This window comes from Pseudomonas sp. B34(2017), assembly GCF_002112915.1.
Classification (GTDB): domain Bacteria; phylum Pseudomonadota; class Gammaproteobacteria; order Pseudomonadales; family Pseudomonadaceae; genus Aquipseudomonas; species Aquipseudomonas pharyngis.
Map to the genome: position 1 here is coordinate 1 of NZ_NEJA01000005.1, position 115,343 is coordinate 115,343.

Consider the following 115,343-nt stretch of genomic DNA (forward strand, 5'->3'; position numbering starts at 1 on the left):
AATCGAAATCAACCCCCGCCCCTGCCCCGCCGCATCCAGCAACTTCGCCAGGTTCGCCACAATCCTCCCGCCCGTCGCGGCAAACGGATGCCCCGCCGCCAGCGAGCTGCCCTTGACGTTCAGGCGGCTGCGATCAATCGAGCCCAGCGGCGCGTCCAGCCCGAGCCGGGTCTTGCAGTATTCCGGATCCTCCCAGGCCTTCAACGTGCACAACACTTGCGCGGCAAAGGCCTCGTGGATTTCGTAGTAGTCGAAGTCCTGCAAGGTCAAACCATTGCGCGCCAGCAAGCGTGGCACCGCGTACACCGGCGCCATCAAAAGTCCTTCGGCACCGTTGACGAAATCCACCGCCGCCGCTTCGCCGTCGCGCAGATACGCAAGTATCGGCAGACCACGTTCCTTGGCCCACTCCTCGCTGCCCAACAGCACCACCGACGCGCCATCGGTCAGCGGCGTCGAGTTGCCGGCGGTCAGCGTACCCTTGGCGCTTTTCTCGAAGGCCGGTTTCAGGGTCGCGAGTTTTTCCAGGGTCAGGTCCGGGCGCAGGTTGTTGTCGCGGGTCAAGCCGAGGAATGGGGTCATCAGGTCGTTGTGCCAGCCTTCGCTGTAGGACGCCGCCAGTTTGTGGTGGCTTTCGAAGGCCAGTTGATCCTGTTCTTCGCGGGGGATGTTCCAGGTCTGCGCCATCAGTTCGCAGTGCTCGCCCATCGACAGACCGGTGCGCGGTTCGCCGTTGCGCGGGAATTCGGGGATCAGGTGTTTAGGGCGCAATTGCAGAAAGGTCTTGAGCTTGTCGCCGGTGGTCTTGGCGCGGTTGGCTTGCAGAAGGATCTTGCGCAGGCCTTCGCTGACGCTGATCGGCGCGTCCGATGTGGTGTCGACGCCGCCGGCAATGCCGCAGTCGATCTGGCCAAGGGCGATCTTGTTTGCCACCAGCAACGCCGCTTCCAGGCCGGTGCCGCAGGCCTGCTGAATGTCGTAGGCCGGGGTCGCCGGCGACAACCGCGAACCGAGCACGCATTCGCGGGTCAGGTTCATATCCCGTGACAATTTCAGCACCGCCCCCGCGACCACTTCGCCGATGCGCTGGCCGTGCAGGTTGTAGCGTTCGATCAGGCCTTCGAGGGCGGCGGTGAGCATCACCTGATTGCTGGCGGTGGCATACGGCCCGTTGGAACGGGCGAACGGAATGCGGTTGCCACCAATGATCGCGACGCGGCGCAGCTGACTCATGAAAAACTCCTTGTGAAATTCTGAATTGAAAAACGATCCCTGTGGGAGCGAGCCTGCTCGCGATGGCTGACTGTCAGGCGCCAGGATGTTGAAGCTGACGACGCCTTCGCGAGCAGGCTCGCTCCCACAAGGTCCGCATTTATCTGCAAGACCTGCTAAACCTCAGTGTTCTAGCGTAGGCCTTATTGCGTGGATCGAACGATTGATTGCCCTTCGCAGTCCACACTTTGAACCCCATCTTCTGGAGAGCGTTCCATGTCTGACCGCTATATCGACTTCGCCAACTCGTCCATCGGCCACCGTCTGGTCGGAGCCCTGGGCCTGCCGTCGCCGGTGCGGCTGGAACGCTGGCAGGCCGGGCGCCTGCGGCCGGTGGACGGTGCGCTGCTGATCGGCGGTGGTCCGCTGGCCGAGCGGGTCAGCACCTTCGCCAATCGCCTGACCGACGCGATCTACCGCTACGGCGACCAGCCGGCGAGCGCCACCCAATGGATTCCCGGCCATGGCCCGAAACTCAAGGCCGTGGTGTTCGACGCCAGCGATTTGCAGCACACCGACCAGCTCAAGCAGCTGCGCGAGTTCTTCCAGCCGTTGATGAAAAACCTCAACACCAGCGCGCACCTGGTGATTCTCGGCCGCGCCCCGGAAACCTTGCGTGAACCGTTTGCCGCCAGCGCACAGCGAGCGCTTGAAGGCTTCTCTCGCTCGCTGGCCAAGGAACTGCGCAGCGGTGGCACGCTGCAACTGATCTACGTCGGCGAAGGTGCTGAGGATCAGCTCGAAGGGCCGCTGCGGTTTTTCCTCTCGCCGAAAAGCGCGTTCGTCTCCGGGCAAGTGATCCGTCTGACGGCCTGCGCCACCCAGGTCACCGACTGGACGCGCCCGTTGGCCGGACGTATAGCACTGGTTACCGGCGCGGCGCGCGGCATCGGCGCCTCCATCGCCGAAACCCTGGCCAGGGACGGCGCCGAAGTGATCCTGCTCGACGTGCCGCCGGCCAAGACCGATCTCGAAGCCCTCGCCGCACGTCTCGGCGGGCGCGCCATCACCCTCGACATCTGCGCCGAAGATGCTGCCGCGCAACTGATCGAACAGCTGCCGGACGGCCTCGACATTCTGGTGCACAACGCCGGCATCACCCGTGACAAGACCCTGGCCAACATGACGCCGGAATTCTGGGACGCGGTGTTGGCGGTCAACCTCAACGCACCGCAAGTGCTGACCAAAGCCCTGCTCGACAGCGGCACTCTGCGCGATAACGCCCGGGTCATTCTGCTGGCCTCGATCAGCGGCATCGCCGGCAATCGCGGGCAGACCAACTACGCGGCAAGCAAAGCCGGGCTGATCGGACTGGCCCAGGCCTGGGCGCCGACCCTGCTGGAACGCGGTATCAGCATCAACGCCGTGGCGCCGGGGTTCATCGAGACCCAGATGACCGCGCACATCCCGTTCGGCCTGCGTGAAGCCGGGCGGCGCATGAGTTCGCTGGGCCAGGGCGGCCTGCCGCAGGACGTCGCCGAAGCCGTGGCCTGGCTGGCCCAGCCGGGCACCGGCGCGTTCACCGGGCAAGCGCTGCGGGTGTGCGGCCAAAGCGTTCTGGGGGCCTGAACATGAGCATCGAATGGCAAACGCTGCACCAGGAACCGAGCCTGCCGGGGCTGTATGCCCGGGCGGCGACCCGACGCAAAATCACCGGCACCACCCTGCCCGACAGCGGTTTGCGCTGCGCCGTCGAGGTGGCTGGCAAACGTCTGGCGGCGTATCGCAAGGTCTGCGGTTTCGCCGATGACGGCCTGCTGCCGCCGACCTATCCGCATATCCTCGCGTTCGCGCTGCAGATGCAATTGCTGACGGCCAAAGACTTTCCGTTCCCGCTGCTGGGGCTGATTCATCTGAGCAATCGCATCCGCGTATTGCGGCCGATGGGCGGGATCAGTCGTGCGCAAGTCAGCGTCCGGGTGCATAACCTGCAACCCCATCCCAAAGGCGCGACCTTCGATCTGCTGACCACCCTCGACGATCAACTCGGCCCGTTGTGGGAAGCCGAAAGCCAAATGCTCTGTCGCGGCGTGAAGCTTGAAGGCGAACCGGTCGAACAGGCCTGGGAGCCGGCGCTGCCGCTGATGCAAGTGGCGCAATGGAAGGCCCCGGCGGACATCGGCCGGCAGTACGCGAAAGTCTCCGGCGACTACAACCCGATCCACCTGAGTGCCGCCAGTGCCAAGCTGTTCGGTTTCCCCACGGCCATCGCCCACGGGTTATGGAACGAGGCCCGCACACTGGCAGCTCTGGCAGATCATCTGCCCAAGGCCAACCTTGAGGTCACCGTGCACTTTCGCAAACCGGTGCGCCTGCCGAGCGAGGTGAGCCTGTTCGCCAGCGCTGCCGGTTCCAGCGGTGAGTTACGCCTGATCGGCGCCGGGGATCTGGAGCACATGGTGGGCAACTGGCAGCCGGTAGCCTGACATCGAGGCCGGGAAAACCTGCTCAATTGTGTATATATCACTTAAGTTTTCCCGCGCCGCACAAACATCCCTCGCCGAAACCCAGCCTTGATTTTCAAGGCTTTTTTTTGCGCGCCTATATCCTCGGTATTAGTCGTTAGGCGGCATTCGCAGCCCCCTGCATAAAGGCGTTAATACCAACTTGAGAATGGCGTGGATCCGGCCTTGCGACTGATATGAGCACAACGGACGAAGGCACTGCCGGCAACAGAATCGGCGGGCCATCGAAAACAACAAACGTTGTGACAGGTGCAAGGAATAACGCTCATGAAAACTCAGATGAAAGCTCAGGCGGCGTGGTGCAAATCGGCAACGGCACTGGCCCTCATTCTCTCCCTCGGTCTGGCCGGTTGCAGCAGTGGCGGCGGCGGTCATCACAGCAGTTCCGGCAGTTCTTCCCCCGACAGCTCGACTGCAGGTACTGGTGGCACGGGTGGAGCCGGAGACACCGCGGGCACTGGCGGCACTGGCGGTACTGGTGGAACGGGAGGGACAACGGATCCGACCAATCCGACCAATCCCACCGACCCGACGGATCCGACCAACCCAACCAACCCGAGTACACCGACACCTCTGGTTACCACCACCCTGGTGCAGGACGTCGGCAATACCGTCAGCGGCGTCGGCGATGGTGTCGGCCAGGTCGGTGATTCCCTGAGCGGCGTGCCTGTCGTTGGCGGCGTGGTGCAAAGCGCGGCCCGGACTGCCGGCAACGTAGTGACCACGCTGGGTGACGGCGTAGCCAACGGCATCGGCAAACTGGCGACCACCGACAATGGTCTGGGCGTCACCGCTTCGGCGGTCGGCGGCGTGGTGCAGGATGTGGGTAACGGCGTGTCCGACCTGAGCGGCAAACTGGCCACTGCCACGGGCAGCGTCCCCGTGGTTGGCGGTGTGGTAACCAAGGTCGCCCCAGTGCTCAACGGGGTCGGCGAAAAGGTCACCATGCTCGGCGACACCCTCAGCACCGCCACCACCACCGGCCCACTCGGCTCGGTTACCAAAGAAGTCGGCAGCAAACTGGTGCCGGTGATTGCCATGGTCGAAAGCACCACGGACAAACTCGGTACGGCTACAGGGCTGGGCGCGCCGTTGAACGGTTTGGTCCAGAAGGTCGGCAGCACGGTTGACGGCGTGGGTGACAAGGTCACTGTCGCCGGCAACGGCAACGCCCTGACCAACACCGTCGGCGGTGCCCTGAGCAATGTCGGCACTGCGGTCGGCAAGGCCGGCGGGCTGGTAGACAACGGCACCGGTTCGGGAACGGGCGTCGGTGGCGGTCTGGGCAGCAATGGCCTGCTGCAAACCGTCGGCGGCGCAGTCGTGAACGTCGGCGCCGGCTTGAGCAGCGGCAATGGCAGCCTCGCCGCACCGGGTGGTGTTCTGGCAGCGGCCGGCAACACCGTGGCCTCGCTCAACACCGTGCTCGGCGGTTCGGGCTCGCCGATCACCAGCCCGACCACTCCCCTGGCAACCCTGGGCAACAACGTGGGTGCCGGACTTGCGCCAGTCACCACCGCGGTCACCAGCCTGACCCAGAACGTCGGCGCCACCACCGGGCTCGGCACTCCGGTCGCGGGTCTCACCAGCCAGGTTGGCGGCGCCGTCGGCAATCTGGGCAACGCGATCGCCGGCACCAACAGCAACCCGGTCGTGGCGGCGGTCGGCAACACTGTCACCACGGTGGGCAACACCGTCACTGCGGTCGGCGGACTGGTCAACGGTGGCACTGCCACCGGGACTGGCGGCGGACTGGGTGGCGTCCTCGGCGGCCTGACCGGCGCGTTGGGAGGGAACAATCGCTGATTTGCACCTGGCCGATTCGACGGCCGAACCTACAGCGCCTACGCTTGGTTGAGGGCGGAAGATTCCCACGAGTCTTCCGCTTTTTTCTTAGGAGAAAACCCGCCCGGTGCTGGGGTTTGAACATGGAGTGTCCTATGCGCGTTATGGCATCCCTGCTGTTTCTCAGTCTCAGTTCCACCGCCCTCGCCGACACCCTGCCCAGTTTTCTCAACAGCAACGAAACCATCCGCAACCTGCCGGTGCCGAACCTGCCCGCCGACGCCTACCGGCCGAACGCGGCGCCGCTGCAAGTGCCGGAGCCCGGTGCCACGGCCGCCCAGCCGTTGCTGATGGGCACAAAGATTAACCTCAGGACTGTGCAGATCGAAGGCGGCACGCTCTACCCGCTGAACGAACTGGCCGAAATCTACAAACCGCTGATCGGCCGCGAGAGCAGCCTCGCCGACCTGATCGAAGCCACCCGCAACATCACCCGTCGCTACCAGCAGGACGGTTATCTGCTGTCATACGCCTTCCTGCCACAACAGACCTTCGACGACGGCGTGGCGCGCGTCGTGCTGGTGGAAGGCTACGTGCGGGACGTGCAGATCGCGGGCGACGTCGGGCGGGTCAAAGCCCTGCTCGACCGATTGGCCGCCAAGCTCCAGGCCGAACGCCCGCTGACGCGCAAGACGTTCGAGCGCTACACCACACTGATGACCCGCATTCCCGGCGTGACGATCCAGGCCCAGGTGCCGCCGCCCGGCACCACCGACGGTGCAACCACGCTGGTGGCCCAAGCCAGCCGCAAACCGTTCACCAGCACCCTGAGCACCACCGAAGACAACCGCAACGGCACCCAGGCATTGCTCGGCGTCAGCAGCAATTCACAAACCTCGATGGGCGAACAGTTGAGCCTCAGCGGCCTGTTTCCACCGGGAGATGATCACGAGCATTACTACCGGCTGGACTACAACCAGTTCATCAACGACGAAGGCGCGCAACTGAGCCTGTCGGCCTCGCGCTACCGGGCCGATCCCGGCACCAATGTGCTGTTGAACAACGGACTGGAACTCAAGCCACACCGCGAAAACGACCGTTATTCGCTCGGTTTCACCTTGCCGCTGATTGCCGCCTCGGATGAACTGCTGACTGCCGGATCACGCCTGTACGCCGTCAATGACAAGACCCGCTACAACGTGATCGGCTACCCGCTGAGCGTCGAAGAACGCACCGACATCCGCGCCCTCGCCTTCGAAAGCGACTGGCGCAAGGCCGATGCCCGGCAACTGCGTATTCTCAGCGGCGGCGTGTACCAGGGCTTCGACAGCCTGGGCGCGCACACCAACAACAGCGCCATCGACCTCGATTTTTTCAGGGTGCGTCTGTCGGGGGTGCAGAGCGACAAGTTCTTTGATAACTGGCAAGGCGTACTGTCAGCCGCGTTGTACTGGAGCGACGACACCCTGCCCGACAGTGAGCGTGCGGTGTTCGGCGGGCAGAATTTCGGCCGTGGTTATCCCGATGATCAGGCGTCCGGCGACAAGGGCTGGGGCGTGGCTTACGAAATCAACTACAGCTTCAACCGCGACGGCAATTGGGTGCGCATCCTGCAACCGTACTTCGTGCTCGATCGCTCGCGCAGCTGGTTCAATGAATTGCCGGTACAGGCCAATAACCTGTCATCGGCGGCGCTCGGCCTGAGATTCGGCGATGCGAAGTACTACAACATCGCCCTGGAAGCCGCCAAGGCGATGTCGGATGAAGCGCTGGATACGTTCAATCGCCGGCCACGTTACAGCATCAGCTTCAGTTATCAGCTGTAGCACGACCGACCGCTGAATCAGAAGGCGTAGCGGACTTTCGCCGTGAAACCGTCAGCGTCAAAACCGCTGGCGGTCACGTAGTTGTAAGACCCGCCGACGCTCCACGCGCCCATCCGATAGTTGGCGCCCAGACCCAGTTCATAACTGTCACGAACCGGGGTGGTGCCACGGCTGGTGAACGAATCGCCGCCCAGCACGAACGACGACGTGGTGCCGGTCTTGTCGCCAATGACGTCGTGCCAGGCTATCAGCTTCGCTTCGGGTTCGAGGCTGCCGGTGCCCACATCGAATGCCGCCGCCAGACGCGCGCCGACACCCATCTCGCCCACCTCATAGCGCTGACTGCCGACATTCAGCGAAGCCGAACTGCCCTTCTCGCGATAGCTGTCCATGCCCACATTGGCGTAACGCGCCCCGACCTGCGGCTCCAGCACCACATCCGGCATCAGGCGCACGGTGTACCCGGCCAGCGCGCTGACGCCGAATACGTTGCTGTCGTAATCACCCTTGGCGCGGGTACCGGCGATGTAGCGGCGCGACTCGTTGTCGTTCCAGCCATACATCAGCGACGAATCAACGAACCAGTTGTCGTGCGTCCAGTTGCCGTACAGGGTCAGCGCATGGCCGGTGACCTGGGTCTTGTTGCCACGATCGGATTTCACATCGGTGTCGAGGTAGCTGTACGCCAGACCGACCGCCAGATCAGCATTCAACTGGCCATCGGCACCCACGGCGATGCCGTGGCTGTCGGCATCGTAACCACTGACACCACGACGCTCATCCTGGTTGGCGTCGCTGCTCAAGGCTTGCAGCCAGACACCTTTGTCCGTGGCAGCGCCACTGGTACGGGCACGGCTGGAGCGATCATTGATGACGCCCGACACCAGCGTCTGACTGTTGGTGGCCGCGTGAAGCACCCCACGGCTGACATCCGGGCTGAGGGTTTCGGACAACCGCGCCAATTGCGCATCGGTGCTGGCGTTGGCGAACGCCTGGAACACCGGATCCTGCTCATCGAGCCGCGACAACAGACTCGACACGCGGCCCACAACCGTTGCGGCATTGCGACTGCCACCCGCCACAAGGGTGTTTTGCGCCAACACCTCTTCGGACTTGTTGGTCACCACTGACGTGATGTCGCTGCCCACAACCCCAAAACTCTTCACATCCAGCAAAGCAGAGGAAGAGGTCACGGTGAGGTTATTGCCGCCGATTAGACTGCCCGAGCTGATCAGGGTGTACTTCGTACCACCCTGTGTCACACGGAAATCACTGGAGCGCGCCAAAAGACGCAACGTCGCACCCGGCGCGATATCGGTAGTGCCCGTGACCTTCAATACCGGCAACGCCGGATTGGTGTCATTGCCCAGGTACATTTCCAGCACCGAGTCGGACTCTTCCATATCGAAGTCACCGATGATCGTGGTGTGTGGTTTCACCAGCGTCAGCGTCCCGTCCTCGATGGTCACGTAACCGGATTTGATGGTCGAACCGTCGAAAACAGCATCGCCGTCGATGATCACGCCGGACAGACCGATCAGATCCCCTTTGACCGTACCGCCAAAAAAGTCGAAATAGCTTTCGCCGTCATCGACCTGGATTGCCGACGTCCCACCCTCGATCGAACCGGTCAGTTGATAAATGGTAAACGGCAACGCATTGAGAGCCTGACCGCTGACATGCACACCAATCGACTCGCCGTAGATCGTCCCGGAGTTGAACAGATTGAAACCACCCGTCCCCGCCGAAGTATTGAAGTTAACGCCTTCGAAAGTGACGGCTTCGGCGTTTGCTCCGGTGGCGCGAATGGTGCCCGTGTTGTTCACGATGCTTTTGAGAGTGGCACCGTCGAGAAACAGACCCAATGCATCAGGGCCGGCAACATTGATTGTGCCGTTGTTGGTGACTCCAGCCAGCTGGGTATGTACCAACATCACGCCGCCGGCAGTCGCCCCACTGACATCGATCAGCCCGTCGTTGGAAAGCGAGCCGTTGAATGTGCTGCCGATGTCGGAAAGACCGGTTGAGCTGCCGGACCCCGCCAGGCCGTGAACAATAATGGAACCCTTGTTGATCACACTGTAGGCGACAGTGGTTGGCGTCGCACCGGCGGCTCCCAGATTGATACCGATGCCATGATTGGCCCCGTCAATCCGGATAGTGCCGTTATTGCGCAACTGGTCAGCCGCCAGCCCCATGAACTGGGCGCCGTAGGTCAAGGTCGACGGCGAGCCGGGAGTAATGATCCCGTTGCCGTTCAGATCGACAAGACCGTAGTTCTGCAGATTGCTGTTCAATGGCCCACCGCTCAGGTCATAACTCAGACTGGCACCGGCAGCGGAAACAACGCAGGCGTGCAGCGAAGCCACAGCGATGGACAACGCCAGAAGCGAGTGGCGCAAACGATCAGTATTCAAACGAGATTCCCTTCCAAAACATGAAAAACAGTTTCAGCAGGGGTATCGAATTCACTCAGGCATCCCTACCGAACCCACCAGGTCGTCCGGTTTGGGCGCGGGGAATGTACATGAGCCATCATTTCGACACCATCAAAATGTCAAACGAATGGCGTCAATTTCAAGATCGGCGTATTCGAAGTAGAAGCTGCATGAGCACTCAGGAGACATTGACCTTTGGCTTGGGAAACAGATTGTCCAGGGTCTCCAGCAGCCGCACGTGATAGATCGGCTTGCGGAACAGGTCGAGCACCTGCAACCGCAGCATGTCGCTCACATCCTCCATGTCCGCGTGCCCCGACGTCACGATCACCGGGAGATGCTGGCGCGAGGTGTGCTCGCGCAGGCGCTTGATCAGCGACATGCCGCTTTCCTCCGGCATGCGCAGATCGGTGATTACCAGAGCGATATCGGGATGGCGGGTCAGGTGATGCAGGGCGAGTTTGACCGAGGTGGCGGTATGACAGACGAAGCCTTCGCCTTCCAGCAACTCCGCCAGCTCCAGCAACGCGTCCTCTTCGTCGTCAACCAGAAGCAACTGTTGGCGTGAGGAAGAAGACACGTTCATGGGCAGTACCTGAAAGCTGAATGGTAGATCGAGTGTAGCCCGACATCAGCAAGGTGCTGGCGCAACCATGCTGTGGCTTATGGCGTTGGCCGGGTTTGCGTCGTGCCGCCCAGTGACACCAGAACGTTGTTGAAGATCGCCAGCATCCGATCACCCAGCGGAGTGACGAAAACGACCACCACCACGGCGACCATGGCCACGACGATGGCGTATTCAATTGCCGACGCACCGTCTTCATGTTTGTAGAGCAGCAAAGCTCTGGCCATTAAATAATCAACGATCATTCGAAACATATGCCCACTCCTTTGCGCTCCTGGCGCCGATGTCACAGCAGCGACAAAGCGTTCGCCGTGCCATTTGAGCATTGTCAACAAACCCCCACCCAACAACTGTAAGAACGGATTAGTCATAAAGGATTAGTCGTTTCGTCAAACTCGGCATTTCGACTGCTGATTGGCCAACACCCATACTTTCGTGGGTTATTTGTCTGTCACTAATGGCGTTTTGGCTTGTTTCAGCTAGCGTGGAAATAGCGAAATAGTTGGATGTTCATAGCTGCCTGATTGCGATGTTCCCTTGGTAGGAAGTGCGGGCTGGTAGTGCAGCAGGAAAGGGAGAGCCGTCATGAACAGTCGTGTGACCATTGGCCTTGCAGCGGCGCTTTTACTGGGGGCCATCGTTGTCGGATATTGGGGGCTGGTGCTCAGCCGGCAACCTGCTCCGGTTGCCGAGGCCCCCGCGCCGACGGTGGTCACCGTCGAAAAAACCGTCGCTGCCGCCGAAGACCAGACCCGCCAGCCGGTCGTGGTCCTGGTGCGTGACGTCCCGCCCTTCACCCCCCTCACTGCCGCCGATCTGGCCGTTGAAAAACTGCGCAGCGCCCCCGCCGGCAGCCTCGGCACCATCGAGCAGGCAGTGGGTCGCACTCCGTGGCGTCACCTGAGCGCCGGCACCTGGCTCAACGAAGAAAGCTTCGAGGCCGGCGGCACACTGGCGCGCATGATCCACAAAGATGAGCGCGCGCTGGCCGTGTCAGTTGATGAAGTGATCGGCGCGGCCGGGCAGTTGATCCCCGGGGATTACGTCGACGTGCTGTTGTTCCTGCGCCAGGACGCCAGCAACCCGCAGCAGTCGGCGCAAATTGTGGTGCCGGCCATGCGCGTGCTCGGTGTCGGCGAACAATACGGCCTGACCAACGACGGTCAACCGTCCGCTCCCGCCATGAGTGCCGACGACAAGATCAAACAGGACCAGCGCCGGCTCACCGCGCGCACCGTGGTGCTGGCGGTGCCTGAACAGTTGTTGAGTCGAATGATGCTCGCCACCCAGGTCGGGACGTTGCGCCTGGCCGTGCGCAGCAGCGAAGAACAGCGCCTGGCCAGGTATTGGGCCGGCGAACGTCAGGCGCCGGACAAACTGGTGGCCGCCAACAGCCAGCTCTTCCAGTTCACTCAGTTGGCGCTGGGGACCGCGCCGAAAACCGCGCCCGGCAGCGACCACAGCGGTGCGATACGGCACGCGGTGGAAGTGATTCGCGGCAATCAGACCAACCCACAAAACCCATGACTGAGCAAGGATCCAAGTGCATGCAGAGTCGTTCCTGGCCGATCGTCAATCCCGTGCTCCGGGCCATGCTGCTGATGGGACTGTCAATCAATGCCGCGCAGGCGGCCACCGGCAACTGCGCGGCCCTCGGGCGCTTGCCGCCAGTGATCGAAATCAACGAAGGCTGGCAGCAGGACATGCAATCACCGGTGGCGATCACGCGCCTGGCCATCGGCGATCCGAAAATCGCCGACGTGCATGCCAATGGCAACTCATCGTTTCTGCTTACCGCCGTGGCGCCGGGCGCTACCAGTCTGATGGTCTGGACCGGCTGCTCCAGCGAGCCGCGCCAGAGCATGGTGTTCGTCAAGGGCGCCGCCACCTCGGCCCTCACCAACACCGGTGCGCTGCCGTCGGATGATGCGCTGTTGCCGTCCCAGGTGCAGACCGACATTCGTTTTGTCGAAGTCAGCCGCACCAAGCTCAAGCAGGCCTCGGCTTCGCTGATCGGCACCCGCGGTAATTTCCTGTTCGGTTCCCCCGGCACCTTGCCGCCCATCGACGGCGTCCCGCAACCGCGACTGCCGGTGGACAACTCGCTGTTCAACTTCTCGTGGATCGGCGGCAAGACCATGGCGATCATCAATGCCCTCGAGGGCAGCGGCTTCGCCTATACCCTGGCGCGGCCAAGCCTGGTGGCCCTCAACGGGCAGAGTGCGAGTTTCCTCGCAGGCGGGCAGATTCCGATTCCGGTGCCCAGCTCCGGCAGCGACAACGTGTCGATCGAATACAAGGAGTTCGGCATCCGCCTGACCCTGACGCCCACCATCATCAGCCACGATCGCATCGCCCTGAAAGTGGCGCCGGAAGTCAGCGAACTGGACCTCAGCAACGCGGTGAACATCGCCGGCACCACCGTGCCGGCCCTGACCATCCGCCGCACCGACACCAGCATTTCTCTCGCCGATGGTGAGAGTTTTGTCATCAGCGGTTTGATCAGTACCAGCAACAGTTCCCAGGTCGACAAGTTTCCCGGGCTGGGCGATATCCCGGTGCTTGGGGCTTTTTTCAAGAGCTCGCAGATCAAGCGCGAAGAGCGAGAGCTGCTGATGATCGTCACCCCGCACCTGGTGCGTCCGCTCTCGGCGGAGGCGCAACTGCCGTCGTTGCCGGGTGAAAAACTGCGCAACTACGACCCGAATTTCTACCGCATGTTTTTCCTGGAAAACGGTAACTTCGACAAGCGCAGCGGGTTGTCCCAATGAGCCAGAGCCTGAGTCAGACCTTCCTCGCCATCACCCGCAACAACACCGACCTGGAGTGGCTGCAAAGCGCGCTTGCGCCGTTGGGCCAGGTGGTCAGTGCCGGTGGCGGCAGCCTCGACGAATTGCTCGCGCTGGTGGACGTCACCTTCGCCAGCCTGGTGTTCGTCGGCCTCGACCGGGAACACGTGGTGGCCCAGAGCGCGCTGATCGAAGGCGCGCTGGAGGCCAAGCCGATGCTGGCGATCGTTGCCCTCGGCGACGGCATGGACAATCAGCTTGTACTCAATGCGATGCGCGCCGGGGCCCGGGATTTCGTCGCCTATGGCTCGCGCTCCAGTGAAGTGGCCGGGCTGGTGCGCCGCTTGAGCAAACGCCTGCCGCCGGTGACCCACAACGCGCAACTGGGCGGCCTGACGGTGTTGTACGGCGTACAGAGCAGTTCCGACGGCGCGCTACTGGCCAACCATATGGCACTGGTGGTGCAAAAGAGCGGGCAGCAGACGCTGCTGCTGGACCTCGGGCTGCCCCGTGGCGACAGCCTGGCGCTGTTGGGGCTGGAGAGCTCGTTCCACTTCGGCGATGCCTTGCGTCACCTGCGCAGGCTCGACGCCACGCTGATCGACAGTGCGTTCACCAGTGCCGAAGCGGGGCTGCGGATTCTGGCCTACGCCGACAATGACGCCCCCCTGGAAAGCACCAGCGCCGCCGAGCTGTTCATGTTGCTCAGCGCCTTGCGCCAGCACTTCCAGCACATCGTCGTGAACCTCACCGGCCAGCCTGACAGCGAGGCCCTGCGGACCTTTGTCAGCCATTGCGACAAGCTGATCTGGTACACCGACCAGAGCGTGCTCGATTGCCGACGCAATCTGGCGGTGTTCAATCTGTGGCGGGAAAAAGGCATGAAGCTCGATCACGGACGGCTGTTGGTCGACCGCTATCTGAGCAACGTTGCGCCAGATGCGGACACACTCGGCAAGACTTTCAACCTGGAAGTGATCGCGGTACTTGCCTTGAGCCCGGAGCTGCGCATGAACGCGAAGAACCAGGGCGTCAGCCTGTTTGAACTGGCGCCCAGGGAAAAACTCACCCAGAGCCTGCGGGTACTCGGCGAACGGCTGGCCAAGCGCTCCGAAGGTCTGGCCAAACCCAAGGTCACCTGGTTCGACCGGCTGCGAGGCACCTCATGAGCCCGGAAAAACTCTTCGGTGCGCCGGCGCGAGGCCAGTCGGGCAATGTTGACCACGAAGGCCTGAAACTGGTCCTGCATCGCTACATCATCGATGCCATCGAGGAGTCCGGGAAAAACCTGCTGGAAGGCTCGCGGCAGTTGCTGGCGCAATTTGTCACCGACAAGGTCGCCGAATACATCGCCCGTCTGCACCTGGCGATTTCCCGTTACGAGATGGAGCGGCTGGGGGAAGAAATCGTCGATGAGCTGACCGGCTTCGGTCCGCTGGAAGTCTTGCTGCGCGACAGCGCCGTCACCGAAATCCTGGTCAACGGCCCGCATCGGGTGTTCGTCGAGCGTGACGGGGTACTGCATCAGAGTGATCTGCGCTTTATCGATGCACACCACGTCGAACGGGTCATGCAGCGCATTCTCGCGCCGCTCGGTCGGCGGCTGGACGAGTCTTCGCCGATGGTCGATGCGCGCCTGCCCGACGGCAGCCGGGTCAACGCGATCATCCCGCCGATCGCCCTCGACGGTCCCTGCCTGTCGATTCGGAAATTCCGCAAGGACATGCTCAAGAGCAGCGACCTGATCGCGATGCAGACCATCGACCTGCCGATTTTCGAGTGTTTCCAGGAGGCCGTGGGCAAGCGCTGCAATATCCTGATCAGCGGCGGCACGGGCACCGGCAAGACCACGCTGCTGAACATTCTCAGCCAATTGATCAACCCCCACGAACGGCTGGTGACCATCGAAGACGTTGCCGAACTGCAACTCGGCCACCCTCACGTGGTGCGTCTGGAAACCCGGCCGCCGAATGCCGAGGGCCATGGCGAGGTCAAGGCCAGCGACCTGATCCGCAACGCCCTGCGGATGCGCCCGGACCGGATCATTCTCGGCGAAATCCGCGGCGTCGAAGTGCTCGACGTGTTGACGGCGATGAACACCGGTCACGACGGCTCGATGAGCACGGTCCACGCCAACAACGCCCAGGATGCGTTGCTGCGCCTGGAAACCCTGGTCGGCCTGACCGGCCGCACGGTGGCCGAACGCACCCTGCGGCAGATGATCTGCGCAGCACTCGACGTGATCATTCAGTTGACCCGCATGCCCGACGGTCGCCGCTGTGTCAGTGAAGTGGTGGAAGTGGTCGGCGTGCGTGAAGACGTGTACGTCACCAACACCCTGTTCCGTCTGGATCGACGCACCGGTTTCGGCTTCCTGCGCGAAGCGGTCAACCCGGCCGGCGACAAGTTGCGGCACGAGTCGAGTCTGGGCTGAACGCATGGAGCCTTCGTCATGATCGGACCGGTTATTCTGATCGCCCTCTGTCTGCTGCTGTTGGGGTTGTCGATTCGCCTGTTCCTGCAGGGCGTGCGCAAGACTGCCAACGAACGGGTGCTCTCTCGCCTCGCCGTCGGACAACCGCAAGCAACGGCCGAAAAAAACTCGTGGACCGGTCTGGAGCGGATGTTCCTGCGGGCAGGCCTTGGCCGGCCGAGCGAGCGATTCGGGCTTTGGCTGTCGTTGTGGGTCGTGGCCATGATGCTGGGTTATCTGCTGGCCGACTGGATCGGTCTGTTGGTGCTGATACTGGCGCCGCCGCTGATTTTGCGCTTGTACATCGCCTGGCTGTATCGACGCCGGCTCAATCGGATGATCGAACAGTTACCGCAGTTGCTCGACCACACCGTGCGCAGCCTCAAGTCCGGCCGGACCCTGAGCGATGCAGTGATGGGCGGTATCGAGGCCAGTGAGGACCCGCTGAAAGCCGCGATGGGCCGGGTGCAGCGCAACGTGCAGTTGGGGGTGAATCTGCCGGACGCGGTCAGCGATTTCGCCGAGCTCTACGAGCAGGACGAACTGCGCATGTTCGCCCTGGGCCTGAAGGTCAACCATCGCTACGGCGGCAATGCCAGCGAGTTGCTGGAGAACCTGATCAAACTGATTCGCGAACGTGACCAGGGTGCCCGGCAATTGCGCGCGCTGACCGGCGAAACGCGGATGACCGCGTGGGTACTCGGATCGCTGCCGGTGATTCTCGTCACTTACTTCATGCTGACCAATCCCGGCTACATGCTCGGCATGTGGAACGACTCGGGCGGTCGAACCATGCTGATTGTCGCGGTGGTGTTGCAGGTCTCCGGTTGCCTGGCGCTGTGGCGCATGCTGAGGAGTGTCTGACATGCTGATGCTGGCCAGTCTCATGCTGTTGCTCGGGGCGTTGTTGCTGGTCGGCAACCACCTGCTGACCGAGCGGCGTCGAGTGCGTCAGGTCAACCAGCGTCTGCAGGGCCACCTGGTGCGCGAGAACCGTTTCGGCAACTGGCTGCGGGCACTGGGCAGCAGCCGGTTCGGCCAGCGCTCTGTAAGCATCGACAGTGAAACCCAGACCCTGCTCAGCCGGCTCGGCTGGCGCCGGGCCAGCGAGCGTTCGCTGTTTGCCGCCTGCCAGATTGGCACGCCGCTGCTGACACTGGGGCTGGGCGTGTTTCTGAAAGAAGTGTTTTTCCCCCTCGCCCCCAACGGTTGGCTGGTCCCGATGATCGCCACCGGTGTCGGCTACCTGCTACCCAAGCGCCTGCTGGCGTACGCCGCTGCCCGGCGGCAGAAAATCATTGCGGTGGAAGTGTCGACGTTCATTCCCCTGCTGCGAATCCTGTTCGAGTCCGGCATGGCCGTCGAGCAGGCCCTGCGTGTACTCAGCAGCGAGGGGCAAAAACTGCTGCCGGAACTGACCGGCGAACTGCGTCTGATCCTGGCCCGTGTCGACTCGGGCCTGGAACTCGGACAAGAGTTGAACAAGGCGGCCGCGATGCTGGCGGTGGATGAGTTCACCGACACCTGCGTGATCCTGCAACAACTGATTCAACAGGGCGGCGGCGCGATGAAATCGTTGCTGACGCTCAAGCAACTGCTGGATGACCGACGCCTGACACGCTTGCAGGAATACATCTCGAAGATGTCGGCGAAGATGTCGGTGGTCATGATGCTGTTGCTGTTCCCGGCCTTGCTGATCGTTTTGGCGGGACCCGGTTTTACCGCAATCACCCGGGCGTTTGCGTCCTGACAATGAAAATGACAATGGCGATGGCGATGGAGAGCGATTGATGAAAGCACTGATGGTCATGGCTAGCCTGTTGCTGCTCGGCGGTTGCGCAACCGACGGTCAGGCACCGTGGACGACGATGCTGGCGCCGGCCAGCTGCAGCAAGTTGAGCTCCGAACAGGAGCTGTCGCTGAACCTCGCCGATGATCTGGTCAGCGACGGCAAGCTGCACGCCAGCCTGGCCAATCTGCAGGGTCTGCCCGACAACCTCGTCGAGGTGCGGCTGCGCAAGGCCAAGGTCTATCGCCTGCTGGGACGCAGTGAAGCCGAGCCGTTGTATCGCAGTCTGCTGGGCACATGCCTGAACGCCGACGCCGAACATGGCCTGGGCCAGTTGTACGCCGCCCGTGGTGACAACGGCCAGGCGCAGGCCCACCTGCAACGGGCGGCGCGGCTGGCGCCGACCAATGAAAACATCCGCAATGATCTGGGCGTGGTGTACCTCAATCAGCTGCGGCTCGAGGACGCTCGTTTCGAGTTCCTGACCGCCATCGAGCTGAAGCAGAACAATCAGTTGGCGACGCTGAATCTGGTGACCCTGCTGCTCTACCAGAACAACTGGCAGCAAGCCGCCGAAGTGGTCAGCCGCGCGCACCTGACCCCGGAGCAGTTCAGCGATGCCCAGGAGCGTGCGGAGAAACTCAAGTCGCCGGTCAGAGCCAGACCCGTCGCTGGCAATCAGGTCGCGGTGGCGATTGATCCGCAACCGGCGATCAAGTGAGCCTCAAGGAGATGCCATGAACACGTTCAAGACCCTGTGTTGCCTGAGCCTGTTGAGTCTGCCGCTCGGCGCGCTGGCCATCGACGCCGGCCCGGCCTCGGCCCAGCAGCAGGAAACCGAAGGCTGGCTGTTGCTGCAAAGCCGCAACAAGGCCGCGTCCCCCGATCCGCAGGCGGCCACGGCCACCGAGCGTGAGCTGGCGATGCAGCGCTGGTTGAAGAAGTACAAATATGAAATCCCCGATTTCTACGACCCGGATGCCGGGGGCAAGATCGAGACAAATAACTGATTCGGGGAGACACCATGGCGTCTGTCCCGGTCGGCCCAAGGGCCGCCGGGGACAACAATCAGTGCGCCGTAACCCGCTGCCGCAAGGCCGCCGAACTCGGAGACAAGGCCAGCGCCAACTGCGTGCGGTTGTGCATGTGGGTCAGGCGCAACACCTGCGAAACGTAAAGTTTTACGGTGTTTTCGGTGATGCCGAGCTCACAGGCAATCTGATAATTGGTCTGTCCCTTGCCCACCAGGCGCGCCACGTCCAGTTGCCGTGGCGACAGCTGATTGAAGATCGACGGGATTTCCAGCTCACCGGCCTCACGGTGCGCCTCATCACTGACGGGCGCCGGCGCGCGACGCACCTTGTCCAGATCCTGATAAAGATCATCGATGGACGACGACAGGTCCTGAAGTTTTTGATTCAGATGGCCCAGTTGCAGGGTTTTCTGCCGCTCCTGCAGCACCGCTTCCTGGCGTTGCAGGCCTTCGAGCAATTCATCCAGATTGACCGGTTTCTGGTAGTAGTCGGCAATCCCGGCGCGCAAGGCCTTGATCACGTCCTGCTTGTCGGCGCGGCCGGTGAGCATGATGGCTTCGAACGCCCGGTGTTTGCCGGCCAGCCGTTGCAGTTCCTGCACCAGTTGAATGCCGTCCATGTCCGGCATATGCAGATCGCACAGCACCAGACCGATAGCAGTGTCGCCCGTAAAACGCTCGATCGCCTCTTTGCTGGACTCGCACGGCACACAGCGGTAGCCGCTGCTCTCGAGAAATTCACAGAGTTCTTCGACGATCAGAGGCTGATCATCGACAACGATGACTTTTACCGCAGATGTAAGCTTGTTCACGTGCCACTCCATGCCCGGGCCAAAAACTGACCATTCCTGTACTGTCAGCCGCTGGCTGTATAACTCGTTATTTTGAAGGTAGACCCACTTTCCGACTATGTACATAAGACTAGTGGCGCTTGGCGACTAATGGATCCAAGGTAGTGCAAGCACAAATCCGATCAGCACAAACGGCGCAAATGGCAGCTTTTTTGACACGGATGGCGCCATATACCGAAGTCGGTGCCTAAGCCCTTGACTCATATGCAGCCAGACTCTTGGCGCAAGCAGAATCCAGATCAGGCTCGCCGCACCGGCGCCGATAAAAATCCCGAGCAGCGAGACGCCGTCCGTCGCAAGACCAAGAGCTGTCATTAGTTTCACATCACCGGCGCCCATTCGGCCCATGAAATACCCGGGCAACGTGAATGCCAGGGCCACGACACAGGCCCAGCCTCCCTGCCCGGCTTCGGCGCCCATCCAGGTGGTACCGAAAAACAGCAGATAGACCAGCGCGAGAGTCCCGACGCCCAGCGTCAAAACGTTGGCAATTCGTCGTTGCCGGGCATCCTGAGCCGCGCACGCGGTCAACCAGATCAGAAGGACAAGGCTTTGCATCCGGTAAAAACCGTCCGTTTTTGCTGAATGATTCTATGCTGATACTACGCAGTGACTGTCAGGGTAGACGCACGGATGAAAACCGGCTCTCGGAAGGCGCAAAAAGGCGCGGTGGCGATTGAATTCGCCTTGGTGTTCGTGATCTTTTTCGCGGTGTTTTATGGCCTCGTCAGCTACAGCTTGCCGTTCGTGCTGATGCAGACGTTCAACCAGGTCACCGCCGAAGCCATCCGCCGCGCCGTGGCGGTCGATCCCGCGGTTCCCAACTATGCAAGCGTGCTGGTCAGCACTGCGAATGCCGCGTTGACCCAGCAATTGTCGGCGCTGCCGTCGTCGCTGAACGTGGTGGTCGGCACGGACACGTCAACGGTCTACGACCCGGCCCAGGGCACGCTCACCGTCAGCGTCAATTACCCGGTGAGCAAGCTCAATCAGGTCATCCCCTTTCTGGTGTTGCCGGGCGTCGGCGCTGTCCCCAGCCTGCCCGCCAACCTGACCGCCATTTCGAGCCTGAAATTTTGACTCCGGGTGACAACCTGCTCGGCCGCCTGCTCAAGCGAAGTATGGTCGCCAGCGATTTGCCGGACGTGCTCGGGACCCCGTTGACGGGCCTGCACATCCACCTCGACAGCGACGGCGGCGTGTTGCAAATGGCCGGCCCGCTGCGCCTGCTGCTGGCGCAACAGACGCCCCGCGACAAACCGTTGCCGTTGCACGACTACCTGCTGGCGCACTGCACGCTGGCGATCGAGGGCCGCCCGCAAGACTGGCAAGGCCAACTGCTGGATCTGGATTTCCCCGGCCTTGGCGACCAGACCTTGCACCTGCGCGGCTGGGTCCAGCCGCTGGGCGATGGCTGGCTGCTGCAACTGATCGACATTGCCGACCTGTTGTCCGAACGCCAGCAAGCCCATCAGCGCGAGGCGTGCCACATGCTCGCCGAGCAGATCAGCAAACAGGTGCGCAGCTGCAGCCTGGGACGGTTGCCGATGCTCGTCAGCGAACAATTGCAGGTGATCGCCCAGCGCTGGCAGATCCCGTGCCTGGCACTCGCCCTGCTCGATGAGCAGGAACAGGGCTGGCAGATCCATCAGCAGTTCCACGCCCATGACGCCCCGGCGCTGTGGCATGACGGCCAGCGTCTGGGCACGCCACTCGACAGCCTCAATGGCACCGGCCCGCAGCGCCTGGGTGCGCACTACGGCCAGTACGAACACTCAAGGGTCCAGGGCCTGTTCGGCAATGCCGAAGGTTTTGCCGTGCCCTACAGCGATGATCGGGGCGTGATGGCGTGGCTGCTCTGCGGTTTTTACGCGGTGGACAAGACCGCGCCGTATCTGGCCGATCGCGACTGGCTGATGCTGGCGGGCGCCCTGGCCGGGCCCCTGCTCGGTCGTTTACGCGAGCAGCAGCATCAAGTGCAACTGGAACGGCTGGAGTCGTTGCAGACAATGCTTGGCACAGGCTGGTGGGAAATCAGCCATAGCGAGCAGATTCAACTGGCCCCGACGCTGGCCGCCATCCTGCAACAGGTCAGCTCGACGCTGACGCTCGAGGCCTGGCTGAGCCTGATCCATCCCGCCGACCGCGAAGAAGTCCGCAGCCGCCTGCAAGCCCTGCAGATGCAAGGGGAAATCCTCGACCTGTGCGTGCGCCTGCAACCTCGCGATGCCAGCCAGACGCCAGCGTGGTATCGCCTTCAGGGTCAGGTCACCGGCACCGGCGAGCACCGGCGGCTGGTGGGTTTCATGCTCGACATCAGCGACATCAAGAACCAGCAGCAACTGGCCGCTGCGGCCCATGCGCGGCTGGACAACCTGATCGCCAGTTCGCCGGCGGTGATTTATGTCCAGCACTACGCCGAAGGCGCCTTGCTGCCAGCGTTTTTCAGCGCCAGCCTGCAACCGTTGCTGGGCTGGAGCCTGGAGGACTGTGACGCCAGTGCGCTGGCAGAGCGGATTCATCCGGAAGACCGCGCCCTGTATTTCGAGCGAACCCGGCAACTGCTGCGCGAAGGTTCGGTGCGCGCCCGCTATCGCATGCGCGACAGTCGCGGCGATTACCACTGGCTGCTCGACGAAGCCCGGCTGTTGCGCAACGACCTCGGCCTGCCGGTGGAAGCTGTCGGCTTGTGGCTGGACGTCACCGAAGCGACGCTGGCCGCCGAGCAGGTCAGACAGAGTGAGGAACGCTACCGGATTCTGGTGGAGGACTCGCCGGCGATGATCTGCCGCTACCGCCCGGATCTGATCCTGACGTTCGGCAACCGGCCGCTGGCGACCTATCTGGAATGCGCCCCCGAAGCCCTGGCCGGGGTCGATCTGGGCAGCTGGATGTCCGACGTTCAGCGCGCGGCCTTCGTTGAGCGCCTGGCTCAGCTGACTCCGCAATCCCCCGTCAGCACCGCCGAAATCAACCTGCAATTACCGGGGCGCGAGCATGCATGGTGGGTGTGGTCGGATCGCGGCGTGTTCGATGAGCACGGCAAACTGATCGAAGTACAGGCGGTGGGCCGTGACAACACCGAAGTCCGCCGTTCACAACAGCAACTCACGCAAAGCGCAAAAATGGCCACCCTTGGCGAAATGGCCACCGGCCTGGCCCACGAAATCAATCAGCCGCTGAACGTGATGCGCATGGCCATCGTCAACGTACGGAAGCGCCTGAGCAACGGCGATGCGCAGATCGATTACCTGACCGACAAACTCAATCGCATCGACGCCCAGGTGCAGCGCGCCGCGAAAGTGGTGGACCACATGCGGGTGTTCGGTCGCCGCTCCGAGATCGAGCAGCAGCTGTTCAACCCGGCCAGCGCCATCGAAGGCACGCTGTCGCTGCTGGCCGAAGGCATGCGCGGCAAAGGCGTGGATCTGCGCATCAGTGAAACCGCATTCGAGGTTCAGGTGCGCGGGTATGTCGATCAGCTTGAACAGGTGTTGATCAACCTGATGGTCAACGCCCGGGATGCGCTGCTGGGCAAACGCGAGTCCGATTCAGCATTCAAGCCGTGGATTTCGATCTACGCCGAACGCGACGAGCAGAACGTGCGACTGTGGGTCGAAGACAACGGCGGCGGTATCGACCCGCGTTTGCTGGAGCGGATTTTCGAACCGTTCTTCACCACCAAACCGATAGGTGTCGGCACCGGCCTGGGGTTGTCGGTGAGTTTCGGGATCATCGAGAACATGGGCGGCCACCTCAGTGTGCGCAACTCGGCGGACGGTGCACGGTTCTGCATCGAACTGCCGATCGCCCCTGACGACTAGATCACCAGATAGGCCTTGCCGGTCTGGCCACAGGTCATGTTGGCGCCGACATCCACATCCATCAGGTTGATCCCCAGCCCCTTAAGCAAATTGTTCAGCAGCGGATCCAGCAGCGGACTCACCAGATTGGTGATCACCGGTTGCAGGATCGTCGTGACATCACTGATCAGGCTGGCGACGCCGGTGACAATCGCCCCCAGCGGGTTGCTGCCTTGGGGTTTGTAGACGATCAGATTGATCCCGGCGAGGGTGGTTGCCAGGCTGTTGACTATGTTGGTTGAGGGCGCGGCAGCAATCACACTTGGCGGCAGTTTCAGGTTGGGCGGTGTGGCGAACGGATTACCGCTGGAAAACACCAGGTTCTGGGTGTTCTGCGCCACGCTGGTGTTGACCATGATCGCAATGCCGCCGGCGCCATATGGCACATGAGTACTCGGGTCACAGCTGCCGATCCCCAGAATCTTGTGGCAGGTCACCGTACCCAGATCCACCAGCGGCAAGGGTGTAACGGTGGGTTGGGCGGCAGAAGAGAAGGCGTTGGTCGGGTCGATCTTGCCCAGTTTGAGATCGGCAATCGAGGTAATGGTGCGGGCCGTCAGGCTTTTGGTGCCGGCGTTGCCGGTCGGACAACTGTAATCGGTGACATAACTGACGGCACCACCGGCGTCCAGGCTGATGTCGATCTGCGGCGAGGGCAACAGCTTCGGGTCCAGTTGCTCACAACCGGCACCGAGCAGGCAGCCGGCAGAATTCAGTGTGGCGACCAGATTGAGGCTCAACAGTGCATTGAGGGTCGGTGTCAGCGTGCCAACCAGTCCGAGTACCGCATTGGCCAACCCGGTCACCCCGGACAACACCGGCAGATTTACCGAAAGCAGCGTGCGAATCTGCGCGGTGCGCACATAAATCCGGTTCGGCCCGGTGGGATTGGCCCTGGCCAGTGCCGGATCGCCAATGGCGGAAAACTGCGGCGGCTCGATGACTTTGACCCGCACCGTGACATTCGCCAGCCCCAGCACGCTGATCGGCAGGGTCGCGGCCACCGCACTTTTGCTGTTGGCCAGTTGAATCACCCCCTGGACCAGTTGCAGCAACTGCAGATTGGCATCCAGCCCGGCGGCCGTGGTGCCGGTCTGCAATTGCAGGATGTCGCCGAGCTTGACCGGCGCGGCATTGATCGCCGCCACTTGCAGTTGGCCCAGCGCGGTAATCACTTCAGCGGTGGCGCCGTTGAGCTGGACCGCCGTAATCGCGGCCTGGATCAGTTGCGTCACCGTGGCCTGGGTATTGAGCAACTGGGTGTAATTGCCGGCGGCCACATTGAGGTTGATCGCCAGTTGATTCAGGTAGCCAAGCAGGTTGATGTCAGTGTTGAGCAGGCTTTCCCAGCCCAGGGCCGTCAGGTTGACGTTACCGCCAAGCAGCCCGGAAAACAGTGGATTGAGGATGTTCGATTGCGCGGTGCTGATGCTGGTCAGGTTACTGCGGATGTTCAACTGAGCGACGGTCGGCTTGGGTTTGGCCGCCACCGCCGAAGCGTAAAGCACGGTGTTGAGACTGACGGGTGTGCCACTGAACAACGCCTGCACACCGCCGGCGAAACTGGTGGTGACGGTACGGTTGGCCGCGACCTTGACCGCCTCTGATTGCGTGGCGTCCACCGTAAAAGTGCGCAGACCGGTGGCGGCTGTCGCCAACTTTCCGCAATCGATTACGAGCACGTTGTTGGCATTGGCGACAAACCCGTTGCGTGTCGCGCTTTGCCCGGCGTAACTGGCGGCGGTGAGCCCCGGCAGGCAATTGCCGCCACGGCTGACGGCTTCGAGGGCGGCGGTGTCCACCAGGCGCTGCAGTTTGCGTTGTTCCATGTACAAGCGGCCGCTGTCCACGACCAGCAGCATCAGGACCAGCGCCAGGCTGAGGGTGGCGGCCGCCATCAGGCCGATGGCTCCCCGCTGCCGGGCTGGCCCCCTGCACTGCGAATGACGCGACATGGCGCACTCCTTTGCCGGCGCACGGCCGGGCGCAACCTCCATGGATGGGTATGAGTGTAGACAGGCGCAGGCAACACTGCTGGCAACGCGCCATTTTCACCCGCCCATAAAAAACGGGAGCCATTTGGCTCCCGTACTTTTTCAATAGACTCAACGCGGTGGATAGTTGGACAGAATCCGCGCCACGGTTTCACGGATGGCATTGCTGCGATCCGCCGGGTTCGGCGTGCGGCTGAGTATTTGCTCGTCGCTGCCGCGCCACACCAGTTTGCCGTCCTTGCCATCGAGCAGATCGACCTGAATGGTCGCCACCTTGTAGGTGATGTTGCGGGTTTCGTTGTACATCGGTGCGCCCCAGTAACCGTTCCACGGGCCACCCCAACCGCCGCCGTAGTTGGTGGTCACCTGTTGCTGGCGGTCCTCGACGATCAGGTAGGTCTGCACATTCAAATCACCTCGGGCGCCCGAGGCGGCCGGGCGCAGGCCCCGCTGATCCAGTTGGTCGGCGACGGCCTGGCGGATGCGTTGTTCGGTCAGATCACTCTTGATCCGTGGATCGTCGGGGCGGTATTGCAGGGCGGGGTCTTTCCAGCTCCAGCTGCGGTAAGCGGCAAAGTCGCGGCTGGCGTCGAAATCATGATTGACCTGGTTCGAGGCGCAGGCACTGAGCAGTGCGGCCACGGCCAGTAAAACAAGACGGCGGAACATGGTTTTTCTCCGGTGGAAGACATGAACCTGAGGGCGCCTTCATTTGCAGAAGGCTAACCGGGAGGATACGCCGACATGGCCTTTTCGACAGCCTCCCGAATCGCATCGGTGCGATCACTTTGCGTGCCCTGGGTGCCGGTTTCGGCGCTGGCGCTCCAGACCGGCTGACCACTGCCGGCGTCGAACAGATCGACCCGCACCACCACGACCTGTTCCTGATAGGTCCGAACGATCGGCACCGTGTTGTACATCCCGTAACCGCGGCCGTAACGGTCATAACCGCCGTATCCGCCGCCGTAGTAACCGTAATCGTCCTGCACCTGACGCAGGCGGGTTTCCAGGCTCAGGTTGGCGCTGACCAGCAGGTCGGCCGGGCGATTGTCATGCAGCGGGCGCAGGCCGCGCTGGTCCAGCGCACTGCTGACGGCCTCGGCCACTTGGGCCGAATCCGCCCAGGCCGTGCCCGGTGGGAGTTGACCGTTGAGCCATGCCCAGCTGCGATAGCGCCCGTAGTCACGAGGGGGCGCGGGATAAGCGCTGCGGTCGAAGGTGGTCGCCGCTTGCGGTGGGGCCGGCGGCAACGGTCGCGACTGCGCCACATAAGGGTTGCTGCCCTGGCAGGCGGCCAACCCCAGACAGATCAGCAGTAACCCTGAATGACCTTTCATTTCTCGCTCCGATCAGATCGGCCGGCAGATCCAGTGCAAGTAGCGCCCAAGCCCGGCGAAGCTTGGGTGACGACGGTGGGCGAGCTCCATCTCGAGCAAATCAATCAACTCGGCGCGGGCCTGGAATTCCATCGGCATGTAATCGTGGAAAACCCGCACCCCGCTCTGGGTTTCGACCTGCCACAACCCGGCGAGTTGCGTCGCCAGTTCCCGTGGATCGAGTGGCTGCTGCGGGGTCAGGCTCTGCTTTTCGCCGGCCATGTCGTTCTTGCGCATTTTCTTGAAATGGCCTTTGAGCAGGTTCCGGTAAATCAGCGCATCGCGGTTGTAGAACGCCAGCGACAGCCAGCCGCCGGGCTTGGTCAACTGATGCAGCACCGGCAGGATCGCGTGGGGTTCGGCCAGCCATTCCAGCACCGCATGGCACAGCACCAGATCGTAGGGTTCAGTGAGCTGGCCGAGCAGTTCCTGCCAGGGCGCCTGAATGAACGTCGCGCTTTGCCCGGCTTCGGCAAAGCGCTGGCGGGCGCCTTCGAGCATCGGCTCGGCCGGCTCGGTGAAGGTCACCTGGTGCCCGCGCTCGGCCAGCCACAGCGACATGTGGCCCAGGCCGCCACCGATGTCCAGCACCCGCAACGGACGATCCGGCAGGGCTTCGGCGAGGTCGGCCTGCAGCACCGCGAGGCGGATCGCGCCTTTGGCACCGCCGTAGATTTTTTCGGCGAAGCGGGTCGCCAACTGATCGAAATGACGGTCGCTCATCAGCTGAACCGCCGTTCGCTGTCGGCGAGTTTGCTGCGCACCACTTCATTCATGTCCAGCCCCAGTTCGCTGCACAGCAGCAACAGATAAAGGACGATGTCACCGACTTCCTGCCCGGCGTGGGCGAGTTTGTCCGCCGGCAATTGGCGGGACTGGTCTTCGGTCAGCCACTGGAAGATTTCCACCAGTTCGGACATTTCCACGCTGGCGGCCATGGCCAGGTTTTTCGGGCTGTGAAATTGCCGCCAGTCATTGCGGTCGCGAATGGCGTGCAGGCGTTCGGTCAGTTCAACAAGGTTCATCGGGCTCTCCTGAAGGCGTATAGCTTCGGGGGGATGCCGAGCGAAGGCAAGCGCCAGTCGCCCGTTAAAACCCTCTATGCTTGCAGGGAACTCGACCGCACCCGCTGCGGCCCAAGGCTCAGCTCTTTCATCAGGAAACAGACATGCAGGTAGAAAGCTTTTTCGAATGGCTGGGCCAGGCGCTCGGCTCGATCATCCGCTTCATCGTCGATGGCCTCAGCGGCCTGTTCAATCTGCTGGGCAACGCCGGGGGCAACTTTGTCGACGGGCTGTCGAAGGCGCTGGGCATGGACACGTCGATCATCAGCATCATCGCGCTGATCGTCGGCCTGATGCTGTTGTGGTCGGCGATCCGCGCATTCATGAATGCCTCGATCATCGCCGGGATCATCTGGTTGCTGCTGGGATTGTGGCTGCTGAGCTGGATCATTCACTGACGCCTCCCGTTACAATGCCGCTCCTTAAGGAGCCCGCATGTCCAACCTGATCGCCGACTGGCGCGACCGCCCGACCCATCACCGGGTCTGGGCCCTCGCCGCCCCCATGATCCTCTCCAACATTTCCGTGCCGCTGGTGGCGCTGGTCGACAGCACCGTCATCGGTCACCTGCCCCACGCTCATCAACTGGGCGCTGTGGCGGTTGGCGCCAGCCTGTACACCTTTCTGGCCTGGGCCATGGGTTTTCTGCGCATGGGCACCACCGGTTTCGCCGCCCAGGCCGCCGGGCGCAGCGACGGCGCGGCCTTGCGGCAGATATTGCTTCAAGGCCTGCTGCTGGCGATGGGGCTGGCGCTGCTGCTCGGAGCGCTGGGCGTACCACTGAGCGGGGTCGCGCTGCACTTCATGCAACCGTCGGCGGAGCTGGATCAGCTGACCCGTGACTTCTTCCACACCCGCCTGTTCGGGCTGCCGGCGGCGCTGGCCAGTTATGCGCTGGTCGGCTGGTTCCTCGGCACCCAGAACGCCCGGGCGCCGCTGGCGATTCTGCTGAGCACCAACCTGATCAACATCGTGCTCAACCTGTGGTTCGTCATCGGCCTGGACTGGGGCGTGGTCGGTTCGGCCCGCGCATCGGTAATCGCCGAATGGAGCGGCGCCCTGCTCGGCCTGTGGATGACTCGGAGAGCCTTGCGCGCCTATCCCGGTCACATCGCCTGGGCTGCTCTGAAAGTCTGGCAGAGCTGGCGTCCGCTGCTGGCGGTCAACCGCGACATTTTCATCCGCAGCCTGGCTCTGCAATCGGTGTTTTTCCTGATCACCGTGCAGGGCGCGCGACTCGGCGATGCCACGGTCGCGGCCAATGCGCTGCTGCTCAACGGCCTGCTGCTGACCGCCCACGCACTGGACGGAATGGCCCACGCCGTCGAAGCCCTGTGCGGCCACGCCATCGGCGCCCGTGATCGTCTGGCCCTGCGCCGTTCGCTGGTGGTTGCCGGCGGCTGGTCGTTGCTGGCGAGCCTGGGCTTTGCCGCGCTGTTTCTGTTGGCCGGCCACCTGTTCATCGAAATGCAGACCGACATCCAGAGCGTGCGCGAAACCGCGTTCATTTACCTGCCCTACCTGGCCGTGCTGCCGTTGATCGCGGTCTGGAGCTACTTGCTCGACGGCCTGTTCATCGGCGCCACCCGCGCCCGGGAAATGCGCAACGGCATGCTGGCGACCGTGATCCTGCTGCTGCCTGTCGCTTGGGCGCTGCAAGGTCTGGGCAATCACGGCCTGTGGATTTCGTTCCTGTTGTTCATGGTGCTGCGCAGCCTGACTCTCGGGGGACTGGCGTGGTGGCTGCGACGCACCGATGGCTGGTTCAACGGTGCCGCTCACTGAAGCGATGCTTCATGACGGATCGTTCAGCCAGCGCCGACGCAACAGTTCGAGTCGTTCTCGCGGAGTCAAACCTTGCGGCAGCGGCATCAGCTCGGCACGCGGATGCAGCAAACGCAGCCACAACCAGTCGTCCAGCAGCGTCTGCTCGCTGAAGCCCAGCGCCAGACCTTGTTCCTGAAAGGCTGATATCAGCCGAAAGTTGTTTCCCGTCGCCTGACTCCAGCGCCAGACATGCTGATCCAGCAGGCAACGATGCAATCGTTCTCGCTGTTGACGGGTCAGGCTTTGCTCGATGCGCAGGGGCTCCACGGCCAGTCCCGGATTGCGTAGTTGCTGCCAGCCCTGACTGCCAGCAGCCAGATCGGCCCACGTGCCGCCGAACCAGCGCAGCCATCCGATCGGCCCGAGCCAGCAGCTCAGTTGCCGGGCATCGCAGGCATCGAAAAAGTAACTGGCGGTCTGCCGATTGTAGAAATTGAGCAGCGCCCGGTGATTGAGGCCGATGGACACGGTCAGCATCCGCTGCAAGTGTTCGCGCAGTGTCTGCGCCGAGACCTCGCTGCCCAGCAGCAGCCCTTGCCAGGTCATGGGATCGGTGTGGCAGAGCGCCGATAGCGCCGGGCAATCACGCAGGTCGATCAGCCATGGGCCTTGCTCACTGACCGGTTGAAACTCGGTACCGTCAAACAGCTGCAGGCTGTGCACACTGGAGAATCCCTGGCGTAACACCTTCACTGCCTGGGGTGCCTGTGCGATGTCCAGCAACAACCACTGCGCATGTTGCCCGGGGGCCGCGACGCTCATCTTCCGTCGCTCGTTTTGAGCCCGGCGACCAATCGACAGCTGCACAGTGACGCCGCGCAATGGCGATAACTGCCGCCCCCCGGTATCAGGCACAGCAACAACAAAGGCTCGGCCGCTTTCAACCATTGAGGCACGCCGACGATATCCAGGCGCTCGGGCAGAGGTGACTGCGCGTCATCCTCAACGACTTCGGCGAGAGCCGGGACCTGCAAGACGCCGCTGATCACGGGCTGTTCAGGGTCACCTTCCAGAAAGCTCACCACCACCTCTATCCCGTCCTTGAATGATGCCATCGGCGTATCGGCCAACGCCGGAGCCAGCGGCAACCAGCAGTGGCTGGGGCGGGCACCTTCGCCCTGATAAAGCCAGTCGAACTGAACGGCCACCGGCCGCACGGCATCAGGTTGCTCTTCCTCGACCGACACTACCCACGCACGCTGCGGGCTGCACATGCGCGCCCCCTGGTGGTCAATGGATGACTTGGGCACCGACAACTGGTCAGCGGCAAAAATCCTGTTGCTGTAGGGCGGCTCGAGTGACTGATCGGCCCGATGCTCGATTCGGCTCACCAGCCAGTGCGCATTGACGTCTGCCAGGGGCTGGCCGGAAATCGTCAACCAGTGACCACTGCGCAGGGTTGGCGAATCGGAATGCCCCTGCGCCGTACGTGTGCGCCGCGAGCATTCTGCGTTCAGCCGCACATGTTCGCCCAGTTGCCAGCGGCTCACTGTCGGCGACGGCTCTCCATCCTCGCTCTCGCATCGCAGGTTTCCGGCGCGTGGCAGTAGGGCCGGGTCATCCCCGAACACCAGGCAATGCCCCCGGCTCCCATGTTCGAAGTGATAGTGAATGCGTGCCTGCCCACACAACCGTTGCACCAGTTGCAGATCCGACTCGCCGTACTGGGTGCAGAATGTCCGGGGCGGATACACACCTTGCAGATCGAACCGGCGCCAGTTGCCACTGATGCCGTGCTCTCTGAGTACCTGATCAAGAATCTGCGGTACCGAGCGGTCACTGAAGATGCGTTGGCTGTAGCGCAGGCCCAGACAGCTCAACCGCGGCCCCAGCCGCGCCCGGCACAACCGGGCGCCGCGTCCTTGCTCATGCTGGACAAGGCTGTGCAACTGTCCGTGAACACCATTGCCACAAGGCCCGAAACACAGGTGCGCCGATCGATACATCAGTCCGGCCAGGTCCAGGTGCGGATCATCGACCAGCACATCGACTTCGAACGCAAAAGGCTCGCTGATGGCTTCGCAACCCGTAAATGCCAAGACTTCAAGCGAGTCGGACAGGCCCGCTACATCGAGACGAAACGACGGCTCGTCGGCTGGATCGAACATGGGGGGATTCTCTACAGGGGGGCGGGCGGGGATTCTCGCCGAGACCCATGGCCGAGTAGAGGGCCGAACTACAAATTCGGAAATGACCTACGCGAAAAGCAGACGACGTCACTTTGCTGGCCTGGAAGCAGGCCGTTTCGCGAAGAGAAAAAGAAGCGTCTCACCCGGTTATCTGAAACGTCCACGGTGGGCGGAACAATTTCAGACAACCAGATGAAAGCGGAACCTGGCCTCAGGAAGACAGGTAGGAAGAGCGGGTCAGACCCAGGCGCAACGCATCGAGGAACTGAGTGCGCTCGCTGGCGCTGATGCGGGCACTGGCGCACTTGTCGCGGTAGTGAGTCATCAGTTCTTCCGGCGACAGGTGCACATAACGCAGCATGTCTTCGATGGTGTCGTGGGTTTCAATACCGGCGTGGTACACGCTGCCATCGGCGTTCTGGTAGATGTTCACCGAGTCGGTGTCACCGAACAGGTTGTGCATGTCGCCCAGGATTTCCTGATAGGCACCGACCAGGAACACCCCCAGCAGGTAGTCTTCACCTTCGTTCAGCGCGTGCACCGGCAGGCTGGTCTCGATGCTCTGCTCGTCGACGTACTGGTTGATCTTGCCGTCGGAGTCGCAGGTCAGGTCTTGCAGGACGGCGCGACGCAGCGGTTCTTCGTCGAGACGGTGCAGCGGGATGATCGGCAGTACCTGATCGATCGCCCAGGTGTCCGGCAGGCTCTGGAACACCGAGAAGTTGCAGATGTACTTGTCGGCCAGCTTGTCGTTGAGTTCGTCCAGCACCTGACGGTGGGAACGCTGACGCGCTTTCAGCGAGTTGTGCAGGCGACGGCACACCGCGAAGTAGCACTGTTCAGCCAGGGCTTTCTCGGCCAGGGTCAGTTTGCCGTCGGCGTACTGGGCGGCCACGTCGCTCATATAGTGGGTGGCGCGCCAGTAGGTTTCGGTGACCATTTCGATGTCGGTCGGGCCTAGCAGGTCAACCAGCCACTGCACGGTTTCCGGCAGTGCTTCCTTGTTCTCGATCAGCGGGATTTCGTCGTTGTGTTTCTCGACGTCGGTGACCTGCACCACCAGCATCGCGTGGTGCGCGGTCAGCGAACGACCGCTTTCGGAGAAGATGTGCGGATGCGGCAGGGCCTGCGCATCGCAGAACTCCTTGAGCATGCCGACCACGACACCGGCGTAGTCGTCCATGTCGTAGTTGATCGAACTGGCGTTGCGCGAGTGGGTACCGTCGTAGTCCACACCCAGGCCACCACCGACGTCGATGTGATCGACTGGCAGGCCCAGATTGCGCAGCTCGCCGTAGTAACGGATCGCCTCCTTGAAGCCGTGCTGGTAGTCAGCGAGGTTGGCGATCTGCGAACCCATGTGGAAGTGCAGCAGGCGGATGCCCTGATCCAGGCCCGCCGCGCGGAAGCGCTCGACTACCGACAACAGTTGCGCCGCCGACAGACCGAACTTGGATTTTTCGCCACCGGTGTCTGCCCACTTCGACGACGCCAGGGACGACAAACGCACGCGCAGGCCAACCTGTGGCTTGACCTTGAGCGAGGCGGCTTCTTCGATCACCAGACCGACTTCGGATTCTTTCTCGATCACAATGAACACGTTGTGGCCGAGCTTCTGGCCCATCAGCGCCAGACGGATGAACTCGCGGTCCTTGTAACCGTTGCAGACGATGGTGCCGCCCTTCGGCGCCAGCGCCAGCACCGCCAGCAGCTCGGGCTTGGAGCCGGCTTCCAGACCGATGGAAACGTTCTGGGTGGCGATGATGTTCTCGATCACCGCTTCCTGCTGGTTGACCTTGATCGGGTACAGCGCGGTGTATTTGCTCTGGTATTCCAGACGCTCGATGTTCGCATCGAAAGCGCCGGTCAGCTGACGGACGCGGTCTTGCAGGATGTCGGGAAAACGCACCAGCAGCGGCAGGGACAAGCCACTCTTGCGCAGCTGGTCGACTTGTTCGAACAGATCGATAGGCGAGCTGCTCGGGCCGTTCGGACGAACTTCGACGCGACCGGCGTCATTGATCGCGAAATACCCGGCCCCCCAATGGCGAATCCCGTAAACACTGCGGCTGTCCGCAACTGTCCATTGGCTGCCATCGTCTTTGCGTGTGCGTCGTACGGACATCGAAGTCCCCTATAAAGAAGTCATAGTGCGTCGCCTGATCGCAGGCCGGCGCAGTCTAAAGAATGAAAATGACGGTTCGTCAGCGCGGCGGTAGACCGCGCTGACAGCGTTGAGTTTAGAAACCGGTCATGAACAGGCTCTGTGAAAACCATGGAAACGACGTCAGGCCCAGGGACTCTGGAGCTGAATCAAGCCGCCGGTGGGTTTCACAGAGGCTGCTAGCCGCCGGACTTCTTCGCTTTGAAGCCGTGCTTGACCAACTCGGCCAGGAGCAGCTCGACATGGTCGCCCTGGATCTCGATGATCCCGTCTTTCAACGCACCGCCGGTGCCGCAACGCTTCTTCAACGTTGTCGCCAGCTCCTTGAGTGCGTCTTCGGCCAGAGGCACGCCGGTGATAGTGGTCACCGTTTTGCCGCCACGCCCCTTGCTCTCGCGGCGCACACGGGCAATGCCGTCGCCGGCGGGGATCACGGTTTGCTTGCAGATACAGGCGTCCACCGGCTTGCTGCATTCCGGGCAATGACGACCTGCGTCGGTGGAAAATACCAGGCCGCCCAGGGCGGCGAAGGATGCGGCTTTTTTGGCCACCGGCAATCCTCTCGGGAGGACAAAGACTGATCGCAGCCTTGGGCAAGGCTATCGACCGCGAAGCCCCACTCAGGCAGGGGCAGCGCTACTGCACCGGTTCTTCAATAAAAGCAGGCCGGTGCAGCTTGAAAAGGTCGCGCAGTGTAACGGCAAAAACGCCGATTGCTAAGTGCCAATCGGCGCCAATTTATGTGTTCTTTGCGACGTTGCTTTGCTGAGCCTTCAGATAACGTTTCAAGGCTGCCAGAGAGTCCGGGCAATAAGGCTTTTGCCGGATTTCCTGCATGACCTGTTCGACCGGAATGAAACGCGCTTCGAGCACCTCTTCCGGCTGCAGGATCAACGGGCCATCCCACACTGCCGAAAACGCCGAACACCACAGGCGATTGCCGGTGTCTTCGAAGTAGAAATGGTCGTGGGCCGTCAGCTCTACGCCACTCACGCCCAGCTCTTCTTCCAGCTCACGGGCCGCCGACTCGGCGTAGGTCTCGTCTGCCTGCACCATGCCGCCCGCCGCCACGTCCCAGTAACCGGGATAAATGGCTTTGCTCAACGTGCGCCGATGCACGCAGAGTTCACCGGCGGAGTTGAACAGCATGATGTAGGTACCACGGCCGATCAGTCCGCGTTCTCGCAGGTCAGAACGCACCAGGGCGCCGAGCAGGTTGTCCTGCTCGTCTACCCAGGCGATCTGTTCGGCATCCGAGGCGGCGCGGTGGGCCGCCTCTCTGGCGCTTTCGTCCATGACTCAGCCCTGATTGAGCAGTTGACGCAAATCGATCACGGCGGCGTTGGCCCGGGAAATGTAGTTGGCCATGACCAGCGAGTGGTTGGCCAGCACACCGAAACCGCTGCCATTGAGGATCATCGGGCTCCAGATCGGCTCCTGGGAGGCTTCCAGTTCGCGGATGATCTGACGCACGCTGACGGTCGCGTTCTTCTTCGCCAGCACGTCGGCGAAATCGACTTCGATCGCGCGCAGCAAGTGCGACAGCGCCCAGGCCTGGCCACGGGCTTCGTAGAACACGTTGTCGATCTGCATCCATGGGGTCTCGACAACTTCCTCATCGACCTGCGGCACTTCACCCACCGCCGGCACTTCGGTTTTCAGCGCGGTGTTGAGCTTGACCCGGCCAACGCTGGCCGACAAGCGTTGCGACAGCGACCCGAGACGGGTGCCGACATCACCCAGCCAGTTGTTCAGGTTGTCAGCGCGGGCGTAGAACAGCGCGTTTTTCTGGGTCGGGTCGGACAGGCGCGCCTGATAACGGCTCAGGGAGTTGATGCCTTCCTGATATTCCGACTCGCTCGACGGCAGGATCCAGCTCTTGTTGTCGAAGTTGAAGCGCGGCTCGGCCTTGGCCAGGTCGGCGTCTTCAGCCGACTGCGACTGCGAGCGGGCGAAGTCCTTGCGCAGGGCGCGGGTCAGGTCGCGGACCTGCACCAGCACGCCGTATTCCCAGCTCGGCATGTTGTCCATCCACAGGCCAGGCGGGAAACGGTCGTTGGAAATGTAGCCACCTGGCTTGTCGAGCAAAGTGCCGGCAACGGTTTTCAGGGTTTCGACGGTGGTGTAGCCGACCACCATCTGCTTGCCCTCTTTCTCGGCGGCAACCTGAGCGTTCTGCGCCACGGGAAACAATGCCGGCTCCTGGCTCCAGTACCAACCCAGGCCAATGGTCACCAACAGGTAAATGGCAACCAGCGTGGCCAGCGCCCGGCTGAACAACAGCCCGCCGACATAGCTGCGGGCGGCCGACTTGGGCTCGGCGGCACGTTCAGGCGCGCTGCCCGCGCGGTTCTTCCAGTCCAGCATGGCGATATCCTTTCAATCTTGGGTTCAACGGTTCGACCACAACCATACAACAACGTGCCTCGACCGGGCACCCGTCAATATTGACAGGCGCTGCCTCGCCACCCGACACAAGGCCGGGACAGACCGCCCTAAGGGATTCCCCGATAGCGAATTCATCGCCATTGCGCTGCCGATACCCGCAACGGGACAGCACAAAGACCCTGCCATCCCTTCCCCGCGCTCCAGTAAATTCATGGTTGCGCAGATTGGCAAATGCCCGGTAGATGGGGACTTCTCCGACAATCAGGTTCAAATTGAAACCCGGCAGTCAGAAACTGAATGATGCCGTACCGCAGATTATTGACGTACGACACTCATGTAAGGGAAAAGAGGTGCTAGCATAGAGCCACCAGTCGATCTCAGCATGCACCCTAACTAGTAGTCAGGATATGACCGAGCCAGAAGACCCCAGCCGTGAGCGCCTCAAGCACCACTTTGCCCAGCGGGTAATTCATCAGGCACGTCAGATTCTTGAGATATGGCAGCGCCTGCAACGCAGTGAGTGGTCCACTGCCGATCTCGCCGAACTGAGCGAGGCCAATTTGCGCCTGCTGCGTTTTGCCGAGCGTTTCGAACAGCCCGAACATACGCAGCTGGCCCGCCACATCAGCCAGTCGCTGGAAGCGGTGGACGCCAATCGCGGACGCCTGAGCAGCGGCCTGATCACCGATCTCAACCGCCTGATGCAGCGCTTGTCGCGCACTGGCCTGCGCCATGGCGATCAGCTTGATCAGACCTTCCTGCCGCCCCTGCGCAAACCGATCTACGTGATGCTGCAGGATCACGACCGCGCCGAGCGGCTGGCCAAGCAGCTGGAGTTTTTCGGTCTGAGCGCTCAGGCGCTGGACAGTGTGTCGGCGTTTCGCTCCTCGATGGTCGAGCGCCTGCCGGCCGCGATTGTCATGGACGTGGATTTCAGCGGTGCCGGCGTCGGCCTGAAACTCGCCGCCGAAGCCCAGCAAGGTCTGGAAGAACCGCTGCCGCTGCTGTTCTTCAGCCTGCACGAAACCGACACCCCGACCCGCCTCGCGGCGGTGCGCGCCGGTGGCCAGGAATTTCTCACCGGCACCCTCGAAGCGTCGAGCCTGCTGGAGAAGATCGAAGTCCTGACCTGCGTCGCCCAGTACGAACCCTATAAAGTGTTGATCATCGACGACTCCCGCGCCCAGGCCCTGCACACCGAACGCCTGCTCAACAGCGCCGGGATCGTCACCCGCACCCTGATCGAACCGATCCAGGCGATGGCCGAGCTGGCGGACTTCCAGCCGGACCTGATCATCCTCGACATGTACATGCCCGCCTGCACCGGCACCGAGTTGGCCAAGGTCATCCGCCACAACGACCGTTATGTGAGCGTGCCGATCATTTATCTGTCGGCCGAGGACGATCTGGACAAACAGCTCGACGCCATGAGCGAAGGTGGCGACGACTTCCTGACCAAGCCGATCAAGCCGCGCCATCTGATCACCACCGTGCGCAACCGCGCCGCCCGCGCGCGCAACCTGAAGGCACGGATGGTCCGCGACAGCCTCACCGGCCTGTACAACCACACGCACATTCTGCAATTGCTCGAAGACTGCTCGTTCCGCGCCCGCCGCGAGAACAAGCCGTTGAGCTTTGCGATGCTCGACATCGACCACTTCAAACGGGTCAACGACAGCCACGGCCACCCCATGGGCGACCGGGTGATCAAGAGCCTGGCGCTGTTCCTCAAGCAGCGTCTGCGCAAGACCGACTTCATCGGCCGTTACGGCGGCGAAGAATTCGCCATCGTCATGCCCGACACCGATATAGAAGCGGCGCACAAAGTGTTAGACGAAATCCGTCAGCGCTTTGCCGAGATTCACTATCCGGCCCAGCCGCAGGATCTGTGGTGCACCTTCAGCGCCGGCGTGGTGGAGATGCACGACGACTCCGACAGCTTGATGATGGCCAGCCAGGCCGACGAGGCGCTGTACCGCGCCAAGGGCGAAGGACGCAATCGGGTGCAGACTGCTCGCGACTCAAAGCAAAGTGCCACTTTTTCATCGGAATCGCCCCAATCGGTCATAACCCTGTAACAGAACCGCAATAAATTCAGGCGCTTACCATTCTGCCGTTGGTAGCCGTCATGCGCCTGAAGTTGCTCACCAATCTCAATACCCTGTTGCTGGTCGCCGTCTGCGTGGCCCTCGGCGCCACGCTGTGGTGGTCGCAAAAAGCACTGGAGCGCCCGTATCTGTTGATGGAGCGTTACCTGGGGCTGTCGCAGCAATTTCAGAATGACGTGGCACGCAACGTCGGGGATTACCTCACCAGCGGCGACGCCCTGCGCCTGAGCAGCGCCAGCCAGGCCATCGATCAGTTGCAGAAAGAACTCGACGAGCTGCCGCCCGCGCTGGCCGACACCTTGCGCCCGAGCCTCACCGGCCTCGATGAATTCAGCAAGACCGACCTGCTGGCCGCCGGCAAACTGGCCGGCGATCCGCAGGCCCTGCTGTTGCAGGCCGAACGCGAATTGAGCGCCAGTCTCGACCAACTCAGCACCTACGCCGGCGGCAACGCGACCTACCTGACACCCCTGCTGATTGCCTCTCAACATCTGGGCAAACTGTCGCTGGCCCGGGACAAGCTGGTCAGCAGCGGACGCAGTGAACTGGCCGCCGATGTCGAGCGCGAAGTCAGCAACATCCGCGCCCAGGCCCAGACGATCGATGCCCTGCCCTTGCTCGGCGTGGTCGCCAGCAGTGAGTCCGGCAGCGACGACTTCGCCGCGCTGATGGGCATCGAAAGCACCGAAAAAGCCGCCGCCGAAGACGCCGGCGTCGGTCTCAAACGCGAACTCAACAGTTTGCTCGGCCGTTACCCGGCGGAGCTCGCACGCACCCGCGAGCAGATCCAGAAACGCACCGACCTGAGCACCGCAACCCACCAGAAAATCGCCGCCGTGCAACAAGCCATCGCCGGCCTCGAACCGGTGGTACGCGCCCAGCACGGGCAGATCCAGGGCGAAGTACGGCTGATGCAAGGCGTGATGATCGGTCTGATTCTGCTGATCGCACTGCTGATCGATACTCTGCAGCGGCGCCTGGCCCGCACTTTGACCAACCTTGCCCCGGCGCTGTCGACCTGGGCCGAAGGCGACTTTAGTCGCGACATTCATCTGGGCAAGACCAACCGCGAACTGCACGACATCGAAGCCTCGCTCAACCGCCTGCGTGCCTATCTGGTGGATCTGGTCGGGACCATTCGCGGCAATGCCGAGCAAGTGGCCGGCAGCAGCCGCACCCTCGCCGAGCTGAGCAATGACTTGCACAGCGGTGCCGAACATCAGGCCGGCGATACCGCGCTGATCCGTGATTCCCTCGGCGAACTGGAAGCGACCATCCAGCAGGTGGCCGGCGATGCACGGCAGGCCGCCGACGCCAGCCGTCATGCCGGGCTGGCGGTCGAACACGGACAACAAGTGATTGGCCAAAGCCTCACCGGCCTGCACGCGCTGGTTGGCGAAGTGCAGGGCAATGCGCAAATGATCGAACACTTGGCCGAAGAGTCGGCGACCATCGGCGGCGTGCTGACGGTGATCCGTTCGATTGCCGACCAGACCAACCTGCTGGCGCTCAACGCGGCGATCGAAGCCGCCCGCGCCGGGGAAATGGGCCGTGGGTTTGCCGTGGTGGCCGAGGAAGTGCGCTCGCTGGCGCAACGCACCGCCGGCGCCACCGCCGAAATCCAGACCCTGATCGCCGGCCTGCAAACTGCAGCGAGACAATCGGTCGAGGGCATGCGCGCCCAGGTCGAACATGCCGAGGCCACCGCCAATCAGGCGCAATCGGCGGATGGTGCGCTGGACAGGATTGTCGGCGCGATCCAGACCATCTCCGACACTGCGATCCGCATTGCCGAGATCACCGCGCAACAGAGCGGCGCGGTCAGCGAGATCCGCGATCACAGCGAGCGGATTCACCAATTGGGCGGGGACAATCTGCTGCGTATTGGCCAGGGTCGCGAGCAAGGCGAGAACCTGCTGTTGCTGGGCGGCCAGTTGCACACCGCTGTGCAGGCGTTCCGCGTGTGACACACAGCGCAGGGCCAAGTCCGCTATCATTCCCGCACCTTTGATTCGCGAGATTGTCATGCGCCGTCTGCTCTGCCTGCTGTTTTTCGTCTTCGCCCTGCCGGCCGGCGCCGCCGGTCTGTTCGACAGCAAACCCAGCGCCACGCTGGGCTCAGTCAACAACAGCGCGGATTTCCTGCCGGTGCGCGAAGCCTTTCAACTGAGCCTGGTCGAGAGCACACCGCAATCGGTCAAACTGCGCTTCGTCGCCTCCGAAGGCTATTACCTCTACCGGCATCGCTTCCAGTTTCGTGCCGAGCCTGCAGAGGTGAAACTCGGCGCCGCACAACTGCCGCAAGGCGAACAGAAACACGACGAGTATTTCGGCGACGTCGAGGTCTACCACGGCATTCTCGATGTAGAACTGCCGCGCAATGATTCCCGAGCGTTCACGCTGGCCGTCACCTATCAGGGCTGTGCCGACAAGGGCTTGTGCTATCCACCGGAAACCGAACGCCTGAGCATCGAGGGCAACGCAGCGCCAAGTGGTGCGTCCGCGCCGGTAGCAGGCTGGGACTGGCGTGATCTGGCGCTGTTTTTCCTGGCGGGCCTGGGCCTGACCTTCACGCCTTGTGTATTGCCGATGCTGCCGATCCTGTCCGGTGTGGTGTTGCGCGGGCAGGTCGGCGGTTTGCGTGGCTTCAATCTGTCCCTGGCTTATGTGCTGCCGATGGCCGCGTGCTTCGCGCTGCTGGGGGCCTTGATGGGGCTGTTCGGCGCGCAACTGAATCTGCAGGCACGGCTGCAATCGGCGTGGGTGCTGGTGCCGTTCGCGATGTTCTTTGCGGTGTTCGCGCTGGCGATGTTCGGCGTATTCGAGCTGAAACTGCCGCACTTCATCAGCAGCCGCCTCGACCGGATCGCCGGGCGCACTGAAGGCGGCTCGCTGTGGGGCGCGGCGGTGTTGGGTGTGGTGTCGAGTTTGCTGGTATCGCCGTGCGTTTCCGCACCGCTGGCCGGCGCGCTGCTTTATATAAGCGCCAGCGGCGACGCGCTGGGCGGCGGCCTGAAGCTGTTCATGCTCGGCCTGGGCATGGGCGCGCCGCTGCTGTTGGTGGCTACCGGTGGCGCGGCGTGGCTGCCGAAAAGCGGGCCGTGGATGATGTACGTGAAGAACGGCATCGGCGTGTTGCTGCTCGGGCTGGCCATCGGTTTGCTCAGCCGGGTGTTGCCGGGGCAAATCACGTTGCTGCTGATCGGCTTGCTGGCCGGCGGCGTCGGTCTGTTCCTCGGCGCTCTGGAATTCGTCTACAAACCGCCGCGCAAACGCCTCGGCCAGTTGCTGGGCCTGTTCCTGCTGTTTTATGCGCTGGCCTGCTGGTACGGCGCGTTCAGCGGGCAGACCGACCCGCTGAATCCAATAGCCCCGGCACGCCTCGCCGACAGCGGCTCGACCGCGCAAAACAGCGGCTCGTGGCAGACCGTCATCACCCCGGCGGAACTGGATCGGGTGCTGCTCGAAGCGAAAACCGCCGGCACCCCGCTGCTGCTCGACTGGTACGCCGACTGGTGCATCAGCTGCAAAGTCATCGAACACGAAGTACTCAATGACGCGACAGTCGTGGATCGGCTCAAGGGCTATCGGCTGATCCGCTTCGATATCACCGCGAGCAATGCCGAGCAGCGCACCCTGCTCGACCGCTACAGCCTGTTCGGCCCACCGGCGCTGATGTTCTTCGGCCAGGACGGGGTGGAACGTCGCGATGTGCGGGTGATCGGTGAGATCAACGCCGGCGACTTCGCCGAACGTGTCGCTAAAGTGAATGACCGGATTTAATCAGTCAGTCACATATTTTGCGCAAACATCGGACATCGTGCTGGCTATTGCAGAGAACTGGACAGTCACAAAGTCTTTGCGGCATAGTCGCCGGGTTCTGACGAAGGCTCACCCATAACAAGGAACACGCAGATGGCAACGCTACTGGTGCTGCACGGCCCCAACCTGAACCTGCTCGGCACCCGGGAACCCGGGACCTACGGGTCGACCACCCTGGCGCAGATCAATCAGGATCTGGAACGCCGCGCCCGTGAAGCCGGCCATCATCTGCTGTATCTGCAAAGCAACGCCGAGTACGAATTGATCGATCGCATCCACGCCGCACGCGGCGAGGGCGTGGACTTCATTCTGATCAACCCGGCAGCATTTACACACACAAGTGTCGCATTACGTGACGCGCTGCTGGGAGTGAGCATCCCATTCATCGAAGTGCATTTGTCCAACGTGCACAAACGCGAACCTTTCCGCCATCACTCCTACTTCTCCGACGTAGCGGTAGGAGTGATCTGCGGCCTTGGCGCCAGCGGTTATCGACTGGCCCTGGAGGCTGCACTAGAGCAGCTTGAACACCAAGCTAAACGCCCCTGACCGACCCTTGGGAGTTGATGATTCATGGATATCCGTAAAGTTAAGAAACTGATCGAATTGCTGGAAGAGTCCGGCATCGACGAGCTCGAGATCAAGGAAGGCGAAGAGTCCGTACGCATCAGCCGTCACAGCAAGACCCCGGCGCAGCAGTACTACGCTCCGGCTCCGATGCAGGCTCCGGCCGCTGCACCTGCCGCCGCTGCCGCTCCGGTTGCTGCTGCCGCAGCTCCAGCTGCCGCTGCTGCTCCAGCGCTGAACGGCACCGTTGCCCGTTCGCCGATGGTCGGCACCTTCTATCGCAAATCTTCGCCAACCTCGCCGTCCTTCGTTGAAGTCGGCCAGACCGTGAAGAAAGGCGACACCCTGTGCATCGTCGAAGCCATGAAGATGATGAACCACATCGAAGCTGAAACCAGCGGTGTGATCGAGTCCATCCTCGTCGAAGACGGCCAGCCGGTTGAGTACGACCAACCGCTGTTCACCATCGTTTGAACTGCGGAGAGCCTTTGATGACTGCGAAGTTGGAAAAAGTTCTGATCGCTAACCGCGGTGAGATCGCCCTGCGGATTCTGCGTGCCTGCAAAGAGATGGGCATCAAGACCGTCGCCGTTTACTCCAAGGCCGACAAAGAGCTGATGCACCTGGGTCTGGCAGACGAATCCGTCTGCATCGGCCCGGCTTCTGCCGCGCACTCCTACCTGCACATCCCGGCAATCATTGCGGCCGCTGAAGTGACTGGCGCTACCGCCATTCACCCAGGCTACGGTTTCCTCGCGGAAAACGCCGACTTTGCCGAGCAGGTCGAGAACTCCGGCTTCGCCTTCATCGGTCCGAAAGCCGAAACCATTCGCCTGATGGGCGACAAGGTATCGGCCAAGCACGCGATGATCGAAGCGGGCGTGCCAACCGTTCCAGGTTCCGACGGCCCGCTGCCGGAAGACGAGGAAACGGCGCTGCGCATCGGTCGTGAAGTCGGCTATCCGGTGATCATCAAGGCCGCCGGCGGCGGTGGTGGTCGCGGCATGCGCGTGGTGCACAAGGAAGAAGACCTGATCGCCTCGGCGAAACTGACCCGCTCCGAAGCTGGCGCGGCGTTCGGCAACCCGATGGTCTATCTGGAAAAATTCCTGACCAACCCGCGTCACGTCGAAGTGCAGGTTCTGTCCGACGGCCAGGGCAATGCCATCCATCTGGGCGACCGCGATTGCTCGCTGCAACGCCGTCACCAGAAGGTTCTCGAGGAAGCGCCGGCACCGGGCATCGACGAGAACGCGCGCAAGGAAGTCCTGGCTCGCTGCGTCAAGGCGTGCATCGACATCGGCTACCGTGGCGCCGGCACCTTCGAGTTCCTGTACGAGAACGGTCGTTTCTACTTCATCGAAATGAACACCCGTGTTCAGGTGGAGCACCCGGTTTCGGAAATGGTCACCGGTATCGACATCGTCAAGGAGATGCTCAGCATCGCCGCTGGCAACAAGCTGTCGTATACCCAGGATGATGTGGTGATCCGCGGTCACTCGCTGGAATGCCGGATCAACGCCGAAGACCCGAAAACCTTCATGCCGAGCCCGGGTACGGTCAAGCATTTCCACGCACCAGGCGGCAACGGCGTTCGCGTCGATTCGCACCTGTACAGCGGTTATGCCGTTCCGCCGAACTACGACTCGCTGATCGGCAAGCTGATCACTTACGGCGCGACCCGCGACGAAGCCATGGCCCGCATGCGCAATGCCCTGGACGAAATCGTGGTCGACGGGATCAAGACCAACATCCCGCTGCACCGTGATCTGACCCGTGACGAAGGCTTCTGCAAAGGGGGCGTGAACATTCACTACCTCGAGCACAAGCTGGCTGGCGAGAAGCACTAAGCTTCAGCCCGCACCAGACAAGGCCGCCTTCGGGCGGCTTTGTTGTTTCCGAAGGTTTCATCTGCTCACACATTCCCCGCTCCCACAAAACCGTCGCGCTCGCGTAAACTTGCGCGCTTCTCGCAGGCCGCTAGGCTGCAATCAATCTTTTTCACAGGTGCCCGCCATGCCTTGGCTGCAAGTAAGACTCGCCATCAGCCCGGAACAAGCCGAAACCTACGAAGACGCTTTCCTTGAAGTGGGCGCCGTTTCGGTGACCTTCATGGACGCCGAAGATCAGCCGATCTTCGAACCGGAACTCAATACCACCCCGCTGTGGGCGCACACCCACCTGCTGGCCCTGTTCGAGGGCGGCACCGAAGCCGCCCCGGTACTGGCCCACCTGGAACTGCTGACCGGCAGCCCGCTGCCCGAGCACCACAGCGAAGTGATCGAAGACCAGGACTGGGAACGCAGCTGGATGGATGGTTTCCAGCCGATGCGCTTCGGCCAGCGCCTGTGGATCGTGCCGAGCTGGCACGCCGCACCGGAGCCGGACGCGGTCAACCTGCTGCTGGACCCGGGCCTGGCGTTCGGTACCGGTACCCACCCGACCACCGCCCTGTGCCTGGAATGGCTGGACGGCCAGGACCTGAAAGACTGCAACGTGCTGGATTTCGGCTGCGGCTCGGGGATTCTGGCGATTGCCGCCCTGCTGCTCGGCGCGAAAGAAGCGGTCGGCACCGACATTGACGTGCAGGCACTCGAAGCCTCCCGCGACAACGCCGGGCGCAACAACATCGCGGACGAACTGTTCCCGCTGTACCTGCCGGAAGACCTGCCGCAGGTCAAAGCCGACGTACTGGTGGCCAACATTCTGGCCGGTCCGCTGGTTTCCCTGGCGCCGCAACTGTCCGGTCTGGTCAAGTCCGGCGGGCGCCTGGCACTGTCCGGGATCCTCGCCGAACAAGGCGACGAAGTCGCTGCCGCCTACGCGCAGGACTTCGATCTCGACCCGATCGCCAATCGCGATGGCTGGGTGCGCATCACCGGCCGTCGGCGCTAGAATGACCGCCTGCTCAATCCGGATCGCCGCATGACCGACAGCTTCGTCACCCAGTGCCCGCATTGCCAAACCAGTTTCCGCGTCAGCCATGCTCAGTTGAGCGTGGCCCGCGGGGTGGTTCGTTGCGGCTCCTGCCTGCAAGTGTTCAATGCCGCCAAGCAACTGCTGGAGCAACACGCAGGCAAGGAAGCGGTCACGCCGGTGGCGCCGTTAATCAGCGAGCCGGCGCCCGTCGACGCACCGGCCATCGTCGAAACGCCCGAGCCGCGTGCCATCAGCCAGAAGCAATGGAGCGCCGCCGAGCTGGATCTGGACAGCCTGGATCTGGACGAAGAACTGGCCCGCCTCGAGCAACGGGAAATCCAGCCGACCACCGAGCTTGGCCGCCCACGCGAGGACGCCCTGAGCGCCCGCCGCGACAGCCACGAACCGGAAGATACGTCGTGGCCGGACAGCCTGTTCAGCGAACCGGCAGATGAGCGCTCCCCCGAAGTCGAAGATGAACCCGACGCCGTCGAGCCTGAACCCGTCCGACCGGAACGCACCGAACCCTCGCTGTCGCTGGAGCCGGTGGATCTCGACGACGAACCGCCGATCCCGCAACTGCGCTTGCACGATCCGATCGACCCGAATGCCCGCCGCGAACGTCTGTCAGCCAGCGATGACGTCGACGACGAACTGCCACTGATCGAACCTGCGCGCAAAAAACGCGAACGTGTCGAGTCCAGTGCTCGCGCCGAAGCCTTGCAGGATCTGACCGATGATCCGCTGCAACTGGACTGGCAAAAACGCCGCTCGCCCTGGGGCCGTCGCCTGCTCTGGCTGTTGCTCATCGTGCTGGCCGCCGCCGGCCTGGGCGGACAATACATCGCCTATCACTTCGACGAACTGGCGCGCCAGGATCAATACCGGCCGTGGTTCCAGCAACTCTGCCCGCAAGTCGGCTGCACGGTGCCGTCCAAGGTCGATATCGCCAAGATCAAGAGCAGCAACCTGGTGGTGCGCAGCCACCCGGAATTCAGCGGTGCGCTGGTGGTGGACGCGATCATTTATAACCGCGCGCCGTTCTCGCAGCCGTTTCCGCTGCTGGAGCTGCGCTTCGCTGACCTCAACGGTCACCTGATCGCCAGTCGTCGCTTCAAACCCGGCGAATACCTCAACGGCGACCTCGAAGGCATGGCGGAAATGCCGCCGCAGACCCCGATCCATATCGCTCTGGACATCCTTGACCCAGGCCCGAAAGCGGTGAACTACAGCCTGAGTTTCCACTCACCCGAGTGAAGCGCTTCACCGCTCCCGGATTGACGGCAATTTTCTGACTGCACACCGCACAACCAAACCGGCGGTAATAACAGAATAACTGTTCAGATTTTGTTCAATTCAGCCTTTATCCAGTCATCGAGAGCGGGTATCATGCCAACCCTTTTTCGAACTCTCATGATCCGGCCCCACTTCAGGGAAGTCCTATGTCGGCGGTACGCATCGGCCCATATACATTGCAGAACGGCTTGATCCTCGCCCCGATGGCGGGTGTCACCGACCAGCCCTTTCGTCAGCTGTGCAAGCGTCTGGGCGCAGGGCTTGTAGTCTCGGAAATGGTCACCAGTGACATGAGCCTGTGGAACACCCGCAAGTCGCGCATGCGCATGATCCACGAAGGTGATCCCGAGCCACGCTCGGTGCAGATCGCCGGTGGCGATGCGCAGATGCTGGCGGATGCGGCCCGGGCCAACGTCGAGCTGGGCGCACAGATTATTGATATCAACATGGGTTGCCCGGCGAAGAAGGTCTGCAACAAGGCCGCCGGCTCCGCGCTGTTGAAGGATGAGGCACTGGTTACCGAGATCCTGCATGCCGTCGTGGCGGCGGTTGATGTGCCGGTGACCCTGAAGATCCGCACTGGATGGGATCGCGACAACAAGAACGGCCTGACCGTGGCGAAGATCGCCGAACAGGCCGGGATCACGGCGCTGGCGGTGCATGGCCGCACCCGCGCCGACCTGTACACCGGCGAAGCCGAGTACGACACCATTGCCGCGATCAAGCAGGCGGTGTCGATTCCGGTCTTTGCCAACGGCGACATCGTATCGCCGGAAAAGGCCCGCTACGTGCTCGACGCGACCGGTGCCGATGGCCTGTTGATCGGCCGGGCTGCCCAGGGGCGGCCATGGATTTTTCGCGAGATCGAACACTTCCTGCGTACCGGCGAAAAACTGCCGGCGCCGGAGCTGATCGAGGTGGAACGCATTCTGCTTGAGCATCTGGCCGCCCTTCACGCCTTCTATGGGGACGTGATGGGTGTGCGAATTGCCCGCAAGCATGTGGGCTGGTATCTCGCAACCTTGCCGGGCGCCAGGGAATTTCGCGCCCACTTCAATCGTTTGGATGGTACGGAAACACAATGCGCCAACGTTCGGGAGTTCTTCGCCGAACGTTACAAGAGCCTGACAGGGGACGGAGAAGGGGTGGCCGCATGACGATGATGACCGAGACTTTAGTGAGTGGAACAACACCCGTGAGCGACAACGTGAATTTGAAACAGCACCTCAATACCCCGAGCGAAGAAGGCCAGACCCTTCGCGGGAGTGTCGAGAAGGCGCTGCACAATTATTTCGCCCACCTTGAGGGCGCGTCCGTCACGGACGTGTACAACCTGGTGCTCTCCGAAGTCGAGGCTCCCCTGCTCGAAAGCGTGATGAACTACGTCAAGGGCAACCAGACCAAGGCCAGCGAGCTGCTCGGACTGAACCGCGGCACGCTGCGCAAGAAACTCAAGCAGTACGATCTGCTGTAAGCATTCAATCAAACCAGAAAGGCGCCCGCGTAAAACCGGTCGCCTTTTTTGCTGACTTCCCTTGCTTTTGATGGAAATTGAGATGACCGACCAGACTACCCGCCTGCCGATCCGCCGCGCCTTGATCAGTGTTTCCGACAAGACCGGGATCCTCGAATTCGCCAGGGAGCTGGAAGCCCTGGGCGTGGAAATCCTTTCCACCGGCGGGACCTTCAAACTGCTGCAGGACAACGGCGTGGCCGCAGTGGAAGTCGCGGATTACACCGGTTTCGCAGAGATGATGGACGGTCGGGTGAAAACCCTGCACCCGAAAATCCACGGTGGGATCCTCGGTCGTCGCGGTATCGACGACGCGATCATGAACGAGCACGGCATCAAGCCGATCGATCTGGTGGCGGTCAACCTGTACCCGTTCGAAGCCACCATCAGCAAGCCGGGCTGCGACCTGCCGACCGCCATCGAGAACATCGACATCGGCGGCCCGACCATGGTCCGTTCGGCGGCGAAAAACCACAAAGACGTGGCCATCGTGGTGAATGCCAGCGACTACGCCACCGTCCTGGAAAACCTCAAGGCCGGTGGCCTGACCTACGCTCAGCGTTTCGACCTGATGCTCAAGGCGTTCGAACACACCGCCGCCTACGACGGCATGATCGCCAACTACATGGGCACCGTGAACCAGGCTGCCGAAACCCTGAGCACTGAAGGTCGCAGCGAATTCCCGCGCACCTTCAACAGCCAGTTCATCAAGGCTCAGGAAATGCGTTACGGCGAGAACCCGCACCAGAGCGCGGCGTTCTACGTTGAAGCCAAGCCTGCCGAAGTCGGCATCGCCACCGCCACCCAGTTGCAAGGCAAGGAACTGTCGTACAACAACGTGGCCGACACCGACGCCGCGCTGGAATGCGTGAAGAGCTTCGTCAAACCGGCCTGCGTGATCGTCAAGCACGCCAACCCGTGCGGCGTGGCCGTGAGCCCGGACGCCGAAGGCGGCATCCGTCAGGCCTACGAACTGGCCTACGCCACTGACACCGAATCGGCGTTCGGCGGCATCATCGCCTTCAACCGTGAACTGGATGCCGAGACCGCCAAGGCGATCGTCGAGCGTCAGTTCGTTGAAGTGATCATCGCACCAAGCGTCAGCGAAGAAGCCCGCGCCGTCGTTGCTGCCAAAGCCAACGTACGCCTGCTGGCCTGCGGCGAGTGGTCGGCCGATCGCGTTCCGGCCTGGGACTACAAGCGCGTCAACGGCGGCCTGCTGGTACAGAGCCGCGACATCGGCATGATCGGCGCCGACGACCTGAAAGTGGTGACCAAACGCGCCCCGACCGAACAGGAAGTCCACGACCTGATCTTCGCCTGGAAAGTGGCCAAATTCGTCAAATCCAATGCCATCGTCTACGCCAAGAACCGTCAGACCATCGGTGTCGGCGCCGGCCAGATGAGCCGCGTGAACTCGGCGCGTATCGCCGCAATCAAGGCTGAGCACGCTGGTCTGCAAGTGGCCGGTTCGGTAATGGCATCCGATGCATTCTTCCCGTTCCGCGACGGTCTGGACAACGCGGCCAAGGTCGGTATCACGGCAGTGATCCAGCCGGGTGGCTCGATGCGTGATGCTGAAGTGATTGCTGCTGCTGACGAAGCCGGTATCGCTATGGTCTTTACAGGCATGCGCCATTTCCGTCACTGATACACGGCAGCTACAAGCCTCAAGCTGCAAGCTGCAAGAAAGAGCAGTCAGGTATCGCTCCTTCTTGCAGTTGCAGCCTCATTAATTCAGAGCCATAAGCTGTAATCGAGAGTCACACACTCGCTCTTGCTTGCAGCTTGTAGCTTGCAGCTTTCTCCGAAGGAGTCTCTCTTTGAATGTTTTGATCATTGGCAGCGGTGGCCGCGAACACGCCCTGGCCTGGAAAGTGGCTCAGGATCCGCGAGTGCAGAAGGTTTTCGTCGCACCGGGCAACGCCGGCACCGCGATTGAAGCCAAGTGCGAGAACGTCGCCATCGATGTGCTGGCCCTCGAGCAGCTCGCTGACTTCGCCGAGAAAAACGTTTCCCTGACTATCGTCGGTCCGGAAGTGCCATTGGTGGCCGGCGTCGTCGACCTGTTCCGCTCCCGTGGCCTGAACTGCTTCGGTCCGACCGCCGGCGCCGCGCAGCTGGAAGGCTCGAAAGCCTTCACCAAGGATTTCCTGGCACGCCACAAGATCCCGACCGCCGACTACCAGAACTTCACCGAGATCGAGCCGGCCCTGGCTTATCTGCGTGAAAAAGGCGCACCGATCGTGATCAAGGCCGACGGCCTGGCCGCCGGTAAAGGCGTGATTGTTGCCATGACCCTGGCCGAAGCCGAAGACGCCGTGCGCGACATGCTCGCCGGCAATTCCTTTGGCGACGCCGGTTCACGCGTTGTCATCGAAGAATTCCTCGACGGCGAAGAAGCCAGCTTCATCGTCATGGTCGACGGCAAGAACGTTCTGCCGATGGCCACCAGCCAGGACCACAAACGCGTCGGCGACGGCGACAGCGGTCCGAACACCGGCGGCATGGGTGCTTACTCCCCTGCACCGGTGGTCACCGCCGACGTGCACCAGCGCGTGATGGACCAGGTGATCTGGCCGACCGTGCGCGGCATGGCCGACGAAGGCAACGTCTACACCGGTTTCCTGTACGCCGGTCTGATGATCGACAAGGCCGGCAATCCGAAGGTCATCGAGTTCAACTGCCGCTTCGGCGACCCGGAAACCCAACCGGTGATGCTGCGTCTGCAATCGAGCCTGGTATTGTTGGTCGAAGCCGCCCTGGCTCAGGCGCTGGACAAGGTTGAAGCGCAGTGGGATCCACGTCCGAGCGTCGGCATCGTGCTGGCCGCCGGCGGTTACCCGGGCGACTACGCCAAGGGCGCGCCGATCAACGGTCTGGACGCCGCCGCCGCACTGGAAGGCAAGGTCTTCCACGCCGGTACTGCGCTCAAGGACGGCAACGTCGTGACGGCCGGCGGTCGGGTGCTGTGCGCCACCGCCATGGGCGCCAGCGTCGGCGCCGCCCAGGAGCAGGCCTACAAACTGGCCAAGGCCATCGACTGGGAAGGCTGCTTCTACCGCACCGACATTGGCTACCGCGCCATTGCCCGTGAACGCGGTGAGTCTCAGTAATAAGCTACGCTGTGTTTCCGGCAAGGGCTCATCGCCCTTGCCGGACTGTTCCGACGCTGCGCATCGTTATATTCTGGCATCAACCTACGAAGGGATTTCGCCGTGCGCTGGCTCAGGATTGCCATAGGTTTCACCGTCACGCTGTTGACCTTGCTCTGCATGCTCCCGGCCCAGGCCGCGCAAGGCAGTGGCTGGTCGGTATTGCTTGACGATCAGGGCAACCTCCAGCTGAGCGACATCCGCTCCGCCCGCTACACCAATCAATTCAGCCCTATCGAGCTTGACCGCCTCACCGCGGCCGAACCCGATGGCGCCTTGTGGCTGCGCTTCAGGCTGGCGCCCGGCAAGCACGAACAAGTGCTGCGGATCTTCGCCCCCGACCTGTCGCACCTCAATCTGTATGTCCTCGACGGCGATCGCCTGATCGAGCAGCGCGACACCGGCACCACCCAGCCCCAGGTGGAACGACCGCTGCCCAGCAGCGATTTCATGCTGCCGCTGCCGCAAAGCGACAAACCCCTCGACGTCTACCTGCGACTGGTCTCCGATCACCAGTTGCGCCCGTACATCACCCTGCAATCGGCAGTGATGGCCGCGGCCAATCACAACCAGACGCTGATCTACGGCCTGCTGTTCGGCTGCCTTGCAATGCTGATCCTGCACAACCTGATCCGCTACGCCTACACCCGCTCGCGCAGCAGCCTGTGGCTGGCCATCTGTGAAGTGCTGCTGGGCCTGAGCCTGTTGCTGCTGCTCAACCTCGCCGGTCCGTGGCTGCCGAACTGGCACGCGATCCAGACCCCCGGCGCCTACCTGGCCCTGCTGCTGACCGCACCGGCCGGCCTGATGTTCGCCTACCGCTTTTTCGCCCCGCTCGGCCCGCATCCGCTGAACAAGCTGCTGATCGGCGACATTCTGTTCATCGTGATCTGCAGCCTGTTGCTGTTGTTCGTCAACACCCTGCCGCTGAACATCATTACCTATGCACTCGTCGCCCTGGCCGGCCTGAGCATGTTGCTGGTGGGTTCCTATCACTGGCAGAAAGGCTACCGCCCTGCCCGGCTGTTCGTCGCGGCGATGGTGGTGTTCAACATCGGCACGCTGATCATCCTCCCGGCCTTGCTGGGGCTGACCCTGGTGGCGCCGCAAGGCCTGATCATGACCCTGATGGGTTTCATCTGCATCAGTGGCCTGCTGATGAGCATCGCCCTCGGCGAACGTCAGCGCAGCATCACCGAAAGCCGCTTCAGCATCAGCCGCGACCTCGCCGCGAGCAACGCCGAGATCAATGCCAAGGCCGAATTCCTGGCCAAGATCAGCCACGAAATCCGCACGCCGATGAACGGCGTACTGGGCATGACCGAACTGCTGCTCGGCACGCCGCTGTCGGTCAAGCAACGCGACTACGTGCAGACCATCCACAGCGCCGGCAACGAATTGCTGACCCTGATCAACGAGATCCTCGACATCTCGCGGCTCGAGTCCGGGCAGATCGAACTGGACGATGTGCAGTTCGACCTCAACGCGCTGATCGACGATTGCCTGAGCATCTACCGCGCCAAGGCCGAACAGCAGAACGTCGAGCTGATCAGTTTCATCCAGCCGCAAGTGCCACGGGTCATCAGTGGTGATCCGACGCGCCTGCGCCAGACACTGCTGAGCCTGCTGGAAAACGCCCTGAAGAAAACCGAGGAAGGCGAAGTGCTGGTGGTGGTCGCCCTCGACGAACGCAGCGCCGGCCCACGCCTGCGCATTGCCGTGCAGGACAGCGGCCAGCCGATGGATCAGGAAGAGCGCGACGCGCTGATGCACGCCGAGTTGCACAGCAAGCATTTCCTGTCGGCCAACCGTCTGGGCGGCAACCTCGGGCTGGTGATCGCCCGCCAATTGATCCGTCTGATGCAGGGCGAGTTCGGCATCAAGAGCGGCGCCAGCCAGGGCAGTACGTTGTGGCTGACCCTGCCGCTGGACCCGGATCGCCTGGAGCACCCGACCTCGGACCTCGACAGCCCGCTGCAAGGCGCACGCGTGCTGGTGGTCGACGACAACGACACCTGCCGCAAAGTGCTGGTGCAGCAATGCAGCGCCTGGGGCCTGAACGTCAGCGCCGTGCCGTCGGGCAAGGAAGCGCTGGCCCTGCTGCGCACCAAGGCGCACCTGCGCGACTATTTCGACGTGGTTCTGCTGGACCAGAACATGCCCGGCATGACCGGCATGCAACTGGCCGCCAAGATCAAGGAAGACCCGAGCCTGAACCACGACATCCTGCTGATCATGCTCACCGGCATCAGCAATGCGCCAAGCAAGATCATTGCGCGCAATTCGGGGATCAAGCGCATCCTCGCCAAACCGGTGGCCGGCTACACGCTCAAGACCACGCTCGCCGACGAGCTCAACCAGCGCAACCGTGGCCAGGTGGTGTTCCAGCCGCAGCCGGCCAGCCCCGCAGCGCCGGTCAAGGTGCCGAGCGACTTCCGCATTCTGGTGGCCGAAGACAACACGATTTCCACCAAGGTCATCCGCGGCATGCTCGGCAAACTCAATCTGCAACCGGATACCGCCAGCAATGGCGAAGAAGCCTTGCAGGCGATGAAAGCCCAGCGCTACGACCTCGTGTTGATGGACTGCGAAATGCCGATCCTCGACGGCTTCTCCGCCACCCAGCAACTGCGGGCCTGGGAAGTCGGCAATCAGCGCATCCGCACGCCGATCGTGGCGCTGACCGCGCACATCCTCGCCGAACACAAGGAGCGCGCGCGCCAGGCCGGGATGGACGGGCACATGGCCAAACCGGTGGAGCTGTCGCAACTGCGAGAGCTGATCGAACACTGGGTAGCCCAGCGTGATCAGCAGAACCGTGCGACGACGCAACCGTCGTGAGCCGACAGACACGATAGCGCCTGTTAGACTCCCCCGACTTTCCCCGCCAGCGAGCCCGCGCCATGCTCCACGTGTTATTCAGTGTTTACCTGAAGATGCTGGTGCTCTACAGCCCGTTCTTCGTGTTGTCCTGCTTCATCAGCCTGACCCGCGGTTATTCGCGCAAGGAACAACGCCGCCTGGCCTGGAAAGTGGCGGTTGCCACGCTGGTCTCGAGCGTGTTGCTGTATCTGTTCGGGCGGGTGATTTTCGATGTGTTCGGCATCACGGTGGATGCCTTCCGAATCGGTGCCGGCAGTGTGCTGTTCATTTCGGCGCTGGGCATGGCGCAGGGCAAGTCGGCCGTGCAGACCGACAACGTGCAGCAGGACGTGACGATCGTTCCGCTGACCATCCCACTGACCGTCGGCCCCGGCACCATCGGTGCGCTATTGGTGATGGGCGTCAGCCAGCCGCACTGGGACGACAAGCTGTTTGCGATCATGAGCATCGCCCTCGCCAGCTTCACGGTTGGCGTGGTGTTGTACCTGTCAAACCGCATCGAACGCATTCTCGGCGATCAGGGTTTGCAGATCGTCAGCCGCCTGATGGGGCTGTTCGTGTGCGCACTGGCAGCGCAGATCATTTTTACCGGGGTCAAAGGCTATCTGGTGCCTTGAACCCTGAAACGAAAAGACCGCCGACGGTAACGTCGGCGGTCTTTTTTCGTCAGTGCTCCCAATCCATCAACCGACAGGCTCGACGGTTTTCTTGCTTGCCTGATCGATCAAGCCTTTCAGCGTCACACTATCGCCTCCATCCTTGCGCGCCTTGAGCCAGCGCACCAGTGTCGACACCTGGCACGGACGCAGGCCTGTGACCTCCAGCACGGCATCACCACGCAAAGCCAGATCCTGCGCATCCGCATGGCGTACCAACACACAATGTCCACTGTCCGGGTCGATCACAATCAGATGATCCTCGACTATCGCCACCTCCAGCCTCTGTGGATCGTCCAGCGTCAGGATCAAGCGGCTCATGACCTGCGGGCGGACACCCAGCGGATAACGACAGTCAACCACCAATGAGTCGAGTTTGCGCATGAGCGCCTCGGCCAGTACCCATTTCATCGAGCCACGCCCCACCCGCAGGACGAGCGTACGCACGTCGTCCGGAATCAGCGGCAGAGGATCGTACGCATCCACCTGCCCTTCGAGTACCAGCACGTCGCCCGTGCGCTCGACATAATCCAGTGGTTTGATCTGGCGCATGCTCGGATAGCCCTGAACGACTCGCTCCAGCGGCTCATGCAACACCAGATCGGTATGCCGTCGGGCGCCCAGCAGCTCGAAATCCACCGGGAGATCCACGGCAGGGATCCGGATCACCCGCGCACTGTCAGCGATATACCACTGCAAACTGGCATCCTGGGTCGCGAGCGAAATGAACGGGCGGTGGTCTTCGGTTTCCAGCAAGGCCTGCAGGTCGCTGATCAAATGCTCGCCATGAGCTGCCAGCCAATCGTGCTGTACTCCGCTGATCAATGGTGGCTCCAGGTACTGCAGTTGCAGCACCACCCCTTCCTGCGTTGTGCCCAAAAGGCCAGCACCGACAATCCGCACGTCGGTAAATCGCCACGCCGTCCATTGGCGCTCCGGCCTGGGCAGCATCCGGGCGTGCAACAATTGCGTCCCCTCTGCGAACGCCTGCTCAAGTTGCTGCGTATCGATAAAGGTCTGGCGCCAGATCTCGCCCCCCTCGGGTTCGAACAACCATGCCGACTGATTGTCCGGCGTCATACCGAGCAACCGAATCTGCGTCTGTGGCGCGTCACACAACAACACCCGGTTATCCACGTACCAGGCATGCAACCGCGCATCGCCGGTAGCGTTGGCAACCCCGACAATCGAGAATTGCTCGACAGCGTGCTGCCGGGCTACGGCTTCGAGCGCCAGCCACCAATGCCTGCGCCCCTTGAGCCATGGCTCGGCCAGACCCGCAAAACGCACGTTACCGTCAGTGCCGATTTCGAACGACAATCCGTCCTCGGTCCGTGCCTGATAACCGTTGTGCTCAGCCGTCACCTGCTTCAGGCGCTCGGGCTGCACCCAATCGTGCGACCATTGGCCCTGTCCCTGTCCCTGCGTCATGGTCAACTGAACCCGACACAACTTCTGGAATCGGCGGTCGTAGATGACAAATACATCGCTGTCATCGGCCAGCGGCAGCAACATCAATTCCTTCAGATTCTGGATCGAGTCCGGCCATCCGCGGTCACGGTGACGGCGCGGTACCGGGCGTATGATCAGATTGTCGCGGGTGCGAACCCAAGCCATGTCCCGGGCGTTCTCTTCAATCTTCCAGCAAATCGAAACGTAAGACGCGAGCTGCCAGTCGACCGTGGCAAACCCTCTGTCAGTCAGAACCGGTTTGTGTTCCACCCAATCACCGAGCAACGGCGCCCAGTCAGTCAAAGCCTTTCGGTCATCGAGCAAGGCCTCGAAAGTCGGCTCGAGTCCACGGGTGATCGAGCTCAGCCACAGTTCACCCTTGTGGATCAGATAGTTCAGGCGCTCGATTGTGCCGTCCTGACGGGCATACTCCTGCACCACATGGACAACCCCCTGTTCATCGGCCTCCACACTGCGAATTGTGCTGAGACCCTCGAACCGGAACATCAAGCGATAGCGGTGGCTGAGCAGCCCTGTGTCGGCATCGACCTGGCAAATGTCGTATTCATTCGGATCATGGAAGAACACCGTGTCGCCAGTCACCAGCGACAACTGTTTGTCTTCGCTGAAGAACTCATCGTTGCGGATATACAGAATCCGATCCTCCGCGGCGTCGTACCAGGCATTGGTATAACGGGGTGCTTCGATGTTCTCGAATGGAATCAGGTAGTCGTGGATCGGTGTATAGCGCAACGCCAGTCGATGAGCCCGCGCCAGCGCATGCAGATGATCCTGCAGGATCTGGTCGTCCAGCCCTTTGGGCGCCTGCTCCTCGAGCAATTGCAACTCAAGCTGTTTGGTGCCTGCGATTCTGAAGAGTCGGCCATTTTCGATCATCAGGGATATTTCCGGCGTGTTGACCGCCGTGACCTTGAACTGGCAACCCTTGATACTGAACTGCCCGTCGCTGCCGAACACAATATCCTTCTCGACGGCCCACGGTGCGGCAATGATCCAGCGGTCCTTCTGATTACCCAATGACGTCAGCTCGACGTTGACACCAGGGTTGAGCACCAGTGTGCATGTGTTTCCTCCACCCTGAATCCGGTAGCTGATCTGCTCATGCCAGGTTTTCGGAATCACCGGCACGATCAACTTTCGCGCCTGGGCGTCGAGTGTGACGCTGATCTGGGTCGGCCGGTAATCGGGATACATCCGATGGACGATGTAGTGGCTGGGAAACGAATAGAACGAAAAAAGAAAGAGCCACTGACCGTCCGCTTTTTTCTTTTCCAGACGCCGGGCAATATCAAAGCCCTTGTCGTGGCGCTGCGATGCAAATGGCAGGATCTGATACTCGTATCGGTAGCAGGTCATTGGCGTACACGGCAGGACAATGGCTTGCCCGGCCGGTGGTGCGAACTTCATTTCGGTCGGGTAGCCCAGTTCATTGCTCAGATGAATGGCTCGTGAGTAGTCGACCTCGAATTCCGGCACGCCGAAATGATCGCGCAATGGATACAGGCGGGTGCTGTCGAGCGAGAGCTTTCCGGTGCCCAGATCCACTGCATTGAAAATCAGAGACGGTCGTGGCAACCAGGCACCTTGCTCGCCGCTGTAGCGATATCCAGCCCCGTGATGAGCGTCCTCAAGCTCCGCAAAAAACAGTCCGACCGCTTTCGCTTCTTCGGCGATTGTTGCGAAGTTCTGCGCCAGCGCCGCCACGCCCACCGCCAGGCCACCCAGGATCACCCCCGCGCCCCCCAGCACCGCTGCCGCCGTTCCTGCTCCGGCAAGTGCGGCACCCAGTCCCGCACCGGTCAGGGCCAGGCTGCTGGCGTCAAAGGCCAACTGAGTAGAATAGGTAACCGTTTCGACATCGTTGCGGGCCGTCGCCACCTGATAAATATCGAATCCGACATTGGCCAGGCCCAGCACGGCACCGATACCCTCGTTGGCCACATGTCCGGCCACGGTACCGAAGGTGCTGCCGCTCAATGGCTCGAGAGCTTCGCCGACCACCTTTGCACTGGTGCGGGCGATCAGTTTTTCATCGCGCAACGCGGCTTGCACCAGGCTGATCAGACCTGCCACATCAACTGCGTTGCCATGCACCAGTTGCGCGTAATTGACGTAGGCGTGCCACTGCACAGCAGTGGTCATTGTGCGGTCTGCGCCTTCGCGCCCGCGCAATGCACTCATCAACGCCTGCACCGCAAAACCGGCATTCAGCGTATGTACTGCCGCAGCCTCGGTGGCGTCTGCCCCGATGTCCACCCTACGTTTGCCACCGAGCGCCGAGAACAGTTCCGTCAGATAGTTCCTGATCCGCAGCAGGCGATCATCCTGGCTGAGGACCGTGGCGACCACCTCGCCACTTTTCGGATCAATCATACTCACCCGATAGCTGCCCTCTGACGTCACTTCCAGCGAGTCGAACAACGGCACCAGAGGCGACACCGAGTCATGGCCCTCCTGCAAGCGTGAAGTGACGTCGGCAATCTGCTCGGCCCACCAGTCATTGTCCGCAGACAGCAAAGCTTTGCCCAGGCGCGGATTTTCCACCAGAGATTGGCCGTGAGCACTGTTCAGCCGCTGGCGGACGGATCTGAATGGCTTGTCCGGCAACGGCTCATCCTTGAACAACTGATTCACCTTGGTGCCATTAGACAGGTCCACATCGGCAACTTTCTCACCCTGCACATCGATCAGATCGAACAACGGTCGGTCTGGTTTCCCGTACAGCGCGTAATGACGGGCTATGCCTGCGAGCCTGAAAAACCGATTCAGGGCCGTTTTGAAGGTCACCTGGTTGTCAAATTCGAACAGGCCGAAGTTCGGATCGTAGAAGTGGTAAATGTGTGCCACACCGTTGAAACTCCGCGCCACCAGCATCGAGTGGTTGTCCGAGTTGAGCATCAGGGTTCGGGTACCGGCGGACTCCTCGAGGGTAGCGACCACCCTGTCCATATCGACCCGCCCGAGCGCCGTGCCCACCTCTGCGACTTTCACCCCACGCAATTCCTCCAGCGCCCCCAGAAAGGCCCTCGAATCTGAGTGCTCCGGCTGCAGCACCGCCAGGTAAAACCGCTCGCGCAATTGTCGGGTCGAGCCCTCGCCCTGGGTGAGGGCAGCACTCATCGCCAATGCCAGTGGAAAACAGCGCCCCGCAGCCCTGTCACCCGGCCCGTGCATCAACAAATCCTGAGGCACCAGTTTTACGGTGCCAGCGTCGAACTGATCGAGCACCTGCTCCACCTTCAACTGGACCTGTTCGCGATGTTCCTGAATGGCCAGCCGTTGGATCTGTGCCACCTGACGCCCCCAGTCGGCCAGCGTCACAGCCTTGGCCAACGCGTCCTTCTTCAGACTCAGCGCATTGACCGAAAGCAACGAAAAGCCATCGTCGACACTCGCCATGGCCGTTACAAAGGCTGGCGCCAGGCGCCGATAGAGTTGCTGTTCGATCGCCGCATAGCGCCCGGACGTCCCACGCTCACTCAGGCTGTTGGTCAAATTGTCCATTGCACCGCTCAGTGCAGAAAAACTTTGATCATCCAGCGATTCGGCTCCCAGCAAAGCGCCTATCGTCAAACGCTGCAACGGACTGAGGTGCGCAAGCTGCCAGGTCCCCTTGCCAAGACCGATCAACAGTTCATCCAGCGCGAGCCCCTGAGTAGACTGAGTGCTCAAGGATGCGGGGGGCCGGAGGCGAATGTCCTGATTGCGGATGGCCTGACGATGCTCGAAGTTGAGCGGCAGCCTGTCGGCGAACACAACCTTGCCGTCCTGGCAGCTCATCATCGCCTTGGAAAAAGACTGTCCAAGGCGCTCGGCCATGCGTTGCAACAAGTCGGTATTGAGCACATGACGCCCCTCGATAACTGGCCAGCCCAGCTCGAATTCGAGGGTCGTGTGTTTCAGCAACTCGTCGATGTCGCCTGCATAGCGGGTTTTGTATTGGCCGTCATGCCAACGTTGTTTTTCATTTTTTACCCACTGATCGAGATCGCTTTCGTTGTCTTTCCAGGAGTGATCCTGTTCCTCCTCGCTCGAACGAGTGACCACACCTCCCGGTTCGATGCCCACCTCATTATGTAAAGCGGCGGCCTCACTGGGCGTGAAATGAGCCCGCTCATAGTCCTGCATACCCCGGCGCATAGCCCCTGGACCGGTCAGGAAAATCGTTACCTCTTTTTTCGGACGGATACCGTCGCTGTGATACTCGGCGATAGAGACCGCCAACCGATACATTGCCGACTCTTGCATGTTAGGCAATGCGCTTAAAGGCCCGAGTCGGCGCTCGATCTCGACAATCGCCAGCTCGTAGTTGGCATCGGTGTCTCCTGGTGCTGAACCTTTGGCCGCTGCGGCCATGTCTACCGAGTCGATCACTGCATAGTTAAAGCCCAGGCACTCCTTCACTGACTGCAGCATCGGCGCACCCGGATGAGCCATCAGATAAGCGTTGGTCACTGAACCCATTTCAGCCACGGCACGCAGCATGTAGGGGCGTGCCAACAGGTCGCTCGGTGCCTGGAAGACTTGACTCAAATCCGGCGCGCTTTTGGCAAAAGACTCCAGCGCTGCACGATGTTCCTCGGGGATGTAGTGGCCATAATTCTTGTAACGACTGCGCAATGCCTGACGTCCGGGCATCCAGTGTGGGTTGTGATCCAACAGCAGTTGAGTGATGCCAAGCTCGGCATTCGTGCCGAGCTTGCTGATATCCACCCCCCCCAACACCTTCAACAACGGCGGAAGATTGTCGACGTCCGAATATATTCCGCCTTCTGGCTCCAGTACCTCTAGCCGCACAACATCGGAACCGGCGGCCAGATTGCCGCGCAAGCGCATTTCCCGATCGTAAATGTCTTGCAATTGCATAGGTTGCGAGGCGCCGGCCAAATCGCGCAACTGCAAATCGCCACCTGCCACCGCCTGCAGGCTCTGCAAATTGCGCTCTTTAAGAGATTGCAGATCCTTTTCCTGCTGACCATACGCTTTGCTCAACAATTGCACCCTGGCAGTGTCGGCAGACATACCGCTTTCAACGGCCTCATTGACATGAGCAAACATTTGCTGTTTCAGAACAATGGCTCGAGTTACATATGCCTCTCCGAGCCTCTCTTCCGTGGTGCTGTCAACTCCACCATGCTGCATTGCATGCACTTTGGCGGCTTCGACAATAAGGCGAGTAGTCTGATGGACAAGCATTGCATCACTGTCATACCAGAGATTGATTTTATACCCCTGCCCGACCAGTACTTGCTTCCAGAGATTAATGTAATCGCGTTGAATCTCGCCAATGCCTCCACCCAACCACACAAAGTGCAAAATCTTCGGCACTTGCGTCGCCGGTGCATTAACTTTCTCGACACTGGAAAGAATATTAGACTGAAAGTTTGCAAGCTTTTCTTTTATTTGTGAAAGTGTCAGGGGCGAATCCGAATCGGAATGGTTTGCCTCCTCTTGCTCCGTTTCGCGGCGCACGCGGTGCTTTTCCAGATCCTCCAGATCCTCCAGAGCCTGTTTGAACAGCGCCAGCGGATTTCGCAGCCGCGATGATTCAAGCAAAGCGCTGCAGGCAAAATAATAACGAATGGCAACATCATATTGCCGGGTGTTTTTGTACGGCAGCAGTGCTTGTTCAAGATCACTCAACTTGAACAAATTGACAAAATCCAAATATCCAACACTTGCAGCTTTAACTTTCGAATCCTGCATAAACAACCTTCCTTGAAATATTCAATGACCTGCACAAAAAAACCATCGAACACAGAAAAACCTCGCCAGAAATATCCAGCTCATGGCAAATAAAAATCAACCCTCACAACTTCAGAACGGAAAACTAGTACAAAAAAATCTCACAAACAAACAGGAAGCCATTCAAAGAATTTCTACAGAAATATCCAACAACACCCATAGAGAAAATTTAACAATCATCAAGTACGAACACCTGCAACCCAGACAAAAACAGACAGGGCCGCGAACTTTTATTCGAGGCCCTGTTATTTATATCTATAAGCGGCTGCAACAACTGGCAACCACACCGTGATCAACTGACCGGCTTCTCACCATACCAACGCGGCGTATACACCCACCCTCCGCCCTCGGTACGAGGGAAGGTGCAGGTGGTGGACGAACCAATCAGCACCATCGTACGCATGTCCACCTGCTCCGGTGTCAATGCGCCAAGGGTCGTCACCCGCAGCGTCTGCCCCGGACGACCAATATCACGGCCCAGCACCACCGGTGTTTGCGGCACACGGTGTTGCGCGACAATTTCCAGCGCGCGCCCCAACTGCCAGGGACGGGCACGGGAGATCGGGTTGTAGAACGCCAATGCCAGATCCGCTTCGGCGGCCAGATCCAGACGTTTTTCGATGATCGACCACGGTTTGAGGTTGTCCGACAGCGACATCACGCAGAAGTCGTGGCCCAGGGGTGCACCGGCCTGAGCAGCGGTAGCAAGTGAAGCGGATACACCCGGCAGGATTTCCAGATCGACGCTGTGCCACGCCGGATCCGTCGACTCGTGCAACGCTTCGAGCACCGCCGCCGCCATGGCGAACACGCCCGGATCGCCGGACGAAACCACAATCACCGAACGCCCCTGAGCGGCCAGCCTGAAGGCGTGACGGGCACGCTGCATTTCTTCGCGGTTGTCGGTGCAATGCTGCACCTGATCGTCGCGGAACGGGCCGGCCATGCGCACGTAGGTTTCATAACCCAGAACATCGGTGGCGCGGGCCAGTTCGGCTTTCACCGCCGGCACCATCAGCTCTGCCGCGCCCGGGCCGAGGCCGATGACGGCCAGACGTCCGCGTGGACGGCCGACCTGCGAAACATCCAGCGGCTGTTCGGCCACGGCGATGGCAATGTCGCGGGATGTTGTGATGATTCGAGCGTCGGGGACTGCATCGCGAACCAGCTCACCGATGTCACTCACCGGCGCCACAAAGCGCAACGGCACAGCCAGTTCAAGCGCGGCTTCACGCAACGCCGGACTGGCCATCTGAGTATCAGCCGCCACCAGACAGGCCAGCGATTGAATCGCTACACCGGCCTGCTGCAACGCATCGCGAATCGCATCCGGCAGACCGGCCACATCGGCAGCGACCGCCACCGCCACACTGCGTGGATAAATCAGCAACTCACTGGCGCTCGCCGCGCGGGCATCGCTGCCCACATGAATCGAGCGCTGCGCCTGTGGATCTTCCGGCAGTTGCGCCTGCTCAAGCCACGGCGCGGCACCGTCGATGCGCACGCTGTGGCCGGCGAGCAGATCGGACACGAAGCGTTTGCCCTGCTCCAGATCGCCAAGGGCATAACCGCCGGGAGGATTGAGCAGGCAAGTGCCGAAACGCAACTCGCCGCTGGTGGTGATCGCCGCTGCCACTTCAAGTGCAGCCGCAATCTCGCGGGCCATGACATTCACCCCGCCCAGGCCACCGAGCAGCGGCACCACGGCGCTGCCGTCTTCCGCCACGGCGAGCACCGGTGGTTCGGCGCCTTTCTCCAGCAACAGCGGCGCCAGCGTGCGGATGACAATGCCTGCCGCGCACAGGGCAATGATCGGCGTGTCCTGTTGATACAGCTCGCGCAGGGTTGCGCCGAACTCGCTGTAAGTCAGGTCGGCGCCTTCGACGCGCCCATTGAGCCCGTGAATCTTTGCGCCCGGATAGACCTGCTGAAGGCGACGGGCCGTGGCCAGCGCGCCCTGGCCGAGAATGACGATGGCCGGTGTGGAATGAGTCATCAGCCTTGCCACCGTTCGCCGGGCACAATGATCAGCGAGAAGTACGGCGACGACATCGGCTCGACCTCATCCAGTGGCACGATTTTCTGGTTGGCCATGGTCGCCCGCTCGACATACAGCGCACGCTCGGCCAGGCCCAGCTCTGCCAACACGTCGCGCACTTTTGGAAAGTTGCGCCCCAGCTTCATGATCACCGCAGCGTCGGCATCGGCCAGACGGCGCTTGAGTTCATCGTGAGGCAGCACGCCGGACAGCACCGACAGGCTCTGATTGCGATACACCAGCGGTGCGCCCAGCACCGAAGCGCCGCCGAGCATCGAGCAGACGCCCGGCACCACTTCGGCTTCATAGCGGCCGGCGAGACGATCGTGCAGGTACATGTAGGAGCCGTAGAAGAACGGATCACCCTCGCAGATCACCGCCACGTCGCGACCGGCCTCGAGATGCGCGGCCACTTCCTCGGCGGCGTCATCGTAGAAGTCGCTGATCACCTGCTCGTAGGACAGCGGCGCCGGCAGCACTTCGGTGGTCACCGGGTACACCAGCGGCAGCAGGTTCTGCGCGTCCTGCAGGTGCGCTTCGATGATGCCGAAGGCGTTGCCCTTCTTGCCCTTGGCCACGAAGTACGCCACCACTGGCGACTCGCGCAGCAGGCGCAGGGCCTTGACGGTAATCAGTTCCGGATCACCGGGGCCGACGCCCAGGCCAATCAAACGTCCTTTAGCCTGCATCATTCGATCTCCGTGGCGAGGGCATTGACCGCAGCGGCGGCCATGGCGCTGCCGCCGAGGCGGCCCTGCATGATCACGAACGGCACGCCTCGGCTGTTGGCGGCCAGTTCGGCCTTGGATTCGGCAGCGCCGACGAAGCCCACCGGGAAGCCGAGGATCAGCGCCGGTTTCGGGGCGCCGGCGTCGAGCATTTCCAGCAGATAGAACAGCGCTGTCGGCGCGTTGCCGATCACCACCACGCTGCCTTCCAGATGCGGACGCCACAGTTCCAGCGCGGCAGCGGAGCGGGTGTTGCCCAACTCACGCGCCAGCTCCGGCACGCTGTCATCGCGCAGGGTGCAGATCACTTGGTTGTTGGCCGGCAGGCGCGCACGGGTCACGCCCTCGGAAACCATCCGCGCATCGCACAGGATCGGCGCACCGGCGGCCAGCGCATCGCGCCCGGCCTTGCCGGCGCCTTCGGAGAATTGCAGCCCGTCGATGGCCTCGACCATGCCGCAGGCGTGGATCACCCGCACGGCGAGTTTTTCCAGGTCGGCCGGGATGCGAGCCAGGTTGGCCTCGCTGCGAATGATCGCGAAGGAGTTGCGATAGATCTCCTGACCGTCGCGGATGTAATCAAGCATCAAGGGGGCTCCGTGAGCGGGCGGCGAGCAATTTCGCCGCCGCTTCGATAGTAAGGTTGTGAGCGTGCAGCGCGCCGAAACCGGGCAGCGCTGCATCGCGAAAATAGAGGTCGTAATGACCGGGGCCGACTGCCAGCAAAGTCACCACAGCCCGATGCGCGGCGGCGCAAGAGCGAGGGCAGCCGGACAGGTGCACATCCACGGCATGTGGCAACAGCGTCGCCAGCCGGCGGGCATCGTGTTTGGTGTCGGCCAGGCCTTTGCCGCAGCCTTTGGAGCCGGTGCAGGCGATCAGTTGCGCCAAGGGATCTTCGACATGGGTCAGCAGGTTCAGCTTGCTCAATTCGTCGAGCACTTGAACCGCATCGGCTTCCCGCACATCGGGCAACAACAGACTCTGCCAAGGGGTGAAACGCAGGATGCCATCACCGAAGGTTCTGGCCAGTTGCGCGGCACCACGCAGCATGTCCGGATCAAGGCGGCCGAGCGCCGGTGCGGCACCGACATAGACCTGACCAGCCGATGGCTGAGGATGGATGCCGAGGTGCAAACCTTCCGGTCCGGCTTCGCGCTGCCAATCAGCGGCTGACTTCAGATTGATCCGCTGACCGAGCTTTTCCAGGAAAACCGGCGCCGGGCATTCATCCAGCAGATGGCGCATTCGCGTCTGCTCCGGACGGGCCAGTTCGAGGAACAACTCCAGCACCGCGACCACTAGCGCATGTCCGTGCGCAAGCGCCACAGCCGCCAGCGGTCGATCCGTCGGACAACCCGCCAGGCCGAACGCCAGCAGCGTGTCGCCGCGATCTTCGAATGCCGACAACCACAGATCATGGGGATGTTCGAGCATCGCCAGCGCTTCACCGCCATCCAGTTGCACGGCGAACTTGGGGCTCAACTCATGGAAGCGCGGATGGCTTTGCAGGGTCTCGAGGATCTGCCCGGCCAATGGACGGGTATCGAAGCGCATCTGTCGGTCAATGCCGGCGGCGGGGCTGAGCATCAGGTTGCGCACATCGTCGCCCGCTGCGGTTCGCGGCCCGAGACCGGCGGCCAGCAGGCTGTCGATCAGCGCGGCGGACTGCTCGCCAATCCCGCGTATCTGCAGATTGCCCCGATTGGTCGCCTCGATCGCCCCGCCGGCAAACCCCTCGGCGGCATTGGCCACCGCATCGGCCTGATCGGCGGTGATCGAACCGCCATCGAGCTTGATCCGGCAGATACCGCCATCCAGCGCCTGGACGATACGCAGCAACCCCGGGCAGGCCGAGGGGCGTATGGCGTTGGACATCGGACGTTCGTTCAAGGGCTGGCAGCTCTGTGGGAAAGGCGCTTCGCGGGCGAAGGCGCGGTATTATGCCTGCTTTGTCCGACGGCATGAAAAGTCTGCCCGTCGGAACGGCGCGTTTGCGGACACTTTTTTGAGGGCTACAGATGTCACCCTGGCTGACAGTAGTAGGAATCGGTGAAGACGGCTTCAAGGGCCTGGGCAAGAATGCCCGGCGCGCCTTGATGGGCGCTTCGCGGATCATCGGCGGTCAGCGTCAACTGGAGCTGTTGCCGGTGTGCATCCGTGGCGAGCGCCAGTTGTGGCCGAGCCCGTTCTCCCTGGCCCCGATTCTCGAGCGTCGCGGTGAAGCCGTGTGCGTGCTGGCCAGCGGTGATCCGATGTTCTACGGCGTTGGCGCAAGTCTGGCGCGGCAGGTGCCGGGGGCCGAAATGCTGATTTTGCCATCGCCATCCTCATGCTCGCTGGCGGCCGCCCGACTGGGCTGGCCGTTGCAGGACGTCAGCGTGTTATCGCTGGTGGCCCGCCCTCTTGCCGCCCTCAATGCGCAACTGTTCAGCGGCGTGCGCCTGTTGCTGCTGAGCAATGACGGCCAGAGCCCGGCGGCGGTTGCCACGTTGCTGCGTGAACGCGGATTCGGCGCCAGTCGCCTGAGCGTCCTGGAGCATCTGGGCGGCAGCGCCGAACGCCGGATCGACAGCACCGCCAACGACTGGAACGATCCGCTCATTGCCGACCTCAACGTGATCGCCATCGAGTGCCTGGCCGATCCGCAGACACCACGCCTGTCGCGTCTCGCCGGCCTGCCGGACTCGGCCTTCGAGCACGACGGCCAACTGACCAAGCGCGACGTGCGCGCCATCACCCTCGCCCGTCTCGCCCCGACCCCGGGCGAACTGCTGTGGGACGTCGGCGCCGGCAGCGGTTCGATCGGCATCGAGTGGATGCGCGCTCACCCGAGCTGCCGCGCACTGGCCATCGAGGCTGACGACGGTCGCCAGCAATTGATCGAACACAACCGCGATGCGTTGGGCGTTCCTGGCCTGCAACTGATTCGCGGCAGCGCCCCGCAGGCGCTCGCCGGGCTGGAACGACCGGATGCGATTTTCATCGGCGGCGGCGTGACCCGCGAAGGGGTGCTCGACACCTGCTGGGAACACCTCAAACCCGGCGGCCGACTGGTGGCCAACGCCGTGACCCTGCAAAGTGAAATGACCTTGATGAGCTGGCGCGAACGCCACGGCGGCGAGCTGACCCGCATCCACATCGCTCAAGCCCAGCCGCTGGGCGAGTTCGACACCTGGCGCCAGGCCCTGCCGATTACCCTGCTCGATCTGGTCAAACCCCTCGATGCGTGACGAAACCGCCGAACAACCCGCGCCCCTGCGCAGCGGCCTGACTACCGGCAGCTGTGCCACGGCCACCAGCCTCGCCGCTGCCCGTCTGCTGCTCGGCGGCGTGGTGGCGGATGCCGTGCAGATCGTGTTGCCCAAGGGCAAGCAGGTGCAGATGCGTCTGGAGTTCTGCCGGCTGACCGAAGACGGCGCCGAAGCCGGAACCATCAAGGATGCGGGCGATGATCCGGACGTGACTCACGGCGCCCTGCTTTATTCGCGAGTGCGGCTGATGGCCGAGCCGGGAATCCGCTTCATTGCCGGCAAAGGCGTCGGCACCGTCACTCGGCCGGGGCTGGTGCTGGGCGTCGGCGAACCGGCGATCAACCCGGTGCCGCGCAAGATGATCAGCGATCACCTGACTTTGCTGGCCGAAGAAACCGGCTATCGCGGCGGCTTCGAGGTGACGGTCAATGTCGAGGGCGGCGAAGCCCTGGCGCTGAAAACCATGAACCCGCGTCTGGGCATTCTCGGCGGCCTGTCGATCCTCGGCACCAGCGGCATCGTCCGGCCGTTTTCCTGTGCGGCGTACATTGCCTCGATCCATCAAGGCATCGACGTGGCGAAAACCAACGGCTACCTGCACATCGCCGCCTGCACCGGCAACGCCAGTGAAGACACCATGCGCCAGGTCTACAACCTGCCGGAAATCGCCCTGATCGAAATGGGCGACTTCGTCGGCGCCGTGCTCAAGCACCTGCGCAAAGTGCCTGTGGATAAACTCAGCCTGTGCGGCGGCTTCGGAAAGATCAGCAAACTGGCGGCCGGGCACATGGACCTGCACTCGCGTCATTCGAGCATCGACCTGCCGCAACTGGCCGAATGGGCGGCGGCGATTGGTGCCGACGACGATTTGCAGCAAGCCATTCGCGGGGCGAACACCAGTCAGCAGGCATTGGCGATGGCCAGTGCGGCGGGCGTTGCGCTGGGCGATGAAGTCTGCCGCCATGCTTTGGAATTCGCCCGTAGCGTGGTGCCGGCACAGGTGCAGGTCGAGGTGTTTGCGATTGATCGTCAGGGCGGCATCGTTGGCCATGCGGGAGCCTTTGTATGAAGCGAATCTTGTTGCTCGGCGGCGTGACTGAAGCGCTGGCCATCGGGCGCACGTTGGGACCGGAGCACATCTACAGCCTGGCCGGCGTCGGCCGGGTGCCGACCGATCTGACGTGTCAGGTGCGCGTCGGCGGCTACGGTGGCGCCGAAGGTCTGGCGCAGTTCATTCGCGCTGAAGGCATCACACTTTTGCTCGACGCGACCCATCCGTACGCCGCGCAAATCAGCCGGAACGCCGCCACCGCCGCGCAACTCACCGGCATCCCCTGCTGGGCCCTGCGCCGCCCCGCGTGGCAACCGCAACCGGGCGATGACTGGCGCGAAGTCGCCGACTGGGCCGAACTGATCACCGCCCTCGAACCCTTCCGCCGCCCCCTGTTCACCCTTGGCCGCGAACCGCTGCAACACCTCGACGAAATCCCTGTGCACCAGTTCTGGACCCTGCGCGCCCTCGACGCCTACCCCGGCAACGAACGCTGCGAAGTCATCGGCGCCCGTGGACCGTTTCTGCTGGAGGATGAACGGGCGTTGTTCGAGCGGCGGCAGATCGACGTGCTGATCAGCAAGAACAGCGGCAGCACCGCCACCGAGCCGAAACTGGACGTGGCGCGGGAGCTTGGGGTGCCGGTGATGGTGTTGAAGCGGCCGGTGTTGGCGAGGGTCGATCGGGAATTTGCGACGGTTGATGACGTCATCTCGGCTCTTGAAAAACCTTGATCGGGACGGAGCTTTTTCCTCTCGCGATAGCTTCAGTTGTTGATGCAAGTCCCATGCAATGCAAATTCGAGCCGCTACACTCTCTTGAAAGAGCGCTGCGACACCAAACCGCACGACGCTTTTTTACTTATCGGCCCTGATCAGGCTAAATAGCCGCGCCTGATCGCCCACCCTACGGATCTGTCCCATGAACCGACACCGGCTCGCATTTGCCTGGATCGCCTGCTTTGCAGTGCTGTTCAACATGCTCGCCATGCCGTTGACGGGAGCGATGGCGCAGGCGGCGCAAACGCCGGCCGAGCAGTTGCTGTGGAGCAGTTTCTGCACCGGCAGCGGGACGAAGATGGTGGCGATCGACATCGGCAGCCTCGATCAGAAAGCGCCGCAGAGTGGTGACAATCATTCGACCATGCAGCATTGCTGGTGCTGTTCCGGATCGGCGCCGGTGGTGGCGTTGCCGGGGCATTCGCCGCAGCTGTATTTCGCTCAATACGAAAGCAATCGCAGCGTGGCCCCCGCCTTGCTGCAAACTCCGACACCGCGCCAGCAATGGCCGAGCCTCAATCCCCGCGCCTCTCCTCTGGTCTGATTTGTTCCCGCATTTGACCTGCGTTTCAAATCGTTCTGGAGAACTGCCATGTTGAACAAACTCATCGTCATCGCTGCGCTGTTGCTGCCTGCGTGCTTCGCCCATGCCCACGAATACAAGGCCAGCGAGCTGGAAATCGCCCACCCGTGGTCGCAGGAACTGCCGCCGAACGCGCCGACCGTTGCCGCGTATTTCATCATTCACAACGCCGGCAAGACAGCTGACCGTCTGCTCAGTGTCGACTCGCCCATCGCCCCGACGGCCGAATTGCACGAGCACGTGATGCAGGGTGATCTGATGAAGATGCAACAGGTGCCGAACGTGGCCATCCCGGCCGGTGGAAACGTGACCTTCGCGCCGATGGCCTATCACGTGATGCTGATGAATCCGACCGACCGCAGTCTGTTGACCGACGGCAAGCGCTTCCCGCTGACCCTGCACTTCGAAAAGGCCGGTGACGTGACTGTCGAAGTTGCCGTGCAGAAGAAGCCACCGGAAGCCACGCAAGCCCACGCGCACGCCCAGTAACCGTTCCGGCAGACTCCGCCCATGCGCCCCCTGAGCGCCAGGACCTCCCTGCAACGCCGTCAGACTGAACACCTGACCCGCGGCAGCTGGATCGCCCTGTTCGCCATGTTGATGATTTTCATCGGCCCGCTGATTTCCCAGTCGATGCCGATGGATCAGCACGCCTCGACCTCCATGCCGATGAGCATGGACATGTCGATGGACATGGCGGGGATGGATCACTCCGGGCACACCGCGCAACCCACCGCCGAACACTGTCCGCCGCAATCCTCGCACCATGTGCTATGGGAAAAATGCGGTTATTGCAGCCTGCTGTTCAACTGCCCGGCGCTGACCGGCGGCGGCAGCTTCGCCACCTTCAGCATTCCACTGGTCAACACCTTCACCCCACCCTCCCCGCGTCTGGGCCATGCCCGGCAGACCTTTTTCCCCGGCGCCCGCACCCGCGCCCCGCCCGTCGCAGCGTAAACACCCACCGCTGATTGCACACGGTTGAGAAGACAGCTTCAGGCTGCCGGCCGTGTCGTTTACGACTGTTTGATGGAAATTGTCATGTCCAGGTTTTCTGCTGTGCCACGCCCGGGTTCTGCCCCGGCGTCCTTTGCTCTGAACGAATCCCGCGTTCGTTTCAGGCACGCTACCGCCGTCCTTTGCGGCGTCCTGCTGTCCCCGCTGGTCCACGCCGACGAACATGCCGGCCACGCTGATGAGCTGAGCCCGACGGTGATCACCGCCATCGCCCCGAGCTCGCCGCTGACCATCGTCACCAACCCGAAAGACCCGCGCCAACCGGTGCCGGCCAGCGACGGCGGCGACTACCTGAAGACCATTCCCGGCTTCGCCCTGGTGCGCAACGGCGGCACCAACGGTGATCCGGTATTGCGCGGCATGTTCGGTTCGCGCCTGAACATCCTCACCAACGGCAGCATGATGCTCGGCGCCTGCCCCGGCCGGATGGACGCGCCGACCTCGTACATCTCGCCCGAGACCTACGACAAACTCACCGTGATCAAAGGCCCGCAAACCGTGCTCTACGGACCGGGCGCGTCGGCCGGCACGATCCTGTTCGACCGTGAACCGGAAAGCTTCGGCGAGCTCGGCACCCGGGTGAACGCCAGCGTGCTGGCCGGCTCCCACGGACGCTTCGACAAAGTCGTCGATGCAGCGGCCGGCGGCTCGCTCGGCTATGTGCGGGTGATCGGCAACACCGCGCATTCCGACGACTACCGCGACGGCAACAACGACAGCGTTGCCTCGCGCTATGACAAGTGGAACGGCGACGTGGCGCTGGGTTGGACCCCGGATGCCGACACCCTGATCGAACTCACCGCCGGCAAGGGCGACGGCGAAGCACGCTATGCCGGGCGCGGCATGGACGGCTCGCAATTCCTGCGTGAAAGCCTCGGTCTGCGTTTTGAGAAATCCAACATCAGCGACGTGCTGGAGAAGCTCGAAGCGCAGGTCTACTACAACTACGCCGACCACGTGATGGACAACTACACCCTGCGCACGCCGTCCGGCACCGGGATGATGGCGGGACCGATGGCGTCCAACGTCGACCGCCGTACCCTCGGCGCGCGGATCAAGGCGACCTGGCGCTGGGCCGATATCCAGCTGATCACCGGCCTCGACGCGCAAACCAATGAACACCGGCAGCGCAGCGGCATGGGCATCGATACCTACAAGGATCAGCCGTTCACCAAGGACGCCGACTTCCATAACTACGGCGTGTTCAGCGAAATGACCTGGTACGCCGACGATCGCGACCGACTGATTACCGGCGCCCGGGTCGACCGTGCCTCGGCCAGGGATTATCGCCAGACCACCGGCTCGGGAATGATGTCCCGGCCGAACCCGACCGCTGGCGATACCCGCGCCGACACCCTGCCGAGTGGTTTCATCCGTTTCGAGCACGACCTGGCCGACAGCCCGACCACGCTCTACGCCGGCCTCGGCCACGCGCAGCGGTTCCCGGATTACTGGGAGCTGTTTTCGCCCAAGTCCGGCCCGGCCGGCTCGGTCAATGCGTTCGATTCGATCAAGCCGGAAAAGACCACTCAGCTCGACTTCGGCGTGAACTACAAGGACGCCGACCTCGAAGCGTGGGCCTCGGGCTACATCGGCGTGGTGCGCGACTACATCCTGTTCGACTACACCCCGACGATGATGGGCATGAGCACTTCCCGCGCCGAGAACATCGACGCGCGGATCATGGGCGGTGAACTCGGTGCCGCTTACAAACTCACCGACAACTGGAAAGCCGATGCGACCCTGGCCTACGCCTGGGGCAAGAACAGCAGCGACGGCAAGGCCCTGCCGCAGATGCCGCCGCTGGATGCGCGCTTCGGCCTGACCTACAGCGAAGACAACTGGAGCGCCGGCGCACTGTGGAGGGTGGTCGCCGCGCAAAACCGTATCGACCAGAACAAGGGCAACGTGGTCGGCAAGGATTACGACAAGAGTTCAGGCTTCGGCGTGTTCTCGCTCAACGGTGCCTACCGGATCAACAAACACTGGAAGGTCAGTACCGGCGTCGACAACCTGTTCGGCAAGGCTTACGCCGAACACCTGAACCTGGCGGGCAACGCCGGGTTCGGCTACCCGGCCAACGACCCGCAAGCGATCAATGAACCGGGGCGTACGCTCTGGACCAAGGTGGACATGAGTTTCTAACCCTCTAGGGCGCTCTCTCCCTTCAGGGAGCGGGCGGCAACAGACAACGAGAAGATCCAAGCCAAGCGGAGCACACGTGATGAAACAGCCCAAACCGAATTTCTACAACCTGGCCTGGCGTTGGCATTTTTATGCCGGATTGTTCGTCGCCCCATTCATGGTGATGCTGGCCCTGACCGGCATCATTTACCTGTTCAAGCCGCAGCTCGATTCGCTGATGTACAGCAGCCTGCTGAACGTCCCGGCCGGGCATCACACGGTGCCGGCCGACGACTTGCTGCAAAAGGTCAAAAGCGCTTATCCACAGGGCCAGGTCACCCAGTACCTGCCGCCGGTGAATGCCGAGCGCAGCGCGCAGTTTGTCGTGGTCAATGCCGGCCATGAGCTGAACGTGTTCGTCGATCCGTACCACGGCGACATCCTCGGCGAGCAGGATGCCAGGCAGAACCTGCAAGCCATCGCCCGGGCGATCCATGGCGAACTGATGATCGGCACCGTCGGTGACCGACTGATCGAAATGGCCGCCGGCTGGGGCGTGGTGCTGGTGGTGTCCGGGGTTTTCCTGTGGTGGCCGCGAGGTCAGGCCGCGGGGATTCTGTGGCCACGCCTGAGCAGTCGCGGCCGCGTGCTGTGGCGTGACCTGCATGCCGTTACCGGATTCTGGGGCGCGGCATTGCTGCTGGTGATGCTGCTCAGCGGCATGACCTGGACCGGCTTCTGGGGCAAGCAATACGCCCAGGTGTGGAACGTGTTCCCGGCGGCGATGTGGGACAACGTGCCGACCTCCGACGTCGAGGCCGGCAGCCTCAACAACGCCGCGCGCCAGACCGTACCCTGGGCGATGGAAAACACCCCGATGCCGATGTCCGGCGACCATGCCGAACACATGGCCCACGGCGGCATGCAACACGGCCCCGCCGCGCCGACCATCCGCCTGCAGGACGTGCAGAACATCGCGATCGAGCGCAAGGTCGAGCCGGGCTACAGCATCACAATGCCGACCACCGCCACCGGCGTGTTCACCATCGCCGTGTTCGCCGACGACCCACGCAACGACGCGACCCTGCACATCGATCAGTACAGCGGCAAAGTCCTCGCCGATGTGCGCTTCGAGCAATATGGCGCTGTTGCCCGGGCTACCGAGATCGGCGTGATGCTCCACGAAGGCAAGATGTTCGGCACCTTCAACCAGATCATCGTGTTGCTGATCTGCCTGATGATTCTGCTCAGCGCCGTCAGCGGTGTGGTGATCTGGTGGAAGCGTCGGCCCCAGGGCAAATTCGGCGTGCCGCCGCTGCGCCACGATCTGCCGAAGTGGAAAACCGGCGTGGCGATCATGCTGGTGCTGGCGGTGGTGTTTCCGCTGGTGGGGGCTTCGCTGGTGGTGGTGTGGTTGCTGGATCGGCTGCTGTTGTCGCGTCTGGGCCGGCAAACTGAATCTGCCTCAACTTCATCATGAAACAGGCGAGATGCGCGGTTTAGACAGATCTTTAAACTGCCGGGGCTTAAACTCCGGCATTTTTTAGTGTTACTGTATAACGCAAATTTGCTGCTCTGCCCGCGGCCATGCATTGTCATGAGCCGGCGGGCTTTTCTTTTGAAGAAGTGATTCACCGCCCCGATGAACAAGTACCTCTTGTCCAGCCTCTGTCTGTTCGCCCTGAACAACAGCGCCCACGCCGACAACGCCCCGCTGACGCTGCCCACCGGCACCATCACCGCCCCGGCCAATGACGACCAGACCGTCAGCCTGACCACGCCGACCAGCGCCGGCTCGCGCCTGAACCTCAGTGCGATGGAAACCCCGGCCAGTGTCGAAAGCCTGAGCGGCGAACAGGTCCGCGCCCGTGGCGACCGCAGCGTGCAGGACGCGGTGTCGCGCAGCACCGGCATCAGCCGCACCGGCACGCCGGGCGATGGCGGCACTTCGTTGCAGGCCCGGGGATTTACCGGGCAGAGTTCGGTGATGCAGTTGTATGACGGCAACCGCATGTACACCGGCATGGGCACGGTGACGTTCCCGGTCGACACCTGGTCGGTGGAGCGCGTCGATGTGCTGCGCGGCCCGGCCTCGGTGCTGTACGGCGAAGGTGCAACGGGCGCGGTGGTCAACGTGATTCCGAAGAAGCCGTTCGAAGGCGAAATCGAAAACCATGTGCGGGTCGGCTACGGCTCGCTCGACCGCCAGCAACAGGCGTTCGACAGCGGCGGCTCGCTGACCGATACCCTGAGCTACCGCCTCAATCTCAACCGCCTGCGCAGCAACGGCTGGGTCGATCGCGGTGATTCATCCAGCGACTTCATCAGCGCCGCCCTGCGCTGGCAGGCGACCGACGATCTGACCTTCACCCTCGCCCACGATTACGGCGATCAGCGCCCGCAAAACTACTTCGGTACGCCACTGATCAACGGCCAGTTGCAAGACAGCCTGCGCAACAAGAACTACAACGTGCGCGACGACAAGCAGCACTACAACGATCAATGGACGCGCCTGACCACGGATTGGCAGATCAACGATGCGGTCAGCGCCAGCAACGAGCTGTACTACCTCAAGGCCCAGCGCCGCTGGCAGAACGCAGAGAACTACAACTTCGACACCGGCAGCCAGCAACTCAGCCGCAGTGGCTACTTTGGTATCGGCCACAAACAGGAACAGGTCGGCGACCGCCAGACCTTCACCTTCAAACATTCGCTGTTTGGCCTCGACAGCCAGACCGTGACCGGCGTCGACTACAACCGTATTCGCTTCCAGCTCGACAGCAACTCGCCGTTCAACGACGTATTGCCGAATGGCCAGCCGCTGGATCGGTATCACCCGCAAACCGGTTATTTCGAGAGCGCCGATCCGTATCGCGATCAGTTCGACAGCACCACCAGACAGATGTCGGTGTTCGCCGAAAACCGCACGCAACTGAGCGAACGCTGGTCGTTGGTAACCGGTGTGCGCCGCGACTACGTACACGTGGATCGCAACAACCTGGTCGACGGCAGCCAGAGCGACAAGACCCTGACCGGCAACAACTGGAAGGCCGGCCTGGTGTTCGCGCTGACGCAGGACACCTCGTTCTACGGCCAGGTCGCCACCAGCAACGATGGCATCGGCGGTCTGATTTCCCTGAGCCCGAGTCAGCAGCAATATGATCTATCCACCGCGCGGCAAACCGAGATCGGTCTGAAGCAACTGTTCTGGGATCAGCGCGGTGAGTTCACGCTGGCGGCGTATCGCATCGTGAAGAAGAAGCTGCTGACCGACGATCCGGGTAACCCGACGCTCAAGCAGCAGGTCGGCCAACAATCGTCGAACGGCCTGGAAGCCAGCCTCGATCTGCAACTGCCGCACGCCTGGCAACTGCAAGCCAACGCCGCCATCGTCAAAGCCAAGTACGACGATTTTGAAGAAGTGGTCGACGGCGTGCCCGTGTCGCGCAACGGCAATCGCCCGGTGGACGTGCCACGCCGCACTGCCAATCTGTGGCTGAGCAAGGCGCTGACCGATGACCTGAAGGCCGGCGCCGGCGTGCGTTATGTCGATGCGCGCTACGCCGACATGGCCAACCGCAACGAGCTGCCGAGCTACACCGTGGTCGATGCAACGCTGTCGTGGAAAGCCCTGCGCAACACCACGCTGGGGTTGCAGGTGAACAATCTGTTTGACCGAACGTATGCGCAAAGCCAATACAATGAGGGCCAGCAGTGGATTCTGGGTGAGCCTCGTTCGTTCTTTGTCACGGCTGACTACACCTTCTAGAACAGGAACGAAATGACCTCACTGTCCCTCACCGATCTCGCCTGGACACCTTTGGGCCACGGCCACTGTCATCACCAGTTCCAGCTGCGTGACGCCTCGCTGCAAGTGGCCGCCGGTGAGTTCGTCGGGCTGATCGGGCCCAACGGCAGCGGCAAGACCAGCCTGTTGCGCTGCGCCTACCGCTTCAGTCAGCCGGAAACCGGTGAGGTCAAACTCGACCACCATAACGTCTGGAAGCAATCCTCACGCTGGTGTGCGCAACGCATCGCCGTGGTGCTGCAGGAATTCCCCGACGCCTTCGGCCTGACCGTCGAAGAAGTGGTCGCCATGGGCCGCACGCCGCACAAGGGCCTGTTCGACGGCGACACGCTGGAAGACCGCCAGCTCGCCACCCAGGCCCTCAAATCCGTCGGCCTCGACGGCTTCGAAGATCACGCGTTCGCCACGCTGTCCGGCGGTGAAAAACAGCGCGTGATTCTCGCCCGGGCCCTGACCCAGCAACCGCAACTGCTGATCCTCGACGAGCCGACCAACCACCTCGATCCGCGCTATCAGCTGGAGCTGCTGCAACTGGTCAAGCGTTTGCAGATCGGCACGCTGGCGAGCATCCATGACCTGAACCTCGCCGCCGCGTTCTGCGACCGTTTGTATGTGATCAACCACGGTCGCATCGTAGCCAGCGGCACGCCGCAAGAAGTCCTCACTGTTGAATTGCTGCGCGACGTGTTCGGCGTCGAAGCATTGATCGATCCACACCCCCTCCACGGCTACCCGCGAATCACCTGGATAACCCGACCATGACTGTGCGCTCCCTGCTTTGCCTCGCTCTGCTGCTGGGCACCACCCACGCCTTCGCCGAAGCCACCCAGTACCCGCTGACCATCCAGAGCTGCAACCGCGAAGTGACCTTCAAGGAGGCACCGAAACACGCGGTCAGCCACGACATCAACATGACCCAGATGATGCTAGCCCTCGGCCTCAAGTCGAAGATGGCCGGCTACAGCGGCGTCAGTGGCTGGAAGTCGGTGACGCCTGAAATGCAGAGCCTGCTCGACGGTTTGCCGGAGCTGGCGGCCAAGTACCCGTCGGTGGAAACGTTGCTCAACGCCAACGTCGATTTCTTCTTCGCCGGCTGGGATTACGGCATGCGCGTCGGCGGCGATCTCACGCCGCAGACCCTGCAACCGCTGGGCATCAATGTGTATGAACTGACCGAGTCCTGCGCCTTCGTGATGAAGCGCCCGGCCGCCACGCTGGACGACACTTACAACGACCTGCGCAACCTCGGAAAGATTTTCGACGTGCAGGATCGCGCCAACGCGCTGATCGCCGACATGCAAAGTCAGGTCGCCGCCGTTCGCAAAGACCTGCCCGCCGAGAAACCACGGGTGTTCCTGTACGACAGCGGCGAAGACCGCGCCATGACCTCCGGCCGCCTCGGCATGCCGCAAGCGCTGATCGACGCCGCCGGCGGGCGCAACGTTCTCGATGACGTCGAAGCGAGCTGGACCCGGGTCAACTGGGAAACCGTGGTGGAGCGTAATCCACAGGTGATCGTCATCGTCGACTACAGCGAAATCACCGCCGAGCAGAAGATTGAATTCCTGCTGAAGAACAAGGCGCTGCAATCGGTGGACGCGATCAAGAACCAGCGCTTCATCGTCATCCCTTACGTGCAGGCCACGCCGGGGATCGACAACGTGCTGGCGGTGGAAACCCTGGCCAAAGGTTTCCACGGCGAATGATCGATCGTCGCTATGCGCTGCTGCTGATCGCCCTCGGTGCCGTGCTGCTGGTGTCGTGCGTGGTGTCGCTGGGTTTCGGCCCGGCGCGGGTGCCGGTGGACGTGGTGTGGCGGATTCTGCTGCATAAACTGTTCGGCCTCGGCGTGCCGGACTGGAGCGCCGGCCAGGAACACATCGTCTGGCTGATCCGCGTGCCGCGTATGTTGCTCGGTGCATTGGTGGGCGCCGGTCTGGCGTTGATCGGCGCGGTGCTGCAGGCAGTGACGCGCAATCCGCTGGCCGATCCGCACCTGCTCGGCGTCACCTCCGGCGCCACCCTCGGCGCGGTGATCGTGGTGCTGCACGTCGGCGAAATCGTCGGCCTGCTGACCTTGCCGATTGCGGCGTTCATCGGCGCGTTGTCGAGCATGTTTCTGGTGCTGGGCATCGCCAACCGGCAGGGTCGGCTGGACAGTGATCGCCTGCTGCTGTGCGGCGTCGCGGTGTCGTTCGTGATGATGGCGATCGCCAACCTGCTGTTGTTCATGGGCGATCACCGCGCCAGTTCAGCGGTGATGTTCTGGATGCTCGGCGGCCTCGGTCTGGCGCGCTGGGAGTTGTTGGCGGTGCCGGCGCTCAGCGTGTTGCTCGGCTTGCTTCTGCTGATCGGCATGGCCCGCCCGCTGAACGCCTTGATGGCCGGCGAGCAGACCGCCGTCACCCTCGGCCTGAATGCCCGGGCTGTGCGTCTGCGGGTGTTCGTGATCGCTTCGCTGATGACCGGAGTGCTGGTGTCGATCAGTGGCTCCATCGGTTTTGTCGGGCTGATGGTGCCGCACATTGCCCGGCGCATGATCGGTGCCGAGCATCGGCGTCTGCTGCCGGTGTGCGTGTTGCTCGGCAGCGTTTTCCTCGTATGGGTGGACGTCGCCGCCCGCACACTGATCGCCCCCGAAGACCTGCCCATCGGTGTTGCCACTGCGGCCCTCGGCGGACTGTTCTTCATCGCTCTGATGCGCCGCCGCTGACTCTGCAAGCGCGCGGCGACGCATTCACCGCGTCAACGGGTGCAGAGCATCAGAGTTCGTCTCTGGGCCGGACAACTCCCGGGTTCATTGGCTGTTGGCGTAAGGTTTTCCAACCGGTTCCCATACCTCCCGTCTGCTTCCAGTAATGTCCGGGCACCAGCACCCTGAACTCGCCCAGTTCCACCAGCTTTGAAATGAACTGGCCGGGACTCAGCTTGCTGACCCATCGACCCTTTTCAAACACCACCGGCTTCGTCAACAGCAGATGCCGCTCGGCATCCGAATAGACCGGCGTGTATTTGAGCAGTGCTCCGTCGGGGGTCGAATAGTAGTAATCCCGTATCGCAAAACCCTTGTTTTTCAGTTCATGGGTATGCGCATGAACCTGATCCGGCGAGGCGAAATTCGCGTGTACCGCATCAGGGTCAGGCACAAGCGTCGTGTTGGCCGACAAATGAAACTGATGAGCCGCCACAAGCTTGTAGCCATCAGGAAAACTCGGTACCGGATGAGTCCAACTGGTGTCGGCGTCCCTGGCGGTACGAAATATTCGCACCAGCGGACTTTGTTCATAGGCGGAATAAGCAACAGGCTCCAGCGGGACATGCCGATCGGCCCCGGCCTTCGCAAGGATTGCGCCTTCGTATCCGTTTTCGGTGTCAGGTTCGTCGTCCATACGTTCGCACGCATGGAGGGCAGCATCGTCGGCATGCTGAAAAACAGGCCCCAGTGCCGGCGCAGGGTTGGCTCGCCATCTCTCATCGACAGACACATCGACCATCCGTGGCCGCCAGTCATCGCCCACCGAACCATGACGCGACCAGTGCGCACTGGTTTCAATGACTTCCAGCTTACCGGCTCGGGACATGCGTCGAACGTAATCGGAAAAAATGAAAGTCCCCTTGGCGATGTCACGCTCATCCTGCGCAGCCTGATCCGCCGATGCAAACATGTTGGGCCGTAGTTCGATCTGTCCGTGTCTGTCGTAAAACACCCCAGGCTCAAAAGCATCAAGCGTCAGTTTCAATAGCGCGCCGTCGGTACAGGATATGTAAATGCTTTTGTAACCCTGGTAGGTAAAGGCCTGCACGCGTGCGTGGTACATATCGTTCGGTGAAATAAAGAAATGCCTGATGTCATCATCCCGCGCGCCTATGGGTGGATAGGCTGCACGAATATAAACGGCCTCCAGAGAAAATCCTGCGAGCAACCGTCCTTGTACAAATACCCGATCCAGTGCCAGCGACGAGCGTTGTACCTCGATTGGCAGAGTGGCAATGAACGAGCCATCCCCTGAGCGCAGAATGAATCCAAAGGTCTGGTCACGTCTGCTTGCCTCTGATTCATGGGTGTATCGGGCAGCGTCGTCCGCCTGGATAAACAAAGGACTGCACACCGGGTCACTCGCGGCCTTGTGATAGTCCGACGGGGGGAGCAGATCGGTGGAAAACGGAACCCAACGCATCACCAGACGAGGAAGCCCCCACAGGTCACCGCCGACAATGACCCGCAAATTGCCTGCCTTGGCCAGGGAATCGATCCAGACACCGGGCTTCAATTCACCCGTGTGGATGAACTGTCTGATTTTTTTTCCATCCAGATCGGCAGGCAATCCCTTGTAGTCTGTCAGCACATTGGCCACACCGGCGCGAATGCGGTCGAGGAGCCCGGACCGGTAGCAGATCACCGAACCGTCAGGGCTCAACAGGTACTCATCGAGTGCGGTCGGCGAGGCTCTGGTGAACGCCGTATACAGCGTGTCGACCGACAACATGTTCAAGTAAACCTGTTTTTCGACCGACGACAACAAAACCGGCATGCCCCTGGCAACACGTGATCGGTAGCGCGCCATGACCCGGCAGCCAGAGGGAAACAATCCGGTCTTCTCGCTTTGGTCCGGGTAAATCTCCGCGATATCGAAGTCCTCCCGCGAGACCTCAAGCGGCGCAGTAGCCATATACAGGCCATCGGACCTTTTCAGAATCAGGCCACCAAAGGGCTTGATCGCCGAACCGGTTATGAGGGATCGCATATAGACCACCGCATCGTCAGGGCTTTGAAATACCGGACTGAGCCAGCGGCGCTCAAGATTCATCCTGGGTTTCCAGGTTGTATTGACCCTCCCTGCCCTGTCCCAACACGCACTCGTGCGCAGGACATAGAGTTCGCCGCTGTTGGCAACGAGCCGGACAAACTCTTCGGGGAGCATCCTGCGTCGCGCCAGCTTCTGGTTGATTGCAGCCAGACTGAGTTCGGGATCACTACTTTTGAACAGTCGACTGGCGTCGCTGCGCTCATACCTCAGCAAGGCGCCGTCCTGCGTCGACATATACAAAGCCCCCTGGATCGGATCCACCACTGGACGGCGATTGGGATCGTAAGTCGCAAGGGAAAGGTCTTGCGGCGGGATGAAGTACTGCGCCAGCCAGGAAAGAGAGCGGCTCGACGGATGTTTCACCCGCTGACGCGAATAAAACAATGCGTGGCGACCGAAGCCCTCCGGGAACTGGAACCACGGCGCTCCACTTCGCCAGGCGAACATGCTTGCCAGCTGGAAGACGTTGTCTTTGTGCTCATCGACGGGAAACAACTCCGTGGCGACGTACTCCTCACGATCCACGTGTTTGAGGATAAAGCCGAACCACGCCCGCTCAGTGTCATACAAACGTGCTTCACGGGCATATCGATACACGCTGGCGTCATCTGCGGACGCACACACTGCGCCGAAGGCGACGGTCCCGGGGCGTTTCCATGCCTGGGGTACATCGGGCGAACGCCAGGCAGGCGTTATGTCGCCTCTCGGCCCCCACAGGTCACTGTCGAGCAAGACAGTCAACCGACCGGCTGATGCCTGCAATCGAATGAACGCTTCCGGCAGGATGGCTCTGGTTTCCAGCGCTTTCGCCAGGGGACCCGGATTCCCGGTGGTGCCCAGACGTTGTTGAAAATCCCTGGCATCCTGCGTGGTAGAGGGTTCGAACCTGACAAGACCATCCTGCCCCGCAGAAACATAGAGAGGGATATCCTCCATGAAAACCTGCCTGCTTTCGTCGACACTGACCATTTGCAGGCTCATGGCGAAACTGTTTCGTGTCCACTTTGCTGGCTGGGCATCTGTCGGGTGGTCCATCGGCTCCCCCTCAAAGGGCAAATGGCTCGGTACAACGGGGCGGGCATCGCTATCGATAGGGTTGCCGGGAGTGTCCTGCGACGTTCCTGGAACTGAGGCGACATCGACGGAGTCGAGTTCTGAAAGTGCCACATGGGACACGTAACGGGCATGCAGCAGATGGCTATCGGGAAGAACCGGACGCCCCTTGTTATCCTTGGGATACAAGTCGCCTCGGCTGAGCGTGGCGATGTCACCTTCAAGCGGTTCGGTCACCACAAAACGACGATTGTCGCGTTGCAGGACATAACCCGCATATTGCCGGTCACGCCGCGGGTCAATCTGCTCGTGGGCATATCGAACGGCATCATCGGCGGTTAAAAACTCCTGGCTCAGCACCGGCCAGGGAAAGTTTGCGAATGGTTTCCAGTCGTCATCCACCAAACCGAGTCGCGCCCATAGTGCGCTTCCGCGCAACACCTGCAGACGCCCGGCCAGCATGACTACCGAAACGTATTCACGGGGAAGTAGCGCCCCGTTACGAAGTCTGGCCTGCAGGCCTGCGTCGTGAATCGTCCCGTCAGAGCTCTCGACACTCATTCCTGCTTCGATCCGACTGCCACTGAAGGTGTATTTCAGCATCGAGGCATCCAATGCCAGCATGTACAGCGACAGTGACTGGCCCGGCGCAGACAACTGTTGCCACCGGGTGTTGCAAGCAATGGCAAGGGCCATTTCCTGCGGCGTGAAAAAATTCTCGTAGAGCCAGTGTTGAGTGGGAGGAAACATTCCAGGGTCCGGGCGAGAGCCATAGTAAAAGCCCTCCAGCACATAGCCGCGGGGTAACCTCGGTTGACCGTCGCTCCCGGCAGGAAACAACCTGTGCGGATCCCATGCCGCCAATCCGGCGGGCCTTGCATGAGTCGCTACATAGTGTTTGCCCGAATGGCTTCGAAGTACGAGCCCGCTGGTCTTGGCATCCCTGAACTTGAGCGCGGCAAGAACAGCGCGTTCTGCATTGGCGCAAACGCGGGTCATGAGCGGCAACTCCGTCACCTCTCCTCCGGAAAAAGCCTTCCCGGCTTTCCAGTCAGACGGCACGCGACCGACGGAGTAGCCCCAGTCTGCATTCGAAACAATGACCCTCAGATCACCTACGGCAGCAAACTTGTTGATGGTACTGACGATGTCATATGTCCCCACCGGATTGCCGGGCGGCGAACCGGCCTGGCGCCAAAGGGAGTAACTCCACTCTTCTTTCGAACCGCTGGGCGAATATTTAAGCAGAACGCCATCGGGCCCGGACAGGTAAGCGCTGGGAAAAAAACCTCGCGCTGCAACATCAGCCACAAAGTCCAGATAGGAAAAAAAATTGATGAACAGCCTCAGGTGGAATTCATCCACCCCGGGATTGGCGTTGCGTACCTCCTTATAAAGGGGTGCATGGTTATGCAGATTTGCAACACATCGATAACCTTGCGGCTGTACGTAACTTCCCCTCGCGTCGACTTCGATAATGGTGCCGAAATCAAAACGGTCGACACTGCCAGATACCGGTTCTGTAGCGACAAACAGGCCATCCGGCCTGAGCATGATTACGCTGCCATATTCCCTGTCCGGCTTGACTGGAATCTGCGTGTGAGCCCAGTAAGCGGCATCTTCTTCCGTCACAAAAGCCGGGCTCAACCGCGGCAGGCGGGGCTTCCCAAAGGCACTTGCTGCGCGGCCGGTCCGGCCAGGTACTTCATTCATGATCAAATCCTGCGGTTAAGAATCGACATATCGAATGAATGAGTGTTGGCGCAGCCGCGCTTCGATCCGCAGTACATGTTTATCGTTTATGTATCCATCTGTACCGCACTCGCACAAGAGAGCAGCACCATTTGTGCGCAGACACTTCGCACTCACGATGCTCACCTGCCTGTTTTTGGTGCAGCTTGCGCCTCCCGCCTGGGGCATCCCCCTCGGGACACCGTCATTCCCCGCTTGGGCACAGCCCTTGCAAAACAGCCTTCAGTCGTTCGCATCTGCCAACCATAAAAAACTTTAACGTTCATGGAGATCGCACAATGAAGCGTCGCAGTTTGATCAAGGCTTTCACACTCACGGCATCCATTGCCGCGATGGGCATGACCTGGACCGTACAGGCCGCCGAGACCATCAAGGTCGGGATTCTGCATTCGTTGTCCGGCACCATGGCGATCTCCGAAACATCGCTCAAGGACATGGCGTTGATGACCATCGACGAGATCAACGCCAAGGGCGGGGTGAACGGCAAGATGCTGGAACCGGTGGTGGTCGACCCGGCGTCGAACTGGCCGCTGTTCGCGGAAAAGGGCCGGCAGTTGCTGACCCAGGACAAGGTTGCGGTGGTGTTCGGTTGCTGGACCTCGGTGTCGCGCAAATCGGTGCTGCCGGTGTTCGAAGAGCTCAACGGCCTGCTGTTCTACCCGGTGCAATACGAAGGCGAAGAGATGTCGCCGAACGTGTTCTACACCGGCGCCGCGCCGAACCAGCAAGCGATCCCGGCGGTTGAATACCTGATGAGTGTAGAAGGCGGCAGCGCCAAGCGCTACTTCCTGCTCGGCACCGACTACGTCTACCCGCGCACCACCAACAAGATCCTGCGTTCGTTCCTGCATTCCAAAGGCGTCGCGGACAAAGACATCGAAGAGGTCTACACCCCGTTCGGCCACAGCGACTATCAAACCATCGTCGCCAACATCAAAAAATTCTCGGCCGGCGGCAAGACCGCTGTGATCTCGACCGTCAACGGCGACTCCAACGTGCCGTTCTACAAAGAGTTGGCCAACCAGGGCCTGAAGGCCACCGACGTACCGGTGGTGGCGTTCTCGGTAGGCGAAGAAGAACTGCGCGGCATCGACACCAAGCCGCTGGTGGGCAACCTCGCGGCATGGAACTACTTCGAGTCGGTGGAGAACCCAGTGAACAAGAAGTTCGTCGATGACTGGAAAGCCTACGCGAAGAAACACAACCTGCCGGGCGCCGACAAGGCCGTGACCAACGACCCGATGGAAGCCACTTACGTCGGCATCCACATGTGGGCGCAGGCGGCGGAGAAAGCCAAATCGACCGACGTCGACAAGGTCCGCGAAGCCCTCGGCGGCCAGACCTTTGCCGCGCCGTCCGGTTACACCCTGACCATGGACAAGACCAATCACCACCTGCACAAACCGGTGATGATCGGCGAAATCCAGAGCGATGGTCAGTTCAACGTGGTGTGGCAGACCGAAGGGCCGATCCGTGCGCAGCCGTGGAGCCCGTTCATTCCGGGTAACGACAAGAAGCCGGAGTATGCGGTGAAGAGCAACTGAGTTAACCCGCTCAACCTGATCGTTCCCACGTCGACGTGTCGAACCGTCTGCGTGGGAATGCCTCAATGGACGCTCTGCGTCCGCTTTTGGGACGCGGAGCGTCCCGGGCTGCATTCCCACGCGGAGCGTGGGAACGATCACTACGCAAGGCCATTTCATATGCTCACTGCCCTTATCCGTTTGATCCTGGCCGTCGCACTTTTGCTGCCGATGGCCACCCATGCAGGCGACGCCGAAGACTTCGTCGCCGCCAACCCGACGCAACAGGCCAAACTGCTGGAAGCCTGGGCCGCGCAGCCCGATCCGGCGCGTGTCGAACTGATCAACGCCCTGCAACAAGGCGAGTTGACCGTCGACGGCCAACCCAAGACCCTGCGCCTGAACAACCGCCTGCGGGGTCTGATCGACACCGCACTGGCCAGCCACCAATTGCTCGCCGCCGACGCCAAAACCCGTCTGACTGCCGCGCAGCAATTGCAGAAAAGCGCCAAACCGGCGCAGCTGAAATTCCTCGACCGGCAACTGGCTGGCGAAACCGATGAAAGCGTCCACGCCGCCCTGAGCCTGGCGCTGGCCAATCTGCAACTGGTCGACACCGACCCGGCGGTGCGCCTCGCGGCAGTGCGTCTGCTCGGTGAAACCGGCGACCCGCTGGCCCGTACCCGCCTTGAAGGCCTGCTCGAACCCGGCGTCGAAACCGATGCCAACGTGCGCACCGCCGCCGAAACCAGCCTCGCCCAGGTCAAGCGCAAACTGCTGGTTGGCGAACTGCTCGGCCAGGCGTTCAGTGGCATGTCCCTCGGTTCGATTCTGCTGCTTGCCGCGCTCGGCCTGGCGATCACCTTCGGTCTGCTCGGTGTAATCAACATGGCCCACGGCGAGATGCTGATGCTCGGCGCCTACTCGACCTACGTCGTGCAGTTGATGTTCCAGCGCTACGCGCCGAATGCCATCGAGTTCTATCCGCTGATCGCGCTGCCGGTGGCGTTCTTCGTCACCGCCGCCATCGGCATGGCCCTGGAGCGCACGGTGATTCGTCACCTCTACGGTCGCCCACTGGAAACCCTGCTCGCCACCTGGGGCATCAGCCTGATGCTGATTCAGCTGGTGCGTCTGGTGTTCGGTGCGCAGAACGTGGAAGTGGCGAACCCCGCTTGGCTGTCCGGCGGGGTTCAGGTGTTGCCGAATCTGGTGCTGCCGTACAACCGCATCGTGATCATTGCCTTTGCATTGTTCGTGGTGGTGCTGACCTGGCTGCTGCTGAACAAGACCCGCCTCGGTCTGAACGTGCGTGCCGTCACCCAGAACCGCAACATGGCCGCCTGCTGCGGCGTGCCCACCGGGCGCGTCGACATGCTCGCCTTCGGCCTCGGCTCGGGCATCGCCGGGCTCGGTGGCGTGGCCCTGAGCCAGATCGGCAACGTCGGCCCGGACCTCGGCCAGAGCTACATCATCGACTCGTTCCTGGTGGTGGTGCTCGGCGGCGTCGGGCAACTGGCCGGCAGCGTGTTCGCCGCATTCGGCCTGGGCATCGCCAACAAGATTCTCGAACCGCAGATCGGTGCGGTGCTCGGCAAGATCCTGATCCTCGCGCTGATCATTCTGTTCATCCAGAAACGTCCGCAAGGCCTCTTCGCACTGAAAGGACGGGTGATCGACTGATGAACCAGCCTCTACTAGTCACGGCCACACAAAAGGCCGGCCCGAAAGTCACGCTCGCCATCGGCGCGGTGGTTCTCGCGTTGCTGATCGCCCTGCCGCTGCTGTCACTGTTACCGGCAGACAGCGCGCTGCATGTTTCGGCCTACACGCTGACTCTGGTGGGCAAGATTCTCTGCTACGCCATCGTCGCCCTGGCACTGGATCTGGTCTGGGGTTACGCCGGTCTCCTGTCTCTGGGCCACGGTCTGTTCTTTGCACTCGGCGGTTATGCGATGGGCATGTACCTGATGCGTCAGGCCGCCGGTGATGGTCTGCCGGCGTTCATGACCTTCCTGTCGTGGACCGAGTTGCCGTGGTACTGGAGCGGCACCGGCAACTTCCTTTGGGCGATGTGCCTGGTGGTGTTGGCGCCGGGTCTGCTGGCGCTGGTGTTCGGTTTCTTCGCCTTCCGCTCGCGGATCAAGGGCGTGTATTTCTCGATCATGACCCAGGCCCTGACCTTCGCCGGGATGCTGCTGTTTTTCCGCAACGAGACCGGCTTCGGCGGCAACAACGGCTTCACCAATTTCCGCACGATTCTCGGCTTCGGCATCACCGAACCCGGCACTCGCGCGGTGCTGTTTCTAGCCACTGTTCTGTTGCTGGTGGCGAGCCTGTTCATCGGCTGGCGGCTGGCCCGCAGCAAGTTCGGCCGGGTGCTGACCGCGTTGCGCGATGCGGAAAATCGCCTGATGTTCTGCGGCTACGATCCGCGCGGTTTCAAGCTGTTCGTCTGGGTCTTGAGCGCGGTGTTGTGTGGTCTGGCCGGTGCGTTGTACGTGCCGCAGGTTGGGATCATCAACCCGAGCGAAATGTCGCCGACCAACTCGATCGAAGCCGCCGTGTGGGTGGCCCTTGGCGGGCGCGGCACCCTGATCGGCCCGCTGCTCGGCGCCGGCGTGGTCAACGGCATGAAGAGCTGGTTCACCGTGGCCTTCCCCGAATACTGGCTGTTCTTCCTCGGCGCGCTGTTCATCGTCGTGACGTTGTACCTGCCCAAGGGTGTGATCGGTCTGCTGAAGAAACGAGGTGAATCATGAGAGTCACGGCAAGCGCTGAATTCATGCTGGAACCGGCCTTTTTCCCGGTGGAGCCCAACAAGGACGAAGGCACCAGCCGCGACTCGATCGGCCTCGGGCAACGCGTCGGTCCGGGCCTCGACACCCGCCACGGCACGATCCTGACTCTGGAAGACATCAGCGTCAGCTTCGACGGCTTCCGCGCGCTGAACAATCTGAACCTGTACATCGGCGTCGGCGAACTGCGCTGCGTCATCGGCCCCAACGGCGCGGGCAAAACCACGCTGATGGACGTGATCACCGGCAAGACCCGGCCGAGCCACGGCAAGGCGTGGTTCGGTGAAACCCTCGACCTGACCCAGATGAGCGAAGTGCAGATCGCCCAGGCCGGGATCGGTCGCAAGTTCCAGAAACCGACGGTGTTCGAAGCATTGAGCGTGTTCGAGAACCTGGAGCTGGCGCAGAAAACCGACAAGTCGGTGTGGGCCAGCCTGCGGGCGAAGTTGAGCGGCGAGCAGAAAGACCGGATCAGCGAAGTGCTCGACACCATTCGCCTGACCAACTCGGTCAATCGCCCGGCGGGGCTGCTGTCCCACGGACAGAAACAGTTTCTGGAAATCGGCATGTTGCTGATGCAGGACCCGCAATTGCTGCTGCTCGATGAACCGGTGGCCGGCATGACCGACGCCGAAACCGAGTTCACCGCCGAGCTGTTCAAGTCGCTGGCAGGCAAGCATTCGCTGATGGTGGTGGAACACGACATGGGCTTCGTCGGCTCGATTGCCGACCACGTCACGGTGTTGCATCAGGGCAGCGTGCTGGCCGAGGGATCGCTGGAACAGGTGCAGGACAACGAGCGCGTGATCGAGGTTTACCTCGGCCGTTAACCTGCGAACAAACACCCAACACCAGATCGTTCCCACGTCGAGGCGTCGAACCGTCCGCGTGGGAATGCCGCCATGGACGCTCCGCGTCCGCCGTTATGTGACGCGGAGCGTCACGGGATGCATTCCCACGCACAGCGTGGGAACGATCACCGGGGAGAATTGAACATGCTGCAAGTCGACAAGCTGCACCAGTACTACGGCGGTAGCCACATCCTGCGCGGCCTGAGCTTTGACGTGAAGGTCGGCGAAGTGACCTGCCTGCTCGGGCGTAACGGTGTGGGCAAGACCACGCTGCTCAAATGCCTGATGGGCCTGCTGCCGGCCAAGGAAGGCGCGGTGAACTGGGAAGGCCAACCGATCACCACGTTCAAGCCGCATCAACGGGTGCACGCGGGGATTGCCTACGTGCCGCAGGGCCGGGAGATTTTCGGCCGGCTGACCGTGGAAGAGAACCTGCTGATGGGGCTGTCGCGTTTTCCCGGCAGCGAAGCCAAAGAGGTGCCGGCGTTCATCTACGAGCTGTTCCCGGTGCTGCTGCAAATGAAACAGCGGCGCGGCGGCGACCTGTCCGGCGGACAGCAACAGCAGCTTGCGATTGGCCGCGCACTGGCCAGCCGTCCGCGTCTGCTGATCCTCGACGAGCCCACCGAAGGCATCCAGCCGTCGGTGATCAAGGAAATCGGCGCGGTGATCAAGAAACTTGCCGCCCGTGGCGACATGGCGATTCTGCTGGTAGAGCAGTTCTACGATTTCGCCGCCGAACTGGCCGATCAATACCTGGTGATGTCCCGGGGCGAGATCGTGCAGCAGGGCCGTGGCGAAAATATGGAAGCCGAAGGTGTGCGCGGGCTGGTGACTATTTGAGGTTACGGTCTAATCTGTAGCGTCCTAACGATAATCAGAAAACATGAACTTACCTGTTGCGACTGCCCTGTTTACCCCGAGCTGGCACGCCGAGCTGGAGCTGGCCTACGCCCGCTTCGGCGATTGCACGCGGCCGACCCGCCGCCGGCACCTCGGCCCGTTGCGGGTGCAAAAGCACCTATACGCCGAAGGGCCCGAGGTCTGCCAGCACATCATCGTCCACCCGCCGGGCGGGATTGCCGGCGGTGACCGACTGGACATCAGCGCCCGCGTCGAACAGGGCGCCTGGGCACAGATCACCAGCCCCGGCGCGGCCAAGTGGTATCGCGCGGCGGGGCCCGCTTATCAGTCGCTGAACCTGCATGTCGCCGATGGCGCGACACTGGAATGGCTACCTCAGGAGACCATCGTCTACAGCGCCGCCCAGGCGGAACTCTCGACCTCGATTGAGCTTGAAGGCGATGCGCGGCTGTTCTACTGGGACGTGGTAGCCCTCGGGCGGCCGGCCAGTGGCGAGCGTTTCGACCTCGGGCATTTCCAGGCACATCTGGATATTCGCCGTGATGGCCGGTTGTTGTGGCATGAGCGCCAGCGCATCGTCGGCGATGACGGCTTGCTCGATTCGCCGATCGGGCTGGATGGCAATCCGGTGTTTGCGACGTTGCTGGTCACCGGCGAAATCGATGCCGAACTGCTGGAGCGCTGCCGCTCGCTGGGCCACGACGTGCGCGGAGATCTGACGCAGTTGCCCGGTCTTTTGGTCGCCCGTTGCCTGGCCAGCGAAGCGTTGCTGGCGCGGGCCTGGCTGATCGATCTCTGGCGATTGCTCAGACCTGCGCTGCTCGGCCGCGAAGCCCTGCCCCCCCGAATCTGGAACACCTGATTTTCTTCAACTGCCGACAATGGATTTCAAACGATGGACCTGACCCCACGCGAAAAAGACAAGCTGCTGATCTTCACTGCCGGCCTCGTTGCCGAGCGGCGACTGGCCCGTGGCGTGAAGCTCAACTACCCGGAAGCCATGGCCTACATCTCGGCGGCGCTGCTCGAAGGCGCCCGTGACGGCCAGACCGTGGCCGAGCTGATGCACTACGGCACCACCCTGCTGACCCGCGATCAGGTGATGGAAGGCATCCCGGAAATGATCCCGGAGATCCAGGTCGAGGCGACGTTTCCCGACGGCACCAAACTGGTCACCGTCCACCAACCGATCGTCTGAGGCCGTGCCATGACCTACACCATCCGCGATGCCCTGCACGCCGACCTGCCGGCGATCCGCGACATCTACAACGACGCCGTGCTCAACACCACGGCGATCTGGAATGAGTCCGCCATCGACCTCGGCAACCGTCAGGCCTGGTTCAGCGCCCGTCAGGCTCAGGGTTATCCGATACTGGTGATCGTCGACGCCGACAACACCACCCTCGGCTACGCTTCGTTCGGTGACTGGCGGCCGTTCGATGGTTTCCGCCACACCGTCGAGCACTCGGTCTACGTGCGCAGCGACCAGCGCGGCAACGGCCTCGGCCCGCAACTGATGACCGCGCTGATCGAACGCGCGAAAACCTGCGACAAGCACGTCATGGTCGCCGCCATCGAAAGCGGCAACGCCGCGTCGATCCGCCTGCACGAGCGCGCCGGTTTCATCACCACCGGGCAGATGCCGCAAGTCGGTACCAAGTTCGGCCGCTGGCTCGATCTGACCTTCATGCAACTGACCCTCAATCCTGGCGCGGAGCCGCCGACCGCCAACAAGGAGTGACACCGATGAACCCCGCCCAACTGCGACGCGTCAACGCTGAAAGTTTTGCGCACTATCGTCAGGGCCTGATCGACCTGCTGCTCGACGCCGTGGGGTATGGCGCCAGCGTCGGCTTCATGGCCGACCTTGATGCCACGCAGGCCCGCGCCTATTTCGACGATGTGCAGGACAACCTGAACAAGGGCAACGTGTTGCTGTGGGTGGTGGTCAAGGACGAACAGGTGCAGGCCAGCGTCCAGTTGAGCCTGTGCCAGAAAGCCAACGGCCTGAACCGTGCCGAGGTGCAGAAACTGCTGGTGCGTGAACACGCCCGGCGGCGCGGCCTCGGCCAGCAGTTGATGCAAGCGCTGGAACAGACCGCGCGTCAGTACAAGCGCGGCATGCTTTACCTCGATACCGAGGCCGGCTCCCCCGCCGAAGATTTCTACAAGGCTCTGGGCTACACCCGCGCCGGGGAAATTCCCGATTACGCCTGCGACCCGAACGGCACCTATCGCCCGACGGCCCTCTATTACAAAGTCCTGCAAGGAGCGAACTGATGATTCCCGGCGAATACCGGATCCATCCCGGCGATATCGAACTCAATGTCGGTCGCCGCACCGTCAGCCTGAAAGTGGCGAACAGCGGAGACCGGCCGATCCAGGTCGGCTCGCACTACCATTTTTTCGAGACCAACGATGCCCTGACTTTCGACCGCGACGCCAGCCGTGGCATGCGCCTGAACATTCCGGCGGGCACCGCCGTGCGCTTCGAGCCGGGGCAGAGCCGCGAGGTGGAACTGGTGGATTACGCCGGGCACCGGCGGGTGTTCGGGTTTGCCGGGCGGGTCATGGGTGACCTCTGAAAGCAGCTCAGAGCTGCAAGCCGCGAGCTGCAAGTAAAAGGCAGTTTCGTGGCGCTCACACTTTTGCTTTTACTTGAAGCTCGCAGCTTGAAGCTTGCAGCTCAGTTCCGAGGAACGAGGAAATGAAACTAAGCCGTCAAGCCTACGCCGACATGTTCGGCCCCACCGTCGGCGACAAGGTGCGCCTGGCCGACACCGAGCTGTGGATCGAGGTCGAACAGGACTTCACCACCTACGGCGAAGAAGTGAAATTCGGCGGCGGCAAAGTGATCCGCGACGGCCAGGGCCAGAGCCAGTTGCTGGCGGCCGAAGTGGTCGACACCGTCATTACCAACGCGCTGATCATCGACCACTGGGGCATCGTCAAGGCTGACGTCGGCCTCAAGGACGGACGCATCGCTGCCATCGGCAAGGCCGGCAACCCGGACGTGCAGCCCGGCGTGACCATCGCCATCGGCGCCAGCAGCGAAGTGATTGCCGGCGAAGGCATGATCCTCACCGCCGGCGGCATCGACACCCACATCCACTTCATCTGCCCGCAGCAGATCGAAGAAGCGCTGATGAGCGGCGTCACCACCATGATCGGCGGCGGCACGGGGCCGGCCACCGGCACCAATGCCACGACCTGCACTTCGGGGCCGTGGCACCTGGCGCGAATGCTTCAGGCAGCGGATGCGTTCCCGATGAACATCGGCCTCACCGGCAAGGGCAACGCCAGCCTGCCGGAGCCTCTGATCGAACAGGTCAAGGCCGGCGCCATCGGCCTCAAGCTGCATGAAGACTGGGGCACCACCCCGGCGAGCATCGACAACTGCCTGAGCGTCGCCGACCAGTACGACGTGCAGGTGGCGATCCACACTGACACCCTCAACGAGTCCGGTTTCGTCGAAACCACCCTCGGCGCGTTCAAGGGTCGCACCATCCACACTTACCACACCGAAGGTGCCGGTGGCGGCCATGCGCCGGACATCATCAAGGCCTGCGGTTTCGCCAACGTGCTGCCGAGCTCGACCAACCCGACCCGGCCGTTCACCCGCAACACCATCGACGAACACCTCGACATGCTGATGGTCTGCCACCACCTCGACCCCAGCATCGCCGAGGACGTGGCGTTCGCAGAAAGCCGCATCCGCCGCGAAACGATTGCCGCCGAAGACATCCTGCATGACCTCGGCGCGTTCTCGATGATCAGCTCCGACAGCCAGGCCATGGGCCGCGTCGGCGAAGTCATCACGCGCACCTGGCAGACTGCCGACAAGATGAAAAAGCAGCGCGGCCCGCTGCCTCAGGACGGCGAAGGCAACGACAACTTCCGCGCCAAACGCTACATCGCCAAGTACACGATCAACCCGGCAATCACCCATGGCATCAGCCATGAAGTGGGTTCGGTGGAAGTCGGCAAATGGGCCGATCTGGTGCTCTGGCGTCCGGCATTTTTCGGCGTGAAGCCAACGTTGATCCTCAAGGGCGGCGCCATCGCCGCGAGCCTGATGGGTGACGCCAACGCCTCGATCCCGACCCCGCAACCGGTGCACTACCGCCCGATGTTCGCCAGCTACGGTGGCTCGCTGCACGCCACCAGCCTGACCTTCATCAGCCAGGCGGCGCAGGCGTCGGGACTGCCCGAAGCGTTGGGCCTGAAGAAGAAAATCGCGGTGGTCAAAGGTTGCCGCGACGTGCAGAAAACCGACCTGATCCACAACGATTACCTGCCGAACATCGACGTCGACCCGCAGACCTATCAGGTCAAGGCCGACGGCGTGTTGCTCTGGTGTGAACCGGCCGAAACCCTGCCGATGGCGCAGCGTTACTTTCTGTTCTGAGACAAGGACCCGGTCGTCGAAGCGTTCGACGACCGGGGCTGGCGGCGCCTCAGCGGATTGAGGTGTCCATCAAATAACGGGAAGGGCCGGGCTGCTCGTCGTCGAGCGCGACCACCACCGGCTCACCGGTTTCCAGGCGCGACAGGGCAATCAGTTGCTGATTGCGCTCAATGCTGCGTTCAACTTCAAGCATCTGTACCGCCTCCTGGTAAGCCGTGCTGGTCACGTCGTCATATTGATCCTCAAGGCGTTGCAGCTTTTCATCTGCGCTGCGCCTGAGCGCGCCGAGTTCGTCCGGGTACTTCTCGTTCAAGTACTGCACCCAGTAATCGCGGCTGATCAGTTCTTCATAGAAACGCTCGCCTTTTTCCGCCTTCACGACCGCATCACGCGCGGTCGCCAGCTCCTCCCCTCTGAGCGGTCGGGCGAAGCGCATATGGCCGGGTTGCCCCGGCAATTGCAGGCCATCCTGCCAGCCGGAGGTCAGGCCGATCCGATACTGCAAGCGCACTTCCGCAGGATCCGCATCACGGCCCATGCTGCGCGCGGCCAGCTTTTCCACCTCGCCCAGGCGGAACAGCTGACGCGACAGGTCGAGCAAGGCACGCCCCTTGACCGCCAGGCCCGGAGGCAGGTAGCGCAAGGCGTTGTACTCGAACACCTTGACCTCGATTTCACTGAACGCCAGGGTGCGTCCATCGACGCAGGTCGTGTGCGTGGTGGCCATGGAAAACAGCGTATCGCGCAGTTCCTGACTGTTATTGGCCGCCTCGACAACCTCCCACACCCGGCGTGTCAGATCAGCGCGAAACACCCGGAACTCCTCGGTGTCCGGCATCCGCGAAAGCAGATGGAAGAACGCTCCGTTATCAGGCTCCGCTGCCAGCCGCTGCCACATGGCCCGACAGCGTACGGCATCCTCTTGCGGAAGGTTTTCAATCCACGGCGTCGCTTGCAGTTCGAGGACACTTTCGGCGAGTGTCGGCACCACTTCATCCGGTTCCAGATCACTTTCGCTTCCCGTGTCTTCACCCTCACTCTCGGTGGTGCTGCCCATGTCATCGATCATTCGATCGATCTCGGCATACGTCAGACCCAGCACATCGTCACGTCCATGGGCATCGGCGTATTCACGCAGACGGATCAGGCTTTGCTGCGAGATTTCGAAGTTATCCGACAGATTGCTGCCGGCAATCAGTGCAGCATGGGTGCCGTCATACAACCCGGACGGAATCGAGGTTATTTCATTGCTGCTCAAGTCGACCGCCTGCAAACGCGGGGCTCGCAGCAGCCCCTCCGGCCACACAGTCAGCAGGTTGTCACGCAGGTCCAGCCGTTCCAGTCGCTGCAGACGGTCAACGCGCAGGGTACGCAGGCCGTTATGGCTGAGATCCAGCCACCGCAGTTGCGGCAGGCCCTCGAGCGTTTGATCCAGCGCTTCGGAATCCACGAGACCGGTGAGCGACAGTTCCAGTCGTTCCAGTTGCAGCATGTGCCCGACAGGCTCAGGGATAGCCGGCAAGTGATTGCCGCTCAGATTGAGCCTGCGCAATTGTGTGAAGGCCCGAAGGAAAGCATTGGAGCCATTGGTGGTGAGCTTGACTCCCGAGAGGTTCAGGGTGCCCACCGCCGCGAATGTTTGGTCCAGTGCGGGCAGGTCGCCCACCTGCAGACCGTCAAGGTTGAGTTCTCGGTCAGACACGCCATTCCAGTCGACGGTACTTTCACGCCAGCATTCCATGATGCGCCGGGCGGCGAGCTGGCGGGTGCGCGACGACACGACCCAATCCATGCCTCGGGTTTCATGGGTGAACAGCCAATCGTTCAGCCGCCGCGTCAGCGCCTCGAATGCCTGCTCCCATGCATTGATGCGTGCACCGATCTGCACCTCGGTCAGCCCTGCGCCCCGCATTCGCTCAATCGTCTGCTGTGTCTGCGCCTCTTCGAACGACGGGCACAGGCGCTGGATGCGCGAGCCCCACCCGCCGGGCCCCACGTCTGCCGGACTCGGCGCAAGCGGCAGCAACCGCCGGGCGATCACCGAGCCACTTTCGGCGGGCGGCGTACGATGGCGCGGCTCCTCCAGTGCAAAGCGTTGCAACGACCCCGGCAACAGGCCTCTGGCGTCTTCGATACGCTGACGCGCGGTTGCCAGCGCCACTTCGGCCTGCGCATTCAGCGGGGTCCCGGCGAGGCTGGTATCGAGCAACAAGTCATCACGCCCCAGCAACACCTGCGGCAACGAGGTCAACCGGCTGTCGCTGAGATCCAGCCAGGTCAGGTCCGGCAGCAACTCCGCCCCCACCGGCCATTCGCGCAGGGCCGTTGCACTCAGGTCCAGGGCCTTCAGGCGATTCATACCGCGCACGTCAATACTGCTCAGCGGGTTGCCATGCAGGTTCAGGGTTTCGAGTGCCGGCAGATCGCTTGAATCGATCGGCAGTTCCGCCAGGCCACAATGGCTCAGATCGAGGGTATCGACCCCGCGAAAGGTCCGAATGAAACGGCGCAACTGCTCGACCGGGGCCTGCAATCCGGGCAGCTGCAGACTTCTGACATGGTTGAACCCGTCAGCCGAGAGCGTCGGCAGGCTGTCCAGCGGCGAGCCTGGAATATCCAGCACCGTGGCGTCATTGGGCAGGCTGACATACAAGTTGTAGAACACGCTTTCGGTGCGCGCGCCGTAGCGCTGGAACAACCCGCTGCGCCAACTGGCTTTCAGCGCCTCGGCCACCTCCGCGCGTGCAGCACCACCATTGGAAGCCGTTGGATCGGAACCGATCCACTCCTCAAGCCGGTCGAGTTCACTGAACTGCTCGCTCAAGGTTTCGATCGCGGCGAACCGGCTGCCGACATCCGTCCATTGCGCCTTGAACCCCGTATTCAAGACATCCAGAAGACTCCTTTCCATGCCGACAAAACGCTTGAGCTCACCGCGACAATAGTCTGCGACCATTTCGTCCAGATCGATGAGGTGCCGAGGCTGACTCCGAACGAATTCGTAGATCGGCTTGAATACCCGGCGCGGGAACTTCGACCAGTCCAGTGACAGCCCGGACAACAATCGTTGATGGCCTTCATAGATCTCCATTGGCAGGGTTTCGATCGCGGTCGATCGCAGGTTCAGGCGCTCCAGTCGAGGCAACTCCAGAACTCCTCTCGGCCATTGGTGCATTTGCGGACTGCCGAGTTCGAGCCTGCGCAATTGACGCATGCCGCCGACGTCGAGGGTCATGGGCACCACCGGGCTCATGCCCCCGGAGGTACAGCGCAGCTCCAGCTCTTCAAGCCGGGTCAGCTCCCGAAGTCGCGACGCCACCTGTCCGGTAATCGGTGTGGAGAGTTTCAGGCGGGTCATCTGGCGCAGCGTCTTCAACGTCGCGAGCACTTTGTCGAACTCCGCAATGCTCGAGGTCAGGGACAGTTTCTCGACATTGGGAAACGCCGAAAGCGTATCGCTGACCACCGGCGCGTGCAGCGTCAGCTCTCTGACATGCGTAAAGTCTGCGGTCAATGACGGCAGCGGCACTTCACCGATCAACGTCAGGCGAGCCGCCAGCGGATCATGTTCGGCCAACGGCGCATTTCGCCAGCACTCCTTGATGTTCTGCACCACGCTGACGAACTCGTCAGGGGTCGTGCGCAGACGCAGGTTCTGCGACGTCAGCCATTGCTCAAGGGTTGTTTCCAGCTCTCGCCACTCGCTCAACCGGTTGTTGAGCAAATGAAAGATCTGCTGATCGCTCTTGCCCAGACGCCATTGTTCAAGAATGAAGCCGCGAGCCTGCACGTCGGTCAACTGCGGGTAGACGCTCTGGACATGAGCCGTCAACGCCGGACTGGGCCCTGGCCCATCACCGCTGGCGGGATAGCCAAGCAGTTTGGAAGCAATGCGTTGCGGCGGCTTGAACCATGGTTGTTCGGCGCTGCGTGCACGCAGAATCCGGGCCGATTCACTGCGCTCGGTGAACGCCCGTTCGATGATCGCAGCTTGCAGATCGACGCTCTGCCCGACATTCGGCAGCCCCAATGCATGACGCGCCTGATCGGGCAAGGCGTGCATCAGCGAGGCGTAAAAGTTGTCGCCCCGATGGGGAATACTGTTGAGCGGTTCGCCACGCTCATTGGCCGCCTGCCAGGCATCTGCGTACTTGACCAGATACTTGCGTGTGCTGGCCGTTTCGCTGCCGATGGCATCCAGCATCGGACCGTTGATACTGCCTTCACGTATTTCCAGACGCAGGTCATCGGACCAGCCTGGCAAGCGGCCCAGCGTCTGCAAGGCCAGATGGCGGCTGTCAGGCGAGGCCATGGTTTCACTGCGCAACCCGGCCAGTCCCCGGTTCAGGCGCTCTGCCTGGCCATACCAGCGACCGAGCTCCTGCACGTGCAACGGAACCGGCGCTGCGCTGTCCAGACGTACCAGTTCTGCGGCATTGGCGTGGCCCACCGCGGCCATCGCCGCACGATCGCTCAGCCCCGGAATCACTCGTTGCAGCTTTGCCGCCCGGGAATCGACAGGCTCGATCCCCTTGAGAAGACGGTCGAACAGCGCGGGCTGTTGCGCGCTGGCAAAATCGGCAATCTGAATGGACAACTCCTTCGCCCTTGCTGCCCGAACGCGCGCGGGCTCGCCACCCAACAGATGAACCGTCTCCGCCTCGTCCAGCGTCGCGAGTATTCGGGTCGGCAACGCACCGTTCAGCACTTCGGCCCGGCTGACCCGGATCGGCGCCTTGCCGCCGCGCTGCGTCCCGTAACGGATGGCACGCCCCGAGAGATCAGAACTGTCGTAGATCTGCAGCTGGCGCCCGAATGGCCAGCGGGGCATGTCGGGAAGCAGCGGCAACAGGTGCATGAATCGACTGTCCACCGCCTGCTTCCCTGTGGCCTGTTCGACAATCAATCCGGCATCGCGCTCGGCGTTGAACAATTGCATGGCGTGCGCCAGTTCCGGCGGCGGCAAAGCGTTGTCCAGGTGCATCTTGCGCAACGCGTTGTCGCTGATACCGGCGACATCGGCCATCGCCAATAATTGCTCGTCAGCAAACGCGTCAGTGCTGTGGCCGATGCGCCGCAACAGCGTCAACCGGTCCCAGTCCTGCGGGCGCTCCAGGGTATGTCGCCAGGCGCCGGCGCCGTTGTGCGTCAGGAGCGGCTGATAGGCTTGCGAATCGTCCGGATGCTGAATGCGCCAGGCTTTGCGCGACTCATCGTAAGTCTGCTGATAGGTTTTGCCGTCGAGGCGGATGTAGTTTTTTTCTCCCGCCGCGTACTGCCCCAGCGCATTCGGTGCAACATTCGTTTGCAGTGCGACCGGACTTTCGTAGCCATTCAGACCAGGCTTCCACAAGCGGGTCGTACCGTCGGGCATTTCCACCTGGTGCAGGTTCTCGATGACCGGTGTCGATCTGGCGGCAGTCAGCCGAGCGAGGCCTTTCCCGGCACCCGCCATCAAGGCAATCAACGCAATGTTTTGCGCGACATCGATCAGATGGGCCTTGGCGGCCTTGCGATCACCTTCACTCCACTCGTTGGCGCATTCAAGGGTTTCTTCGAGCAGTTGCGCGGCCATCACCACCATCATCACTTCACCCAGCACCGGCACGAACATCGAGACGCCCATCAGCACCAGCATGCCGATGTTCAACAACGCGGCGAGTTTTTCCGAACGCACCCTGGCGTCGACATCCGCCGTAGGCACCGCGTGGCTGCGGGCATCGGCGAGCAAACGGTCGCGATGCTGCTCGAACTGGTAACGCCACAGGTCGATATTGTCCGGCCAGAGCCCGCCTCCCTTGCGGGGAAGGGCAACCGGGTTCAGATAGGGATCGGTGTTCGGCACCTGTGCGACCGGCGGTGCGGGCGGTAATTCGCGAACTCCGGTCAGCGCCGCGTTGATCGGGTTGAGCGCCTTGAGCAGTTCGTTGAGCAGCGATCCGTAGGGCGCCACCCTTTGTGTGAGCGTACGGTCCGGTGTGTCGTCGGTGAATTGGCCGAAGTAGTGCGGTCGGTCGGCATACGCGACGAACTGGCTGAAAAACCGTTGGTAGCTATTGGGTTCTGCAGGATGAGCCTGAGTGGCGTCGGATGCGGTGAACCGCTGCTTGAACATCGCTGCGATTTCCCGCCCCTTGTAGCGTTTGAGCGGATGGTAGGGATCGCCCGGGATGTACAGGATCGAGTCGTCACTGGAACGATATTTCTCGCAGATCGTGAACATCACGCAGCCGGTCATGCGGCGGCCCATCAGGCCCAGATCGCGAAACCAGATCTGCCGATGGCCCTGGCGCGGCGCCAGTTCACCGTTCAGGATCGAACGAATCGAAGCGTAGTCCTCGTGTCCGATATCACCTTTGACCAACGCCAGTTCGGCCGCCGCGTGCAGAGCGCTTTTATGCGCGTCGATGAATTTGTCGCGCAGCACCTGTTCGGCCACCGCGTCCCGGGGGTGCAGGAAATCCTTGAGGTAAGCCTGATACTTCGCACCGATGTCCAGGGAACGGCACAGACTAGTGAACTGCTCGACCGTCAGCGGTGTGCTCAATGGCGCAAGCGTGCCGGGTGTCGGGGTTTCACTGCGAAATCCCGACGTTTCATGGAAGGCGCCACTTTTACATTCACGGTCTTCGAAGTTGTGCAGCGCCGCTTGCAGCAAAGGCAGTTTCAAGACTTCGAAGAAGCCGATGTCGATGGCAAAAATCCCCACCTCCACCGGTTTGTTCAGCACCAGCCAGGTCTTGTTGACGTCCAGCGTCACGTTGAACCGGTCCTTGAGGGCCTTGGTGAGCAGCGGCGCGGCGAAACTGTCGATGTCCTGGAAGGTCGACATGGCCTTATCCAGGGATGTCTGGGCGGCAAGGCTGGCGGTTACGGCATCCCCTACAGCCTTGCGTTGATCGCGGGATGCACGTCGATACCAGTCCGGCGTGGCGGAATCGGCATTTTTCAGGGCCTCGCGCTGGTTTGGCGATGCATTGATCAACCACTGCGGGCTGGACTGCTCAAGAAAATCAGCGTGCAGGCTTTGCGTCACGACCGGCACCCGCGGCGTTGCTGCGGTGTCCGGCGAAGGTGGGGCGACAGGCAATTCGGACATGGTTTCGCTCCTTGAAATGGAGCAAAAGCAGACCATGACGACAATTTGCGACTGCGGTACATAAATCTCGCAACACAGCGTCTTGTCAGTGGAAATTACAAGCCCGAGCGGCGCTTTCATTCCCGCGCAAAGAGACTAATATTCGAACGCCCCGCCTTGAATTTCCAGGAACCCGGACATGCGTTTATCCGAATTTATCCGGCAACATGCAGATCGCATCGTCGAGGAGTGGGAACAGTTCGCCAGGACCATCACCCCGGCAGCCGAGACCATGGACAGGGCAGCGCTGCGCGATCATGCCAGAGAGATTCTGCTGGCCGCCGCCCGCGACATGGACACCGCACAGACCGCCAGCGAGCAGATCGCCAAAGCCAAGGGCGAAGGCCCGGAGAAGACCCCGAGCCTGGACGAGGCCGGTGCCAGCCACGGTGAGTTGCGCCACACAGTGGGCTTCGACCTTGTGCAGATGACGTCCGAGTTCCGCCATTTGCGCGCCTGTGTGATCCGCCTCTGGGTCGACAGTCTGGAATCGCCGGACATGGCGTACTTCCAGGACATGATCCGTTTCAACGAAGCCATTGATGAAGCCCTGGCCGAATCGACGGCTGCCTACGCCGAGCAGGTCGATCATTCCCGGGACATTTTTCTCGCGATACTCGGCCATGACCTGCGCGCGCCTTTGCAAGCGGTGACCATGTCGATCGAACTGCTGATGCGCAAGACCGCGTTACAGGACGATGCCCTTCAGTGCGCCCTCAACATCAAGCAGGGTTCGCGGCACATGGCGGCGATGGTCAGCGACCTGCTGGAACTGGTGCGCAGCCGCCTGGGCAAGAGCCTGCCGATCGAACCGGCGCCGATGGACCTGGCCGACGCGGCCCGCGCGGCCATCGCCGAAGCCTGCGCCGGTAATCCGGAAAGTGATCCGACACTGAAAACCGAGGGTGACACCCGTGGCAACTGGGACGCCGGACGGATCGATCAACTGCTGCAGAATCTGATCGGCAATGCCTTGCAGCATGGGTCTGATCCGCGCGAAGTGATCGTGACGTTGAAGGGAGAAGCCAGGCACGTGCTGCTGACCGTGCACAACTGCGGCAACCCCATTCCCGCAGAAGCCATCGGCACGATTTTCGATCCATTGGTGCGCAGTGCCGACGAAGAACTCGGCCAGCCGTCGACCAGCCTCGGTCTGGGCCTGTTCATCATCAAGGAAGTGGTGACCGCCCACGGCGGGGCGATCGAAGTCAGTTCAAGCGAAGCCGACGGTACGCTGTTCAGCGTGACGCTGCCCAGACAGGTTTGAAACGCTACTCGACCACCAGCCGCGCCAGACGCTGACGGAGCATGCGGTTCTCGGATCGCAACTCCTGCACTTCTTCCAGCAGGTCCAGCGCCAGGGCGACGCCTTCCCATTCCAGCTCCAGGTCGCGCCGCAGCTTGGCGGCGCGTTTGGCCAGGGTCAGTTCGTAGTCGGTGAAGCGCCATTCCCTGGGCTGGGTGCCCTGAGGTTCGAGGATGCCGTGTTCGACGATTTCGATCACGTAGACGTCCGACAGGTCGGCCGCCTCACAGAATTCTGCCATGTCCAGTTGAACGATCAGGGGGCTGCTCATGATGGGCTACTCCGTCGTCAGTATCAGAAGTTCTCGCGCGGGTTGAAGGCGGCCTTCTTCGCCAGTTCCTGCCACAGCGCCTTGACGTCATCGCCGTTGGCTTTGGGCATCACGGCCTTTAGCTGGACGAACAGATAACCCCGCTCGCCCGCCTTGTTCTGCAGACCGTGGCCCTTGGCACGCATGCGCTGGCCGTTCTGGCTGCCGGCCGGGACCTTGAGGTTGATCTTGCCGGTCAGGGTCGGCACGGCCACTTCGGCGCCCAGCGCCAGCTCCCAGGGAGCGAGCGGCAAGGTGATGATCAGATTTTCGCCTTCAACGTCGAATTTCGGGTGTGGCGCGAAACGGATGGTCAGGTACAGATCGCCATTGGCGCCGCCACCGATGCCCGGTGCGCCCTGGCCCTTGAGGCGGATGCGCTCGCCGTCGGCCACACCGGCCGGGATCTTCACGTTCAGGCTCTTGCTGGTGTTGCTGACGTGCTGGCCCGAACCGTTGTATTGCGGCACCTGGAAGCTGATCTTTTTCGATTCGTTCGAAAGCGTCTCTTCCAGAAAGATCGGCAGTTCCAGTTCCACGTCTTGCCCTCGCCGTCCGGCGCTGCGGGATTGCCGGCCAGCGCCGCCACCGAAACCGGGGCCGCGATTGCCGAAGATCGAACTGAAGAAGTCCGAGAAGTCGCCGGTGTCGCCACTGCCGCCACGGCTTTGCCAGCCCGGCGGGCCCTGAAACGGCTGACCGTGCTGGCCATAACGACGCAGTTCGTCGTATTCGGCGCGCTTGTCGGCGCTTTTCAGCGCTTCATAGGCTTCCGAGGCGTCCTTGAACTTGGCCTCGGCGTCCTTTTCCTTGCTGACATCGGGGTGGTATTTGCGCGCGAGCTTGCGATAGGCAGCCTTGATTGCCTTGTCGTCAGCCGTCGGCTCCACGCCGAGTATCTTGTAATAGTCTTTGAAGTCCATCGAAGGAATCACCATCCGTTATCGATTTCGCGCCGATGCCAGCATGCGCCTATTCGCGCGTGCCGGGTTGACCGATCTCAAGGTTGTGACCGGGTGGCGCAGCAGAAGTTTATCGGCAGTGGACGGCGGTTCTTGCGACCGCCGGTATGTCTGCCGGCCCATGCCAGCAAGTTTGGGGCAAAGCGCCGAGTTTCAAGCAAGCTTAGTCGTGAAATAGCAGATGACCGGCCTTCGAATATGTCGCGCACTGACATACACTGCGCGGCCGTTTTTTTGACCGGAACCGAAAGACCATGAAAGACGCCTCTCCAGCCCGTGCCTGCGGCATCGACTTCGGCACGTCCAACTCCACCGTCGGCTGGCTGCGCCCCGGCATGGAAACGATGATCGCGCTGGAAGACGACAAGATCACCCTGCCGTCGGTGGTCTTTTTCAATATCGAAGAGCGCCGTCCGGTATACGGCCGTCTGGCGCTGCACGAGTACCTGGAAGGCTACGAAGGCCGGCTGATGCGCTCGCTCAAGAGCCTGCTGGGTTCCAAGCTGATCAAACACGACACCAGCGTCCTCGGCACCGCGATGCCGTTCAAGGACTTGCTCGGGCTGTTCATCGGCCAGCTCAAGAGCCGCGCCGAAGCCGCCGCTGGTCGTGAGTTCGAGCAAGTGGTGCTGGGCCGTCCGGTGTTCTTCGTCGACGACGATCCGCTGGCCGACCAGGAAGCCGAAGACACCCTGGTGGAAGTGGCACGCAAGCTCGGCTTCAAGGACGTTTCGTTCCAGTACGAACCGATTGCCGCAGCGTTCGACTATGAGTCGACCATCGAAAAAGAAGAACTGGTACTGATCGTCGACATCGGCGGTGGTACGTCGGACTTCTCGCTGGTGCGCCTGTCGCCCGAGCGTCGTGGTGTGGATAACCGCCACGACGACATCCTCGCCACCGGCGGCGTGCACATCGGCGGGACCGACTTCGACAAACAGTTGAGCCTGCAAGGCCTGATGCCGCTGTTCGGCTACGGCAGCCGCATGAAAAGCGGCGCGTTCATGCCGACCAGCCACCACATGAACCTCGCGACCTGGCACACCATCAACTCGGTGTACTCGCAGAAATCGACCCTGGCTCTGAGCAGCATGCGTTACGACATCGAGGACACCGGCGGCATCGACCGTCTGTTCAAGCTGATCGAACAGCGCGCCGGGCACTGGCTGGCGATGGAAGTGGAGGAAACCAAGATCCACCTGACCCATAACGACAGCCGTCATGTGCCGCTGGATCGCATCGAGTCGGGCCTGAGCGTTGAATTGACCCGGGCGCTGTTCGAGTCGGCCATCGAGTCGCAGCTCGAGCGCGTGCGCGGCAGCGTCACCCAGTTGCTGGCCGACGCCAATGTGGCGGTGGGTCAGGTCGATACGGTGTTCTTCACCGGTGGTTCCAGCGGCATCCCGGCACTGCGCAACAGCGTCTCGGCGATGCTGCCGAACGCGCGGCATGTTGAAGGCAACATCTTCGGCAGCATTGGTAGCGGTCTGGCGATTGAAGCCATGAAGCGCTACGGCGTTTAACGCCAGCCTCAAGTTGCAAGCTTCAAGCTACAAGTAAAAGCAAAGGCAAGAGCGACCACCGCTCTTGCCTTTTTCTTGCGGCTTGCAGCTCAAAACTCGCAGCTGCTTTTAAACCATCCCGCCCAGCTTCAGCTCACTCTTCAGATACGCGTAATAAATCGGCCCCGCCACCACCCCCGGCAGGCCGAACGCGGCCTCGAACACCAGCATTGCCAGCAGCAACTCCCAGGACTTGGCACTGATCTGCCCGCCGACGATGCGCGCGTTGAGAAAGTATTCGAGCTTGTGGATAAAGATCAGGTAACCCAGCGCCGCAATGGCCACCCAGATCGACAGCGACAGGCCGACGATGGTGATCAGCGTGTTCGACATCAGATTGCCGATCACCGGCAGCAGACCGAGCAGGAAGGTCAGCACGATCAGGGTCTTGGTCAGCGGCAGCTTGATCCCGAACAACGGCAGAACCACGGCCAGGAAGATCCCGGTGAAGAAGGTGTTGAGCAGGGAAATCTTGATCTGCGCGAACACGATGTTGCGAAACGCCTGGACCAGCAGGTGCAGACGGTCGAACAGGGCGGCCGCCAGCGGCTTGCGCTTGGTGACGTCCGGCACACGCTGCAAGGCGATGATCGCGCCCAGCACCATGCCGATCAGCAAGGTCACGAACATGTGCGCCGCGTCCTTGCCCACCAGTTGCAGTTCGGACAAATGCTTGCTCGCCCATTCACCGATGGCCACCCGGAATTCGGCAGCGCTGGCCGGCAGGTAGGCGTCGATAAACGGCGGCAACTGCCCCCGCGCACGGTCGACCACGCCCATGAATTTGTCGAGGGAAGCGCCAGGGTTTTCCGCCTCGTGCAGCAGGAAACTGATGGCGCCAGCGAAGATCAGCGTCAGCACACTCACCACCAGCGTGCCCAGCAGCGCCACCGCCAGCCACCGCGCACGCCGGCCTTCGATCAGCCGTTGCAGTTGCGGGGTGAGCATGTTGACCAGTTCAAACACCAGCAACCCGGCCAGCAGACTGGGCAGCAAACGCAATGGCAACACCAGCAACAGACCGCCGAAAATGATGATGCAACTGACCCAGAACACAACATGACGCTCAGAAAACGTTGGCATACAGCCTCAAAACGAACGGCGTAAAAGGATTGGCAGTCTGCCAGCGATCCTTGGGGAGCACTAGGGATATGCGGTGTTTGTAGGTTTGGGGCTCGGCTTGAGAACCACCCCTCACCCTAGCCCTCCCGAAACGTCGGACCGCCCGTAGGGAGAGGGAACTGACCGAGTAGATTTAGAGAACTCCCGTAACCTGAAAGACCTGGTCGATTCCGGATTCAGCGCCGCACGTTCAGGTCGGCGCAAAAACCAGCCAATCGGTCCCCTCTCCCTCTGGGAGAGGGTTAGGGTGAGGGCCTGGATCCCAAGCCGGACACATCTGCCAGTCACCACTCAAACCCGCTTTATTTTTTCTTCAGGCAATCACTCATGAACGTCTTGCGCGCATCACCCGTCAGCGCCTTGGTCTTGGCATCGGCATTACAGGTTTTCATCTTTTCCTGCTGCGGGGTCAGAGCCTTGGCGTCGTTGGCCGCTGGGGCTGCCTTGAGGCAGGTGCTCATGAAGGCTTTGCGCTCGTCGCCCTTGAGGCTCTTGGCCGTGGCGTCGGCGTTGCAGGTGGTCATCTTGTTCTGTTGCGCCGTGGCGGCGAAACCCTGGGAGCACAGCAGCAGACCGATCATCAACAAAGGGACACGCAACATCTTCATGGAGTTTTCTCCTTGGCGCCGCCTCGATGGAGGTGGCCTCTGCTGGAGTGTAGTCAAAGCTTGTTACACCTTCCTGGCCTCAAGATGGCTGCGCCGATACTGCTCCGGGGTACATCCGGCCTGCCGGGCAAACATGGCGATGAAGGCCGAACCGCTGCTGTAGCCGAGATCGAAGGCGATTTCCTGCACACTGCGCGCACTTTCCAGCGCCTCGATGGCCGCGAGATACCGCAGGCGCTGACGCCACTCGCCGAAACTCATCCCCAGCTCCCGGACGAATTGCCGGGCCAGGGTGCGCTCGCTGACATGCACATGCGCCGCCCAGTGCGCCAGCGGCTGATTGTTGCCGGGCTCGGCCTGCAGGGTTTCGAGAATGGTCAGCAAACCGGGGCTGCTGGCGTAAGGCAAATAGCATTGGTGCACCGGCGCCTGGCGCAGTTGATCCACCAACACCTGGGCCAGGCGCTGGTCGGCTTCGAACGCGGGGATCTTCACATCGCGGGCAGCGAAGTCCTTGAGGATCGCCGAATGTCGCTGATCGCGAGAGTGCAGGCCTGCGCCGGCAAATCGGAACAGACCTCCGGCGCCAGGCACACCGCCCGATAGTTGACCGGTTGATGACTGTAGAAACTGTGCTCGACCTGCGGCGGCACCCACACCGCGTATTGCGGCGGCGACATGAAGCGGCTGCCATCGACATCCATATGCAGCACGCCGTGGGCCGCGTATTCCAACGTGCCCCACGGATGGCGATGCGGCGCGGCGTATTCGTGGGCATTGAAATCGGCATAGCGGAAATACACTGCCGACGGCAGTTCGCTGAAATCCAGCAGATCGATGTGTTTACTGTTCATGCTGTCCGGAATCAGGGGCGGGTTGTCCGGTTCGCAGTATAGGCCTGCATCCAGACAGGGGATAATCGCCGTTCATCAACGTACTGGTTTCTCCTCCCATGCAATACGCGTTTCCCCTGCTGGCGATTTTCATCTGGGCCGGCAACACCGTGATCAACAAGCTCGCGGTCGGTGCGATCTTTCCCGCCGAGATCGGCTTTTACCGCTGGCTGCTCGCCGGCCTGCTGTTTACCCCGTTCATGCTCAAGAAGGTGATCGCGCACTGGCCGCAGATTCGCCCGAACCTGGGCAAAATCTTCATCCTCGGTGTACTCGGCATGGCGGTCTACCAGAGCCTGGCCTACTTCGCCGCGACCCTGACCAGCGCCACCAACATGGGCATCATCCTGTCGCTGATGCCGCTGATGTCGCTGGCCATGGCGATCATCAGCCTCGGCCAGCGCCTGACCGCCGGTGCGCTGGTCGGTGCGGTGCTGTCGTTCGCCGGTGTGCTGGTGGTGGTGTCGTCCGGCAGCCTCGGCGCACTGCTGCAACACGGGGTGAACCTGGGTGACGCGATGATGCTGGTCGCCACCCTCGCCTATGCGATTTACAGCACCCTGCTGAAAAAATGGCAGCTGCGCCTGCCGCCGCTGGTGTTGCTGTATTTGCAGGTGCTGGTGGCGGTGGTGGTGCTGTTTCCGCTGTACGCCGTGTCGCCGAAAACCGGCCTGACCCTGCAGAACATTCCGCTGGTGCTGTATGCGTGCCTGCTGGCCTCGATGCTCGCGCCGCTGGCGTGGATGCAGGCCGTGCAGCGTCTGGGCCCGAGCCGGACCACGCTGTTCTTCAACCTGCTGCCGTTGATCACCGCGCTGATTGCTGCGGTGGTATTGAAGGAACAACTGGCGATGTATCACCTGGTCGGTGGTTTGCTGACGCTGGGCGGGGTGATTCTTTCCGAGCGTTGGACCACCGTCCTCGGTCGCTCCCGCACCCCGAGCGCCGCCTAGACCCCGGCGGCTTTCAACCGCGCCGCATGCTCGACGAACAGCCGCACCGGGTCCGCGCCTTTGCCGACCAGTCCCAGCGACTGGTTGACGATGTCGAAGTGATCCATCGGGTAGTCATCGCCGATGACCGTGCCCAAGTGCGAGCTGTAGCGGCCGACCATGCCGTCGCACTGCCCCGGCTCGCGCACGAAGGTTTTGGCGAACAACCGGCAACTGCGGTTGGTGCCGTCGAACAGGTTGCCACCACGGTCGGTCTTGCCCGGCTGCAAGGTGCCGGACCACGAGTAATAACGCACGCCGTTGACCTCTTCCGGTCCCTGCCCGCCCCATGTATCAGGCAGGCCCTGTGGATAACGCTGATTGAACAGCGCCACGCCTTCGGTGGTCAGCGAGTTGTGCGAGGCATGGATATCCACCGGCAGTTTCGGCCCGTGGTAGCCGGTTTCCAGCAGCGCCATCAGCCAGCCGACAAAACGTAACAGCGCTTCCAGAATGCGCCCTTTGGCGCTGTCCGCCGGATAATGTTTCGCCAGATAGTCGGCCAGTTCCGAACCGTGATTGGGGCCGGCCACCGACGTCACCGACGCCACCAGATCCGGACGCTTGGCCGCCGCGTAACGCGCCGTCAGCGAGCCCTGGCTATGGCCGAACAGATTGACCTTGGCCGCGCCGGTCTCGCGCAGGATTTCATCGATGCGCGTCAGCAACTGCTCGCCGCGCACTTCGGTGGAATTGAGCGGCGACACCTGCACCGCAATCACCGTCGCCCCACCCCGGCGCAACGCTTTGATGATCCCGTACCAGTAGGGGTACAGCACCAGACGGATGAAACCGAGCATTCCCGGCACCAGCACCAGTGGGTAACGTGTGGCCGAATCTTGCGACATGGGCAAACATCCTTGTGGTCGGTGAGTGGATGCAAGGCGTGCAAAACGCCCGCCAAGCATCCTCCTCGATGATGACAACTCCAAGACCAGCCTACTTCAGCCCCACCACCCCCGCCACAATCAGCCCCACCGACAGCAACTTCACCAGCGTCAGACTCTCGCCCAGCAGGGCGAAACCGAGAAACACCGTGCCGAGCGAGCCGATGGCGGTCCAGATCGGATAGGCGATGCTCACCGGCAACTCGCGCATCGCCAGGGTCAGGAAATAAATCCCGCCCACCGCCGCGACCACGGTGATCAGCGACGGCCAGAGCCGGGTGAAACCCTCGGCGTACTTCATGCCCATGGCGAATGTGACCTCGAACCCGGCCGCGATCAGCAGAAACAGCCAGGCCACCTAGAACTCCCGGGCCAGGTCGAGCAAGCGCTGCTCGGCCTCGGCCACCGACACCGCGAAGGTGCGCTCGGCGGATTCCTCGCCCTCGGCGGCGACCACCGTGACATCGTTGATGCCGATGAAGCCAAGCGCGGTGCGCAACCAAGGATCGGCGTGGTTCAACGCCTCCAGCTCACCGCCCGGGCCGAACCCGAAACCGCCGCGACTGGTGACGATCAGCGCCTTCTTGCCGTGCAACAGCGGCGTGTATTGGGCGATGCCGTTGTCCAGGGTGTGGTCGAACGTCAGGCCCAACCGCACGATCTGATCGACCCAGGCCTTGAGGCCGCTGGGCACGTTGAAGTTGTACATCGGCGTGGAAATCAGCAGCAGGTCGTGATCGAACAGCTCGCCCACCAGTTGATCGCTGAGCGCCAGATCGGCTTGCATCGTCAGCGGCCGAGCCTCGGGTTCCGGGTAGAACGCCGCCGCGACAAACGCTTCATTCACCGCCGGAATCAACGCACGCCCGACTTCCCGGCGAGAAACTTGAGCCTGTGGATGACGGACTTGCCAGGCGCTGAGAAAGGTTTCCGCCAGACGCCGCGAATGGGAACGCTCACCGCGAGGGCTGGCATGGATCACAAGAATCTTGCTCATCTGAATCTCCTTGGGACTAGACTTGAGTGACGGTGTGGCGCCAGATTGCAGGCATCACCTCATCGCCTCAAATGAGCAAAAATCAGTCAGGATGAATTGATCTCATCCGTGGAGTTTCCATGTTTGCTGCCTTACCCCTGACCGCCCTGCGCGCGTTCGAATCCGCCTCGCGCCTGTTGAGTTTCAAGGCGGCCGCCGAAGAACTGGCGGTGACGCCCACGGCGATTTCCCATCAGATCCGCTCGCTGGAGGACTGGCTCGGCGTGGCGCTGTTCGAACGCCTGCCGCGTCAGGTGCGCCTGACCGAGGGCGGCGAGCGGCTGTTTCGCAGCCTGCACGGCGCGTTTCTGGAAGTGGCGCAAAGCGTCGACACCCTGCGCCCGCAACGCAGCGGCAGCAGCCTGACGCTGTCGACCACCGCCGCGTTTGCTGCGCTATGGCTGGTGCCGCGACTGGGGCGGTTTTACGCCAGGCACCCGAACATCAATGTGCGCCTGGATACGCATTGCGAAGTGATCGATCTGCATCAGGACGCCAGTGTCGACCTGGTATTGCGCTACAGCCTCGACGATTACCCGAACCTCTACGGGTTGTGCCTGTTCGATGAATCGTTCGGCGTGTACGGCTCGCCGGAACAGGTGGCGCTGGCCGCCCGTCGCACCCCGGCGCTGATCAGCGTGCATTGGCACAATTCGAAGCTCTACGCCCACGGCTGGGAGGCCTGGTGCGCGCAGTCGGGCGAGAACTGGCTGAATCAGCACCCGGCCGTCCGCGAATACGACGAAGAGCATTACGCCCTGCAAGCGGCCATTGCCGGACAGGGGCTGGTGCTGGCGAGCAACATTCTGGTGTCGCAGAGCGTCGCCAGTGGTCTGCTGGTGCCGTACAAGGGTGAAGTGCAGGTCGACGGCGCCGGATACAGCGCACTTTGCGTACCGGGCCGCGAGCGGCACCCGCCGGTTAAGGCGTTTTTTGCCTGGCTGCGCGAGGAAGCATTGCTTTCGGGACATGCCCCGCGCTGAATCCGACAAAACTTTTTGCCGCGTTCATCACTCACAACCAGGTAACGATCACGTCAGCAGAACGTGACGCCAATCGGATTAGCCTCCAGGAGACTGAAATGAGTGATCTGCATTTGTCTGATGTTCAAACCCTGCGCGAGCGCGCACGCCAGCACGTGGAAAATGGCGCGGTGACCGAAAGCTACAGCGCCAACCGCGAAGAAGTGCTGCGCCTGCTCAACGAGTCGCTGGCCACTGAACTTGTCTGCGTCTTGCGCTACAAGCGCCACTACTTCATGGCCAACGGCCTGAAAGCCAACGTCGCCGCCAACGAGTTCCTGGAACATGCCACCCAGGAAGCCGAACACGCCGACCGTCTCGCCGAACGCATTGTGCAACTGGGCGGCGAGCCCGAGTTCAACCCTGACCTGCTGTCGAAGATGTCCCACGCGCAATACGTGGCCGGCAACACCTTGAAGGAAATGGTCTACGAGGACCTGGTGGCCGAGCGGATCGCCATCGACAGCTACCGCGAGATCATCCAGTACATCGGTGAAAAGGACCCGACCACCCGCCGGATCTTCGAAGACATCCTGGCTCAGGAAGAAGAGCATGCCGATGACATGGCCGACATACTGAAAGACCTCTAATCCCCGCTACCCCCGCTGACCGATCGTTCCCACGCTCTGCGTGGGAATGCATCCCGGAACGCTCCGCGTCCCAAGAGCGTCCATGACGGCGTTCCCACGCAGACGGTTCGACATGGGAACGATCGGGTTGCTGCGATTACTTGGTGGGTTTGACGGTCACCGGTGCCTTGCCCGCCTTCATCTGCTCCAGCAACGGCGCGCACTGATTCGGCTCGCCGCCGCTCGGCGCCACCAGCGCCAGCAGCCCCGCCGCCGGCGCGGCGATCACGCCCAACGCCACCATCCCCGCCCCGCGCAACATCAACGGCACCGCTTTCACCCCGGCATCCGGCTTGATGAACTTGCCGCGTACATACAACGGCGAACGCAGGGAAATCAGACGCCAGCCCTTGGATTCCGGGGTCACCGTCAGGTCCAGTTGCTCGGTGGCCATGTTCGCCGTGCCATCGATGTAGATGATTGCGTTCTCGGTATCGAACACAAACAGCCGCGTGCTCGCCAGGCCAGTCTTGATGTCGAAGTCCGCCGCCGCGCAGTTGATCTTCACTTCCTTGTCGCCAAAGATCTTGCCGACCACGTAGTTGCCGACGTTCAGGCCTGCCAGCTCCATCAACTCGCGACTGATCGCGCCGTCGTTGATCAGCATCTTCAGGTTGCCGTTGGCACCGCCCAACAGCTTCGCCACCGAGTTGCCGCGACCGGCAATGTCGGCATCGCCGTTGAGTTCACCGAAACTGGTCTTCATCGGTTCGAAGGTCGGGAACAGCTGTTTGAGCTTGAACTTGCGCGCGGTCAATTTGGCCCGGCCTTCCAGTGGCTCGGTACGACCGTTGAGACGAATCTGCGCGTCGAGATTGCCGCCGGCCACGCCGAAGCGCAGTGGCTCCAGACTCAGTTCGCCGTCGTTGAGTTTCAGGTGGGTATAGAGGTCGGTGAACGGCAGTTCTTCGCTGTGGACGATGCGTTTGCCGGTGAATTCGACGTCGGCGTCCATGTCGCGCCAGCGCTCGGTCTTGAATTCTTCCACCGGCAACACCTTGTCCGCCGGCTGCTTGCTCTCGCCGCCACGGGCCTTCTGCTTGGCATTGGAGTCGGCACCGATCAGCGGCGCGAGGTCAGCGAACAGCAATTGATTGGACAGCAGCGCGCCACTCAGCTTGGGCCGTGGCTGGCTGGCGACGTAGGCCA

At 62.0% G+C, this 115,343-nt stretch carries 89 protein-coding genes and 2 pseudogenes (1 of these 91 running past the window's edge); 58 read left to right on the forward strand and 33 right to left on the reverse strand.

Annotated features, from left to right (window positions below; all coding sequences use genetic code 11):
- The coding region (locus CAF80_RS16695; protein ID WP_085695706.1) for an acetyl-CoA C-acetyltransferase at nt 1–1,233 on the reverse strand (1,233 nt) is incomplete at its 3' end.
- Between the two features lie 255 nt (nt 1,234–1,488).
- Between CAF80_RS16695 and CAF80_RS16700 the strand changes: the two genes are divergently transcribed.
- The 4 genes from CAF80_RS16700 to CAF80_RS16715 all read left to right on the forward strand — a co-directional run bounded on the left by CAF80_RS16700 (nt 1,489) and on the right by CAF80_RS16715 (nt 7,348).
- Nucleotides 1,489–2,841, forward strand: a complete 1,353-nt coding sequence (locus CAF80_RS16700; protein WP_085667768.1) for a 3-oxoacyl-ACP reductase — start codon at nt 1,489–1,491, stop codon at nt 2,839–2,841.
- Between the two features lie 2 nt (nt 2,842–2,843).
- Nucleotides 2,844–3,698 carry a MaoC/PaaZ C-terminal domain-containing protein gene (locus CAF80_RS16705; RefSeq protein WP_085667767.1) on the forward strand — a complete coding sequence of 285 codons (855 nt, stop codon included), beginning with the start codon at nt 2,844–2,846 and terminating at the stop codon, nt 3,696–3,698.
- Nucleotides 3,699–4,004: 306 nt separating this feature from the next.
- The gene (locus tag CAF80_RS16710; protein ID WP_170928288.1) at nt 4,005–5,543 is read left to right on the forward strand and encodes a collagen-like triple helix repeat-containing protein; all 1,539 of its coding nucleotides are present in this window, start codon (nt 4,005–4,007) and stop codon (nt 5,541–5,543) included.
- Nucleotides 5,544–5,677: 134 nt separating this feature from the next.
- Nucleotides 5,678–7,348 (forward strand): ShlB/FhaC/HecB family hemolysin secretion/activation protein, encoded by a 1,671-nt coding sequence (locus tag CAF80_RS16715; protein WP_085667766.1) that lies wholly within the window; start codon nt 5,678–5,680, stop codon nt 7,346–7,348.
- A 17-nt stretch (nt 7,349–7,365) separates the two neighbouring features.
- Here CAF80_RS16715 and CAF80_RS16720 read toward each other — a convergent pair whose 3' ends face one another.
- The 3 genes from CAF80_RS16720 to CAF80_RS16730 form a co-directional block, all read right to left on the reverse strand.
- A complete protein-coding gene (locus CAF80_RS16720; RefSeq protein ID WP_085667765.1) occupies nt 7,366–9,765 on the reverse strand; it encodes an autotransporter outer membrane beta-barrel domain-containing protein in 2,400 nt (799 codons plus the stop codon).
- A 199-nt stretch (nt 9,766–9,964) separates the two neighbouring features.
- On the reverse strand, nt 9,965–10,372 hold the full coding sequence (locus CAF80_RS16725) for a response regulator (RefSeq protein WP_039772480.1): 408 nt from the start codon (nt 10,370–10,372) through the stop codon (nt 9,965–9,967).
- 77 nt (nt 10,373–10,449) lie between these two features.
- Nucleotides 10,450–10,665, reverse strand: coding sequence for a Flp family type IVb pilin (locus CAF80_RS16730; protein WP_092163870.1), 216 nt, complete (start codon nt 10,663–10,665; stop codon nt 10,450–10,452).
- Between the two features lie 331 nt (nt 10,666–10,996).
- Between CAF80_RS16730 and cpaB the strand changes: the two genes are divergently transcribed.
- Genes cpaB through CAF80_RS16770 form a run of 8 tightly spaced genes read left to right on the forward strand, consistent with a single transcriptional unit; the run spans nt 10,997 to nt 18,472 of the window.
- Nucleotides 10,997–11,938 (forward strand): Flp pilus assembly protein CpaB, encoded by a 942-nt coding sequence (gene cpaB, locus CAF80_RS16735; protein ID WP_039772482.1) that lies wholly within the window; start codon nt 10,997–10,999, stop codon nt 11,936–11,938.
- A 20-nt stretch (nt 11,939–11,958) separates the two neighbouring features.
- Entirely contained in the window at nt 11,959–13,182 is a 1,224-nt protein-coding gene (locus CAF80_RS16740) for a type II and III secretion system protein family protein (protein ID WP_039772485.1), read from the forward strand.
- Nucleotides 13,179–14,369 carry a pilus assembly protein gene (locus CAF80_RS16745; protein ID WP_039772487.1) on the forward strand — a complete coding sequence of 397 codons (1,191 nt, stop codon included), beginning with the start codon at nt 13,179–13,181 and terminating at the stop codon, nt 14,367–14,369. The genes CAF80_RS16740 and CAF80_RS16745 overlap by 4 nt, the downstream gene beginning before the upstream one ends.
- Nucleotides 14,366–15,634: a CpaF family protein gene (locus CAF80_RS16750; protein WP_085667764.1), complete on the forward strand. Its 1,269-nt coding sequence runs from the start codon at nt 14,366–14,368 to the stop codon at nt 15,632–15,634. Before CAF80_RS16745 ends, CAF80_RS16750 begins: the two co-directional genes overlap by 4 nt.
- 18 nt (nt 15,635–15,652) lie before the next feature.
- Nucleotides 15,653–16,537: a type II secretion system F family protein gene (locus tag CAF80_RS16755; RefSeq protein ID WP_085667763.1), complete on the forward strand. Its 885-nt coding sequence runs from the start codon at nt 15,653–15,655 to the stop codon at nt 16,535–16,537.
- Nucleotide 16,538: 1 nt separating this feature from the next.
- Complete coding sequence (locus CAF80_RS16760; protein WP_039772493.1) at nt 16,539–17,423, forward strand: type II secretion system F family protein; 885 nt, start codon at nt 16,539–16,541, stop codon at nt 17,421–17,423.
- Between the two features lie 40 nt (nt 17,424–17,463).
- The gene (locus tag CAF80_RS16765) at nt 17,464–18,183 is read left to right on the forward strand and encodes a tetratricopeptide repeat protein (protein ID WP_074689732.1); all 720 of its coding nucleotides are present in this window, start codon (nt 17,464–17,466) and stop codon (nt 18,181–18,183) included.
- 16 nt (nt 18,184–18,199) lie between these two features.
- On the forward strand, nt 18,200–18,472 hold the full coding sequence (locus tag CAF80_RS16770) for a DUF3613 domain-containing protein (RefSeq protein ID WP_039772498.1): 273 nt from the start codon (nt 18,200–18,202) through the stop codon (nt 18,470–18,472).
- Between the two features lie 58 nt (nt 18,473–18,530).
- On the opposite strand, the gene CAF80_RS16775 is transcribed toward CAF80_RS16770, so the two are convergent.
- Nucleotides 18,531–19,307 (reverse strand): response regulator transcription factor, encoded by a 777-nt coding sequence (locus CAF80_RS16775; protein WP_039772513.1) that lies wholly within the window; start codon nt 19,305–19,307, stop codon nt 18,531–18,533.
- A gap of 126 nt (nt 19,308–19,433) precedes the next feature.
- A complete protein-coding gene (locus tag CAF80_RS16780; RefSeq protein ID WP_039772500.1) occupies nt 19,434–19,904 on the reverse strand; it encodes a prepilin peptidase in 471 nt (156 codons plus the stop codon).
- A 75-nt stretch (nt 19,905–19,979) separates the two neighbouring features.
- Between CAF80_RS16780 and CAF80_RS16785 the strand changes: the two genes are divergently transcribed.
- Together CAF80_RS16785 and CAF80_RS16790 are read left to right on the forward strand one after the other, a co-directional pair.
- The gene (locus CAF80_RS16785; protein WP_039772502.1) at nt 19,980–20,426 is read left to right on the forward strand and encodes a TadE/TadG family type IV pilus assembly protein; all 447 of its coding nucleotides are present in this window, start codon (nt 19,980–19,982) and stop codon (nt 20,424–20,426) included.
- Nucleotides 20,423–23,170 (forward strand): ATP-binding protein, encoded by a 2,748-nt coding sequence (locus tag CAF80_RS16790; RefSeq protein WP_085667762.1) that lies wholly within the window; start codon nt 20,423–20,425, stop codon nt 23,168–23,170. Before CAF80_RS16785 ends, CAF80_RS16790 begins: the two co-directional genes overlap by 4 nt.
- Here the strand turns inward: CAF80_RS16790 and CAF80_RS16795 are convergent.
- The 5 genes from CAF80_RS16795 to CAF80_RS16815 form a co-directional block, all read right to left on the reverse strand.
- Entirely contained in the window at nt 23,167–25,164 is a 1,998-nt protein-coding gene (locus CAF80_RS16795) for a pilus assembly protein TadG-related protein (RefSeq protein ID WP_085667761.1), read from the reverse strand. The genes CAF80_RS16790 and CAF80_RS16795 overlap by 4 nt on opposite strands.
- 150 nt (nt 25,165–25,314) lie before the next feature.
- Nucleotides 25,315–25,872 carry a DUF4136 domain-containing protein gene (locus CAF80_RS16800; protein ID WP_085667760.1) on the reverse strand — a complete coding sequence of 186 codons (558 nt, stop codon included), beginning with the start codon at nt 25,870–25,872 and terminating at the stop codon, nt 25,315–25,317.
- A gap of 53 nt (nt 25,873–25,925) precedes the next feature.
- Nucleotides 25,926–26,540, reverse strand: coding sequence for a DUF4136 domain-containing protein (locus CAF80_RS16805; protein WP_039772508.1), 615 nt, complete (start codon nt 26,538–26,540; stop codon nt 25,926–25,928).
- A gap of 12 nt (nt 26,541–26,552) precedes the next feature.
- Nucleotides 26,553–27,302 (reverse strand): methyltransferase, encoded by a 750-nt coding sequence (locus CAF80_RS16810; RefSeq protein WP_085667759.1) that lies wholly within the window; start codon nt 27,300–27,302, stop codon nt 26,553–26,555.
- Nucleotides 27,302–27,604 (reverse strand): MazG-like family protein, encoded by a 303-nt coding sequence (locus CAF80_RS16815; RefSeq protein WP_007951009.1) that lies wholly within the window; start codon nt 27,602–27,604, stop codon nt 27,302–27,304. Before CAF80_RS16815 ends, CAF80_RS16810 begins: the two co-directional genes overlap by 1 nt.
- A gap of 143 nt (nt 27,605–27,747) precedes the next feature.
- On the opposite strand from CAF80_RS16815, the gene CAF80_RS16820 reads away from it, so the two are divergent.
- Together CAF80_RS16820 and CAF80_RS16825 are read left to right on the forward strand one after the other, a co-directional pair.
- On the forward strand, nt 27,748–28,041 hold the full coding sequence (locus CAF80_RS16820) for a hypothetical protein (RefSeq protein WP_007951010.1): 294 nt from the start codon (nt 27,748–27,750) through the stop codon (nt 28,039–28,041).
- A 37-nt stretch (nt 28,042–28,078) separates the two neighbouring features.
- The gene (locus CAF80_RS16825) at nt 28,079–29,428 is read left to right on the forward strand and encodes an MATE family efflux transporter (RefSeq protein WP_074689693.1); all 1,350 of its coding nucleotides are present in this window, start codon (nt 28,079–28,081) and stop codon (nt 29,426–29,428) included.
- A 9-nt stretch (nt 29,429–29,437) separates the two neighbouring features.
- On the opposite strand, the gene CAF80_RS16830 is transcribed toward CAF80_RS16825, so the two are convergent.
- From CAF80_RS16830 to CAF80_RS16855, 6 genes are all read right to left on the reverse strand, one after another.
- Nucleotides 29,438–30,232 (reverse strand): DUF4123 domain-containing protein, encoded by a 795-nt coding sequence (locus CAF80_RS16830; RefSeq protein WP_039772951.1) that lies wholly within the window; start codon nt 30,230–30,232, stop codon nt 29,438–29,440.
- Nucleotides 30,229–31,578 carry a type VI secretion system Vgr family protein gene (locus tag CAF80_RS16835; RefSeq protein WP_085667758.1) on the reverse strand — a complete coding sequence of 450 codons (1,350 nt, stop codon included), beginning with the start codon at nt 31,576–31,578 and terminating at the stop codon, nt 30,229–30,231. Before CAF80_RS16835 ends, CAF80_RS16830 begins: the two co-directional genes overlap by 4 nt.
- Before the next feature lie 232 nt (nt 31,579–31,810).
- Entirely contained in the window at nt 31,811–33,724 is a 1,914-nt protein-coding gene (gene speA, locus CAF80_RS16840) for an arginine decarboxylase (RefSeq protein WP_039772053.1), read from the reverse strand.
- 218 nt (nt 33,725–33,942) lie between these two features.
- The gene (locus CAF80_RS16845; protein ID WP_007951016.1) at nt 33,943–34,314 is read right to left on the reverse strand and encodes a translation initiation factor Sui1; all 372 of its coding nucleotides are present in this window, start codon (nt 34,312–34,314) and stop codon (nt 33,943–33,945) included.
- 187 nt (nt 34,315–34,501) lie between these two features.
- Entirely contained in the window at nt 34,502–35,059 is a 558-nt protein-coding gene (locus CAF80_RS16850) for an NUDIX hydrolase (RefSeq protein WP_039772051.1), read from the reverse strand.
- Nucleotides 35,060–35,062: 3 nt separating this feature from the next.
- The gene (locus CAF80_RS16855; RefSeq protein WP_039772049.1) at nt 35,063–36,130 is read right to left on the reverse strand and encodes a DUF2333 family protein; all 1,068 of its coding nucleotides are present in this window, start codon (nt 36,128–36,130) and stop codon (nt 35,063–35,065) included.
- 428 nt (nt 36,131–36,558) lie between these two features.
- Here CAF80_RS16855 and gcbA point away from each other — a divergent pair, with 428 nt between their 5' ends.
- The 14 genes and pseudogenes from gcbA to CAF80_RS16930 all read left to right on the forward strand — a co-directional run bounded on the left by gcbA (nt 36,559) and on the right by CAF80_RS16930 (nt 55,031).
- Nucleotides 36,559–38,229 carry a diguanylate cyclase GcbA gene (gcbA, locus tag CAF80_RS16865; RefSeq protein ID WP_064593235.1) on the forward strand — a complete coding sequence of 557 codons (1,671 nt, stop codon included), beginning with the start codon at nt 36,559–36,561 and terminating at the stop codon, nt 38,227–38,229.
- A 1,490-nt stretch (nt 38,230–39,719) separates the two neighbouring features.
- Nucleotides 39,720–40,226, forward strand: a pseudogene (locus CAF80_RS29240) (methyl-accepting chemotaxis protein); the annotation flags it as partial.
- Nucleotides 40,227–40,284: 58 nt separating this feature from the next.
- On the forward strand, nt 40,285–42,042 hold the full coding sequence (locus CAF80_RS16875) for a protein-disulfide reductase DsbD (protein ID WP_085667756.1): 1,758 nt from the start codon (nt 40,285–40,287) through the stop codon (nt 42,040–42,042).
- A gap of 132 nt (nt 42,043–42,174) precedes the next feature.
- Nucleotides 42,175–42,630, forward strand: a complete 456-nt coding sequence (gene aroQ, locus CAF80_RS16880; protein ID WP_011332265.1) for a type II 3-dehydroquinate dehydratase — start codon at nt 42,175–42,177, stop codon at nt 42,628–42,630.
- A gap of 24 nt (nt 42,631–42,654) precedes the next feature.
- Entirely contained in the window at nt 42,655–43,122 is a 468-nt protein-coding gene (gene accB / locus CAF80_RS16885; protein ID WP_007951023.1) for an acetyl-CoA carboxylase biotin carboxyl carrier protein, read from the forward strand.
- 17 nt (nt 43,123–43,139) lie between these two features.
- On the forward strand, nt 43,140–44,498 hold the full coding sequence (accC, locus tag CAF80_RS16890) for an acetyl-CoA carboxylase biotin carboxylase subunit (protein WP_011332264.1): 1,359 nt from the start codon (nt 43,140–43,142) through the stop codon (nt 44,496–44,498).
- A gap of 166 nt (nt 44,499–44,664) precedes the next feature.
- Complete coding sequence (gene prmA / locus CAF80_RS16895; RefSeq protein ID WP_007951025.1) at nt 44,665–45,543, forward strand: 50S ribosomal protein L11 methyltransferase; 879 nt, start codon at nt 44,665–44,667, stop codon at nt 45,541–45,543.
- Nucleotides 45,544–45,573: 30 nt separating this feature from the next.
- Entirely contained in the window at nt 45,574–46,824 is a 1,251-nt protein-coding gene (locus CAF80_RS16900) for a DUF3426 domain-containing protein (RefSeq protein WP_085667755.1), read from the forward strand.
- 185 nt (nt 46,825–47,009) lie between these two features.
- Nucleotides 47,010–48,020 carry a tRNA dihydrouridine synthase DusB gene (gene dusB, locus CAF80_RS16905; protein ID WP_007951027.1) on the forward strand — a complete coding sequence of 337 codons (1,011 nt, stop codon included), beginning with the start codon at nt 47,010–47,012 and terminating at the stop codon, nt 48,018–48,020.
- On the forward strand, nt 48,017–48,337 hold the full coding sequence (gene fis / locus CAF80_RS16910) for a DNA-binding transcriptional regulator Fis (protein ID WP_002555375.1): 321 nt from the start codon (nt 48,017–48,019) through the stop codon (nt 48,335–48,337). Before dusB ends, fis begins: the two co-directional genes overlap by 4 nt.
- Before the next feature lie 82 nt (nt 48,338–48,419).
- Nucleotides 48,420–50,027, forward strand: a complete 1,608-nt coding sequence (purH, locus tag CAF80_RS16915; RefSeq protein ID WP_085667754.1) for a bifunctional phosphoribosylaminoimidazolecarboxamide formyltransferase/IMP cyclohydrolase — start codon at nt 48,420–48,422, stop codon at nt 50,025–50,027.
- A gap of 172 nt (nt 50,028–50,199) precedes the next feature.
- A complete protein-coding gene (gene purD, locus CAF80_RS16920) occupies nt 50,200–51,492 on the forward strand; it encodes a phosphoribosylamine--glycine ligase (protein ID WP_085667753.1) in 1,293 nt (430 codons plus the stop codon).
- Between the two features lie 102 nt (nt 51,493–51,594).
- A complete protein-coding gene (locus CAF80_RS16925; protein WP_039772033.1) occupies nt 51,595–54,372 on the forward strand; it encodes a hybrid sensor histidine kinase/response regulator in 2,778 nt (925 codons plus the stop codon).
- 62 nt (nt 54,373–54,434) lie between these two features.
- Entirely contained in the window at nt 54,435–55,031 is a 597-nt protein-coding gene (locus tag CAF80_RS16930; protein ID WP_007951032.1) for a MarC family protein, read from the forward strand.
- Between the two features lie 66 nt (nt 55,032–55,097).
- Here the strand turns inward: CAF80_RS16930 and CAF80_RS16935 are convergent, their stop codons facing one another.
- The 5 genes from CAF80_RS16935 to cobG all read right to left on the reverse strand — a co-directional run bounded on the left by CAF80_RS16935 (nt 55,098) and on the right by cobG (nt 66,932).
- The gene (locus CAF80_RS16935) at nt 55,098–62,249 is read right to left on the reverse strand and encodes a TcdA/TcdB pore-forming domain-containing protein (RefSeq protein ID WP_085667752.1); all 7,152 of its coding nucleotides are present in this window, start codon (nt 62,247–62,249) and stop codon (nt 55,098–55,100) included.
- Nucleotides 62,250–62,580: 331 nt separating this feature from the next.
- Complete coding sequence (gene cobJ / locus CAF80_RS16940) at nt 62,581–64,284, reverse strand: precorrin-3B C(17)-methyltransferase (protein ID WP_085667751.1); 1,704 nt, start codon at nt 64,282–64,284, stop codon at nt 62,581–62,583.
- Complete coding sequence (locus CAF80_RS16945) at nt 64,284–65,018, reverse strand: precorrin-2 C(20)-methyltransferase (RefSeq protein ID WP_371916415.1); 735 nt, start codon at nt 65,016–65,018, stop codon at nt 64,284–64,286. The genes cobJ and CAF80_RS16945 overlap by 1 nt, the downstream gene beginning before the upstream one ends.
- Nucleotides 65,015–65,641: a precorrin-8X methylmutase gene (locus CAF80_RS16950; protein ID WP_011332253.1), complete on the reverse strand. Its 627-nt coding sequence runs from the start codon at nt 65,639–65,641 to the stop codon at nt 65,015–65,017. The genes CAF80_RS16945 and CAF80_RS16950 overlap by 4 nt, the downstream gene beginning before the upstream one ends.
- Nucleotides 65,634–66,932: a precorrin-3B synthase gene (gene cobG / locus CAF80_RS16955; RefSeq protein ID WP_074689680.1), complete on the reverse strand. Its 1,299-nt coding sequence runs from the start codon at nt 66,930–66,932 to the stop codon at nt 65,634–65,636. The genes CAF80_RS16950 and cobG overlap by 8 nt, the downstream gene beginning before the upstream one ends.
- Nucleotides 66,933–67,075: 143 nt before the next feature.
- On the opposite strand from cobG, the gene CAF80_RS16960 reads away from it, so the two are divergent.
- The 12 genes from CAF80_RS16960 to CAF80_RS17015 all read left to right on the forward strand — a co-directional run bounded on the left by CAF80_RS16960 (nt 67,076) and on the right by CAF80_RS17015 (nt 80,383).
- Nucleotides 67,076–68,287 carry a bifunctional cobalt-precorrin-7 (C(5))-methyltransferase/cobalt-precorrin-6B (C(15))-methyltransferase gene (locus CAF80_RS16960; RefSeq protein WP_039772025.1) on the forward strand — a complete coding sequence of 404 codons (1,212 nt, stop codon included), beginning with the start codon at nt 67,076–67,078 and terminating at the stop codon, nt 68,285–68,287.
- Nucleotides 68,280–69,377, forward strand: coding sequence for a cobalt-precorrin-5B (C(1))-methyltransferase (locus CAF80_RS16965; RefSeq protein WP_085667750.1), 1,098 nt, complete (start codon nt 68,280–68,282; stop codon nt 69,375–69,377). The genes CAF80_RS16960 and CAF80_RS16965 overlap by 8 nt, the downstream gene beginning before the upstream one ends.
- Nucleotides 69,374–70,093, forward strand: coding sequence for a cobalt-precorrin-6A reductase (locus CAF80_RS16970; RefSeq protein ID WP_085667749.1), 720 nt, complete (start codon nt 69,374–69,376; stop codon nt 70,091–70,093). Before CAF80_RS16965 ends, CAF80_RS16970 begins: the two co-directional genes overlap by 4 nt.
- Before the next feature lie 187 nt (nt 70,094–70,280).
- Nucleotides 70,281–70,682, forward strand: a complete 402-nt coding sequence (locus tag CAF80_RS16975; RefSeq protein WP_039772017.1) for a DUF2946 domain-containing protein — start codon at nt 70,281–70,283, stop codon at nt 70,680–70,682.
- A 48-nt stretch (nt 70,683–70,730) separates the two neighbouring features.
- A complete protein-coding gene (locus CAF80_RS16980) occupies nt 70,731–71,210 on the forward strand; it encodes a copper chaperone PCu(A)C (RefSeq protein WP_085667748.1) in 480 nt (159 codons plus the stop codon).
- 21 nt (nt 71,211–71,231) lie between these two features.
- Nucleotides 71,232–71,678: a DUF2946 domain-containing protein gene (locus CAF80_RS16985; RefSeq protein WP_085667747.1), complete on the forward strand. Its 447-nt coding sequence runs from the start codon at nt 71,232–71,234 to the stop codon at nt 71,676–71,678.
- A gap of 84 nt (nt 71,679–71,762) precedes the next feature.
- Nucleotides 71,763–73,883, forward strand: a complete 2,121-nt coding sequence (locus CAF80_RS16990) for a TonB-dependent copper receptor (protein ID WP_074689674.1) — start codon at nt 71,763–71,765, stop codon at nt 73,881–73,883.
- Nucleotides 73,884–73,962: 79 nt separating this feature from the next.
- A complete protein-coding gene (locus tag CAF80_RS16995) occupies nt 73,963–75,342 on the forward strand; it encodes a PepSY domain-containing protein (protein WP_085667746.1) in 1,380 nt (459 codons plus the stop codon).
- A gap of 162 nt (nt 75,343–75,504) precedes the next feature.
- Nucleotides 75,505–77,631, forward strand: a complete 2,127-nt coding sequence (locus CAF80_RS17000; protein WP_085667745.1) for a TonB-dependent siderophore receptor — start codon at nt 75,505–75,507, stop codon at nt 77,629–77,631.
- Between the two features lie 12 nt (nt 77,632–77,643).
- Nucleotides 77,644–78,432, forward strand: coding sequence for an ABC transporter ATP-binding protein (locus CAF80_RS17005; protein ID WP_039766768.1), 789 nt, complete (start codon nt 77,644–77,646; stop codon nt 78,430–78,432).
- Nucleotides 78,429–79,376: an ABC transporter substrate-binding protein gene (locus CAF80_RS17010; protein ID WP_085667744.1), complete on the forward strand. Its 948-nt coding sequence runs from the start codon at nt 78,429–78,431 to the stop codon at nt 79,374–79,376. Before CAF80_RS17005 ends, CAF80_RS17010 begins: the two co-directional genes overlap by 4 nt.
- The gene (locus tag CAF80_RS17015) at nt 79,373–80,383 is read left to right on the forward strand and encodes an iron ABC transporter permease (protein ID WP_074689669.1); all 1,011 of its coding nucleotides are present in this window, start codon (nt 79,373–79,375) and stop codon (nt 80,381–80,383) included. The genes CAF80_RS17010 and CAF80_RS17015 overlap by 4 nt, the downstream gene beginning before the upstream one ends.
- Nucleotides 80,384–80,432: 49 nt before the next feature.
- On the opposite strand, the gene CAF80_RS17020 is transcribed toward CAF80_RS17015, so the two are convergent.
- On the reverse strand, nt 80,433–85,244 hold the full coding sequence (locus CAF80_RS17020) for a DUF4329 domain-containing protein (RefSeq protein WP_085667743.1): 4,812 nt from the start codon (nt 85,242–85,244) through the stop codon (nt 80,433–80,435).
- 317 nt (nt 85,245–85,561) lie between these two features.
- Between CAF80_RS17020 and urtA the strand changes: the two genes are divergently transcribed.
- The 11 genes from urtA (at nt 85,562) to ureC (ending at nt 95,727) form a co-directional block, all read left to right on the forward strand.
- Nucleotides 85,562–86,827 carry an urea ABC transporter substrate-binding protein gene (gene urtA, locus CAF80_RS17025; protein ID WP_085667742.1) on the forward strand — a complete coding sequence of 422 codons (1,266 nt, stop codon included), beginning with the start codon at nt 85,562–85,564 and terminating at the stop codon, nt 86,825–86,827.
- A gap of 159 nt (nt 86,828–86,986) precedes the next feature.
- Nucleotides 86,987–88,489: an urea ABC transporter permease subunit UrtB gene (gene urtB / locus CAF80_RS17030; RefSeq protein ID WP_074689668.1), complete on the forward strand. Its 1,503-nt coding sequence runs from the start codon at nt 86,987–86,989 to the stop codon at nt 88,487–88,489.
- Nucleotides 88,489–89,568, forward strand: a complete 1,080-nt coding sequence (gene urtC / locus CAF80_RS17035; protein ID WP_085667741.1) for an urea ABC transporter permease subunit UrtC — start codon at nt 88,489–88,491, stop codon at nt 89,566–89,568. The genes urtB and urtC overlap by 1 nt, the downstream gene beginning before the upstream one ends.
- A complete protein-coding gene (gene urtD, locus CAF80_RS17040; RefSeq protein ID WP_085667740.1) occupies nt 89,565–90,434 on the forward strand; it encodes an urea ABC transporter ATP-binding protein UrtD in 870 nt (289 codons plus the stop codon). Before urtC ends, urtD begins: the two co-directional genes overlap by 4 nt.
- Before the next feature lie 165 nt (nt 90,435–90,599).
- Nucleotides 90,600–91,298 (forward strand): urea ABC transporter ATP-binding subunit UrtE, encoded by a 699-nt coding sequence (gene urtE, locus CAF80_RS17045; RefSeq protein WP_039766753.1) that lies wholly within the window; start codon nt 90,600–90,602, stop codon nt 91,296–91,298.
- A gap of 43 nt (nt 91,299–91,341) precedes the next feature.
- Complete coding sequence (locus tag CAF80_RS17050; protein ID WP_074689666.1) at nt 91,342–92,181, forward strand: urease accessory protein UreD; 840 nt, start codon at nt 91,342–91,344, stop codon at nt 92,179–92,181.
- A 33-nt stretch (nt 92,182–92,214) separates the two neighbouring features.
- Entirely contained in the window at nt 92,215–92,517 is a 303-nt protein-coding gene (ureA, locus tag CAF80_RS17055; protein WP_039766748.1) for an urease subunit gamma, read from the forward strand.
- A gap of 9 nt (nt 92,518–92,526) precedes the next feature.
- A complete protein-coding gene (locus tag CAF80_RS17060; RefSeq protein ID WP_074689665.1) occupies nt 92,527–93,060 on the forward strand; it encodes a GNAT family N-acetyltransferase in 534 nt (177 codons plus the stop codon).
- A gap of 5 nt (nt 93,061–93,065) precedes the next feature.
- Nucleotides 93,066–93,599, forward strand: a complete 534-nt coding sequence (locus CAF80_RS17065; protein ID WP_039766745.1) for a GNAT family N-acetyltransferase — start codon at nt 93,066–93,068, stop codon at nt 93,597–93,599.
- The gene (locus tag CAF80_RS17070; RefSeq protein ID WP_074689664.1) at nt 93,599–93,904 is read left to right on the forward strand and encodes an urease subunit beta; all 306 of its coding nucleotides are present in this window, start codon (nt 93,599–93,601) and stop codon (nt 93,902–93,904) included. The genes CAF80_RS17065 and CAF80_RS17070 overlap by 1 nt, the downstream gene beginning before the upstream one ends.
- Nucleotides 93,905–94,026: 122 nt before the next feature.
- Entirely contained in the window at nt 94,027–95,727 is a 1,701-nt protein-coding gene (ureC, locus tag CAF80_RS17075; protein WP_039766741.1) for an urease subunit alpha, read from the forward strand.
- A 49-nt stretch (nt 95,728–95,776) separates the two neighbouring features.
- Here the strand turns inward: ureC and CAF80_RS17080 are convergent, their stop codons facing one another.
- The gene (locus tag CAF80_RS17080; RefSeq protein ID WP_166742329.1) at nt 95,777–102,826 is read right to left on the reverse strand and encodes an NEL-type E3 ubiquitin ligase domain-containing protein; all 7,050 of its coding nucleotides are present in this window, start codon (nt 102,824–102,826) and stop codon (nt 95,777–95,779) included.
- Between the two features lie 178 nt (nt 102,827–103,004).
- On the opposite strand from CAF80_RS17080, the gene CAF80_RS17085 reads away from it, so the two are divergent.
- Nucleotides 103,005–104,132, forward strand: a complete 1,128-nt coding sequence (locus tag CAF80_RS17085; RefSeq protein ID WP_085667738.1) for a sensor histidine kinase — start codon at nt 103,005–103,007, stop codon at nt 104,130–104,132.
- 4 nt (nt 104,133–104,136) lie between these two features.
- On the opposite strand, the gene CAF80_RS17090 is transcribed toward CAF80_RS17085, so the two are convergent.
- Nucleotides 104,137–104,442, reverse strand: a complete 306-nt coding sequence (locus tag CAF80_RS17090) for a chaperone modulator CbpM (RefSeq protein ID WP_085667737.1) — start codon at nt 104,440–104,442, stop codon at nt 104,137–104,139.
- A gap of 23 nt (nt 104,443–104,465) precedes the next feature.
- On the reverse strand, nt 104,466–105,404 hold the full coding sequence (locus CAF80_RS17095; RefSeq protein WP_039766790.1) for a DnaJ C-terminal domain-containing protein: 939 nt from the start codon (nt 105,402–105,404) through the stop codon (nt 104,466–104,468).
- Nucleotides 105,405–105,697: 293 nt separating this feature from the next.
- On the opposite strand from CAF80_RS17095, the gene CAF80_RS17100 reads away from it, so the two are divergent.
- Nucleotides 105,698–106,966 carry an Hsp70 family protein gene (locus CAF80_RS17100; protein WP_085667736.1) on the forward strand — a complete coding sequence of 423 codons (1,269 nt, stop codon included), beginning with the start codon at nt 105,698–105,700 and terminating at the stop codon, nt 106,964–106,966.
- A 108-nt stretch (nt 106,967–107,074) separates the two neighbouring features.
- Here CAF80_RS17100 and CAF80_RS17105 read toward each other — a convergent pair whose 3' ends face one another.
- From CAF80_RS17105 to CAF80_RS17115, 3 genes and pseudogenes are all read right to left on the reverse strand, one after another.
- On the reverse strand, nt 107,075–108,088 hold the full coding sequence (locus tag CAF80_RS17105; protein WP_011332225.1) for an AI-2E family transporter: 1,014 nt from the start codon (nt 108,086–108,088) through the stop codon (nt 107,075–107,077).
- A gap of 341 nt (nt 108,089–108,429) precedes the next feature.
- The gene (locus tag CAF80_RS17110; protein ID WP_064379136.1) at nt 108,430–108,735 is read right to left on the reverse strand and encodes a PsiF family protein; all 306 of its coding nucleotides are present in this window, start codon (nt 108,733–108,735) and stop codon (nt 108,430–108,432) included.
- 63 nt (nt 108,736–108,798) lie between these two features.
- A pseudogene (locus tag CAF80_RS17115) lies at nt 108,799–109,589 on the reverse strand (helix-turn-helix transcriptional regulator).
- Nucleotides 109,590–109,687: 98 nt separating this feature from the next.
- Here CAF80_RS17115 and CAF80_RS17120 point away from each other — a divergent pair.
- The gene (locus tag CAF80_RS17120) at nt 109,688–110,581 is read left to right on the forward strand and encodes a DMT family transporter (RefSeq protein WP_074689659.1); all 894 of its coding nucleotides are present in this window, start codon (nt 109,688–109,690) and stop codon (nt 110,579–110,581) included.
- Here CAF80_RS17120 and CAF80_RS17125 read toward each other — a convergent pair.
- From CAF80_RS17125 to CAF80_RS17135, 3 genes are all read right to left on the reverse strand, one after another.
- Nucleotides 110,578–111,468 carry a triacylglycerol lipase gene (locus tag CAF80_RS17125; RefSeq protein WP_085667735.1) on the reverse strand — a complete coding sequence of 297 codons (891 nt, stop codon included), beginning with the start codon at nt 111,466–111,468 and terminating at the stop codon, nt 110,578–110,580. The two genes, CAF80_RS17120 and CAF80_RS17125, sit on opposite strands and share 4 nt — an antisense overlap.
- A 91-nt stretch (nt 111,469–111,559) precedes the next feature.
- A complete protein-coding gene (locus tag CAF80_RS17130) occupies nt 111,560–111,865 on the reverse strand; it encodes a multidrug efflux SMR transporter (protein WP_007950617.1) in 306 nt (101 codons plus the stop codon).
- Nucleotides 111,866–112,504: an FMN-dependent NADH-azoreductase gene (locus CAF80_RS17135; protein ID WP_085667734.1), complete on the reverse strand. Its 639-nt coding sequence runs from the start codon at nt 112,502–112,504 to the stop codon at nt 111,866–111,868.
- A gap of 119 nt (nt 112,505–112,623) precedes the next feature.
- Between CAF80_RS17135 and CAF80_RS17140 the strand changes: the two genes are divergently transcribed.
- Nucleotides 112,624–113,526, forward strand: a complete 903-nt coding sequence (locus CAF80_RS17140) for a LysR substrate-binding domain-containing protein (RefSeq protein WP_074689655.1) — start codon at nt 112,624–112,626, stop codon at nt 113,524–113,526.
- Nucleotides 113,527–113,624: 98 nt separating this feature from the next.
- Entirely contained in the window at nt 113,625–114,155 is a 531-nt protein-coding gene (locus CAF80_RS17145) for a bacterioferritin (protein WP_039766721.1), read from the forward strand.
- Between the two features lie 136 nt (nt 114,156–114,291).
- On the opposite strand, the gene CAF80_RS17150 is transcribed toward CAF80_RS17145, so the two are convergent.
- Nucleotides 114,292–115,343, reverse strand: partial view of an AsmA family protein gene (locus CAF80_RS17150; RefSeq protein WP_085667733.1) — the 3' portion only. 1,024 nt of this gene lie beyond the right edge of the window; only the last 1,052 of its 2,076 coding nucleotides appear in the window; the start codon falls outside the window, past its right edge; it ends in the stop codon at nt 114,292–114,294.

Excerpts from the sequence above, each read along its gene's own strand:
- CAF80_RS16700 (WP_085667768.1), top strand. The coding sequence starts at position 1,489 with ATGTCTGACCGCTATATCGACTTCGCCAACTCGTCCATCGGCCACCGT.
- CAF80_RS16705 (WP_085667767.1), top strand. The coding sequence starts at position 2,844 with ATGAGCATCGAATGGCAAACGCTGCACCAGGAACCGAGCCTGCCGGGG.
- CAF80_RS16710 (WP_170928288.1), top strand. The coding sequence starts at position 4,005 with ATGAAAACTCAGATGAAAGCTCAGGCGGCGTGGTGCAAATCGGCAACG.
- CAF80_RS16715 (WP_085667766.1), top strand. The coding sequence starts at position 5,678 with ATGCGCGTTATGGCATCCCTGCTGTTTCTCAGTCTCAGTTCCACCGCC.
- CAF80_RS16725 (WP_039772480.1), bottom strand. The coding sequence starts at position 10,372 with ATGAACGTGTCTTCTTCCTCACGCCAACAGTTGCTTCTGGTTGACGAC.
- CAF80_RS16730 (WP_092163870.1), bottom strand. The coding sequence starts at position 10,665 with ATGTTTCGAATGATCGTTGATTATTTAATGGCCAGAGCTTTGCTGCTC.
- cpaB (WP_039772482.1), top strand. The coding sequence starts at position 10,997 with ATGAACAGTCGTGTGACCATTGGCCTTGCAGCGGCGCTTTTACTGGGG.
- CAF80_RS16740 (WP_039772485.1), top strand. The coding sequence starts at position 11,959 with ATGCAGAGTCGTTCCTGGCCGATCGTCAATCCCGTGCTCCGGGCCATG.
- CAF80_RS16745 (WP_039772487.1), top strand. The coding sequence starts at position 13,179 with ATGAGCCAGAGCCTGAGTCAGACCTTCCTCGCCATCACCCGCAACAAC.
- CAF80_RS16750 (WP_085667764.1), top strand. The coding sequence starts at position 14,366 with ATGAGCCCGGAAAAACTCTTCGGTGCGCCGGCGCGAGGCCAGTCGGGC.
- CAF80_RS16755 (WP_085667763.1), top strand. The coding sequence starts at position 15,653 with ATGATCGGACCGGTTATTCTGATCGCCCTCTGTCTGCTGCTGTTGGGG.
- CAF80_RS16760 (WP_039772493.1), top strand. The coding sequence starts at position 16,539 with ATGCTGATGCTGGCCAGTCTCATGCTGTTGCTCGGGGCGTTGTTGCTG.
- CAF80_RS16765 (WP_074689732.1), top strand. The coding sequence starts at position 17,464 with ATGAAAGCACTGATGGTCATGGCTAGCCTGTTGCTGCTCGGCGGTTGC.
- CAF80_RS16770 (WP_039772498.1), top strand. The coding sequence starts at position 18,200 with ATGAACACGTTCAAGACCCTGTGTTGCCTGAGCCTGTTGAGTCTGCCG.
- CAF80_RS16780 (WP_039772500.1), bottom strand. The coding sequence starts at position 19,904 with ATGCAAAGCCTTGTCCTTCTGATCTGGTTGACCGCGTGCGCGGCTCAG.
- CAF80_RS16785 (WP_039772502.1), top strand. The coding sequence starts at position 19,980 with ATGAAAACCGGCTCTCGGAAGGCGCAAAAAGGCGCGGTGGCGATTGAA.
- CAF80_RS16795 (WP_085667761.1), bottom strand. The coding sequence starts at position 25,164 with ATGTCGCGTCATTCGCAGTGCAGGGGGCCAGCCCGGCAGCGGGGAGCC.
- CAF80_RS16800 (WP_085667760.1), bottom strand. The coding sequence starts at position 25,872 with ATGTTCCGCCGTCTTGTTTTACTGGCCGTGGCCGCACTGCTCAGTGCC.
- CAF80_RS16805 (WP_039772508.1), bottom strand. The coding sequence starts at position 26,540 with ATGAAAGGTCATTCAGGGTTACTGCTGATCTGTCTGGGGTTGGCCGCC.
- CAF80_RS16810 (WP_085667759.1), bottom strand. The coding sequence starts at position 27,302 with ATGAGCGACCGTCATTTCGATCAGTTGGCGACCCGCTTCGCCGAAAAA.
- CAF80_RS16815 (WP_007951009.1), bottom strand. The coding sequence starts at position 27,604 with ATGAACCTTGTTGAACTGACCGAACGCCTGCACGCCATTCGCGACCGC.
- CAF80_RS16820 (WP_007951010.1), top strand. The coding sequence starts at position 27,748 with ATGCAGGTAGAAAGCTTTTTCGAATGGCTGGGCCAGGCGCTCGGCTCG.
- CAF80_RS16825 (WP_074689693.1), top strand. The coding sequence starts at position 28,079 with ATGTCCAACCTGATCGCCGACTGGCGCGACCGCCCGACCCATCACCGG.
- CAF80_RS16830 (WP_039772951.1), bottom strand. The coding sequence starts at position 30,232 with ATGAGCGTCGCGGCCCCCGGGCAACATGCGCAGTGGTTGTTGCTGGAC.
- CAF80_RS16835 (WP_085667758.1), bottom strand. The coding sequence starts at position 31,578 with ATGTTCGATCCAGCCGACGAGCCGTCGTTTCGTCTCGATGTAGCGGGC.
- speA (WP_039772053.1), bottom strand. The coding sequence starts at position 33,724 with ATGTCCGTACGACGCACACGCAAAGACGATGGCAGCCAATGGACAGTT.
- CAF80_RS16850 (WP_039772051.1), bottom strand. The coding sequence starts at position 35,059 with ATGGACGAAAGCGCCAGAGAGGCGGCCCACCGCGCCGCCTCGGATGCC.
- CAF80_RS16855 (WP_039772049.1), bottom strand. The coding sequence starts at position 36,130 with ATGCTGGACTGGAAGAACCGCGCGGGCAGCGCGCCTGAACGTGCCGCC.
- gcbA (WP_064593235.1), top strand. The coding sequence starts at position 36,559 with ATGACCGAGCCAGAAGACCCCAGCCGTGAGCGCCTCAAGCACCACTTT.
- CAF80_RS16875 (WP_085667756.1), top strand. The coding sequence starts at position 40,285 with ATGCGCCGTCTGCTCTGCCTGCTGTTTTTCGTCTTCGCCCTGCCGGCC.
- aroQ (WP_011332265.1), top strand. The coding sequence starts at position 42,175 with ATGGCAACGCTACTGGTGCTGCACGGCCCCAACCTGAACCTGCTCGGC.
- accB (WP_007951023.1), top strand. The coding sequence starts at position 42,655 with ATGGATATCCGTAAAGTTAAGAAACTGATCGAATTGCTGGAAGAGTCC.
- accC (WP_011332264.1), top strand. The coding sequence starts at position 43,140 with ATGACTGCGAAGTTGGAAAAAGTTCTGATCGCTAACCGCGGTGAGATC.
- prmA (WP_007951025.1), top strand. The coding sequence starts at position 44,665 with ATGCCTTGGCTGCAAGTAAGACTCGCCATCAGCCCGGAACAAGCCGAA.
- CAF80_RS16900 (WP_085667755.1), top strand. The coding sequence starts at position 45,574 with ATGACCGACAGCTTCGTCACCCAGTGCCCGCATTGCCAAACCAGTTTC.
- dusB (WP_007951027.1), top strand. The coding sequence starts at position 47,010 with ATGTCGGCGGTACGCATCGGCCCATATACATTGCAGAACGGCTTGATC.
- fis (WP_002555375.1), top strand. The coding sequence starts at position 48,017 with ATGACGATGATGACCGAGACTTTAGTGAGTGGAACAACACCCGTGAGC.
- purH (WP_085667754.1), top strand. The coding sequence starts at position 48,420 with ATGACCGACCAGACTACCCGCCTGCCGATCCGCCGCGCCTTGATCAGT.
- CAF80_RS16930 (WP_007951032.1), top strand. The coding sequence starts at position 54,435 with ATGCTCCACGTGTTATTCAGTGTTTACCTGAAGATGCTGGTGCTCTAC.
- CAF80_RS16935 (WP_085667752.1), bottom strand. The coding sequence starts at position 62,249 with ATGCAGGATTCGAAAGTTAAAGCTGCAAGTGTTGGATATTTGGATTTT.
- cobJ (WP_085667751.1), bottom strand. The coding sequence starts at position 64,284 with ATGACTCATTCCACACCGGCCATCGTCATTCTCGGCCAGGGCGCGCTG.
- CAF80_RS16945 (WP_371916415.1), bottom strand. The coding sequence starts at position 65,018 with ATGATGCAGGCTAAAGGACGTTTGATTGGCCTGGGCGTCGGCCCCGGT.
- CAF80_RS16950 (WP_011332253.1), bottom strand. The coding sequence starts at position 65,641 with ATGCTTGATTACATCCGCGACGGTCAGGAGATCTATCGCAACTCCTTC.
- cobG (WP_074689680.1), bottom strand. The coding sequence starts at position 66,932 with ATGTCCAACGCCATACGCCCCTCGGCCTGCCCGGGGTTGCTGCGTATC.
- CAF80_RS16960 (WP_039772025.1), top strand. The coding sequence starts at position 67,076 with ATGTCACCCTGGCTGACAGTAGTAGGAATCGGTGAAGACGGCTTCAAG.
- CAF80_RS16965 (WP_085667750.1), top strand. The coding sequence starts at position 68,280 with ATGCGTGACGAAACCGCCGAACAACCCGCGCCCCTGCGCAGCGGCCTG.
- CAF80_RS16970 (WP_085667749.1), top strand. The coding sequence starts at position 69,374 with ATGAAGCGAATCTTGTTGCTCGGCGGCGTGACTGAAGCGCTGGCCATC.
- CAF80_RS16975 (WP_039772017.1), top strand. The coding sequence starts at position 70,281 with ATGAACCGACACCGGCTCGCATTTGCCTGGATCGCCTGCTTTGCAGTG.
- CAF80_RS16980 (WP_085667748.1), top strand. The coding sequence starts at position 70,731 with ATGTTGAACAAACTCATCGTCATCGCTGCGCTGTTGCTGCCTGCGTGC.
- CAF80_RS16985 (WP_085667747.1), top strand. The coding sequence starts at position 71,232 with ATGCGCCCCCTGAGCGCCAGGACCTCCCTGCAACGCCGTCAGACTGAA.
- CAF80_RS16990 (WP_074689674.1), top strand. The coding sequence starts at position 71,763 with ATGTCCAGGTTTTCTGCTGTGCCACGCCCGGGTTCTGCCCCGGCGTCC.
- CAF80_RS16995 (WP_085667746.1), top strand. The coding sequence starts at position 73,963 with ATGAAACAGCCCAAACCGAATTTCTACAACCTGGCCTGGCGTTGGCAT.
- CAF80_RS17000 (WP_085667745.1), top strand. The coding sequence starts at position 75,505 with ATGAACAAGTACCTCTTGTCCAGCCTCTGTCTGTTCGCCCTGAACAAC.
- CAF80_RS17005 (WP_039766768.1), top strand. The coding sequence starts at position 77,644 with ATGACCTCACTGTCCCTCACCGATCTCGCCTGGACACCTTTGGGCCAC.
- CAF80_RS17010 (WP_085667744.1), top strand. The coding sequence starts at position 78,429 with ATGACTGTGCGCTCCCTGCTTTGCCTCGCTCTGCTGCTGGGCACCACC.
- CAF80_RS17015 (WP_074689669.1), top strand. The coding sequence starts at position 79,373 with ATGATCGATCGTCGCTATGCGCTGCTGCTGATCGCCCTCGGTGCCGTG.
- CAF80_RS17020 (WP_085667743.1), bottom strand. The coding sequence starts at position 85,244 with ATGAATGAAGTACCTGGCCGGACCGGCCGCGCAGCAAGTGCCTTTGGG.
- urtA (WP_085667742.1), top strand. The coding sequence starts at position 85,562 with ATGAAGCGTCGCAGTTTGATCAAGGCTTTCACACTCACGGCATCCATT.
- urtB (WP_074689668.1), top strand. The coding sequence starts at position 86,987 with ATGCTCACTGCCCTTATCCGTTTGATCCTGGCCGTCGCACTTTTGCTG.
- urtC (WP_085667741.1), top strand. The coding sequence starts at position 88,489 with ATGAACCAGCCTCTACTAGTCACGGCCACACAAAAGGCCGGCCCGAAA.
- urtD (WP_085667740.1), top strand. The coding sequence starts at position 89,565 with ATGAGAGTCACGGCAAGCGCTGAATTCATGCTGGAACCGGCCTTTTTC.
- urtE (WP_039766753.1), top strand. The coding sequence starts at position 90,600 with ATGCTGCAAGTCGACAAGCTGCACCAGTACTACGGCGGTAGCCACATC.
- CAF80_RS17050 (WP_074689666.1), top strand. The coding sequence starts at position 91,342 with ATGAACTTACCTGTTGCGACTGCCCTGTTTACCCCGAGCTGGCACGCC.
- ureA (WP_039766748.1), top strand. The coding sequence starts at position 92,215 with ATGGACCTGACCCCACGCGAAAAAGACAAGCTGCTGATCTTCACTGCC.
- CAF80_RS17060 (WP_074689665.1), top strand. The coding sequence starts at position 92,527 with ATGACCTACACCATCCGCGATGCCCTGCACGCCGACCTGCCGGCGATC.
- CAF80_RS17065 (WP_039766745.1), top strand. The coding sequence starts at position 93,066 with ATGAACCCCGCCCAACTGCGACGCGTCAACGCTGAAAGTTTTGCGCAC.
- CAF80_RS17070 (WP_074689664.1), top strand. The coding sequence starts at position 93,599 with ATGATTCCCGGCGAATACCGGATCCATCCCGGCGATATCGAACTCAAT.
- ureC (WP_039766741.1), top strand. The coding sequence starts at position 94,027 with ATGAAACTAAGCCGTCAAGCCTACGCCGACATGTTCGGCCCCACCGTC.
- CAF80_RS17080 (WP_166742329.1), bottom strand. The coding sequence starts at position 102,826 with ATGTCCGAATTGCCTGTCGCCCCACCTTCGCCGGACACCGCAGCAACG.
- CAF80_RS17085 (WP_085667738.1), top strand. The coding sequence starts at position 103,005 with ATGCGTTTATCCGAATTTATCCGGCAACATGCAGATCGCATCGTCGAG.
- CAF80_RS17090 (WP_085667737.1), bottom strand. The coding sequence starts at position 104,442 with ATGAGCAGCCCCCTGATCGTTCAACTGGACATGGCAGAATTCTGTGAG.
- CAF80_RS17095 (WP_039766790.1), bottom strand. The coding sequence starts at position 105,404 with ATGGACTTCAAAGACTATTACAAGATACTCGGCGTGGAGCCGACGGCT.
- CAF80_RS17100 (WP_085667736.1), top strand. The coding sequence starts at position 105,698 with ATGAAAGACGCCTCTCCAGCCCGTGCCTGCGGCATCGACTTCGGCACG.
- CAF80_RS17105 (WP_011332225.1), bottom strand. The coding sequence starts at position 108,088 with ATGCCAACGTTTTCTGAGCGTCATGTTGTGTTCTGGGTCAGTTGCATC.
- CAF80_RS17110 (WP_064379136.1), bottom strand. The coding sequence starts at position 108,735 with ATGAAGATGTTGCGTGTCCCTTTGTTGATGATCGGTCTGCTGCTGTGC.
- CAF80_RS17120 (WP_074689659.1), top strand. The coding sequence starts at position 109,688 with ATGCAATACGCGTTTCCCCTGCTGGCGATTTTCATCTGGGCCGGCAAC.
- CAF80_RS17125 (WP_085667735.1), bottom strand. The coding sequence starts at position 111,468 with ATGTCGCAAGATTCGGCCACACGTTACCCACTGGTGCTGGTGCCGGGA.
- CAF80_RS17135 (WP_085667734.1), bottom strand. The coding sequence starts at position 112,504 with ATGAGCAAGATTCTTGTGATCCATGCCAGCCCTCGCGGTGAGCGTTCC.
- CAF80_RS17140 (WP_074689655.1), top strand. The coding sequence starts at position 112,624 with ATGTTTGCTGCCTTACCCCTGACCGCCCTGCGCGCGTTCGAATCCGCC.
- CAF80_RS17145 (WP_039766721.1), top strand. The coding sequence starts at position 113,625 with ATGAGTGATCTGCATTTGTCTGATGTTCAAACCCTGCGCGAGCGCGCA.